Annotated in this window: 92 protein-coding genes, 1 tRNA gene, 2 pseudogenes and 1 CRISPR repeat array (1 of these 96 running past the window's edge); of the genes and pseudogenes, 62 read left to right on the top strand and 33 right to left on the bottom strand. The window is 69.1% G+C overall.

The window, feature by feature from the left end:
* From IPN47_18660 to IPN47_18620, 9 genes are all read left to right on the top strand, one after another.
* Window positions 1-410, top strand: partial view of an SPOR domain-containing protein gene (locus IPN47_18660; GenBank protein ID MBK9410024.1) — the end only. The gene continues 652 nt to the left of window position 1, outside the view; the window shows 410 of its 1,062 coding nt (coding positions 653-1,062); the start codon falls outside the window, past its left edge; its stop codon occupies window positions 408-410.
* A 43-nt stretch (window positions 411-453) separates the two neighbouring features.
* Window positions 454-3,105 (top strand): DNA mismatch repair protein MutS, encoded by a 2,652-nt coding sequence (gene mutS, locus IPN47_18655; GenBank protein MBK9410023.1) that lies wholly within the window; start codon window positions 454-456, stop codon window positions 3,103-3,105.
* Between the two features lie 44 nt (window positions 3,106-3,149).
* A complete protein-coding gene (locus tag IPN47_18650) occupies window positions 3,150-3,638 on the top strand; it encodes an energy transducer TonB (protein ID MBK9410022.1) in 489 nt (162 codons plus the stop codon).
* 13 nt (window positions 3,639-3,651) lie between these two features.
* Window positions 3,652-5,073: a pyridoxal-phosphate dependent enzyme gene (locus tag IPN47_18645; GenBank protein MBK9410021.1), complete on the top strand. Its 1,422-nt coding sequence runs from the start codon at window positions 3,652-3,654 to the stop codon at window positions 5,071-5,073.
* 44 nt (window positions 5,074-5,117) lie between these two features.
* Window positions 5,118-6,137, top strand: coding sequence for a D-alanine--D-alanine ligase (locus tag IPN47_18640; GenBank protein MBK9410020.1), 1,020 nt, complete (start codon window positions 5,118-5,120; stop codon window positions 6,135-6,137).
* The gene (locus IPN47_18635; GenBank protein ID MBK9410019.1) at window positions 6,138-6,797 is read left to right on the top strand and encodes a radical SAM protein; all 660 of its coding nucleotides are present in this window, start codon (window positions 6,138-6,140) and stop codon (window positions 6,795-6,797) included.
* Window positions 6,798-6,977: 180 nt separating this feature from the next.
* The gene (locus IPN47_18630; GenBank protein ID MBK9410018.1) at window positions 6,978-7,886 is read left to right on the top strand and encodes a rhomboid family intramembrane serine protease; all 909 of its coding nucleotides are present in this window, start codon (window positions 6,978-6,980) and stop codon (window positions 7,884-7,886) included.
* A 450-nt stretch (window positions 7,887-8,336) separates the two neighbouring features.
* On the top strand, window positions 8,337-8,735 hold the full coding sequence (gene queF / locus IPN47_18625) for an NADPH-dependent 7-cyano-7-deazaguanine reductase QueF (protein MBK9410017.1): 399 nt from the start codon (window positions 8,337-8,339) through the stop codon (window positions 8,733-8,735).
* Window positions 8,736-9,092: 357 nt separating this feature from the next.
* Window positions 9,093-10,616, top strand: a complete 1,524-nt coding sequence (locus IPN47_18620; protein MBK9410016.1) for a M28 family peptidase — start codon at window positions 9,093-9,095, stop codon at window positions 10,614-10,616.
* A 232-nt stretch (window positions 10,617-10,848) separates the two neighbouring features.
* Here IPN47_18620 and IPN47_18615 read toward each other — a convergent pair whose 3' ends face one another.
* Window positions 10,849-12,375, bottom strand: coding sequence for an insulinase family protein (locus IPN47_18615; GenBank protein ID MBK9410015.1), 1,527 nt, complete (start codon window positions 12,373-12,375; stop codon window positions 10,849-10,851).
* Window positions 12,372-13,751: an insulinase family protein gene (locus tag IPN47_18610; GenBank protein ID MBK9410014.1), complete on the bottom strand. Its 1,380-nt coding sequence runs from the start codon at window positions 13,749-13,751 to the stop codon at window positions 12,372-12,374. Before IPN47_18610 ends, IPN47_18615 begins: the two co-directional genes overlap by 4 nt.
* A gap of 184 nt (window positions 13,752-13,935) precedes the next feature.
* Between IPN47_18610 and IPN47_18605 the strand changes: the two genes are divergently transcribed.
* Together IPN47_18605 and IPN47_18600 are read left to right on the top strand one after the other, a co-directional pair.
* Entirely contained in the window at window positions 13,936-16,587 is a 2,652-nt protein-coding gene (locus IPN47_18605) for a PAS domain S-box protein (GenBank protein ID MBK9410013.1), read from the top strand.
* A gap of 91 nt (window positions 16,588-16,678) precedes the next feature.
* Window positions 16,679-16,751 (top strand) — tRNA-Phe (locus tag IPN47_18600).
* Window positions 16,752-16,896: 145 nt separating this feature from the next.
* On the opposite strand, the gene IPN47_18595 is transcribed toward IPN47_18600, so the two are convergent.
* Window positions 16,897-18,216 carry an ATP-binding protein gene (locus IPN47_18595; GenBank protein ID MBK9410012.1) on the bottom strand — a complete coding sequence of 440 codons (1,320 nt, stop codon included), beginning with the start codon at window positions 18,214-18,216 and terminating at the stop codon, window positions 16,897-16,899.
* 341 nt (window positions 18,217-18,557) lie between these two features.
* On the opposite strand from IPN47_18595, the gene IPN47_18590 reads away from it, so the two are divergent.
* Window positions 18,558-19,772 carry an FAD-dependent oxidoreductase gene (locus tag IPN47_18590; GenBank protein MBK9410011.1) on the top strand — a complete coding sequence of 405 codons (1,215 nt, stop codon included), beginning with the start codon at window positions 18,558-18,560 and terminating at the stop codon, window positions 19,770-19,772.
* A gap of 39 nt (window positions 19,773-19,811) precedes the next feature.
* Here the strand turns inward: IPN47_18590 and IPN47_18585 are convergent, their stop codons facing one another.
* A complete protein-coding gene (locus IPN47_18585) occupies window positions 19,812-20,060 on the bottom strand; it encodes a DUF2188 domain-containing protein (protein ID MBK9410010.1) in 249 nt (82 codons plus the stop codon).
* 52 nt (window positions 20,061-20,112) lie between these two features.
* A complete protein-coding gene (locus IPN47_18580; protein ID MBK9410009.1) occupies window positions 20,113-20,391 on the bottom strand; it encodes a hypothetical protein in 279 nt (92 codons plus the stop codon).
* A 59-nt stretch (window positions 20,392-20,450) separates the two neighbouring features.
* Between IPN47_18580 and IPN47_18575 the strand changes: the two genes are divergently transcribed.
* The 11 genes and pseudogenes from IPN47_18575 (at window position 20,451) to IPN47_18525 (ending at window position 30,622) form a co-directional block, all read left to right on the top strand.
* Window positions 20,451-20,702, top strand: a complete 252-nt coding sequence (locus IPN47_18575; GenBank protein ID MBK9410008.1) for a hypothetical protein — start codon at window positions 20,451-20,453, stop codon at window positions 20,700-20,702.
* 241 nt (window positions 20,703-20,943) lie between these two features.
* Window positions 20,944-23,796 carry a TonB-dependent receptor gene (locus IPN47_18570; protein ID MBK9410007.1) on the top strand — a complete coding sequence of 951 codons (2,853 nt, stop codon included), beginning with the start codon at window positions 20,944-20,946 and terminating at the stop codon, window positions 23,794-23,796.
* Window positions 23,784-25,094 (top strand): ABC transporter substrate-binding protein, encoded by a 1,311-nt coding sequence (locus IPN47_18565; protein MBK9410006.1) that lies wholly within the window; start codon window positions 23,784-23,786, stop codon window positions 25,092-25,094. The genes IPN47_18570 and IPN47_18565 overlap by 13 nt, the downstream gene beginning before the upstream one ends.
* Window positions 25,091-25,930: an ABC transporter permease subunit gene (locus IPN47_18560; GenBank protein MBK9410005.1), complete on the top strand. Its 840-nt coding sequence runs from the start codon at window positions 25,091-25,093 to the stop codon at window positions 25,928-25,930. The genes IPN47_18565 and IPN47_18560 overlap by 4 nt, the downstream gene beginning before the upstream one ends.
* Window positions 25,927-26,721, top strand: coding sequence for an ABC transporter permease subunit (locus tag IPN47_18555; GenBank protein ID MBK9410004.1), 795 nt, complete (start codon window positions 25,927-25,929; stop codon window positions 26,719-26,721). The genes IPN47_18560 and IPN47_18555 overlap by 4 nt, the downstream gene beginning before the upstream one ends.
* Window positions 26,718-27,833: a heme ABC exporter ATP-binding protein CcmA gene (gene ccmA, locus IPN47_18550; protein ID MBK9410003.1), complete on the top strand. Its 1,116-nt coding sequence runs from the start codon at window positions 26,718-26,720 to the stop codon at window positions 27,831-27,833. Before IPN47_18555 ends, ccmA begins: the two co-directional genes overlap by 4 nt.
* Window positions 27,826-28,437, top strand: a complete 612-nt coding sequence (locus tag IPN47_18545; GenBank protein ID MBK9410002.1) for a CDP-alcohol phosphatidyltransferase family protein — start codon at window positions 27,826-27,828, stop codon at window positions 28,435-28,437. Before ccmA ends, IPN47_18545 begins: the two co-directional genes overlap by 8 nt.
* A 91-nt stretch (window positions 28,438-28,528) precedes the next feature.
* On the top strand, window positions 28,529-29,140 hold the full coding sequence (locus tag IPN47_18540; GenBank protein ID MBK9410001.1) for a sigma-70 family RNA polymerase sigma factor: 612 nt from the start codon (window positions 28,529-28,531) through the stop codon (window positions 29,138-29,140).
* Window positions 29,141-29,145: 5 nt separating this feature from the next.
* A complete protein-coding gene (locus IPN47_18535; GenBank protein ID MBK9410000.1) occupies window positions 29,146-29,388 on the top strand; it encodes a zf-HC2 domain-containing protein in 243 nt (80 codons plus the stop codon).
* A 176-nt stretch (window positions 29,389-29,564) separates the two neighbouring features.
* Window positions 29,565-29,939, top strand: a pseudogene (locus tag IPN47_18530) (FAD-dependent oxidoreductase).
* 119 nt (window positions 29,940-30,058) lie between these two features.
* The gene (locus IPN47_18525) at window positions 30,059-30,622 is read left to right on the top strand and encodes an FAD-dependent oxidoreductase (protein MBK9409999.1); all 564 of its coding nucleotides are present in this window, start codon (window positions 30,059-30,061) and stop codon (window positions 30,620-30,622) included.
* A gap of 41 nt (window positions 30,623-30,663) precedes the next feature.
* Here IPN47_18525 and IPN47_18520 read toward each other — a convergent pair whose 3' ends face one another.
* Entirely contained in the window at window positions 30,664-31,482 is an 819-nt protein-coding gene (locus tag IPN47_18520; GenBank protein ID MBK9409998.1) for a DUF547 domain-containing protein, read from the bottom strand.
* 113 nt (window positions 31,483-31,595) lie between these two features.
* Between IPN47_18520 and IPN47_18515 the strand changes: the two genes are divergently transcribed.
* On the top strand, window positions 31,596-33,155 hold the full coding sequence (locus IPN47_18515; protein ID MBK9409997.1) for a mercuric reductase: 1,560 nt from the start codon (window positions 31,596-31,598) through the stop codon (window positions 33,153-33,155).
* A gap of 72 nt (window positions 33,156-33,227) precedes the next feature.
* On the opposite strand, the gene IPN47_18510 is transcribed toward IPN47_18515, so the two are convergent.
* Entirely contained in the window at window positions 33,228-34,016 is a 789-nt protein-coding gene (locus IPN47_18510) for a TVP38/TMEM64 family protein (protein ID MBK9409996.1), read from the bottom strand.
* Window positions 34,017-34,119: 103 nt separating this feature from the next.
* Here IPN47_18510 and IPN47_18505 point away from each other — a divergent pair, with 103 nt between their 5' ends.
* Window positions 34,120-34,371 carry a hypothetical protein gene (locus tag IPN47_18505; protein MBK9409995.1) on the top strand — a complete coding sequence of 84 codons (252 nt, stop codon included), beginning with the start codon at window positions 34,120-34,122 and terminating at the stop codon, window positions 34,369-34,371.
* Window positions 34,372-34,407: 36 nt separating this feature from the next.
* On the opposite strand, the gene bglX is transcribed toward IPN47_18505, so the two are convergent.
* Complete coding sequence (gene bglX, locus IPN47_18500) at window positions 34,408-36,585, bottom strand: beta-glucosidase BglX (protein MBK9409994.1); 2,178 nt, start codon at window positions 36,583-36,585, stop codon at window positions 34,408-34,410.
* A gap of 428 nt (window positions 36,586-37,013) precedes the next feature.
* On the opposite strand from bglX, the gene IPN47_18495 reads away from it, so the two are divergent.
* Genes IPN47_18495 through IPN47_18485 form a run of 3 tightly spaced genes read left to right on the top strand, consistent with a single transcriptional unit; the run spans window position 37,014 to window position 39,058 of the window.
* Entirely contained in the window at window positions 37,014-37,316 is a 303-nt protein-coding gene (locus IPN47_18495) for a PLDc_N domain-containing protein (GenBank protein MBK9409993.1), read from the top strand.
* Complete coding sequence (locus tag IPN47_18490) at window positions 37,309-38,268, top strand: ABC transporter ATP-binding protein (GenBank protein MBK9409992.1); 960 nt, start codon at window positions 37,309-37,311, stop codon at window positions 38,266-38,268. Before IPN47_18495 ends, IPN47_18490 begins: the two co-directional genes overlap by 8 nt.
* 25 nt (window positions 38,269-38,293) lie before the next feature.
* Window positions 38,294-39,058, top strand: a complete 765-nt coding sequence (locus IPN47_18485; GenBank protein ID MBK9409991.1) for an ABC transporter permease — start codon at window positions 38,294-38,296, stop codon at window positions 39,056-39,058.
* A 522-nt stretch (window positions 39,059-39,580) separates the two neighbouring features.
* On the opposite strand, the gene IPN47_18480 is transcribed toward IPN47_18485, so the two are convergent.
* The gene (locus IPN47_18480) at window positions 39,581-40,258 is read right to left on the bottom strand and encodes an NADPH-dependent F420 reductase (GenBank protein MBK9409990.1); all 678 of its coding nucleotides are present in this window, start codon (window positions 40,256-40,258) and stop codon (window positions 39,581-39,583) included.
* Between IPN47_18480 and IPN47_18475 the strand changes: the two genes are divergently transcribed.
* From IPN47_18475 to IPN47_18465, 3 genes are all read left to right on the top strand, one after another.
* The gene (locus tag IPN47_18475) at window positions 40,251-40,466 is read left to right on the top strand and encodes a hypothetical protein (GenBank protein ID MBK9409989.1); all 216 of its coding nucleotides are present in this window, start codon (window positions 40,251-40,253) and stop codon (window positions 40,464-40,466) included. The two genes, IPN47_18480 and IPN47_18475, sit on opposite strands and share 8 nt — an antisense overlap.
* Before the next feature lie 334 nt (window positions 40,467-40,800).
* Window positions 40,801-41,343 carry a molybdopterin-dependent oxidoreductase gene (locus IPN47_18470; protein MBK9409988.1) on the top strand — a complete coding sequence of 181 codons (543 nt, stop codon included), beginning with the start codon at window positions 40,801-40,803 and terminating at the stop codon, window positions 41,341-41,343.
* A gap of 2 nt (window positions 41,344-41,345) precedes the next feature.
* Window positions 41,346-42,479 carry a di-heme enzyme gene (locus IPN47_18465; protein ID MBK9409987.1) on the top strand — a complete coding sequence of 378 codons (1,134 nt, stop codon included), beginning with the start codon at window positions 41,346-41,348 and terminating at the stop codon, window positions 42,477-42,479.
* A gap of 21 nt (window positions 42,480-42,500) precedes the next feature.
* Here the strand turns inward: IPN47_18465 and IPN47_18460 are convergent, their stop codons facing one another.
* Window positions 42,501-42,746, bottom strand: coding sequence for a hypothetical protein (locus IPN47_18460; protein ID MBK9409986.1), 246 nt, complete (start codon window positions 42,744-42,746; stop codon window positions 42,501-42,503).
* A 58-nt stretch (window positions 42,747-42,804) separates the two neighbouring features.
* Window positions 42,805-44,820, bottom strand: coding sequence for an amidohydrolase family protein (locus tag IPN47_18455; GenBank protein MBK9409985.1), 2,016 nt, complete (start codon window positions 44,818-44,820; stop codon window positions 42,805-42,807).
* A 232-nt stretch (window positions 44,821-45,052) separates the two neighbouring features.
* Here IPN47_18455 and IPN47_18450 point away from each other — a divergent pair, with 232 nt between their 5' ends.
* The 3 genes from IPN47_18450 (at window position 45,053) to IPN47_18440 (ending at window position 49,251) form a co-directional block, all read left to right on the top strand.
* Window positions 45,053-47,158 carry an enoyl-CoA hydratase/isomerase family protein gene (locus IPN47_18450; GenBank protein MBK9409984.1) on the top strand — a complete coding sequence of 702 codons (2,106 nt, stop codon included), beginning with the start codon at window positions 45,053-45,055 and terminating at the stop codon, window positions 47,156-47,158.
* A 25-nt stretch (window positions 47,159-47,183) separates the two neighbouring features.
* The gene (locus tag IPN47_18445; GenBank protein MBK9409983.1) at window positions 47,184-48,359 is read left to right on the top strand and encodes an acetyl-CoA C-acyltransferase; all 1,176 of its coding nucleotides are present in this window, start codon (window positions 47,184-47,186) and stop codon (window positions 48,357-48,359) included.
* A 79-nt stretch (window positions 48,360-48,438) separates the two neighbouring features.
* Window positions 48,439-49,251, top strand: a complete 813-nt coding sequence (locus IPN47_18440; GenBank protein ID MBK9409982.1) for a 3-keto-5-aminohexanoate cleavage protein — start codon at window positions 48,439-48,441, stop codon at window positions 49,249-49,251.
* A 40-nt stretch (window positions 49,252-49,291) separates the two neighbouring features.
* Here the strand turns inward: IPN47_18440 and IPN47_18435 are convergent, their stop codons facing one another.
* The 4 genes and pseudogenes from IPN47_18435 to IPN47_18420 form a co-directional block, all read right to left on the bottom strand.
* On the bottom strand, window positions 49,292-51,661 hold the full coding sequence (locus IPN47_18435; GenBank protein MBK9409981.1) for a DPP IV N-terminal domain-containing protein: 2,370 nt from the start codon (window positions 51,659-51,661) through the stop codon (window positions 49,292-49,294).
* A 15-nt stretch (window positions 51,662-51,676) separates the two neighbouring features.
* Window positions 51,677-52,897, bottom strand: a complete 1,221-nt coding sequence (locus tag IPN47_18430; GenBank protein MBK9409980.1) for an MFS transporter — start codon at window positions 52,895-52,897, stop codon at window positions 51,677-51,679.
* Window positions 52,898-52,942: 45 nt separating this feature from the next.
* Window positions 52,943-54,270: pseudogene (locus IPN47_18425) on the bottom strand (aminotransferase class III-fold pyridoxal phosphate-dependent enzyme).
* Between the two features lie 181 nt (window positions 54,271-54,451).
* Window positions 54,452-55,513 carry an LLM class flavin-dependent oxidoreductase gene (locus IPN47_18420; GenBank protein ID MBK9409979.1) on the bottom strand — a complete coding sequence of 354 codons (1,062 nt, stop codon included), beginning with the start codon at window positions 55,511-55,513 and terminating at the stop codon, window positions 54,452-54,454.
* Between the two features lie 319 nt (window positions 55,514-55,832).
* On the opposite strand from IPN47_18420, the gene kynU reads away from it, so the two are divergent.
* The 7 genes from kynU to IPN47_18385 all read left to right on the top strand — a co-directional run bounded on the left by kynU (window position 55,833) and on the right by IPN47_18385 (window position 63,269).
* The gene (gene kynU, locus IPN47_18415) at window positions 55,833-57,107 is read left to right on the top strand and encodes a kynureninase (protein MBK9409978.1); all 1,275 of its coding nucleotides are present in this window, start codon (window positions 55,833-55,835) and stop codon (window positions 57,105-57,107) included.
* 104 nt (window positions 57,108-57,211) lie between these two features.
* A complete protein-coding gene (kynA, locus tag IPN47_18410; protein MBK9409977.1) occupies window positions 57,212-58,057 on the top strand; it encodes a tryptophan 2,3-dioxygenase in 846 nt (281 codons plus the stop codon).
* 869 nt (window positions 58,058-58,926) lie between these two features.
* Window positions 58,927-59,217, top strand: coding sequence for a hypothetical protein (locus tag IPN47_18405; protein MBK9409976.1), 291 nt, complete (start codon window positions 58,927-58,929; stop codon window positions 59,215-59,217).
* Window positions 59,218-59,372: 155 nt separating this feature from the next.
* Window positions 59,373-61,301, top strand: coding sequence for a DUF3604 domain-containing protein (locus tag IPN47_18400; GenBank protein ID MBK9409975.1), 1,929 nt, complete (start codon window positions 59,373-59,375; stop codon window positions 61,299-61,301).
* 449 nt (window positions 61,302-61,750) lie between these two features.
* A complete protein-coding gene (locus IPN47_18395) occupies window positions 61,751-62,257 on the top strand; it encodes a hypothetical protein (GenBank protein MBK9409974.1) in 507 nt (168 codons plus the stop codon).
* A gap of 339 nt (window positions 62,258-62,596) precedes the next feature.
* Window positions 62,597-62,998: a BrnT family toxin gene (locus IPN47_18390; GenBank protein MBK9409973.1), complete on the top strand. Its 402-nt coding sequence runs from the start codon at window positions 62,597-62,599 to the stop codon at window positions 62,996-62,998.
* Window positions 62,940-63,269, top strand: coding sequence for a BrnA antitoxin family protein (locus IPN47_18385; protein MBK9409972.1), 330 nt, complete (start codon window positions 62,940-62,942; stop codon window positions 63,267-63,269). The genes IPN47_18390 and IPN47_18385 overlap by 59 nt, the downstream gene beginning before the upstream one ends.
* 164 nt (window positions 63,270-63,433) lie before the next feature.
* On the opposite strand, the gene IPN47_18380 is transcribed toward IPN47_18385, so the two are convergent.
* Entirely contained in the window at window positions 63,434-65,056 is a 1,623-nt protein-coding gene (locus IPN47_18380) for a sigma 54-interacting transcriptional regulator (protein MBK9409971.1), read from the bottom strand.
* A 213-nt stretch (window positions 65,057-65,269) separates the two neighbouring features.
* Here IPN47_18380 and IPN47_18375 point away from each other — a divergent pair, with 213 nt between their 5' ends.
* From IPN47_18375 to IPN47_18350, 6 genes are all read left to right on the top strand, one after another.
* Window positions 65,270-66,289, top strand: coding sequence for an MBL fold metallo-hydrolase (locus IPN47_18375; GenBank protein MBK9409970.1), 1,020 nt, complete (start codon window positions 65,270-65,272; stop codon window positions 66,287-66,289).
* An 8-nt stretch (window positions 66,290-66,297) separates the two neighbouring features.
* Entirely contained in the window at window positions 66,298-67,185 is an 888-nt protein-coding gene (locus tag IPN47_18370) for a class I SAM-dependent methyltransferase (GenBank protein MBK9409969.1), read from the top strand.
* The gene (locus IPN47_18365; protein ID MBK9409968.1) at window positions 67,182-67,607 is read left to right on the top strand and encodes a nuclear transport factor 2 family protein; all 426 of its coding nucleotides are present in this window, start codon (window positions 67,182-67,184) and stop codon (window positions 67,605-67,607) included. Before IPN47_18370 ends, IPN47_18365 begins: the two co-directional genes overlap by 4 nt.
* Before the next feature lie 43 nt (window positions 67,608-67,650).
* Window positions 67,651-68,277, top strand: coding sequence for an MOSC domain-containing protein (locus IPN47_18360; protein ID MBK9409967.1), 627 nt, complete (start codon window positions 67,651-67,653; stop codon window positions 68,275-68,277).
* A gap of 467 nt (window positions 68,278-68,744) precedes the next feature.
* Complete coding sequence (locus IPN47_18355; protein MBK9409966.1) at window positions 68,745-69,380, top strand: hypothetical protein; 636 nt, start codon at window positions 68,745-68,747, stop codon at window positions 69,378-69,380.
* Window positions 69,381-69,607: 227 nt separating this feature from the next.
* Window positions 69,608-69,847, top strand: coding sequence for a hypothetical protein (locus IPN47_18350; protein ID MBK9409965.1), 240 nt, complete (start codon window positions 69,608-69,610; stop codon window positions 69,845-69,847).
* Window positions 69,848-69,862: 15 nt separating this feature from the next.
* Here the strand turns inward: IPN47_18350 and IPN47_18345 are convergent, their stop codons facing one another.
* From IPN47_18345 to IPN47_18335, 3 genes are all read right to left on the bottom strand, one after another.
* Window positions 69,863-71,332, bottom strand: a complete 1,470-nt coding sequence (locus IPN47_18345) for an MBL fold metallo-hydrolase (protein ID MBK9409964.1) — start codon at window positions 71,330-71,332, stop codon at window positions 69,863-69,865.
* Between the two features lie 146 nt (window positions 71,333-71,478).
* Window positions 71,479-72,318 (bottom strand): response regulator transcription factor, encoded by an 840-nt coding sequence (locus IPN47_18340; GenBank protein ID MBK9409963.1) that lies wholly within the window; start codon window positions 72,316-72,318, stop codon window positions 71,479-71,481.
* Window positions 72,308-73,417 carry a histidine kinase gene (locus IPN47_18335; GenBank protein MBK9409962.1) on the bottom strand — a complete coding sequence of 370 codons (1,110 nt, stop codon included), beginning with the start codon at window positions 73,415-73,417 and terminating at the stop codon, window positions 72,308-72,310. The genes IPN47_18340 and IPN47_18335 overlap by 11 nt, the downstream gene beginning before the upstream one ends.
* A 197-nt stretch (window positions 73,418-73,614) precedes the next feature.
* Here IPN47_18335 and IPN47_18330 point away from each other — a divergent pair, with 197 nt between their 5' ends.
* Window positions 73,615-76,053 carry an ABC transporter permease gene (locus IPN47_18330; GenBank protein ID MBK9409961.1) on the top strand — a complete coding sequence of 813 codons (2,439 nt, stop codon included), beginning with the start codon at window positions 73,615-73,617 and terminating at the stop codon, window positions 76,051-76,053.
* A 34-nt stretch (window positions 76,054-76,087) separates the two neighbouring features.
* On the opposite strand, the gene IPN47_18325 is transcribed toward IPN47_18330, so the two are convergent.
* A complete protein-coding gene (locus IPN47_18325) occupies window positions 76,088-77,074 on the bottom strand; it encodes an ankyrin repeat domain-containing protein (protein MBK9409960.1) in 987 nt (328 codons plus the stop codon).
* A gap of 231 nt (window positions 77,075-77,305) precedes the next feature.
* On the opposite strand from IPN47_18325, the gene IPN47_18320 reads away from it, so the two are divergent.
* Window positions 77,306-80,533, top strand: coding sequence for a glycosyl hydrolase (locus tag IPN47_18320; protein ID MBK9409959.1), 3,228 nt, complete (start codon window positions 77,306-77,308; stop codon window positions 80,531-80,533).
* A 37-nt stretch (window positions 80,534-80,570) separates the two neighbouring features.
* Here IPN47_18320 and IPN47_18315 read toward each other — a convergent pair whose 3' ends face one another.
* Window positions 80,571-80,846, bottom strand: coding sequence for a hypothetical protein (locus IPN47_18315; protein ID MBK9409958.1), 276 nt, complete (start codon window positions 80,844-80,846; stop codon window positions 80,571-80,573).
* Window positions 80,843-81,373 (bottom strand): sigma-70 family RNA polymerase sigma factor, encoded by a 531-nt coding sequence (locus IPN47_18310; GenBank protein ID MBK9409957.1) that lies wholly within the window; start codon window positions 81,371-81,373, stop codon window positions 80,843-80,845. The genes IPN47_18315 and IPN47_18310 overlap by 4 nt, the downstream gene beginning before the upstream one ends.
* 85 nt (window positions 81,374-81,458) lie before the next feature.
* On the opposite strand from IPN47_18310, the gene IPN47_18305 reads away from it, so the two are divergent.
* Window positions 81,459-82,988 carry a hypothetical protein gene (locus IPN47_18305; GenBank protein ID MBK9409956.1) on the top strand — a complete coding sequence of 510 codons (1,530 nt, stop codon included), beginning with the start codon at window positions 81,459-81,461 and terminating at the stop codon, window positions 82,986-82,988.
* Window positions 82,989-83,206: 218 nt separating this feature from the next.
* Here the strand turns inward: IPN47_18305 and IPN47_18300 are convergent, their stop codons facing one another.
* The gene (locus tag IPN47_18300; protein ID MBK9409955.1) at window positions 83,207-84,826 is read right to left on the bottom strand and encodes a carboxylesterase/lipase family protein; all 1,620 of its coding nucleotides are present in this window, start codon (window positions 84,824-84,826) and stop codon (window positions 83,207-83,209) included.
* Window positions 84,827-85,390: 564 nt separating this feature from the next.
* On the opposite strand from IPN47_18300, the gene IPN47_18295 reads away from it, so the two are divergent.
* Window positions 85,391-85,987 (top strand): DUF2306 domain-containing protein, encoded by a 597-nt coding sequence (locus tag IPN47_18295; protein ID MBK9409954.1) that lies wholly within the window; start codon window positions 85,391-85,393, stop codon window positions 85,985-85,987.
* 55 nt (window positions 85,988-86,042) lie between these two features.
* On the opposite strand, the gene IPN47_18290 is transcribed toward IPN47_18295, so the two are convergent.
* Window positions 86,043-86,231: a hypothetical protein gene (locus tag IPN47_18290; GenBank protein ID MBK9409953.1), complete on the bottom strand. Its 189-nt coding sequence runs from the start codon at window positions 86,229-86,231 to the stop codon at window positions 86,043-86,045.
* 155 nt (window positions 86,232-86,386) lie between these two features.
* Here IPN47_18290 and IPN47_18285 point away from each other — a divergent pair, with 155 nt between their 5' ends.
* A complete protein-coding gene (locus IPN47_18285) occupies window positions 86,387-86,671 on the top strand; it encodes a hypothetical protein (GenBank protein MBK9409952.1) in 285 nt (94 codons plus the stop codon).
* A 136-nt stretch (window positions 86,672-86,807) separates the two neighbouring features.
* On the opposite strand, the gene IPN47_18280 is transcribed toward IPN47_18285, so the two are convergent.
* A complete protein-coding gene (locus IPN47_18280) occupies window positions 86,808-87,944 on the bottom strand; it encodes a hypothetical protein (protein ID MBK9409951.1) in 1,137 nt (378 codons plus the stop codon).
* A 104-nt stretch (window positions 87,945-88,048) separates the two neighbouring features.
* Window positions 88,049-89,386 (bottom strand): amidohydrolase family protein, encoded by a 1,338-nt coding sequence (locus IPN47_18275; protein MBK9409950.1) that lies wholly within the window; start codon window positions 89,384-89,386, stop codon window positions 88,049-88,051.
* A 389-nt stretch (window positions 89,387-89,775) separates the two neighbouring features.
* Between IPN47_18275 and IPN47_18270 the strand changes: the two genes are divergently transcribed.
* Window positions 89,776-91,365 (top strand): carboxylesterase family protein, encoded by a 1,590-nt coding sequence (locus IPN47_18270; protein ID MBK9409949.1) that lies wholly within the window; start codon window positions 89,776-89,778, stop codon window positions 91,363-91,365.
* Window positions 91,366-91,398: 33 nt separating this feature from the next.
* Window positions 91,399-93,495 carry a S9 family peptidase gene (locus IPN47_18265; protein MBK9409948.1) on the top strand — a complete coding sequence of 699 codons (2,097 nt, stop codon included), beginning with the start codon at window positions 91,399-91,401 and terminating at the stop codon, window positions 93,493-93,495.
* Window positions 93,496-93,545: 50 nt separating this feature from the next.
* Here the strand turns inward: IPN47_18265 and IPN47_18260 are convergent, their stop codons facing one another.
* Entirely contained in the window at window positions 93,546-94,481 is a 936-nt protein-coding gene (locus tag IPN47_18260) for a sulfurtransferase (GenBank protein ID MBK9409947.1), read from the bottom strand.
* A gap of 96 nt (window positions 94,482-94,577) precedes the next feature.
* On the opposite strand from IPN47_18260, the gene IPN47_18255 reads away from it, so the two are divergent.
* A complete protein-coding gene (locus IPN47_18255) occupies window positions 94,578-95,546 on the top strand; it encodes a helix-turn-helix domain-containing protein (GenBank protein ID MBK9409946.1) in 969 nt (322 codons plus the stop codon).
* 90 nt (window positions 95,547-95,636) lie between these two features.
* Window positions 95,637-97,130 (top strand): calcineurin-like phosphoesterase family protein, encoded by a 1,494-nt coding sequence (locus IPN47_18250; GenBank protein MBK9409945.1) that lies wholly within the window; start codon window positions 95,637-95,639, stop codon window positions 97,128-97,130.
* A 52-nt stretch (window positions 97,131-97,182) separates the two neighbouring features.
* On the opposite strand, the gene IPN47_18245 is transcribed toward IPN47_18250, so the two are convergent.
* Both IPN47_18245 and IPN47_18240 read right to left on the bottom strand, forming a co-directional pair.
* Window positions 97,183-98,619, bottom strand: coding sequence for an amidase (locus IPN47_18245; protein ID MBK9409944.1), 1,437 nt, complete (start codon window positions 98,617-98,619; stop codon window positions 97,183-97,185).
* A gap of 158 nt (window positions 98,620-98,777) precedes the next feature.
* Complete coding sequence (locus IPN47_18240; GenBank protein ID MBK9409943.1) at window positions 98,778-99,962, bottom strand: serine/threonine protein kinase; 1,185 nt, start codon at window positions 99,960-99,962, stop codon at window positions 98,778-98,780.
* An 89-nt stretch (window positions 99,963-100,051) separates the two neighbouring features.
* Here IPN47_18240 and IPN47_18235 point away from each other — a divergent pair, with 89 nt between their 5' ends.
* Entirely contained in the window at window positions 100,052-101,248 is a 1,197-nt protein-coding gene (locus IPN47_18235; protein ID MBK9409942.1) for a 3-deoxy-7-phosphoheptulonate synthase, read from the top strand.
* Here the strand turns inward: IPN47_18235 and IPN47_18230 are convergent.
* Window positions 101,245-102,234, bottom strand: a complete 990-nt coding sequence (locus IPN47_18230) for a hypothetical protein (protein ID MBK9409941.1) — start codon at window positions 102,232-102,234, stop codon at window positions 101,245-101,247. The genes IPN47_18235 and IPN47_18230 overlap by 4 nt on opposite strands.
* 309 nt (window positions 102,235-102,543) lie before the next feature.
* Here IPN47_18230 and IPN47_18225 point away from each other — a divergent pair, with 309 nt between their 5' ends.
* Complete coding sequence (locus IPN47_18225; GenBank protein MBK9409940.1) at window positions 102,544-103,113, top strand: VOC family protein; 570 nt, start codon at window positions 102,544-102,546, stop codon at window positions 103,111-103,113.
* Between the two features lie 286 nt (window positions 103,114-103,399).
* The gene (locus tag IPN47_18220) at window positions 103,400-104,080 is read left to right on the top strand and encodes a hypothetical protein (GenBank protein MBK9409939.1); all 681 of its coding nucleotides are present in this window, start codon (window positions 103,400-103,402) and stop codon (window positions 104,078-104,080) included.
* Between the two features lie 26 nt (window positions 104,081-104,106).
* On the opposite strand, the gene IPN47_18215 is transcribed toward IPN47_18220, so the two are convergent.
* Window positions 104,107-105,069, bottom strand: coding sequence for an alpha/beta hydrolase (locus tag IPN47_18215; GenBank protein ID MBK9409938.1), 963 nt, complete (start codon window positions 105,067-105,069; stop codon window positions 104,107-104,109).
* Window positions 105,070-105,439: 370 nt separating this feature from the next.
* Here IPN47_18215 and IPN47_18210 point away from each other — a divergent pair, with 370 nt between their 5' ends.
* The gene (locus IPN47_18210) at window positions 105,440-106,078 is read left to right on the top strand and encodes a methyltransferase domain-containing protein (GenBank protein MBK9409937.1); all 639 of its coding nucleotides are present in this window, start codon (window positions 105,440-105,442) and stop codon (window positions 106,076-106,078) included.
* 64 nt (window positions 106,079-106,142) lie between these two features.
* On the opposite strand, the gene IPN47_18205 is transcribed toward IPN47_18210, so the two are convergent.
* Window positions 106,143-109,244, bottom strand: a complete 3,102-nt coding sequence (locus tag IPN47_18205) for a PD40 domain-containing protein (protein MBK9409936.1) — start codon at window positions 109,242-109,244, stop codon at window positions 106,143-106,145.
* Window positions 109,245-109,568: 324 nt separating this feature from the next.
* Window positions 109,569-110,108, bottom strand: a complete 540-nt coding sequence (locus IPN47_18200) for a hypothetical protein (GenBank protein ID MBK9409935.1) — start codon at window positions 110,106-110,108, stop codon at window positions 109,569-109,571.
* 153 nt (window positions 110,109-110,261) lie between these two features.
* Between IPN47_18200 and IPN47_18195 the strand changes: the two genes are divergently transcribed.
* Together IPN47_18195 and IPN47_18190 are read left to right on the top strand one after the other, a co-directional pair.
* Window positions 110,262-111,497: a hypothetical protein gene (locus IPN47_18195; protein ID MBK9409934.1), complete on the top strand. Its 1,236-nt coding sequence runs from the start codon at window positions 110,262-110,264 to the stop codon at window positions 111,495-111,497.
* Window positions 111,498-111,863: 366 nt separating this feature from the next.
* A complete protein-coding gene (locus tag IPN47_18190) occupies window positions 111,864-112,307 on the top strand; it encodes a hypothetical protein (GenBank protein ID MBK9409933.1) in 444 nt (147 codons plus the stop codon).
* A 339-nt stretch (window positions 112,308-112,646) separates the two neighbouring features.
* Window positions 112,647-115,284: a CRISPR direct-repeat array (repeat unit 37 nt; unit sequence GTCGCGGTCATCCCTGAGAGCACTGAGGGATTGAGAC).
* Window positions 115,285-115,343 lie beyond the last annotated feature (59 nt).

Below are 115,343 nucleotides of genomic sequence, written 5' to 3'. Positions count from 1 at the left end.
CGAAGGGGAAGACGCCGAGCAAGCCGACGGCGCGCGACGAGCGGCCGGCCCCGCGCGAGCGCGCCCCCGCGCCCCCACCCGAGCGCGTGGTGGAGCCGCCCGTGCAGCCGCCCGTGGAACCCCCGGTTGTTGTGCCCCCGGCAGCGGTGCCGGTCGATTCGGTGGCCACGCCCAGCAAGCCGGCCAAGATGTACAGCGTCCAGGTGGCCGCCTTTCCCAAACAGCGTGATGCCGACGCGTTGGCCGAGGTGCTGCAGCAGCGCGGATTCGAGGTGCGCGTGTGGGGAACCAAGGCGCCCTTCCGGGTGCGCGTGGGGCGCTATGCCACGCGAGAGGAGGCCGAGGGGGCACGCGCGCGCATGAAGGCGTCGCGGGTGAACGGCCTGGTCGTGGAGGCCGAGTCGCCATGAGCTTGGCCGCACGCTGGCACGGAGTGACGCACGGAGTGACGCGATGAGCCGCGACGGCACCCCGCTCATGCAGCAGTACCGGGACATCAAGGCGCGGCATCAGGACGCGATCCTGCTGTTCCGGATGGGGGACTTCTACGAGATGTTCTTCGAGGACGCCGAAGTGGCGTCGCGCGTGTTGGGGCTCACGCTGACGAGCCGCAACAACGGCGGCGCCTCGGAGGTGCCGCTGGCGGGGGTGCCCGTGAAGGCGGTGAACGACTACCTGCGTCGCCTGGTGCAGCAGGGTTTTCGGGTGGCGATTTGCGAGCAGGTGGAGGATCCCAAGCTGGCCAAGGGGATCGTGCGTCGCGAAGTGGTGGAGACGATCACCCCCGGCGCCGCCTTTGCCGACGACCTGCTCGACGTGGCGCGCAACAACTTCCTGTGTGCGGTGCACCGCGAAGGCGACACGTTCGGGATTGCTGCAGCCGACGTGTCGACCGGGGCGTTCCACCTGGTGGTGGCGCCCTCGCGCGACGCCGGCGCCGCGCTGGCGCGCTTTGCGCCGAGCGAGGTGCTGGTGGCGCGCGGGACGTCGCTGGTGGGGGCGGCGGCGGAGCTGCACGCGGACGGTGCCCTGGTCACGGAGCGTGACGGGTGGGAGTTCGACCCTGAGCTGGCGCGCGACGAGCTGGCGCGGCACTTCGGGGTGCACTCGCTGGAGGGGTTCGGGGTTGGCGGCGAGGCGGCAGCGGCGATTGGGGCGGGCGGTGCGCTGCTCAAGTACGTCCGTGAGCTGCAACCCGCGGGCGTGCCGCACCTGGCGCGTCCCACGCTGGAGCGGGCCGGCGGGGTGATGCCGCTGGACGAGATGACGCGGCGGAACCTGGAGTTGGTGGAGTCGCTGCGAGGCGAGAGCGATCACCCCAACGGGCGCGCCGCGGCCGAGCGCGCGGGGACACTGCTCGGCGTCTTTGACCGGACGCAGACGCCGATGGGGGCGCGGTTGCTGCGCCACTGGCTCCTGGCGCCGCTCCTGGACAAGGGGGCGATCGACGCGCGGCTGGACGCGGTGGGGGCGCTGGTGGGGGACAGCCTGGCGCGCGGGGCGCTGCGCGAGGCGCTCGACGGCGTGCGCGACGTGGAGCGACTGGCGAGCAAGGCGGCCGCCGGGCGGGCGACGCCCCGGGAGCTGGGCGCGTTAGGCAGCTCGCTGGCGCAGCTCCCGCGCGTGGCGGGGGCCATTGCGCACCTGGCCGATTTCGGCGCGTTAGGCGGGATCGCGGGGCGGTGGGACTCGTGCCCCGACCTGGCCGAGGCGATTGCGGCGACGCTCGTGGACCGGCCGCCGGCGGCGATTGGCGACGAGGATGCGATTCGCCCCGGGGTGGACGCCTCGCTCGACGAGTTGCGCGCGCTGCGGGATGGCGGGCGCGATGCGATCGCCAACATCCAGTCGGCGGAGCGGGAGCGGACGGGGATCACGTCGCTCAAGGTGGGCTACAACCGCGTCTTCGGGTACTTCATCGAGATCACCAACGCCAACCGGCACCTCATCCCCGACGACTACCAGCGCCGCCAGACGCTGACTGGGGCGGAGCGCTACGTGACGCCGGCGCTCAAGACGTACGAGGAGAAGGTCCTGACGGCGACCGAGCGCATCGAGGTGCGCGAGCGGGAGCTGTTCGAGGCGCTGCGCGTGCGGATCGGCGGGGCGATCCGCCGGCTGCAAGACGCGGCGTCGCTGGTGGCGCAGCTCGACGTGCTGGCGACGCTGGCCGAGGTGGCGTCGGCGGAGCGCTACGTGCGCCCGGAGATCACCACCGGCTACGACCTCGACATCGTCGGGGGGCGCCACCCGGTGGTCGAGCGCATGATGCCGCGCGACAAGTTCATCCCCAACGATGTGCAGCTGACGGACGACGCGCGGATGATCATCCTGACCGGGCCCAACATGGCCGGCAAGTCGACCATCCTGCGGCAGATCGGGCTCATCGCGCTCATCGCGCAGGTGGGGTCGTTCGTCCCGGCGACGCGGGCGACGATCGGGGTGATGGACCGGATCTTCACGCGCGTGGGGGCGAGCGACAACCTGGTGCGCGGGCAGTCGACGTTCATGGTGGAGATGGCCGAGACGAGCGCCATCCTGCACACGGCGACCAAGCGGTCGCTGGTGCTCCTGGACGAGATCGGGCGCGGGACGTCGACGTATGACGGCGTCTCGATCGCGTGGGCGGTGAGCGAGCACCTGCACGACAAGACGGGGGCCAAGACGGTCTTCGCCACGCACTATCACGAGTTGACGCAGCTCACCGACGAACTGGCGGCGGCGCGCAACTTCAACGTGGCGGTGCGCGAGGTGGGGGAGCAGGTGCTCTTCCTGCACCGGTTGCAGGCCGGGGGGGCAGACCGGTCGTATGGCATCGAGGTGGGGAGGCTGGCAGGACTGCCGGAGGCCGTGATCCGGCGGGCGAGGGAAGTGTTGAAGCTGCTCGAGGGGGAGGCGCTGGTTGCTGGGCTCAGCGGGGGGAAGACGAGAAGACGAGAAGACGAGAAGACGAGTGGGAGCTCGGCAGCGCCGCAGCTTTCCTTTTTCGTCGTGGAGCCGCATGCGGTGGTGCTCAAGCTCAAGCAGGTGGATGTGAACCAGATGACACCGCTCGAGGCGATGAAGCTGCTCGATGAACTGGCGCGGCTGTCGCGCGAGGGCTAGCGGGAACCCGTAGATTGCGCGCCATGACTTCACTCACTGCTGGCATGATCTCGTTCAGTTTCGCGCAATGGACGCGTGCGGTCCGCGATGTGGCCGCGGCTCGCGGCGTCGGCGTCGCTCCTGTGGTGCCGCTCGTGTTGGCGGTCGCTTTCGTGACGGCGTGTGACCGGGGAGCGGCGGGGAGCGGCGGGATGGCGGTGACCCCGGATTCGCTCCCCGTCTTCATCGGCGACTCGCTCCCCTTTGACTATCCGCCGGGGCCGTACATCCAGCGCATCCAGGACAACGTGACGTTGCGGCTGTACCTGGACGAGTTCGGGCGCCCCGTCCCCGACTCGACGCGCATTCACGAGCATGCGACGGTCGCGGCGTTCGACACCTCGGCGCTCGACGGGTCCAAGGAGCTCGTCTTCCGCCCGGCGATGAAGGACGGGAAGGCGATCCCCTTCCCGGTGCTCTTCCCGATCAAGTTCCGCGTCCCCGACGGACCGCCGATGCCCGGCGACTCGGGCGCACCTGTTCCCAAGAATTAGTCCAGAGACCGACATGACCGATACCCTCTCGCAGCTGTCCGCCCGCGTTCCCCGCAACCGGCAGGTGTACGAGTCGGTGCTGGAGACCATCGGCTGGACGCCGCTCATCAAGCTCACGCGCGTGACGCGCGGGATCCGCACGCCGGTGTACGGCAAGGCGGAGTTCTTCAATCCCGGCGGGTCGGTGAAGGACCGCATCGGGCTCCCGATCATCGAGCAGGCGGAGCGCGACGGGAAGCTCAAGCCGGGCGGGGTGATCGTCGAGGGGACGAGCGGCAACACCGGCATCGGCTTGGCGCTGGCGGCGGCGCTCAAGGGGTATCGTTGCATCTTCACGATGCCGGACAAGATGTCGCAGGAGAAAGTCCGCCTGCTCAAGGCCTTTGGGGCCGAGGTGATCATCACGCCGACGGCGGTGCCGCCGGACCATCCCGACAACTACGTGATGATGGCGCGGCGCATTGCGGCCGAGACGCCGAATGCGGTGCTGGCCAACCAGTTCTACAACGAGGCCAACCCGGCGGCGCACGAAGCGACCACCGGGCCCGAGCTGTGGGAACAGACCGAAGGGCGCATCACGCACTTCGTGGGCGCGGCGGGAACCGGCGGGACGCTGACCGGCGTGGGGCGCTATCTCAAGTCGAAGAACCCCAAGATCCAGATCATCGCCGGCGACCCGCAGGGGTCGATCCTGGCCGAGATGTGGCGCAGCCAGGGCGAGGGGAAGCCTGAAGGGGCGCCGTACAAGGTCGAAGGGATCGGGCAGGACAAGGTCCCCGGAACGCTCGACATGAGCGTGATCGACGAGTTCCAGACGGTGGGCGACAAGGACGCGTTTTCGATGGCGCGGCGCCTCACGCGTGAAGAGGGGCTCTTCGTCGGCGGCTCGGCGGGGCTCATCGCGCACGCGGCGCTCAACGTGGCGCGCCGCATCAACGATCCCGATGCCTTGGTGGTGACGTTCCTGTGCGACACCGGGGAGCGATACCTCTCGAAGCTGTACAACGACGAGTGGATGCGGGAGAACCAGCTGCTCGAGGCCGACAAGGCGACGATCGCGCAGGTGATCAACGTGAAGCCCGGCGGTGCGCCGGTGATGGTCAGCACCTCGCCGGGGGCCCCGGTGCGCCAGGCGTTGCGGCTGATGTCGTTGCACGACATCTCGCAGCTGCCCGTGATGGAAGGGGCCGTGTGCGTGGGATCGGTCAACGAGCACACGCTCTCGGCCAAGGCGCTGGAGAACGGCAAGCTGCTGGATGCCACGGTGGGCGACGTGATGGACCCGCCGTTCCCGATCATCGACGTGAACACGCCGGCCGACAACGTGGCCAAGCTGCTCTCCAAGACCAACCCGGCGGTGCTGGTGCAGTCGCACGGTCAGGTGCAAGGGATCGTCACGCGGGGCGACCTGCTGCAGTACCTGATGGGGCGATGACAGAAGACGGGAAGACGGGAAGACGAGAAGACGAGAGGGCGCCGATGCGGGTGACGGTGTTGATGGGGGGGACATCCTCTGAGCGTGACGTGTCGTTGGCGTCGGGCCTCCGTGTTGCCGGCGCGCTGCGCGCGGCCGGGCATGAGGTCCGGGTGGTCGATACGGCGCGGGGGACGCTGACCGCGGCCGACGAACAGCTCATGCTCGAGGGGGGGCGCGTGGTGAAGACCGTGCCGCCGGACGTGCAGGCGCTGGTACGGCTCAACCGGGCGCTGCCGGGGACGCTCGATCATCTCGCGGACACCGAGGTGATCTTCCTGGCGTTACATGGAGGGACGGGGGAGGACGGGACGATCCAGGCGCTGCTCGACCTCACGGGCATTCCCTACACGGGGAGCGGGCACCTGGCGAGCGCGCTGGCGATGGACAAGGACTTGGCGAAGCACCTTTTCCGGGCGGCGGGGGTGCCGACGGCCGACTGGCTGATGGCGCCGGCGACGGTCGAGGAGGTACAGGGGCGGCTCGGCTTCCCGGTGATCGTCAAGCCGAGCAAGCAGGGGTCGACGGTGGGGCTGTCGCTGGTGAAGGATCCCGCGGAGCTCCAGGCAGCGATAGACGAGGCGTTTCGCCACGATGACGAGGTGATGCTCGAGGCCTTCGTCCCGGGGCGGGAGCTGACGGTGGGGATCCTGGGCGGGGAGGCGCTCCCGGTGGGGGAGATCATTCCCGTGAAGGAGCTCTACGACTACGAGTGCAAGTACACGCCGGGGATGGCGCAGGAGATCTTCCCGGCCGACCTGACCCCGGAGCAGACCGCCGAGGTGCAGCGGCTAGCGAAGCGCGCGTTTGGCGCGTTAAAGCTCGGCGGGTGTGCGCGGATCGACTTCCGGATGACGCCATCCGGTGACTTCTTCTGCCTGGAGGCCAATACGCTTCCGGGGATGACGGAGACGAGCCTGATACCACAGGCTGCGGCAGCGGCGGGGATCAGCTTCCCGGCGCTCTGCGACCGCATCGCCCGCCTGGCGGCTGCGGGGCCCACACCGGCAAGGACTTCGACCTAGATGGGGACGAGACCAGTACTGGCGGCAGCGCTCGCGGGGATCCCGATCGGCATCCAGCGCCACGGGGTCTGGGCCGGTCGGCGGCAGATGTTGATTCGCTTTGCCGGGCCGGCGGAGACGGCGACGATGTACACCTCGGAGGCGCTGGCGCGGGAGGTGACGCGCGGGCTCAGCCGTTCGCCGGTGCACTCGATCTGCATCTCCGGGCGCGACGCGCTGGGGAATGCGGAGTTCCTGGAGGCGGCGCTGCAGGCGCTGGCGACCAAGACGCCGGTGATCGCTGATACGGACGGGCAACGCCCTGAAGCGATTGCGGTCCTTCATCCGTATGTACAGTTGGTTCAGGTGTCGCTGGAGGCGCCGTCGCCCGAGGCCACGGTGGAGCGGGCGATGGAGACGATTCGCACGGCGGCGCGGGTGGGCTGTGAGCACGCGGTGGTCATCGCCGGGACGGACGAGGCGAGTGACGCCGATTACTTACAGATCGTCGAGAAAGCGCATAGTGCCAGCGATGCGGTGCGCATCGTGATCCACCCGGGACCTGCGACCGAACGCGGAGCGTTGGACCGGCGGTGGAGTGTGCTGGTCGAGCATGCCATGGGGCACCACCCGGACGTGCGAGTGGCGCTTCGGCTGAACGGCCCGGCGACCATGCGGTAGGCGCCCAGCAGCCGCTGGGTGTAGGCACCCGGCGACGCCGGGTGAAAGCGCCCGGCGGCAGCCGGACGTGGGGAGATCCGGCGCCGCCGGAGGGACGCTGGCAGGAACAGTTGCCGGGGGCCCGCGATAGATATAGCTGTAAGAGGCCGCTGGAGTCATCCGTTCGCCGCGCCGGAGCCGATGGGCGTCACCTACACCGACGAAACCGACTATCCTCGCCTAACGAAGGCGGTGCAGTGGTTGATCGCGATCAACGTCGCGATCTACTTCCTGCAGTTGACGGTCGTTGGTGCCCAGAACATGCTGCCGGCGCTCGGCTTCTCGGCCGACGACCTGTCGCGCTCGTGGTGGACGATCGGCACCTACATGTTCGTGCACGGGGGCTTCTGGCACCTCGCACTCAACATGTACACGCTCTACATCTTCGGCCCCCGCGTGGAGCATGCGTGGAGTGCCGGGGAGTTCACGCGCTTCTATCTCCTGTGCGGCCTGGGCGGGTGGTTCTTCCACCTCCTCTTCGCGCGCGACTCGCTGCTGATCGGCGCCTCGGCTGCGGTGCTGGGGGTGACGCTCGCCTATGCGACGCGCTGGCCCGAGGACGAGGTGTACCTGTTCGGCGTGCTGCCACTCAAGGTGAAGTGGATGGTGGCGCTGCTGGTGGTGATGAACCTCGTGGGCGGGATGGCCGAGTCGCACGGTGGCGTGGCGTACCTCGCGCACCTGGGCGGGCTGGCGGCGGGGTGGCTGTACCTGCGCACGTCGTCGGGGAGCGCGGGGATCGACCGCTTCAAGCAGCGCGTCTCGCCGATTCCCGACATCCCCGACGAGACGCCGCGGGCGATTCCGCGCTCGTTGCCGCGCGCCCGGGAGAAGGGGAACGAGATCGACGAGATCATCGCGCGCAGCAATGCCGCGGTCTCGCGCCGGCCGGCGCCGCAGGCCCCGCCGCTCGGCGCCAAGGGCGTGAAGCGGATGAGCGACATCGACCTCGTCCTGGACAAGATCTCGCAGCAGGGGATCGAGAGCCTGACTACCGACGAAAAGAAGATGCTCGAGGAGATGTCGCGGGAGTTGCGCGACGGCGCCTGATCTTCGGGCGCGCGCGGCCTTGGGCGGCGCGAGGTTGGTGCAGTGTGTGAGACCGAACGAGGGGGTCCTCTTCGGGCGCTCCGAGACCACTCGGGGGCCCTGCGAGGACCCCCTCGTTCGGTCTTCGACCACCAGTCGCTCGTGGCGGCGTCGGATCGGGCGAGCGAGGTCTGGTTTGGTCCCGCGACTCGTTGGGTTGGACTGACCACAAAAGAAGAGCCCCCCGGTTGTACCGGGGGGCGAGTGCCGTCGCGCCGTTCTCGCGTCGGCAACGGCCGGCGCAAAGAGCGCCAACCTGAAAACCAAGCTACGGGTGAAAACTTCGCGTGTCCATAGGTACGACGGACGCGCCGGTTCGGGGGTCACATCCGATGGTGGCGGCTCATAGGGAGCGAGGGGGCAAGGGCATGGTACTACCCCGCGGCCCGAGGGATGGCCACCTTTCGAGCCATGCCGCAACCTGAACTGCTGGAGACGTTTCCGAACCCGTACCCCGGGCGGAACTACGAGATCTTCATGACCACGCCGGAGTTCACCTCGCTCTGCCCGATCGGGGGGATCGAGACGGACGCGGCGGAGCTTGCCCTGCTCAAGGGAGGGGCGCCGGACTTCGCGACGATCAACATCACGTACATCCCGGACGAGGTCTGCCTCGAGCTCAAGACGCTCAAGCTCTACCTCTGGAGCTTCCGGAACGATGGGATCTTCTACGAGCGGGTGGTGAACCGGATCCTCGACGACCTGTCGGAGCGGGCGAAGCCGAGGTGGATGCGCGTGGTGGGGGATTTCAACGTGCGCGGCGGGGTGAAGTCGATCATCACGGCCGATTATGGGGTGCGGCCCGGCTAGGGGCTGCCTGGGGGACCCGGTCGTGGGGCGGGGCGGGCGAGGGGGGCGTAGTCGCCCCCCTCGCCCGCCGGCCACGTGGAGGGTGCGCTGGCGCCGGGTTGCTGGCATACGGTTGGGGCACGGGCGCGGCACAGCATGAGTCGGGCACGAGGCGGAGTAGAGCGCGGACGCGGGCGGCGGGCTTCCGATGGGGGGCACGTCGCCTTCCTGTTTCGGGACTGGGCGGGAAGGGGGCGGGCGTCGCGCGGCTCTCCTTGAGGCTCAACCCCAAGCGCAATCCGAGGCGAACCCCGAGGCTCAACGGGAGCGACGGGGCGGCGTATGATTGGGCGGACTCTCACCCTGGCCCCCTTCCGAATGCGTCGAACTCTCCTTGTTGGTGCCGTAGTGCTCATCCAGGCGGCGTGTGCTCGTCAGGCGACGCTTGGGACGAATGCGAACGTTGCAGCTGGGGGCACGGGGGTGGAGGTGCCGTCGCTGGATGCGATACGTGCGGATGACCTGAAGCGGGACCTCTTTGCGCTCGCCGGCGACGCGATGCGCGGACGCGAGGCGGGGACGCTCGATGAGCTGCGGGCGAGCGGGTGGCTCGTGGAACAGGTGCGGGCGATCGGGCTCGAGCCGGCGGGCGAAGACGGGACGTACTACCAGTGGTGGCCGATGCGGCGCATCCGGCAGTCGGATGCGAGCGTGGTGCGCGTGGGCGGGGAATCGCTCAAGCTCTGGCGAGACGTGGTCGTGCCCTCGGCGGTGGACGCCAACGTCGACCTGCCGATCGTCTTCGTGGGGCGCGCGACGGATGCGGAGCTGGCGGGGGTGGATCTCACCGGAAAGGCCGTCGCCGCTTTGATCGTGCCGCCCCCCAATCCGCCGGGTCGCAACGTCTCGCTCTCGGCGTGGCGATATGCCGGTGCCGCGGTGCGCGCGCAGTCGGCGCGCCTGACGAGTCGCGGCGCCGCGGCCGTGGTGCTCGTGGCCGACTCGGTCGTGGAAGGAGCGATCGAGTTCTACGGTGCGGTGTCGGCGCGCGGGACGTACGGGCTCGACACGGCCGGGGCCGTGACGCGGCCACGTGCGGCGGCGCCGGTATTGCTGGTGCGGCAGCGGATGCTTGGGGCGCTGCAAGCCACCGGCGCGCGGCTCTCGGCGATGCTCACGAGCGAGAGCTTCACGTATCCCTCCGTGAACATCGTGGCCAAGCTCCCCGGGAGCGACGCGACGCTGCGCAACGAATACGTGCTGTTCAGCGGACACCAGGACCACGACGGCGTGCGCTTCCCGATCGATGGCGACTCGATCTGGAACGGGGCCGACGACAACGCGACGGTGAGCGTGGCGATGCTGGCGATTGCCCGCGCGTGGAAGCAGCAGCCCAGCAAGCGCTCGGCGCTCTGGGTGTGGCATGGCGCCGAGGAGCGGGGCTTGTTAGGCTCGCGCTGGCATGCGATGAAGCCCATGGTGCCGCGCGACCAGATCGTCGCGGTCCTCAACGCCGACATGATCGGGCGCAACCACCCGGACTCGGCATCCTTGTTAGGCATCCAGCCGCCGCACCGCAACTCGAGCGACCTGGTGGCGCACGCGCTGCGCGCGAACCAGCTCACGGGGCGCTTCACGCTCGATTCGCTCTGGGACCGGCCGACGCACCCCGAAGGGTGGTACTTCCGCAGCGATCACCTGCCGTACGCACGGCTCAATATCCCGGCGGTGATGTACTCGACCAACCTGCACCCGGACTACCACACGCCGCGCGACAATCCGGACCGGATCGACATCGACAAGCTGCGGCGCATGACGCAGTGGATGTATGCAACGGGGTGGCTTGTGGGGACGGCGGCGGCTCGGCCGAGGGTTGACGCGGGGTTTCGGTTGGAGCGTTAGGCGTTTTCGTGCGCGGTGCTCGTTCGTGGGGCGGGGCGGGCGAGGGGGGCGTAGTCGCCCCCCTCGCCCGCCTGCCACTTGGAGCGCGCGCGGACGCCATGCGTCGTCGTACGGTTGGGTGGCGTGGGGAGCAGGGGCAACGGACGACGCGGCGGGCTTCCGTTGGGAGGCCCGCCGCGTTGTTGTTTGGGGACTGGGGCGAAGGGAAGTCGGGAGGGTGCGGTGCTGGTGCCTACCTGGCGATCTCCTTCACTTCGAGTACACGGAGCTCCCCGAGCTTCAGTGATTCAATCGCCGGGCGGATCTTGGACAGGTCGCCCACCACCACCACCGTCGCATGATCGGGGGTCAGGTACTGGCGTGCGACGCGCTGCACGTCGGCGGCGGTGACGGCGCGGACGCGGGTGGCGTAGGCGGACAGTTCGCCTAACGGGAGCGAGAAGGTGGCGAGTTGCGCGATGGAGGCGGCGACCTGTGACGTGCTCTCCAGCGAACCGGGGAGTGCCAGCTCCACGTAGGCCTTGGCGCGCTGCAGTTCGTCGTCGGGGACAGTGGCGTCGCGGACGCCGCGAAGCTCCTTGAAGAACTCGACGAGCGACGAATCGGTGACGTTGGTGCGCACGGCGGCCGAGGCGACGAAGGGGCCGGGGACGGGGCGGAAGGCGAAGCGTGAGCTGGCGCCGTAGGTGTAGCCGTGGGTCTCGCGCAGGTTCATGTTGAGGCGCGAGGTGAACGACGCGCCCAGCAGGGTGTTCATGACCATGAGCGGGGCGTAGTCGGGCGACAGGCGGTCGACGCCGGGCCAGCCGATGGTGATCACGGACTGGGCGGCGTTGGGCTTGTCGACCAAGTAGACGCGCGTGCTCGTCTCGCGGCGCGCGGCGACGGTAACGGGGGCCGCCGTGGCGGCGGTACCGGTGGCGGCCCACTCACCCAGGCGGCGGGCGAGCTGGGCGCGGGCGTCGCTCGCATCCAGGTCGCCGACGATGACGGCGCTGGCGCGTTCGGGGCGGACGGCGCGCGTGTAGAAGGCGCGCACCGCGCTGCTGTCGAACGCCGCGACCGAGGCCGAGTCGCCGCCGGCACTATTGTGGTAGGGGTGCCCTGCGGGGTAGACGATGGCGTTGAAGGCCAGGTCGGCGAGTGCGTTGGGTTGGTCGCGCTGTTGCAGGAGGGTGGCGAGGCGCAGGTCGCGCTGGCGACGCACCTCGGCGGCGCTGAAGGTGGGGCGGCGGACGACGTCGGCGAGGAGGTCGAGCGCCGGCCCTAACGAGCGCACGGGGACCTTGAGGGCGACGAAGAGGCGGTCCCAGTCGGCGCCGGTCTGGAGTTGTGCGCCGAGGAAGGCGAGTTCGGCCTGGAGGGTGGCAGCGTCGCGGGTTCCGGCCCCCTCGTCGAGCATGTTGGCGGTGAAGGCGGCGATCCCCGGGGTGGCGCCGTCGAGGCGCGAGCCGCCGGGGAAGGAGACGATGACCTGTACGAGCGGGAGTTCGCGCTGCTCGACGACCTGGAGCGCCATGCCGTTGGGCAGGCGGGCGCTGCGCACGGCGGGGACGGTGAGGGTGGCCGGGGCGCCTAACGTGGGCGGGCGCTCGCGCACGAACTGCTGCGCGGTGATCGTGGCCGGGGCGAGCGACACCGCCGCGAGCGCGCCGAGCCTGGTCAGCGTGACGACGAGCGGGGTGGCGCATCGCCCGGCGCATGCGCGGCGCGCGGTGCCGCACGTGTTGCGGCTGTCGGGCACGATGTGGCGGGTCATTGCACGGCCTCCCGCGTGGCGGCGAGCGACTGCTTGCCCTTCGGGACGATGCTGAGCATGACGCGGGGGGCGATGAGGTACCGGGCGACGACGCGCTTGATGTCGTCGGCGGTGACGGCGCGATGGCGATCGAGATCGCGCTGGAAGTAGTCCGGCGTCCCCGTGTAGTAGTAGTACTCGTTGAGCTGCTCGGCCTTGGCGTTCACGAATTCGAGGCGGTTGAGGAAGCCGGCCTCGATGGCGTTGCGCGCCTGCTCGAGCTCACGCGCGGTGGGGCCGTCGGTGGCGAGGCGGCGGATTTCCTTGTCGATCGCCCCCTTGAGCACGTTGAGCGTCACGCCCGGGCGTGCGGTGGCGGTGATGCCGAAGTCGCCGTCGAGCTTCTTGGAGTCGTTGTTGGCGAAGACGTCCTTGGCCACTTCCTGCTCGTAGATGAGCGCGTTGGTGAGTCGGGCGTTGCGCGCACCGCTCAGGACCATGCGCGCCACGTTGAGTGCGGCGTCGTCGGCGTGATACTGCGGCACGGAGCGCCAGGCCAGGTACAGCCGGGGAAGTTGCACCTGATCCTCGGCGACCATCACGGTGTCGCGCACGGTGAAGGCGGCGGGGGCCGGACGCGTGATGGCCGGGCCGCGCGGGATGTCGCCAAAGGCCTGGCGCATGGCGGCGCGCACCGAGTCGCCCTTGACGGCGCCGGCCACGACGATGACGGCGTTGTTAGGCGCGTAGTAGCGACGGAAGAAGTCCTTCACGTCGTCGAGCGAGGCGGCCGAGAGGTCGGCCATGGAGCCGATGACCGGCCAGGAGTAGGGATGTCCCGCCGGGTAGAGCGCGGGGGAGAGCAGGTCCTCGGAGATTCCGTAGGGCTGGTTCTCGACGCCCTGGCGTCGCTCGTTCTTTACGATCTCGCGCTGGGCGTCGACCTTGGTGCCATCCATCGTGGGGAGGAGCCACCCCATGCGATCGGCTTCGAGCCAGAGCATGAGGGGGAGCGCGTTGGACGGCCCCCACTCGTAGTACGACGTGCGGTCGTTGTTGGTGGTGCCGTTGTTACTGGCGCCAGCCGACTCGAGGAGGCGGTCGAACTGCGGATACGGCGCGTGCTCGGAGCCCATGAACATCAGGTGCTCGAAGAGGTGCGCGAAGCCGGTGCGCCCGGGCTTCTCGTCGCCCGAGCCCACGTGAAACCAGACATTGGTGGCCACGGTGGGGACGGAGTGATCCTCGTGGACGATGAGGGTCAGGCCGTTGGGGAGGGTGTCGACGGTGGCTGGGACGCGCAGTTTGGGGGCAGCGCCTTGTGCCGCGATGGACGCTGGCGGGATCACGGCGAGCGCCGCGAGTGTTGCGAGAGCAGTACGGATGCTGAGAGGCATGGCCGGGGTTTCGTGAGTTACTCTCAAACTGGCGAGGGTAAGACACCGATGGGAGCCCGCAGGTGCGCAGCGCGCGCAAGAGGTGACGTGGCGTCGTGGACGCGCGGCGGGAATGGTGCTATCTCGATGCGAGAGGCGAGCGGGGCGGGATTCACGGGGCGTGCCAACGGGACGAGGCAACGAGATGACGTCAGCGAACATGCCGGACGTGGTCGAGGCGCTGGTGCGGATGTCGCCCATCGGGATGGCGATCTTCGACCGCGAGATGCGCTTCGTGCGCATCAACGCAATCCTCGCGGAGATCAACGGGTTATCGGTCGAGGCGCACCTGGGGCAACGGGTGCAGGAGCTCCTGCCCGACCTGGCGGCCGTCGTGGAGCCGATCCTGACGCGGGTGCTCGAGCAGGGCGAGCAGATACGCGCGATCCCCGTGTCGGGGCACACGCCCTCGCAGCCGGGTGTGCTGCGTCAGTGGGAAGGGACGTACCTCCCGCTCGAGGTCGGGGGAGAACGCCTGGCTGCCGTGTACGTCGAGGAGCGCACACTGCAGCTCGCCGCGGAACGCGCGCGCCGCGAACAGGCGGAGGAGTTCACCGCGGTGGCGCAGGCGCTCCCGTTAGGCATGCTGGTCATCGACCCCTCGGGGCGGTACCTCTATGCCAACGCCCCGGCCATGCGCCTGCTCGGCATGACGCTGGAGGAGGCCGGCGGGACGGGGTGGCAGCAGCGCATCCATCCAGACGACCGTGAACGCGTCGCCGCCGGGGTCGCGCGCGTGCGGCAGGCTCGCGGGTCGTTCGAGAGCGAGCACCGGCACGTGGAGGCGGATGGCGGGGTGACGTGGGTGCGCACGTCGACGTTCGGCATATGGGACGGCGATGAGTTGCGTCGTCTCGTGACGCTGCTCGAGGACGTCACCGAGCGCCGGCGCGACGCCGAGGCGCTGCGCGAGAGCGAGCTGCGATTCCGCACGATCGCCGAGGCCGCGCCCATCGGAATTCTCCTCAGCGACGCAACCAGCCGCGTGCTGTATGCGAACGCGGAGACCGAGCGCATCACCGGGCGGACGGCGGCAGCGTTGAGCGAGGGTGGGTGGGCCGATGTGGTGCACCCCGAGGACCTGCCGCGACTGGTCGAGACGATGCAGCGGGACCACGAGCCGTCGGCGGGATTCGCGGTGGCGTTGCGCGTCGTGCGTGGCGACGGCTCCGTGCTGCGGACCGAGGCACAGGCGCGCAACCTGTATGTGGATGGCGTGCGCACCGGGCGCCTGACGCTGGTGTCGGATGTGACCGAGCGGTACCGGATGGAAGCCGCGCTGCACGAGAGCGAGGAGCTGTTCCGGGAGCTGGCCGAAAACATCGACGCGGTGTTCTATCTCGCGCGCCCCGATGCTACCGGGGTGGACTACGTGAGTCCGGGGTTCTGGTCCATCTGGGGACGGACGCCGGCCGAGCTGCAGGAGCAGCCGGAGCTGTGGATGGATGCGATTCATCCCGACGATCGCGCGGGCGTGCACGAGGCGTTCTCTCGCGACCGAGCGGGATTCCACGCCGAGTATCGCATCGTGCGTCCAGATGGGAGCGTGCGCTGGATCTCGGACCGAAGCTTCCCGGTGCGCAACGCCGAGGGCGAGCTGGTGCGCATCGCCGGTGTGGCCACCGACGAAACGACGCGGCGCACGCTGGAGACGCAGTTGCTGCAGGCGCAGCGGCTGGAGAGCATCGGGCGCCTGGCCGGCGGGGTGGCGCACGACTTCAACAACCTGCTCACGGTGATCCTGAGCCACGCGGCCTTCGCGCGGCAGGATACGGCACAGGCCGACGAGGATCTCGCAGCCATCGAGCAGGCCGGGGCGCGCGCCTCGGAGCTGACGGCGCAGCTGCTGGCCTTTGCGCGGCGTCAGGTCATCGAGCCGCGCATCATCGACCTCAACGTGCTCACCACGCAGATCGACCGCATGCTGCGGCGCCTGATCGGCGAGCACGTGCAGCTGGAGACAGTACTCGAGCCGCAGCTCTGGCCCGTGCGCGTGGACCCGGCGCAGATGGAGCAGGTGCTGCTCAACCTCGCGGTGAACGCGCGCGACGCGATGCCTAACGGGGGAACACTCACGCTGGAGACGGCGAACGTCGTGCTGGACGCCGGGTACGTCGCGTCGCATGCCGACGTGCAGCCCGGCGAGTACGTGATGCTTGCCGTCAGCGACAACGGCGAGGGGATCGATCCGGCGTTGCTGCCGATGATCTTCGAGCCGTTCTTCACGACCAAGCCGAGCGGGGTGGGGACCGGGCTGGGGCTGGCGACGTGTTATGGCATCATCCGGCAGGCCGGGGGGCACATCTGGGCGTATTCCGAGCCGGGCAATGGGGCGACGTTCAAGCTGTACTTGCCGCGTGCGCTGGGGGCGCTGTCGGATGTGGCGAGCGGCGGGCCGGGGAAGCCGGTGCGCGGCAACGAGACCGTGCTGCTGGTGGAGGACGACGTGAGCGTGCGGGCGATCGCGGTGCGGGCGCTGCGCGCACAGGGGTTCGTGGTGCTGGAAGCGGGGGATGGCATCGAGGCGCTGGAGGTGGCGCGCCAGCACAGTGGCGAGATCCACATCCTGGTGACCGACGTGGTCATGCCGCGGCTGGGGGGGAAGGAGCTGGCCGAGCGGCTGGTGGCGGAGCGGCCGCAGATCAAGGTGTTGTTTGCGTCGGGCTATACGCGGAACGCGATCGTGCACCAGGGGGTGCTGGAGCAGGGGACGCAGTTCCTGCAGAAGCCGTATGTGCCGGCGAGCCTGACGAAGAAGGTGCGGGAGGTACTGGACGGTGGGGGGAGTTCGACGTGATTCCTGCGTCCTGTTCCATTGGGTGCGGGGGGCGTTTACATTCCCCGGTCCGTTCCGGGGGCGGAGGTGGGTCGTCGGGATGGTGGAGTGCGGCTAGGTAGCTCAGTTGGTAGAGCAGCGGACTGAAAATCCGCGTGTCGGCGGTTCGATTCCGTCCCTAGCCATTTTCGGGGAAAGTCAGCAAAGACAATGGGTTAAGAGAACGGGCCGCCGAAGCGAAATCGGCGGCCCGTTGCGTTAGGCGGTGTGTTGAATTGGGATGGTGGAGGCAAGAGGTACACGGAGATCCAAACGCTGGCGCTTCCCCACTCACGCGCCGAGGAGGGCCGCGGGCACCACCGCGATTCCATCCGCGCGACGATACGCCTGCTCTCCTGTTGTCACGATGACGGCGTCGACCAGATCGTCCCCAAGCTGCTCCCGGAGCCAGAGCAGATGCCGCACGTCGCGATCGTCGACCGATGCACTGAGCTTGACCTCGATCCCGAGAACACGACGGTCGGCGCGTTCGACGATGAGATCCACCTCGTGCCGACCGTCCTGCACGCGCAGGTGGCGCACGTGCGCTTCGGCCGACTGCGCATACACGCGCACCGACTGCGTCACGAGCGACTCGAAGAGCTGACCGAAAAGCGTGCCATCTCGAGGTGCGTTCGTCGCGCTCGTCCCCCCACGCACACCGCCGAAAAGCAGGGAGGGCTCGCCGGCGAGCAGCGCCCCCTCGTCCACGCCAAGCAGGCGGGCCGCGAGCGCAGGGTCAGCGAGATGGTGTCGTGGTGCCTGACCGAGCCGCGCGAGGTGATTGCGGGTCGGGATCCAGCCGGGCAGCGGGTCGAGTACGTAGAGCCGCTCCAGGACCTCGCGATACGTCAGGATGGTCGGCTTGGTTGCCGTCTGGCCATCGCCGCTGGTCGCCGCATCCCGGATCTTCGCGAGCGTCGTCGTCGTCGCGCTCGCCGCGGCGTACGCGGTCATCCAGCGCCGGAGGGCGTCTGGCTTTCGAACGGGGTGCCCCGCTTCGCTGAAGTCGCGGTTCACCACACGCTCCAGATAACCGTCAAGCTGCGCGCGTCGCGCACGCCCATGGAGGCTTCGAATGCCGGGGAAGCCCGATGCGACGATCTCGGCGGCGTACTGGGCGAGATCGACCTCACTTGTACCGGAGACGTCGGGACGATCCCCGCTCAGCAACTTCGCCAGACTGACGGTCGCCGCTCCGAGCCCACGCTCGGCGAGGGACATCGGTCGCATGCGAACGGACACGATACGGCCTGCTCCGGTATGGGGGCGGGCGCCCACCTCATCATCGGCCGGAACCGCGGAGCCCGTCAGGAGGTACCGCCCAGGACTTGCCCCCTCATCGACGGATCGCCGCACGGCATCCCACACTTGTGGGAGGCGCTGCCACTCATCGATCAACACGGGGGGCGACGCCTGCAATGCGACCCTAGGGCTGGCGCTCACCAGCTGCCGCTGCGCCTCGTCATCCAGGTGGTAGATCGTCTTCGCGCGACGTTCGGCGGTCGCCGTCTTGCCGACTCCCTTCGGCCCCTCGAGCGCCACCGCGGCGAGACCGCTCATCAGCTCGTCGAGTTCCGCTTCGACGATTCGGGGCGAATAAGTCGTCATGCACTCCACGGGCCGAGGGGGCAGGCCTGCTGACAGCGGACCTGCCTGGTCAATTGCATCGCTTATATTTTCCCATTCACACGGCAGATGCTTTCCCTTTTGCACATATTCTATTTGCCGTTGCACACGTTCGCAAGCCGACAGACGAGGCGCACTGCCCACGTCTCATTCGCAATCGGGGATTGGGTCTGGCGCGCGGCGGGGTGACAGACCATCACGTGGACCGCGATCGCTCAGGGCACGTTCCCACCTGCTCGATGGCTCTGCCCCCCGCGCCGAACCCGACTCGCACAGGAGCCCAGATGAAGAGCTGGCGATTCTGCGCGCCCAACCGCCCACAGATGCACACCCAAGTCGCCATCATCGGCGCCGGCCTCGCCGGCTTGCAGGCCGCCCGCCTCTTGCACGCGGCGAAGGTCGACTTCGTGCTGCTCGAGGCCCGTGATGACCTCGGCGGGCGGATCCTGACCGTCGACGATGCCGGTCGCGCTGCCGCCGACGGCTTCGATCTCGGGCCCTCCTGGTTCTGGCCGCAGATGCAACCGGCCATGGCCGACCTGGTCGCGGAACTCGCGCTCCCCGCCTTTGCGCAGTCGAGCGACGGCGACGTGCTCTTCGAGCGCATGTCGCGCGAGGGGGCACAACGTTACCGCGCCCTCGCGCAGGAGCCGCAGAGCTTCCGCCTGGTGGGCGGCACCGCGGCGCTCGTGCGCGCGCTGGCGCGCGAGCTGCCCCCGACGCAGGTGCAGCGCGGGGCACGCGTCACGGCGATGACGCTCGTGCGCGATGGCGTCGAGCTGACCATTCGGCGCGCTGGTACATCGCGACACTCGTCAGGCGACTCGTCAGGCGAAGGGTCAACGACGGGTCCAGCAACACGCCCCGGGTCGGAGACCGAGACGCTCGTCGCCGCGCAGGTAATCGCCGCCGTCCCCCCGCGGTTGCTCGACGCCACGGTGACGTTCGCGCCCGAGCGGGACGCGGCCAACGTGCGGCGCTGGCGCGAGACGCCGACCTGGATGGCACCGCACGCCAAGTTCTTCGCGATGTACGACCGGCCCTTCTGGCGCGAGGCGGGGTTGTCGGGGACCGCGCAGAGCATGGTGGGGCCGATGCCCGAGATGCACGACGCCACCTCGGCCTCGGGACAGGCGGCGCTCTTCGGCTTCGTTGGCGCGAGCGCCGACGAGCGGGCCGCACTCGGCACGGAGGCCCTAACCAGGGCGTGCCTCACACAGCTCGGGCGGCTCTTTGGCGCCGAGGCGTCGCGCCCGCGCGCTACCCTGCTCAAGGACTGGGCGGCCGACCCCCTGACGGCGACGGCGGCCGATCGTGTGGCGGGCGGGCATCCGATCCCGGATCCGACCCCGTGGGTGACGGGGCCGTGGCAGGAGCGCCTCACGCTGGGCGGGAGCGAGACGAGCTTGAGCGAACCCGGGTATCTGGCTGGCGCGGTGGTCGCGGCGAGGGCGGCGGTTGCCCGGGTCTGGCATGTACGACACGTGCCAATCGAAATCGGAAAACCGGGGTCAGGACCAACGGCAGATTCCCGTTGACCCTGACCCCGATTCATCCCGGTTCACACCTGCTCAATCTCAGTGCTTGAGATCCCGCACGCGCGGTGAGTCGTTCCCATATCTGTCCTTGTCGCGGATCCGTCCGTCGGGGCGGTGAATCACTACCTCGCTCCCACGGGCCTTTGCCTCCACGATCGCCAGGCGAATGGCCTCCTCCTGCGTGGTGGGCTCGGTGAAGAGCTTCGCTCCACCGGCGATGCGAGCGATGAAGGCCCCGGGCGTCCCCGCGGGGACCACGTGCACGTTGCGGCGCTCCTTGCGAGACATAGGAATTCCCTCCAGATGAAGTGATGGTCTGCTGGCGTGTCGGGCACTGGCGTTAGGCGACCTTCGCCACCGGCGCGTCGGGGGTAATGGAGCTCGTCGGCGTTCCGCCGCTCGGTGCGGTGCCGCCGTTCGGCGTCCCTCCGCTCGGGGTCCCTTCGCTCGGCGCGGTGCCCCCCTCGCCCCCCGGCACCACCTCCACCACGCCCTTGCGCATGAAGCGCGTGATCGAGCGCCACTCCGCCAGCTGGTCGCTCTGCCCGCGAAGGCGCGGCACCACCATGATGTCGAGGAGGCGAAGCAGATCACGCCCGCGCGTCAGCTCCTGCAGCATCCCTGCACTCGCCGCCGACCGGCGGGCTGGGTGCGGCGGCCATTGCCCTCTCACTCGTCGTGGTCCTGCTCGGGACCGGACCGCTCGCCGCCCGCCTCGTGAGCCTGGGGTTGGGGGTCGGGCGTCTAGGTTACTCGGTCTTCTGGTTAAGGGCCGGTTTCCGCGTGCCGTCGCTGGGGAGCACCGGGGCCGCCAAGGAATCGCTAGCCTGGCTGGCGATTCCCGCGTCGGGGATGGTCGTGGCGTCGACTGCAGCGGTGGCACTCCTGATCGTTGGCGCGATGATGCGCCGCGACGAGTCCTTGCGATGAACGCCTGAGCTACGCCTGACGCACGACGGGAGTACTGGACAAGACAGCCCGTTGCACCTGGACCTGCGCCGCCGCCTCACCCCCAACGCCGGCTACCGCGCGATGGGCGTCTTGTCGCGTGTCCGGGGGGACGGGGGAACCTTTGACCCCCTCCGTGGCTTGCCCCTCGCGCGCGCCGTCGAGTGCGCCGCGCCGCCCCGACCAACGGCCATCACGACTGATCGACCCACCGTCCCGATACATGCCAGCACTTGGATTCCTGACGCGCCAACGGCTGCGTCGCTGCTTCCGGGCACTGCCGTTGCTGCTCTCGCTCTGGTCGGCTGTCGCCGCGGCGCAGGGCGACGCAGCGCGCGTGCGCGGAACGATCCGCGCGCAGTCCGGTCGCCCGCTCGCCGACGCACGGGTCGCGATCATCGGCGGCGACTCGACCGTCACCGACGGGCAGGGGTCGTTCGTGCTGCGCGTGGCGACCGGGCGGGCACTCGCCCTTCGCGTAACGCGCGCAGGCCATGTTCCAGATTCGCTCGTCCTTCCTCCCTTGCTGGCCGGGGGCGAACACCGCCTGGCGTTGACCCTCACGCCGCTCGCGCAGCTCGCGGTGCAGCAGGTGGTGGCCCCGCCCTCTCGCCCGCTGCTCAACGCGTCGGACGCGGCCACCGGCGGTGTGGTGGAAGGGGTCGAGCTGCGGGCGCTCCCCACGGAGGGGCGTGACCCCATCGCGTTAGGCTTCACGATCCCGGGGGTCGCACAGGCTCGAGGCTTCTTCGGCGACGCGCCGCGCCTGAGCATCAACGGTGGCAACTCGCTCTACACGCAGTACACGATCGATGGGATGGACAACAACGAAGGGTTCCTGGGCGGACCGCGCGTGGAGTTTCCGCTCGCCGCGCTCGCTCGGCTCGAGGTGCTGGCCAACTCCTATTCCGCCGAGTTCGGACGCAGCCCGAGCGGGGTGGTGAATTACGAGACGCGCACGGGCGGCGAGCGATGGACGGGCGAGTTGTTCGCCTACAATCGCCCCGGGATCCCGTTCGATGCGCGCTCCCCCATCGTGCCGGGAGGCGAACGTCCCGCCGACTTCCGCCGCGCGCAGGATGGCTTTCGGCGTACCCAACTTGGTGGAGGATGGGGCGGGCCGTTGCGGCGCGGCACCACCTACGGCTTTGGCGCGCTGGAGTACAGCAACGAGAACCAGGATCGCATCAGCTCCACGGCGCGTGCGACCTTCCTGGGGCGCGAGCTGCGGGAGACGTGGAAGGTGGCGGGACGCATCGACCACGGCTGGTCGCCCGACCAGACGACGACGCTGCGCTTCGCCATGAGCCACGCCTCGCGTGCGGGTGAGGGGAGCGGGATCGTGGCCCCGGAGGCCGACATCACGACGATCCGCGCCGGAAGCATCAGTGGGGTGACGCACCGCAGCGCGTGGCGCGGCGGGCGCTCGAGCAACGTGGCCGCACTGCAGCTGGCGACTTACCGGTGGGACTTCCCGCCCACGCGCAGCAGCTTCAATACGCCACAGGTGACGATCCTCGACCGCGACTCGATCCCGATCGGGATCGTGGGGTCGAGCAACTTCATATTCGATGAGCAGGAGCTGCAGTGGCAGTTCCGCGACGTGATGGAACACCACCTGGGGCGCGCGCACACACTGCGCGCCGGATTCGACGTGGCGCTCTCGTCGTTCCAGCTCACGGGCTCGTCCACCAATCCGTCGGGTTCGTACGAGGTCGTGAACAACGGCAACATCCCGAGCGTCAACGGACGCTATCGCTTCGCCGACATCCCATCCGACGTCTTCGTGCGCAGCTACACGATCGATGCGGCGCAGAAGCAGGTGGACCTCACGCAGGGGCTGTACGGCGTGTTTGTCGAGGATCGCTGGCGCCCGACCTCGGCCCTCACCATTCGCGCGGGGTTGCGCTGGGACTACGACGACCTCACGAGCCGCGGGGAGAGTTCGGCCGACCTCGACAACCTGCAGCCCCGCCTGTCGATCAACTGGCTGGCGTTGCCGGGGACGGTCGTGCGCGGCGGCGTGGGGCGTTTCGCCGGCAAGCTTCCGTATGCGGTCTATTCCGACGCGGTCCAGTTTGGCCCCGACGGCAACCAGACGGTGACCTTTCGCGGGGCGCAGGCGCCGCGCTTTGGGCAAGGGCCGCGCGCGGTCGACCTCGACCGGAGCGCGTTGCCGCCACGGGAGATCCGGGAGCTGTTCGCGTTAGGGATCGAGCAGCCGATAAGCTCGCAGGTGACGCTGGGGGTGCAGCAGCAGCTCGGCGCTCGCGCCAGCGCGAGCGTGGACCTGGTGTGGGTCGACACGCGCGACCTGCCTCGCTCGTGGGACCTCAATGCGCAGCGGCGCCGCATTGCGGCTGGCGACTCGGTGGGCGTGCCGGTGGCGGTGGGTGACGCGTCGCGCCCGGTGGCGCCGGTGTCGGGTGGATATCGCCGGCTCACCACCACCGAGTCTGGCGGGCGCAGCACCTACGCCGGGATGTACACGGCGCTGCGTTACGACCTCACCGAGACGCTGGTGCTCGATGCCAACTGGGTCTGGTCGCACGCGATCAGCAACACCGAGGACATCAACTTCAACGCGACGCAGGGGAACGACTTTGACGCCGAGCGCGCCGACGCCAACAACGATCGTCGGCACAAGGTGACGGCGCGCGCGACGTGGCGCACCTTGCGGGGGCTCACCATGAGCGGCATCGTCGACTACCAGACGGGGATGCCGCTCAACCGGGTGGCGTTCTTTCGTGACCTCACGGGGAGCGGCGGCACGTATGGCGATGGATTCATCGGGAACTACCAGCGGTTCTTCGGCGTCCCTCGCAATGGGGAGCGGCTCCCGTCGGCGCTGCTGGCGAACGCCAGCGTGGCGTATGACCTGCGCGTCGGGGGCTCGACGGTCACCGTGCGCGGCGAGGCGTTCAACGTGTTCAACCGGCTGAATTACTCCGGCTTTCCCACCGGCCTTGGCGGTGGGGGGTCGGCGACGCAGGTGGGGCGACCGGGCGACCCGATCACCTACACGACGGCAGCGCCTCCGCGACAGGTGCAGTTCTCGGTGGCATGGCGGTACTGAGCGCAAGCACGCCGCGCGCGACCACGCGGCGCACGATTCTGCGGTGGCTGACGGCGATCGCACTACCGTGCGGTGCGGTCGCGTGCGGCGCTGCGGCTGGCGATCGCGCGGGCGAGGATCGTCTGTCACGCGAGGCCGGGGCGGCCGACGTTGCCGCGCTCGACTCGCTCCCGTGGGATTCGGTGGTGGCGCGCGCTCGCGGGACGACGGTGACCTGGCGGATGTGGCGCGGTGATCCGTCGATCAATGCCTACGTGGATGGCTGGGTCGCGCCGCGGCTGCGTGAGCGCTTCGGCATCTCGCTGGAAGCGGTGGACGGGCAGGGGGCGGAGCTGGTCAATGCGCTCGTGGTCGAGCGTGAGGCGGGGCGCACGCGCGGGACGGCCAGCCTGCTCTGGATCAACGGCGAGACCTTCGCCAGCCTGCGACACGAACGGCTGCTGGCGGGGCCCTTCGCCCAACGGCTCCCCAACGCACGGTTCGTCGACAGCGCGTCGGCGATCATCGCACGCGACTTCGAGCAGGAGCCGCTGGGGTTCGAGTCGCCGTGGGGAACGGTGCAATTCGCCCTCATCTACGACAGCGTACGCACACCCACGCCGCCGCGCACCGTGGCCGAGCTGCGCGCGTGGATCCTCGCACACCCCGGACGCTTCACGCACGACCAAGGCTTTGCCGGCGCGACCTTCCTCAAGGGAGTGATGTATGCCCTCTCCGGGGGAGTGGCCACCTTTGCCGGTGGATTCGACTCGACCCGTTACGAGGCGGGGCGTGACACGCTCTTTGCCTGGCTCGCGGGAGTCACGCCGTCGTTCTGGCGCCGCGGCGAGACATATCCGCCTGACGTGGCGGCGATGCATCGGCTCTTTGCCAACGGGGAGATCGACTTCTCGATGTCCAACAACCAGAACGAGGCGGTGACGAAGGCGCGGCAGGGGGTGCTGCCGCCCACCGTGCGCGCGCTGGTCCTGCGCGACGGCATGATCGCGAATACGCACTACGTCGGGATCCCCGCCTCGGCGCCTAACGCGGCCGGGGCGATGGTCGTGGCCGACTTCCTCCTCTCCCCCGAGGCGCAGCTGGAGAAGGCGAAGGTGGACGTGTGGGGCGATGGCACCGTGCTGGCGACGCACACGTTGCCGCCGGAGTGGCGCGCCTCGTTCGCTGCGCTCGACGGCGACCCGCGTGCCGTGCCGCGCGATACGCTCACTCGTTATGCGCGCCCCGAGGTGGCCCCGGCGTATCACGAGCGCCTGTTGCGGGACTGGCGACGCCGCTTTCGCACGGGCGGTCCGTGACCTCGGCGCAACGCGCGCCGCTGGTGGCGATCGCCGTCCTCGCCGGGCCAGTCCTGGTGGGTGGGGGGTACTCGCTCGCGGCGAGCCTCGGGCTGGTGGGGGCGGGGAGCAGCGGCTTCACGGTTGCCACCTGGCTCGAGCTCCTGCGTGCGGGCGAGACGTGGCGGAGCGTGGGGTGGACGCTGCTGACGGCGGGGGCGGGGACGGCGCTGGCCTTTGCCGCGGCGGTGACGGTCGCGCGCGGAGCGGGAGGGAGCCTGCTGGCGCGTCAGCTGGCGCTCATCCCGCTCGCGTTGCCGCACGTGGCGGGGGCGCTGGCGGCACTCCTGTTGTTGGGGCAGAGTGGCTTCCTCTCGCGCGCGGCGCATGCGGTCGGGTGGATCGATGGGCCGGCGGAGTTTCCGGCGATGGTCTACGACCCGGCGGGCATCGGCCTGACGCTGGCCTTCGCCTGGAAGGAGTTTCCCTTCCTGCTGCTCAACGCCATCGCGGTGCTCGACTCGCGCGATCGCACCCTCGAGGAGACCGCCCGCTCGTTGGGGGCCGACGCGTCGCAGACATGGCGGCGCGTCACGTGGCCGCTGCTGTGGCGCGGGATGGCGCCAGCCGTCATCGCCGTCTTCGCCTTCCTCGTGGGGCAGTATGAGATGGCGGTGCTGCTGGCGCCGAGCGATCCGTTGCCGCTGTCGATGCTGACGCAGGAGCGCGCGGTCGATCCCGACCTCGCGCGTCGCGGGGCGGCGCACGCGCTGTCACTCCTGGCGTTGCTCCTGACGATGGTGCTGGTGGTGGTGCACGAACGCGTGACCGCATCCGATGCCGGGGGGCACGCATGAGGGAGCGCCGGCCCGCCGTGTCGGCCGCGGTCTGGTTCGTCGTGCTCGCGGCGGTGAGCCTGGCCCCGGTGGCGCTGCTCGTGCTGCGCGCCTTGGCCCGGACGTGGCTCTACCCGACGCTGTCGCCAGTTGTGGCTGACGGGAGTGCCCTCGCCGCCGTGTTGTCGCTGCCGCGCCTGCGTGGCGCCCTCGTGGCGAGCCTGCTGCTGGCGCTGGGGACGGGGGTGCTGGCGACCGCAATGGGATGTGCCGCGGGGCGCGCGCTGGTGCGTGCACGCGGCGGCTGGCGACGCGTGGCGACGGCGGCGGCCTTCCTGCCGGTCGTGGCCCCTCCCATCGCCCTCGGCGTGGGGATCCAGGTGGTGGCGTTGCGCCTGGGGCTGGGGGGGACGCTGGGCGGGGTGATGCTCGCGCACCTGATCCCGGCTGCCGGCTACGTCACGCTGTACTTCGTTGGGGCGCTGCAGGGGGAGGACTTTGCGCTCGAGGACGAAGCGCGCACGTTGGGGGCGACGCGCTGGCAAACGACGTGGCGCGTGACGATCCCGGTGCTGCGCTCACGGCTGCGCGACGCCTTCGTGCTCGGCGCCCTGGTGTCGTGGGGGCAGCTCGCGCTGACGCTGCTGGTGGGGGCCGGGAGCATTCGCACGCTCCCGGTCGAGCTGCTGTCGTATGTGCGGGCCGGGGATGACCGGCTGGGGGCGGCAGCGGCGTTGGTGCTGGCGGTCCCGCCGTTGTTGGCGATGGGGGTGGTCGGCCTCGGCGCGCGTCGCACGGGGGCGGTGGCATGAGTGCCGACCAGGCGCCACCGCGCCGAAAGCGTCCCGAGGCAGGGCTCACGATCGCCGGGCTCGGCGTGCGCTTCGGCGAACGCGACGGGTTGGCCGACATCACCTGCGAGGTTGCACCTGGCGAACGTCTCGCGCTGGTGGGGCCGTCGGGGGTGGGCAAGACGTCGTTGCTGCGCACGGTGGCCGGACTCGTGGCGCCGCTGCGCGGGACCATTCGCGTGCAGGGGCGCGCGGTGGAGGCGCTGCGGCCAGAGCAGCGTGGCATCGTGTACCTGCACCAGGCGCCGGCGCTCTTTCCGCACCTCCATGTGCTGGACAACATCGCCTTCCCGATGCGCTTGCGCGGGGTGGGTGAGGAGCAGGCACGCGTCGAGGCGCGACGGTTGCTGGCGCGCGTCGACCTTGCCGGATTTGCCGAGCGACGGGTGACGGCGCTGAGCGGAGGGCAGAAGCACCGCGTCGCGCTGGCGCGGGCGTTGGCGGCGACGCCGGATGTGCTCCTGCTGGACGAGCCGTTCGCCGCGCTCGACCCGGCGCTGCGTCGTGAGGTGCGCGATGCCGTGGTGGCGCTGCTCGACGCGAATGGCCCCGCGGTGGTGGTGGTCACCCACGATGTGGACGAGGCGGTGCAGTTTGCGCACCGGATGGCGGTGCTGCTCCCGTCGGGGCTGGCGCAGGTGGACGCGGTGGCGACGGTGCTGCGCCGACCGGCGTCGGTGGCGGTGGCGCGCTTTCTCGGGCTGCCCAACATCGTCGTTGGCGAGGTGGACGATGCGGGGCATTTCACGAGTGCCCTTGGTGCCGTGCCGACCACGGCCGCGCGCGGCCCTGCGACACTGGTTGGTGCTGCCGACGCCTTGAGCGCGCGTCCCTGTTCCGAGGGAACCGGGGTCGTCGAGAGCGTGCAGATGCGGGTGCAAGGGAGCGTGCTCGTGGTGCGGTGTGCTGCAGAGCGACTGATGGCGACGCCGGCGCCGGGCACGACGATCGCAGCCGGCGATCGGGTGGCGTTGTCGGTGGCGGCAGATCGCGTCTCAGTGCTCTCCGAAGGAAACGCGCCAATGGGTTCGCACGCACAACCCGCCGGGACGCGAGCTGCTGCTGATGTTTGACGACTTGTTGCGTCGGCTCAAGGACCGGTGGTTCGCACCGCTCGCCCGTGCGCTCGGGCGAGGGGTGACGCCGATGATGGTGACGCTCGCCGCACTCATCGCCGGGGTGGCGACGGCATGGGCGATCGTGCAGGGCGCCAACGCGCTGGCGTTGGGGCTGTGGATAACCAACCGCGCGCTGGATGGACTGGACGGCACCCTGGCGCGCGTGCAGGAGACACAGTCGGACTTCGGGGGCTACACGGACATCGTCCTCGACTTCGTCGTCTACGCGATCGTGCCGATGGCCATGGTCGTTGCAGCTGCCGAGCTCCGCACGGCGATGGCCGGCGCCTTCCTCCTCGCCACCTTCTTCGTGAATGCGGCGTCGTGGATGTACCTGGCGGCGATCCTCGAACGCCGCGACGCGGGGGCGTCGAAGACGGGTGAGCTCACGACGGTGACGATGCCACCGGGGATCGTGGCGGGGACGGAGACGCTCGTGCTGTACGCCGCCTTCATTGCCTGGCCAGCCTGGCGGGCCGAGGGGTTCGTGGTGATGGGGGGGCTGGTGTTGCTCAACGTGGTGCAGCGGCTGTGGTGGGGGAGGCGTCACCTGCGATGAGCACACAAGGCTCGGGGTGCGCCGGATGGGGTGACGGGTTCCGTCTGTGCAGATGGAACTCTTTGGCGGGGGCCGGTCTAACCTCGTCGTCATGAGCACGCCCCCACTCACTGCCGGAAAGGACGCACGCTTCGAGCGTGAGGCCTTGGTATGCCTGCCAGACGTTGCGCGCTACGCCCTCTCGCTCACCCGCAACCAGAGCGAGGCCGACGACCTGGTGCAGGACACCTTCCTGAACGCTTACCGCGCCTGGCACCAGTATCTCGATGGGTCGGAATGTCGCGCGTGGCTGTTCACGATTTGCCGCAACCAGTTCCTGCGCACCAGGCGCCGCGACGAGCGTGCGCTGGCAGTGGATGATCCCGAACTCGAGGCACTTGCCGCGGCGGCGCTGCATACCTCGGTAAGGGAGTCGAACCTGCAACACATGTTCGAGCGCACCGAGGTGATCGAAGCGATCGAGTCGGCGATCGCCGAGCTCCCGCTGCCGTACCGCGAGGTGGCGCTGATGGTGGACGTACACGACCAGACGTACGACACCGTGTCGCAAATCCTTGGCGTGCCGATCGGGACGGTCCGTTCCCGTCTCTTTCGCGCGCGCCGCATTCTGCAGGAGAAGCTCATCACTCACGCGCGCGACGCCGGACTGGGCGCGGCGAGAGTAACCGCGGTGAGCGGTGAACCACGGAGTCGTTCCACGTGATGCCGATGATCAACTGCGACGAAGTGATGCGCCAACTCTGGGACTACCTGGATGGCGAGCTGACCCCTGAGCGCATGCAGGCGATCGAGGCGCACCTGGCCATGTGCGGGCGCTGCCATCCGCACGCCGAGTTCGAGCGTGCGTTCCTGCGCGCGGTCGCACAGGTGCGACGCGAGCCGGTCGACACCGACGGACTGGCGGCGAAGGTCAGGTCAGTCCTGCAGGCCGAAGGGTTCCAGCCCACGTGACCGAACGTTCCGGCGAGCTGGTGCAACCGCTCCCCGATGCCGCTGCGCGCCCTCGCCTCGTCCTCGCGGGACTCGGGCACTCGCACCTGTTCGTGCTCGAAGCGGCGCGCCAGGGACGGCTCCCCGCGTGCGACCTGGTGGTGTGCACGGGCGAGGCGCGCCACGTCTACAGCGGAATGGTCCCCGGATGGCTCGCCGGGCAGTACACGATCGACGAACTGTCGATCGACGTCGCGGCGGCGGTACGTGCAGCTGGCGGTACGCTGCTACCTGCGCACGTGACAGGCATTGACCCGCGCGCTCGTACGCTCACGCTTGCCGATGGCAGCACCGTGCCGTACGACGTCTGCTCCATTGCCGTCGGCTCGCAGGTGAGTGGGAAGGCCATCCCTGGTGTGGCCGAGCATGCGGTCGCGGTGAAGCCGCTGGCGGCGATCCGTACCATCGGTGAGCGGCTCGATGCCCTCGCGCGCAGCGGGGGCGGAGAGGTGGTGGTGGTCGGCGGCGGGATGGCGGGGGTCGAGTTGGCGCTCGCCATCCGGACGCGGGCCAACGGAGTCGCGCCGCGCGGCGCGCCTGCAGGCACGCTTGAAGGCGCGGGGGGCGGCCAGTCCGTGCGCGTCGCCCTCGTCTCGCGCGACACCGTGCTCGCCAGCGACCGTCATCCGCGGTGTCGCAGCGACTCCAGCGCGTGTGCGAAGCGCGTGGGATCGAGTTGCGGCTGGCGACGGCGCCGGTGCAGCTCGATGCCGGACGCATCACGCTGCAGCATGCCGGCGAGCTGCAGCGGCGTCGGGCCGACCTGGTGGTGTGGGCCACGGGGGGAGAAGCGGCGCCGTGGCTGGCCGCGAGCGGGTTGCCGGTTGATGCGCGCGGCTTCCTGCTGGTGGACGACCGGCTGCAGTCGGTCGGCGATCCCCGCGTCTTTGCGGCTGGCGACTCGGCGTCGCTCGCGTCGTGGCCCGACACGCCCAAGGCGGGGGTGTACGCCGTGCGCATGGGGCCGCGGCTGGTGCTCGCGCTGGCCCACGCACTCGGTGATGGGGCGCGCCCGGACGCCTATCGCCCGCAGCAGCGGTTCCTGGCGCTGGCCAACGCAGGGGATGGAACGGCGCTGGCCTCGTGGGGGGGACTGGTGGCCCAGGGACGGTGGGCGATGCGGTGGAAGGACTGGCTCGATCGTCGCTTCATGCGACGGTTCGCGCCGCCTGTCGGCGTGCGCCACTCACCGTGAGCCTGACGCCGCCCTCCCGGCGTCGTTGGACTCGCTCGCGATCAGTGTGCCTTGCCGAGGATGTTGAGGCTCCAGTCGTAGTCGGTCCACCGAATGCGCGCCCGACCGGTGGCGAGGAGTCGTGCCTCCGCGCCGTCGGGGAAGAACGAGCCGATGTAGCGCAGACGCGCGCCTTCGTCCTTCCCGAAGTCGCCGCCGTACCACTTGAAGATCGGGCTCAGGTAGACGGTCGCTGCGGCGACGTCGACACGGTTCTTCGTAGGGGAGCGCAGCAGGAAGCGCTGCGCCTGGTCGGTGAGCTGTTGGTCCAGGACGTCGCCGCGATATGCCTCGGCGCGCAGCGGGGGACAGCCCCGGGCGGCGCAGACGAGGGCGAAGTGGATGCGTGGCTCCTTGAAGACCGGGCGAATCCGTTCGTGTTCAATCTCGTCGAGAGTGAGCGTCACACCGCCAATGGTGGCCATTTTCTCGCCCCACGCACCGCTCCCCACGACACCAAACGACTTGTTGATGTTGCGGATGGAGCGACGCTCGTTATGCGCGTTGACCTGGGCGATGGTGTAGGCATTGTAGGCGTTGATGAGCAAGGCGAGGCGCTCGGCGCGCGGCCAACCGTCGGACCTGGTGCGCGCGAGCGTGCCGAGGTAGGCGGCAAACTGCGGCGCGCGCGCCATGGCGTCGTAGTCCACGAGGCCGTCGCGCACGTGCTGGCGCAGCAGCGAATCGAAAGGCGCGTGCAGTTGCGGTGGTAGCCCCTGCGCCCGGAGCGGGGCGGCGAGCGGTGCCGCGGCGAGCACGGCCACGAGCGCGAGCGCGGTGGTGAGCGCGGTACGAAGACGGGAGACGCGGGCGATGGGCATCTGGACGCTGAAAGACGCCAGTCGCGCAGGAAGTTCCGTATGGCGAACGTGGAACTCCCGGCCGCCGGGTCGACTTGACGCTCGACGACGACCGACTACCTGGAAGCCATTCAATGCCTGCCAATTCTCACGAGACGCGACCGGTCGACTGGCCGTCTCCCGTGGAGCTCTCTCCGTATGACGGCGCCAACGCCGAGCTGCTGCGCAACGTCGCCCCCAGTGGGTGGAATAACCCCACCCCCAAGGACCGATATCACCTGGTAGTGGTCGGGGCGGGGACGGCGGGGCTGGTGTCGGCAGCGATCGCGGCCGGGCTGGGCGCACGCGTTGCGCTCGTCGAGCGTCACATGTTTGGCGGCGACTGCCTCAACTTCGGCTGCGTGCCGTCCAAGGCGGTCATCCGCGCGGCGCGGGCGTGGCATGATGCGCGCACGGCGGCCCGCGACTTCGGGGGGCCGGCCGTTGCAGGTGACGGCGACTACGGAGCGGTGATGGCCCGCATGCGCACGCTGCGGGCCCATCTCTCGGACGTGGACAGCGTCGCGCGCTTTGCCGGACTCGGTGTCGATGTCTTCATTGGCGAAGGGGCATTTACCGGCGCCGACACGCTCATGGTCGGTGGCGCGACGCTCCGCTTTCGGCGGGCGATCATCGCCACCGGGGCGCGCGCGGCGCGCCCCCCCATTCCCGGGTTGTCGGACACACCGTACGACACCAACGAGTCGATCTTCTCCCTCACCGAACGTCCCGAGCGGCTGGTGGTGATTGGCGGTGGCCCCATCGGCACCGAGCTGGCGCAGTCGTTTGCGCGCTTCGGGACCGAGGTCACGCTCGTGCATGCCGACTCCCGCGTGCTGCCGCGCGAGGATGCCGACGCGGCCGCGATCGTCGCCCGCTCGCTTGCGGCTGACGGTGTGCGGGTGGTGAACGGCGCGCGCATCGCCAGTGTGGGGCATGCGGAGGGGACATTCGCGGTGGAGCTGGCGGGGGAGCATGGCAGCTCGGTGCTGCACGCCGATCGCCTGCTCGTCGCCACCGGTCGCACTCCGAACGTGGAGCGGCTGGGGCTCGAGGCGGCAGGAGTGGCGACGACGCGCGCCGGCGTGACGGTCAACGACCGCTACCAGACGAGCAACCGACGCATCTACGCGATCGGCGACGTGGCCTCGGCGCTGCAGTTCACGCACGTGGCCGATGCGCAGGCGCGGCGGGCGGTGGCCAATGCGCTCTTCTTCGGCATGGGTGGCGGGGGCAATCGCGACCTGGTGGTGCCGCGCGTGACCTACACGTCGCCCGAGGTGGCGCACGTGGGGGCGACGCCTGACGAGTCGCAGGCACGGGGCCAGGCGGTCGAGGTGCTGCGCGTGGACCTGACGGCGAACGATCGCTCGGTGCTGGAGGGGGATGATGCGGGCTTCCTCAAGGTGTACCTGGCCAGCGGCACCGATCGCATCGTGGGGGCGACGTTGGTCGCGGCGCATGCGGGGGAAATGATTGGCGAGCTGGGGGTCGCCATCACGCACGGGCTCGGGCTCGGCAAGGTGGGGGCAACCATCCATGCATATCCCACGCAGTCCGACGTCTTTCGGCGTGCGGCCGATACGTGGCGGCGGCGGAAGCTGACGTCGAGTGCGAAGGCACTGTTTGCCACTTGGTTCCGGCTCTTTCGCTGACCGACCCAGCAAAAGGCGCCGCGTCCCAATGGTCGGGACGCGGCGCCTTTTGTTTGTCCATCGCGTGCGTCGTTAGGTCTCCTCGTCCGGCGCCGCTGCTGCGGTGGCGTCGCGAAGGGCGCGGCGCGCCGTGCGCGTCACGATGGTGGTGACGGCGATGGTGGCGAGCAGGCCGAGCCCGAGCACCGCGTAGTAGCCGGTGCCGCGCGCCGGTGCCGCCCCTGAAGCGAGCGAGGCGACGTCGCCGGCGAGCTTGCCGTAGTAGACGTAGAGGACGGTCCCCGGGAGCATGCCGATGCCCGCGAGGACATAGTCGCGCAGCGAGACGGTGGTGAGGCCGAGCGCGTAGTTGAGGAGCGAGAAGGGGAAGGCCGGGGAGAGGCGCAGGAGGAAGACGATGCGGCGTCCCTGGGCGGCAATGGCCCTGTTGACGGCGGCAAACTGCGGATTGCTGTCGACGCGCCGGGCGATGGCCTGGCGGGCGCCATAGCGCGCGATGAGGAAGGCGAGCGTGGAGCCGAGTGTGGCGGCGATGAAGACCAGCACGACCCCCCAGCCGAGGCCGAAGATCGCGCCGGCGGAGAGCGTGAGGAGCGAGCCGGGGATGAAGCCCACGGTCGCGAGTGCGTAGCCGACGACGAAGACCGCTGGGCCGGCAGGGCCGAGCGAGGCGACGTAGGTCGAGAATCGCGGGATGAGGGGAGCTGCGCGCTGGCCGAGACGACCAGGAGCACGCCAACGAGGGCGGCCGCGGCGACGATCAGCCAGCGGTTGAATCGTGGTGCGGTCGTGGCGGCGGAGGGGGTGGAGGGCGACATCGGCGGAGAGGGGAGAGACCAGCGCGTGCCATGTCGGAGGCAAGACCGCGGAGGGGGGTGAAGTTCCAGTGGTGCGCACGTGTCCTCCCGTCTGCTACGTTACCCGCCGCACCGGCTCCCACCCCCTGGGGCTCGTCACGATGATCGTGCAGGCGCTGATCTTCGCTTGGCTCTATCCGCGAGTGTTCAGCACGAATCGCGAGGCGTGGTTGCAGGGGGCGGCGGGCTTTGCCCTGGTGTTAGGCGTGCTGGCATGGACGTTCACGACGCTGCCGGTGGCGGCGAAGTACCGCATGACGTCGGTTTCCTCCCTCCTGTTGCTGGAGTCGGCGTTCACGGTCGTGCAGTTTCTCGTTGTGTCGCCGTTGGTGGCGTTGGCGTGGCGGGATGCGACGTGATGGTATAGGCCCGTGCAGGGCAGCAGCGACCTTCCTCTATGGTATCAGCCCCCGATCGGGCACCACCATCGTCGTCCCCGTCACGCGGAAGCGCGCCTCGCGCACGTCGACGGAGCTGCCCCCGACGTACACGGTGAACGTCCCGGGCTCCACCACGTGGCGCATGTCCAGGTCGTAGAACGCCAGGTCGCGCGGCCGCAGGGTGAACGACACGGTGCGGCGCTCGCCCGGCGTGAGCGAGACGCGTTCGAAGCCGCGCAGCATCTTCACCGGGCGCGTCACGCTCCCGACGTCGTCACGCACATACAGCTGCACCACCTCGTCGCCGGCACGTGTCCCGGTGTTGGTGAGCGCCACACGCACGACGACGGAGTCACCCATCGCGAGCTGCGTGGCGCTGAGCGTCGGGGGCTCATAGGCAAACGTCGTGTAGCTCAACCCATGCCCGAACGCCCACTGCGGGGTCCACGGCACGTCGAGGTACTTGGACGTGTAGCGTTCGCGCTCGTCGGGGGGACGCCCGGTGTTCTTGTGATTGTAGTAGACGGGGACCTGTCCGACGGTGCGCGGGAACGACACCGGGAGCTTGCCTCCGGGATTGGCGTCGCCAAACAGGACGTCGGCCACGGCGGGCCCCATCTGTACGCCGAGGTACCACGTCTCGAGGATGGCGGGGACGTGCTCGGCGAGCCAGGGGATGGACAGCGGGCGGCCGTTCTCGAGGATCACAACCACCGGCTTGCCGGTGGCCACCACAGCCTGCGCCAGTTGCAGCTGCACCCCCGGCAGGTCGAGCGACGCGCGGTTGCGCGCCTCGGCGCTCATGTCCTGGTGCTCGCCGAGCACGAGCACCACGGCATCGGCCTGCCGGGCGATCCGCACGGCCTGGGCGAAGCCAGTCGTGTCGGCGCTGTCGACCGGGGCGCCCGGCGCGTAGAGGATGCGCGTGCGCGAGCCGACCGCCTGCCGAATGCCGGCGAGGATCGTGACGGCGTCCTCCGGGCGTCCCACGGCGGCCCAGTTGCCGAGGGCCGAGCGTGCGTCGTCGGCGAGTGTCCCGATCACGGCCAGCGTGCCTAACGACTTCGACAAGGGGAGGGCGCCGCCGCTGTTCTTGAGCAGCACGATCGAGCGCCGGGCCATGTCGCGCGCCTCGGCCACGTAGGCGGGCGAGAGGGTCAGCGCCCGTTCACGCGCCTCGCTGCTGTGGTGGTACGGGTCGGCGAACAGCCCCATCTCGTACTTCACGCGCAGCACGCGGCGCACCGCGCTGTCGACTGCGGCCAGCGGCAGTCGGCCAGCGCGCACCTCGGCGGGGAGATACGAGAAGTAGATGTTGCTCACCATGTCGACGTCGATCCCGGCGTCGAGCGCCAGTCGTCCGACGGTGGCGGTGTCGCCACCGATGCCGTGGTTGAGCAGTTCCATCACGCCGGTGTAGTCGCTCACCAGGATGCCGTCCCATCCCCAGCGATCGCGCAGCACGCCGTCGATGAGCGCGCGGTTCGCATGCATCGGGACGCCGTCGATCTCATTGAACGAGGCCATCACCGATCGCGCCCCCGCGTTCACCGCCGCCTGGAACGGCGGGAGATAGATCTCCCGCAGCGTACGCGCCGGGATATCGGTCGTGTTGTAGTCGCGCCCCCCCTCGGCGGCGCCATAGCCGACGAAGTGCTTGACGCTGGCGATGAGGGCGAGCGAATCGCGCAGGTCGTTCCCCTGGTAGCCGCGCACGCGGGCGGCGGCCATCACGCTTCCCAGATACGGATCTTCTCCCGAGCCCTCGACCACGCGCCCCCAGCGCGGATCGCGCGCGATGTCGACCATCGGCGCAAAGGTCCAGTGCAGGCCGTTGGCCGCCCCTTCGGCAGCTGCAATGCGGGCGGCGCGCTGCACCGCGGCCGGGTCCCAACTCGACGCCTCGGCCAGGGGGACGGGGAAGATGGTGCGGAAGCCGTGGACGACGTCGTGGGCGAAGAGGACCGGGATCTTCGCCCGCGATTCCTCGACGGCCACCCGTTGCATCTCGCGGGTGACCGCGGCGCCAACGACGCCCAGGAACGAGCCGACGCGTCCGGCGCGAATGTCGACCGCCCCGGCCTCGGGGGTCTGCGGCCCGGTGAGTCCAAATTGCCCACGGTACTGGGTGAGCTGTCCCAACTTTTCCTCGAGCGTGAGGCCGGCGAGGACCGAGTCGACAAAGCGCTCCATGCGCGCATCGGGAGTGCGCACGGCGCTCCGGTCGCCGTCACCCGTGGCCACTCGAGCTGTCGGCGTGCTGCCCGAGGTGGTGAGCGGAGCGGGCGTACGCCCGGTCGTGGTGGTGCACGCGGAAAGAACGAACAGGACCGCTGACGTCGCCGCGAAGGGGGTACGACGCAGCAACGAGGCGAGTGCGGGGCGCATGATGGTCATCTGGTGGGAAGCAACGCGGGAGGTGCGTCGGGCTGGCGCGACGGTCACGAGCGGTTCGTCGTCCGTGCTGTACGCATGTTAGGGGCGCGGTGCGGCGAGTGAAACGTCGCGCGGCGGCAATACGGGGGCGGTTGCAGTGTCCTGCCGCGGTGGCCTACCGTGGAGAGCGTCGGCGAGTGCGGGGGATGTTCCCCCCGGCGAGCACGACTGCTATGCATATGCCCATGGAAAAGCTCCGCGACCTCCCCACCGGATTGCTGATCGCCCTCGGCGCCCTCGTGCTCGTGCAGCTCTCGCTGCAGGTCTGGGGGTTGCTCGACCTCTCCCGTCGCGAGGTAGTGCCGGGCGGACGCAAGTGGGTCTGGGCGGTCGTCATCCTCTTCGGCAACCTGCTCGGGGCAATCGTCTATCTCGTCGTTGGCCGAAGCGCGCCGCTGCCGGCGACGTTCGAGGATCTCCCCGGCGGCGATCGCAGCGGGAAACGCCGCGCCGCGGTGGACCGCCTGTACGGCGACCGCGATGCCTGACGAGTCGGGTCCCGCGGAGGCGTCGACCGCAGCCGCGCTCGACATCCGGTCGCTCCGCAAGGAGTTCGGCACCGCCGTGGCGCTGGATGGGATCTCGCTGCGGGTCCCGAACGGCTCGATCTTCGGCTTCCTCGGGCCTAACGGTGCCGGGAAGACGACGACCATCCGTATCGTCACCGGGCTGGCGCACGCCACGGCTGGGACGGTGCGCGTCGTCGGGCGCGACCTGGCACACGATCGGGCGGCGATCGCGCGCGAGATCGGCTTCCTCCCCGACGTGCCGGGCTTCTACGACTGGATGACGGCGGTCGAGTTTCTGGGCTTCACCGGGCGCCTGTTCGGGCTCGGGGGCTCGGCGTTGCGCCAGCGCGTGGACGACCTGCTCGACCTCGCCGGCCTAACGAACGTGGCCACGCGCATCGGCGGGTACTCGCGCGGGATGAAGCAGCGGCTGGGAATCGCGCAGGCGCTCATCAATGCCCCGCGCCTGCTCATCCTCGACGAACCCACCAGCGCCCTCGACCCGATCGGGCGGCGTGAGGTGCTGGAAACCGTCGCCTCGCTGCGCGGCCGAGCCACCGTGTTCTTCTCCACCCACATCCTGGCCGACGTCGAGCGGGTGTGCGACACGGTGGCCATCCTGGACCACGGGCGCGTAGTGGCCAACTCCAGCGTCGCCGCCCTCAAGGAACGGGCGGGGGTGCACCGCCTGGCGGTGACGGTCGACGGTGACGCACGTGTGCTCGCCGAGCGGCTGGAGGGAGCGCCGTGGCTCGTCGCCTGCGACATCGAGGACGCCACATTGCGCCTGACGGTCTCCGATGCCCAGCGCGCGGCGCATGTCCTGCCGCGCGCCGTGGCCGATGCCGAGCTCGGGCTGTTGCGGCTGGCGAATGAGGAGGTCAGCCTCGAGGACGTCTTCGTGCAGCTGGTGGGAGGGGAGCGCGCATGACCTGCGAGCAGCCGCGGACGGATTCATGAGCGGTTTCATTCCCCTGCTCGCCAAGGAGTTCCTCGAGATCCGGCGCACGTGGCGGCTCTGGGTCGTTCCCGGGATCCTCGCCTTCTTTGCCGTCACCGGGCCGATTATGGCGTTGCTCACGCCGCGCCTGCTGGCGTCGATGGCGGCGCAGCAGCCGGGCGTCGTCATCACCGTTCCCGATCCCACGGCCGTCGACGCCTACGCACAGTTCGTGAAGGGGCTCATGCAGATGGTGCTGCTGGCGCTGATCATCGGCGGCGGCGGGCTGGTCTCCGGCGAGCGCGCCTCGGGGACGGCGATCATGGTCCTCACGAAGCCCGTGTCGCGCGCCGCGTTCATCCTGTCGAAGCTGGTGGCCGAGCTGGCCTTGCTGCTGGCGGCCACGATGCTGACGACGGTGGTGACGCTGCTCGTGACCCGCGCGCTCTTTCCACCGGTGCCTGCGGCGCCGCTCTTCACCGCGGTCGCGATCTGGCTCGTACACGCGGGGCTCGTCGTGAGCGCGATGGTCTTCTTCTCGGCGAGCTTCCGTTCGCGCGGCGGCGCGGCGGGGGCCGGGCTGGCGTTCGTGATGGTGCTGCTGCTGTTGTCGATGTGGCCGGCGGCCGAGCGGTACTCGTTTGTCGGGCTCTCGGCGGCGATTGCGAACGCGCTGCGCGGGGGAGACCTGTGGTGGGGCTGGCCGGTGGGGACGGCGATGGTGGGGATGGTCGGATTCGCGGTGGCGGCGGTGGTGGTGTTTCGGGGGAAGGAGATCTAGGCGGAGCTTGGGACAGGGCTGGGGGCGGTGACCATCCCGGAGCCGACGCTTTCCATGCATCGCTGCTCTGTTGCAGCACGACGGCGCGCTGATCGCGTATGGCCTTGACGGTCGCCGGTGGTGTGTACGTGTCCTCCAGACTGCCAGGTGACGCGCCGCAACGGCCCCCCCTCATCTTCACCCTGGCCAACGGCGTAGCCGAATACGCTCTTCTCGCGAACGACACTGCAGTTCCCGGCCCTCACCCAACGCGCTGAGCGCCACCCGTGTGCGCATCATGGCACCCAAGGGATGTACGGCATCGTGAACCACAGGTCGTCGTCGGCGGCCTCGACGGAATCGAAGACCGCTACGATGTGCGGATGCTGGAGCTGCGCAGCGAGGGTGATCTGACGACGATCGCCGTTCCCGCTCCACGCGCACCCCGCAAGTCAGTGCTGCGGCGAAGCTACGGAACGGAAGCGGGGGAGACTAGAGAGAAGCGGCAGGATCGCAGCGTGTCGTCCCGGCACCCTGCTCCGACTATCGCCGCATCAACCGGAACGCGATGCTCCGCCCATGGCTCGGCGTCCCACCGACACCCATGGCGAGCGAGATCCAGAGCACCGCCAGGTGCTCGAGCTCGCGCGCGCGCGCGAGGGGACCCGCATCGACGGCGTCGAAGCCGAGGTCGGTCGCCAGCTGGTGGGCGACCTGCCTGGCCGCTGCGTCGTCGCCGGCGTAGAACATGACCGAGGCGCGCCCTTCGTACACCGGGTCGCGCATGTTGTCGAAGCCGGTGGTGTTGAAGGCCTTCACCACCCGTGCCGTCGGCGCGAGCGCTTGCACCTGCTCGGCGCCCGAGGCGCCGTCGGGTCCCGACTCCAGGCGGAGGCCGGGACCTAACGGGTTGGTGGCGTCGAGGAGGACGACGCCGTCGAGCGCGCCAGGGCCGAGCTCGGAGAGCGCGGAGGCGACGGCCGGCCAAGGGGTGGCGACGAGGACGACGTCGGCGCGCCACCCGTCGTCGCCGCGCACGGCCTGTGCGGGGGTGGCGACGCGGGCACGATCGGGAAGGGCGCCCTCGCCGGCGCCCCCCTTCACGGCGGCAGCGCCGCGTTTGGGGTCACGCACGCCGAAGACGACGTCGTGCCCGAGCGTTGCCCAGCGGCGGCCGAGGGTGCCGCCGACGTTGCCGCTGCCGATGACTGCGATGCGCATCGTGTCCCGGTGGAAGTCGAGGTATGACGGGCGCTGCGGCGAATGGTGGGTGGCGGCGCCCGGACTGGAAGAAATCTCGGGGGTCTTGCTGCGCTGCCGCTACTCGCCGACACGTGGACGATTCCCGTGCGGCACGCGCTGGTGGCGGCACGCGCTGGTGGCGGCACGGGCGCGGCGGCTGCGGAAGGAGGGAAAGGAGGGGAGCTAGGCGGCAAGTGGACCGGGCCTTCTGGCGAGGCGTAATGTCCCATCGCACATATCGCCGGCCGTCGCGGCGCACCTTGCCGTCGCCGGCTGCCTAACCTCCGGCTCGCAGGTGCTGCTCCGGCGTTGAGCCGGTGGCGCTGATGGCCTCGAGCAATGCGATCGTCCCCGGCCCCAGCCTCCGGCTCCCCTCGAAGTCGATCCGTACCGTGAGTCTCGTCTGAGTGGCGGGGTGGGTTTCGACGCCGCGACCCAGCGCTATCGTTACCCCGTGAACGAGACGGCCAGCGCACTGCCGAAGGCGGGAGACCGGTATCCGGTGCAGGTGGGGGTGCGGCTTGGGCACTGAGTTCAACCGGGACACCTACATGAGCTACGGGACGAGACTCCGGATGCTGGCGGCGTCGATGGTGGTGTCGCTCGCGGTGACGGCTGCACCGGTCGCGGCGCAGCAGGGGGCGCCGTCGATCGCGGTGAGCGGGGCGGTTCCGAAACCGTTGACACTGACGGCAACCGACCTGGCCGCCATGCCACGCGCCTCGGTCACCACGACGAACAACGGGATCGCCACGAAGTACGAAGGGGTGTGGCTGGCGGAGGTGCTGCGCAAGGCCGGGCTTCCGATTGGCAACGGGCTCCGCGGGGGGTCGCTGTCGATGTACGTGCTGGCCGCGGCGAGCGACGGTTACCAGGTGCTCTTCTCGTTAGGTGAACTGGATCCCGAGATCACCGACGGCCAGTACCTCGTGGCCGATGCGGCCGACGGCAAGCCGCTGTTTGGGGAGATGGGGGCATTCCGGCTGGTCGTGCCCGGCGACAAGCGGGGGGCACGGTCGATTCGCATGCTGGCGTCGGTGACGGTGGTGCAGACGAAGCGGTGACGATGCGACGCGCGGCGGTGGCCATGGCCGCGCTCGTGGCCGTGGGGACGGCGGTGGCGCAGGCGCCGCCGTTCGCGTGGGACATCCCGGCGCCATTCCCCAAACCGCCCGTGCCGGCAGACAACGCGATGAGCGCCGCCAAGGTCGAGCTGGGGCGCCGCCTGTTCTACGATCGGCGCATGTCGGTGAACGGAGCGCAGTCGTGCGCGAGCTGCCATCGCCAGGAACTGGCCTTCACCGACGGCCTGGCGCGCGCGGTGGGGACGACGGGCGAGATGCACCCGCGCGGGAGCATGAGCCTGGCGAACATCGGCTACAGCCCGGCGCTGACATGGGCCGATCCCGTGACGACGGCGCTCGAGGCGCAGGCGCTGGTGCCGATGTTCGGGACGGAGCCGGTGGAGCTGGGGTTGCGCGGCATGGAGGGGCGGTTCCTCGCGGTGCTGCAGCGCGACAGCGTGTACCAGCGGCGCTTTTCGCGCGCGTTCCCCGAATCGTCGCCAGCCGGCGATCGATACACGATTGCCAACGTGGTGAAGGCGATCGCGGCGTTCGAGCGCACGATGGTGTCGATGCGGTCGCCGTACGATCGCTATCGCTACGGCGGCGAGCCAAACGCCCTGTCCGAATCGGCCAAGCGGGGGGAGCTGTTCTTCTTCTCGGGACAGCGGGGCGGGTGCTTCCAGTGCCATGGCGGCTGGAACTTCAGCGGGGCGGTGCGCTACGACGGGGGGCCGGCGGTGGAGCCGTCGTTCTTCAACACGGGGTTGTACAACCTGCCGGGGGAGACATCGTATCCGGCGAGCAACACCGGGATCCATCGGGTCACGCGGCGGCCCGACGACGTGGGCAAGTTCCGCCCGCCCACGCTGCGCAACATCGCGGTGACGGCGCCGTACATGCACGACGGGAGCATCGCCACGTTAGGCGAGGTGCTCGATCACTATGCCGCCGGCGGTCGCACGATCGCCGCGGGGCCCTACGCGGGCGTGGGGCGCGCCAACCCGAACAAGGCGCCCAACGTGCACGGCTTTGCGATGACGGCGGGGGAGAAGCGGGACGTGATCGCGTTCCTGGAGAGCCTGACGGACTCGGCGTTCCTGCGGAATCCGGCGTTGGGGGATCCCTGGAAGTAGGGGGGCACCGACGGTGCGCGGCTAGTCGCGGCGCGCGCGCGAGCGCACGGCCACCACGACGACCACCACCGCGATGACGAGCCCGGTGCCGGCCAGGGCCGACGAGAGCCCCCCGTCCAGCAGCACGCCCGGCCCCACGAGCAGCCAGAGTGCGACGGCGACCCCGAGTGCGAGGAGGAGTCCGGTGCGCCGGCGCCGCCAGAGGGTCCACACCAGTGGACCGCCGACGAGCGCGAGGGTCACGAGCAAGGGGAAACGAAAGTCCATTGTGTGCGCGGGGAAACCTTGAAGAGTCAGCGTGCGATGGTCGGGTCGGTGCCGACTCCTATCGCGGCACCACCCCCGCCCCCTCATACAACGCCCGGCTCCGATACACCCGTCCCGCGCGCACAACCATCTCCGTCTTCCGCAGGTCGGTGATCCGTTCCGCCGGCCGCCCGGCCACGATCGCCAGGTCGGCGACCTTGCCCACGGCCACGCTCCCGTAGTCCTTGTCCTGCTTCATCACGCGCGCCGACGTGATGGTCGCAATCTGCAGGACGTTAGGCGCGGGGATGCCGGCACGTTCGTAGATCTCGAGCTCACCGTGAAACGAGAGTCCGGCGACGTTGTCGGTCCCGGCGACGAGCGTGACCCCGGCATCGAACAGGCGCTTGAGCATGCGCCGGTAGGCGGTCGAGGCCGATTGTGCGCGGGCGATTGCCTCGGACGATCCGCCCTCGCCGGCCCGCAGGTCGCGCTGCAGCACCGGCGGGAGCCAGTCGATGGTGGGGCCGAAGACGGGGTCGGTGCCGTCGGGGAGGAGGCGCTGGCGATCCTGCCAGATGTTGAACGTCCCGTCGAACACGGTGCCGCGATCGCGCAGCACATTGACGAGCGCGGTGACCTCCGGCGCATCGACGTTGAACGTGGGGGCCACGAGGCTCGCCACTTCCGAGTAGGCGCGCATGCGCGGGAAGTACAGCGAGTCCTGGAAGAAGTTGGAGAAGAGGAACGCCCCGTGCTGCACCTCGTCGTAGCCGACGCGGATGGCGGCGGTCACGCTCATCCCGCGGGGAATGTGCCCGCTCAAGCGCATGCCGCGCGCATGTGCCTCGGCGGCAATCACGGGGACCAGATCGGGGTGCACGAGGTTGTAGAGCTTGATCTGCTTATAGCCCAGCGAGTCGTAGCGCGCCACGACGGCGCGCGCCTCGTCCTCGGTCCGCACGAGGACGCCGGTGGGGCCGGCCCACTTGCCGGGCCCCTCGACAAAGCCGGCGAGGATCATGCGCGGCCCGAGCAGCGTACCGCGGTCGGCGCGGTCACGGAGTGACGTGGCGACGTCGAGGTCGGCGGCCATGTCGCGCACCGTGGTGATGCCTGCCGCGAGCTGCAAGAGGCCATCGCTCGTCCCCTGGAAGGCGTGGGTGTGCATGTCCCACATGCCGGGGATGATGGTGCGCCCGGTGGCGTCGATGATGGTGGCGCCGGCGGGCCCCCGGGTCGATTCGGCGGGGCCAACGGCGGTGATGCGCTCACCCTGGATGACGACCGTCGTGCGCGGGCGCATGGTCCCGGTCTCGCTGTCGAACAGGTCGCCGTTCTGGATCACGATCGCTGCGGCCGGTTTGGGGGCGAAGCGGGTGGCGAGGGCGGCGTCGCGCGCGTCGTGCCACTGCAGCTCCAGCGCGCGCAGCGTGGGCAGGATCCCCTCGGCGCCGCGGCGCACGGTGATGAACCAACCGGCGCTGGAGGCAAAGAGCGCCCCCGCGTCGTCGAGCCAGACGAGCCTGGGCGAGAGGTCGATGCCATGAATAGCCGCCAGTTGCAACCGGGTCGCGGCGCCGCCGACGGTGACGCGCGTCTCGGCGGCGATCTCGACGCGGGCGGTGGCGGCGGGAACGGTGGGGGCCGAACGTTGCGGCTGCCGGAGGAGCCAGGCGGCGAGCGCGGCGTCGTCGTACGGGGTGGTGGTGGGGGGGAGGAACCACGCACCGGCCGGCGCCGGCGTCGACGTGGTGTCGCCGTCGCTCCAGCTCCGCACCGCGGCGCCGCGCAGCTCGAAGAAGCGGGACTGGAGGGCGATAGGCTTGCCGGAGATGTCGGCCGCCGCCGCCTGCGCCCCGCCGCTCCGCACCTCGCCCCATACGGGGCGTCCGTCGTTCAGCCGGTAGTAGCCCTCGACCTTGGGGCCGCGCTGGCGGTCGATGTGCAGGTAGCGCACGGCGACCGAGTCGCCGGTGACGACGAGCTGCATCTCGCCGGCGCGGCGCCCATGGTTCCAGACGATGAACTCGGTGGAGTCGCGCGCGGGGAGCGGCGGCGCGACGGCCAGCAGGAGCAGGGCGAGGAGCGGCATGCGGCGGGTGCGAGAGGAGGACGGGTCGACGTCGGGACGGCGCGGTCAGCGTGCGTCGAGCGCGTGGCGTGCGCGTGGCGTGCGCGTGGCGTGCGCGTGGCGTGCGCGTGGCGTGCGCGTGGCGCCGGAGGCTGCGGAGCCGACACGGACTGGCGCGCGCGCCCTGTCGTGGCGCTGAGATCGGCTGCAATATGTCGCCTCGCCGCAGAGGCCGACACGGACCCGCACTGACATGAGCGCCACCTACAGCATCCTGGGCAGCACCGCCGTCATCACGCTCGACAACCCGCCGGTCAATGGGCTGAGCCTTGCCACACGATCGGCCGTGGCGAGCGCCATCAGCGGCGCCGAGGCCGATCCATCGGTCCAGGCGATCGTCCTCACCGGCGCGGGCAAGGCCTTCTCCGGCGGGGCCGACATCCGCGAGTTCGGGACGCCCAAGGCATACGCCGAGCCGAACCTCAACAGCCTGGTCCTGCTCGTGGAGCGCTGCGGCAAGCCGGTCATCGCCGCCATTCATTCGGTGGCGATGGGGGGAGGGCTCGAACTGGCGCTCGCCTGTCACTACCGGGTCGTTTCACCAGGCGCCAGCATCGCCCTTCCCGAGGTGAAGCTCGGCCTGCTCCCCGGCGCTGGTGGAACGCAGCGTTTGCCGCGCGTGCTCGGCGTGGAAACCGCGCTCAACATGATCGTGAGTGGTGAGCCGGTGAAGAGCGACGTCCTGGCGCGCGTGCCGGGGCAACGCCTCTTCGACGCGGTCATCGAGGGCGACCTCATGATCGGCGCGGTGGCCTTCGCCACCGAGATGGGAGCGAAGCACACCGCAGGCGCTCCGCTTCCCAGGGTGCGCGACCTCCCGGCCACGCACGGTGACGCCGACGCGTACTTCCAGTTTGCGCGCAACACGGTCAAGGCGATGGCGCCGCACTTCCCCGCGCCGTCCAAGTGCGTGGATGCGGTGCAGGGCGCCGTGGCCTTGCCGTTCGATGCCGGGATGGCCCGCGAACGCGAGCTGTTCGTCGCACTCATGGCGACGCCAGAATCGGCGGCGCTGCGCCACGCCTTCTTCGCCGAGCGTGCGGCGAGCAAGATCCCCGACGTTCCCGAGGGGACTCCCGTTAGGCAGGTGGCCGCGGTGGGGATCATCGGCGCCGGCACGATGGGGGGCGGGATCGCCATGAACTTCCTCAACGCCGGCATTCCGGTCACGATCCTGGAGACCACGCAGGAGGCGCTCGATCGCGGACTCGGCGTCATCCGCAAGAACTACGAAGGGCAGGTGAAGAAGGGGAAGCTCGACCAAGCCACCTGCGAGGCGCGCCTGGCGCTGCTCACGCCCACGCTCAGCTACGAGGCGCTGCGCGATGCGGACCTCATCATCGAGGCGGTCTTCGAGGAGATGGGGGTGAAGGAGGCGGTCTTCACCAAGCTGGACGCGGTCGCCAAGCCCGGCGCCATCCTCGCCAGCAACACCTCGACGCTCGACATCAACCACATCGCATCCATCACGAAGCGGCCGGCCGACGTGTTGGGACTGCACTTCTTCAGTCCGGCCAACGTGATGAAGCTGCTCGAGGTGGTGCGCGGCGCCGCGACGGGGAAGGACGTGCTGGCGACGGTGATGGGGGTGGCCAAGACGATCAAGAAGACGGCGGTCGTCGCCGGTGTGTGCGACGGCTTCATCGGCAATCGCATGATCGAGCAGTACTTCCGCCAGGCGGGCTTCCTGCTCGATGAAGGGGCGTCGCCATCGCAGGTGGACCGGGCGCTGGAGAAGTTCGGCTTCGCGATGGGGGTCTTCCGCATGAGCGACCTGGCGGGGAACGACATCGGCTGGGCCATTCGCAAGCGGCGCTACGTCGAGCATCCCACCATGAAGTACAGCCGGTCGGCCGACGTGGTGTGCGAGGCGGGGCGCTTCGGGCAGAAGACCGGGGCGGGGTGGTACGACTACGTGCCGGGCAAGCGCGATGCGATCCCGTCGCCGGTGGTGGAGCAACTGCTCGCCGAGCACCGGCGGGCGTTAGGCATCGCGCCTCGCCGGATCAGCGACGACGAGATCGTGCACCGCCTGGTGTATGCGCTGGTCAACGAAGCCGCGCGCCTGCTCGAGGAAGGGATCGCCAACAAGGCGAGCGACGTGGACATCGTCTACCTCACCGGCTACGGCTTCCCGATCCATCGGGGGGGCCCGCTCTGCTACGCCGACAGCCAGGGGCTCTTCAACGTGGTCGAGGCGATGAAGCGCTTTGCCCGCAACCCTAACGACGACGCCGACTTCTGGCGCCCCGCGCCGCTTCTGGCTGCGTTGGTGGCCGACGGCAAGCGGTTTACGTGAGCGCCATGACTGGAGGAATGCCCCGATGAACCGCGCCGTGATCGTCTCCACCGCCCGAACCCCGCTCACCAAGAGCTGGAAGGGGGCGTTCAACATGACCCACGGGGCCACCCTCGGCGGGCACGTCGTGCAGCACGCGCTGGAGTGTGCCAGGATCGATCCCGCGCTCGTGGAAGACGTCCTGATGGGGTGCGCCAACCCGGAAGGGGCCACCGGCGTCAACATCGCGCGCCAGTGCGCCATTCGCGCCGGGCTCCCGGTGAGCGTGGCCGGGATGACGATCAATCGATTCTGCTCGAGCGGGCTGCAGACCATCGCCCTCGCGGCGCAGCGCATCATCGCGGGCGAAGGCGAGGTGTACGTGGCCGGGGGCGTGGAGAGCATCTCGTGCGTGCAGCAGGAGATGAACACGCACATGATCGCCGAACGCTGGATCGCGGAGCACAAGCCGGAGCTGTACTGGCCCATGCTGCAGACGGCCGAGACGGTCGCGAAGCGTTATGCCATCTCCAGGCAACGCATGGACGAGTATGGCGCGGCCAGCCAACAGAAGGCGTGCGCCGCCCAGGCGGCCGGCCTGTTCGCCGACGAGATCGCCCCCATCACCGTCACCGCGGGGGTCGCCGACCCGGTGAACGGGATCCGCACGAAGGTGGTGACGTCGAGCGTGGACGAGGGACTGCGCGCCGGGACGACCTACGACGGCATCAAGGACATTCGCACCGCCATTCCCGGCGGCGTCATCTCCGCCGGCAACGCCAGCCAGTTCAGCGACGGCGCCGGCGCCTGCGTGGTGACGAGCGAGCGCTTCGCGCAGGCCAATGGGCTTCAGCCGTTAGGCGCCTTCCTCGGCTTCGCGGTGGCCGGGTGCGAGCCCGACGAGATGGGAATCGGGCCGGTCTACGCGATCCCGAAGGTGCTGTCGCGCCTGGGGCTCACCGTGGCCGATATCGACCTGTGGGAACTGAACGAGGCCTTCGCCGTGCAGGTGCTGTACTGCGCCGACACGCTGGGGATTCCCATGGACCGGCTCAACGTGAATGGCGGCGCGATCGCCCTGGGCCACCCGTACGGGATGAGCGGGCAGCGTCTCACGGGACACGCGCTCATCGAGGGACGTCGCCGCGGCGCGCGACGCGTGTGCGTGACGATGTGCATCGGTGGTGGGATGGGGGCGGCGGGAGTCTTCGAGGTGTGCTGAGCGACACGCCGCGTCCACGGTGCGTGCGGGGGCGCTGCCTAACTACCAACGCCACCACCGGTGGCCACGAGATGGCACGATGGACAAACTGATCATAACGGTTGCCCCCAACGGGCCGGTGGCCACCAAGGAGCACACCCCGCACGTCGCCGTCACCGTCGAGGAAGTGATCGAGACGGGCATTGCCTGCTGGGAGGCTGGTGCGTCGATCCTGCACTACCACGCCCGCGACGCCAACCAGCAGGCGTGCCTCGACTACGACTTCTACGCGCGCGTGCTCGAGGGGCTGCGCAAGCACACGACGCTCATCGTGCAGATGTCCACCGGCTGGGGACTCGACGACCGCGAGGGACGCATCCGCGCCGTCGACCTCCGGCCCGACATGATGAGCCTCAACGTGGGGTCGGTGAACTTCCCGCAGGGGCCGTACATCAACCGGAGCGACTACGCCGAGTATTGGGCGGCGAAGATGCAGGAGTACGGCGTGCGCCCCGAGATCGAGTGCTTCGACGCCAGCCACATCGAGGCGGGGACGCGCCTCTGGAAGATGGGGCTCATCAATGATCCGCCCTTCTTCGACTTCGTGCTCGGCGTGCAGCACGCGCTCTCGTTCACGCCGCAGAACATGCTCACGCTCATGAACCTCCTGCCGGCGGGGGCCAAGTGGAGCTGCATCGGCGTGGGGCGCGCGCAGCTTCCGGTCTCGACCCTCGGCATGATCCTCGGCGGGCATTGCCGAGTGGGGATCGAGGACAATCTCTACTACTCGCACAAGGTGCTGGCGACCAACGTGCAACTGGTGGAGCGCGCCGTGCGCCTGGCCAAGGAGCTGCAACGCGAGATCGCCACCCCGGCCGAGGCGCGGCAGCTGTTAGGCATCACGAACTCCTAGTCGAGCAGCCGCGTGCCGGCCGACTGCCGGGGCGCGGTCGTCAGGGACGCCGGCGCGGCACGTCGGGTGGCGTGCCGCTGTGCTCGTACTCCGCGGGCGTCGTGATGAGGTAGTGGTCGGGGGGCGTCATCCCGATGAGGTGCCGCACGAAGTAGTCCCACCGCCGGCGCCGGAAGTAGGTGTTGGCGGCCATGTAGTGCGACCCGTTGGTGGCGATGAGCAGGTCGTAGTCCCGGTTGGCGCGCGTGAGGGCGTCGATCAGCTGCAACGTGTGGGCGGGGGCGACGTTGTCGTCCAGCTCTCCGTAGGCCAGGAGGAGCTTCCCCTTGAGCTTCCCGGCCAACGTCCAGTTGGCGGGGGCGAGATAGTCCTCACTCACCGGATAGCCCTGGTATGTCTCGCCCCACAGGGCGAGATAGCCGCGGATGTCGTGATTGCCGCTGGCGCTCACCCCCACCTTGTAGAAGTCGGGGTACGTGAGCATCGCGCGCACCGAGCCAAAGCCGCCCCCCGAACTACCGAAGATCCCCACTCGCTCCAGGTCCATCCAGGGACGGGTGGCCGCCAGCTGACGCAGGGCGGCGACATGATCCTCCAGGCCACCGTCGTTCTCGAGGTGGCCGTGGGCGTAGGCGTGGAACGCCCTGGAGCGCAACGGCGTGCCCCGTCCATCGATGCGGATGCTGATCACGCCCAGCTCGGCGTGCGACTGGTCCTCGCTCCCCGCGACGAACGTCTTCTGCACGTTGATGCGTTGCGGCCCGGGATAGATCTCCTCGATGATCGGATAGCGCCTGGTGGAATCGAAGTTCGACGGCTTGAACATGATGCCGTAGATGTCGGTCATGCCGTCGGCCGCCTTGGTGACGAACCGCTCGGGCCATCGAAAGCCCGCGGCCAAGAGCCGGGTGAGGTCGGCTCGCTCCAGCGGCACCACCGTCTTGCCGTCGAGCGAGCGGGCCACCGTCACCGGCGCCAGGTCGGGGCGACTCATGCGATCCACGACCCAGCCGCCGCCCGCGCCGAGCGTGACCTGGTGCTGCGCATCCTCCGGGGTGAGCAGCGTGAGCCCCGTGCCGTCGAAACGGATGGAATAGAGATGCAGCAGGTAGGGATCGCGCCCCGGCTCGCGTCCCGACGCCGTGAACCAGAGCGTCCGTGCGCGCGCATCGAGCTTCACGATGTCTCGCACCACCCACTCGCCCTTGGTGATCTGGTGCTTCACCTGCCCGGTGGCTGCATCCACGAGGTAGAGGTGGGCCCATCCGTCTCGCTCCGAGAACCAGATGACTTCCGACCCGTCGGGGGTCACGCGCACCAGTGGCGGAGCGCCGACCGCCGGCGCGGGTTCCACCAGCATGGTGCCGCGCTCCTCCGCGATGGTGCGGGTGCGCCCGGTCGCTGCATCGAGGGCCTTGAGCCACCAGGCACGGGCCCCGCGCCCGCGTTCGACGTAGTACGCGGTGGTCCCCGCTGAATCGCCCCACCACGCTTCGCCGGACGCCAGCAGCGGCACGATCCCCAGCTCCATCGGTGGCGCGTCGCCCGCTACCGCGCGACCCGTCGTGATGTCGAACACCCACCAGGTGGCGCGCGCCAGCGAGTCACCCGGGAACGGGAAGGCAAACGACCAGAGCCTGGGGCGCACGCCGGTGTCGCGGATCGTCTGCACCAGGTGCGTCTCCGGCACCATGCGCTGGTCGACTTTCTGCACGAGCACGCGCCGCGAATCGGCAGACCAGAGGGCCACTGGCGGCGCAGGATAGCCGTTGCGCGCATTGGTCACCCACTCGGTGCTGTACTCGACGGAGCCCGCGTACTCATGGCGGCGCACGCCGTCAGTCGTGAGCGCGCGCCGCTCACCGGTGGCGGTGTTGCGTAGCCAGAGGTTGTAATGCTCGAGAAAGAGCGCCCACTTGCCATCGGGCGACAGTGTTTCGTTGGGGTTGGCGGCCGCGGGTTGCTCGGCGGCAATGCATTGGTAGGTGCCCAGCTCGCACCGCCAGTTCTTGCGCCGCACGCTCACCGTCACGCGCGTGACCTTCCCCTCTTCCTGCCAGCCCAGCGTTCGGAATGGGAGCGAATCGGCGACGACGACGGTGTCTGCGACCTTGGACAGCGCCGCGGCCAAACGCGCATGATCGAACGCCGGACGCCGGACGCGGCGCGCCGGATCGACGTACACGAAGGCACTCCCGCGCGCCGTGGTCACGCGATACCAGAAGCGATCGCTCCCGGCAATCCATTGCGGAACGATGCGATCCTGCAGCACCAGTTCCGCGCCGCGCGTCGGCATCATCTGCTCGGCGCGCGCGTAGGTCTCCGCCGGCATCTGTTCCACGTGCTGGGCCGGCAGCTGCACCTGCACGACGGCGAGCGCGGCGGTCACGAGTTGCAACGGTACGGACATGTGCGTGCGAGGAGTTCAGTAGTTGATGCGGCGCGCGAGCAGTCCGAGCACCACCACGTTGAGCAGGCCGGCGGCCACCACGACCATCAGCCCGCTGTCGTAGCTCCCGGTGGCCTCGACGATCCCGCCAATGAGCGCCGTCCCGCCGGCTCCACCGACGATGATCGCCAGGCCGTTGTACAGCCCAGTGGCTGCCCCCACCCGCGCCGGCGGGAGGATGCGCTGCACCAGCGCGTACTCCGACGTCTGGTACGCGGTCTGGAAGAACATGGCGAGGGAAAGAATGGCCACCGTGATGCCAACGCTCGACGCGTGCGCGGCGAAGTAGACGCCCGCCCCCGCGATCCCGCTCCCCACGCTGGCAAAGAGGGCGCGACGATTCATCCGGTCGCCCAGCACGGCCCAAATGGGGATTGCCACTGCCCCCATCCAGAATGGCGCCGAGGCGCTCGCGGCGAGATCGGCGAACGGGACGCGCCGCCCCTCGGCGAGGTAGGTCGGGAGCCAGGTGAGCAATCCGTAGATCACGATGTTGGCGAGTATCCCCGCCGCCAGCACCAACAGGTAGCTGGGATCGCGGAAGACCGCCCATGGCGACGGGGCGCCTGCAGCCGAGTCGTTGCCGAGGTAGGGGCCGTCGTCGCGCAGGATGCCCACGACCGCCGGGAGCGCGAGCAGCAGGCCGAGGGCGCCGAGCGCGACGAACATGCTGCGCCACCCGAAGTGATCGATGAGCGGGACCATGAGGAACGGGCCCGCGATGACCGCCCCCTGGATGCCGAAGATGTAGATGCCGTTGGCCCGCGACCGCTCGTTGGCGGGGAACCAGCGGCTGACGATCGCCCCCGCCATCGGGAAGTGGATCCCTTCCGAGACGCCGAGGAGGAATCGAAGCGCCACCAGGGCAGCGATCGAGGTGCCTAACGGTGCGTTGAGCGCCGTGGCGATGGAGAAGGCGATCACCGAGACCATGAGCGCCTTGCGGGGCCCGAAGCGCTCGGCGATGGGACTGAGCAGGATGTTGGCGAGCCCGTAGCCCAGGAAGAACATCGAGATCAGTCGCCCGCCGTTTGCGCCGATCTCCGCCGTCGTCCATCCACGCTCGGCGATGATCTTCGGGAGGGCGAGCGACATGGCCGATCGGTCGAACCAGTTGACCACCGAGACCATGAGGAGCGCGATCGGCATGCGCCATCGGATGGGCGAGGGGGCGATGGCGCCGGGAGCGGTGGTCACGTGGTGGGTGACTCGAGGAGGAAATCGCGCTGAGCGGAGGTCATCTCAGCTGCGCGCGAGGGCGGTGAGTGCGCGCCGCACCCCCTCGATCGTGAGGTCGATGTCGTCGTTGGTCATGGGCGTGGAGCCGACGAAGAGGGCACGCATCGTGAGCAGCCCTTCTGCCAGGAGCAACTTCTGGTAGGCGGCCAGGCGCGCTTGGTATTCGGGCGTCATCATCGCCGACAGTTCGCGATAGTTCGTCGGCTGCAATTCGGAGAGATGCAGCGACGAGACCGACCCGCGCCCCTCTACGCGCCCCACGATCCCGAGGTCGCGCCGCACCCGTTCGAGCCCGTCGCGCAACCGGGCGCCCTTGGCCTCGAGGTCGTCGAAGGCCTCGCGTGTGAGCAGCGACATCCGGTGGCGAGCGAGAGCGGGTTGCCGGTGAAGGTGCCGCTGTGCTTCACCAGCGGCTCCCCGCGCTCGATCTCGAAGACCGACATGAGCGCCGCCGTTCCACCAATCGCCCCGATCGGGAGTCCCCCGCCGATGATCTTCCCCATCGTGGTGAGGTCGGGGGTGATGCCGAGGATACCCTGGGCGCCGTGATAGCCCAGACGCAGCGAGACGACCTCGTCGAAGATGAGCACGATGCCGAGTCGCGCCGTTTCCTCGCGCAGCATGGCGAGATAGTCGGCGTGTGGTTCCACCATCCCGAGTTGGAGGCGGAACGGATCGACGATGACCGCGGCGAGGTCGCCGGCTTCCTGGCGCAGGCGCTGGCGCGTGCGCTCGATGTCGTTGAGCGGGAGGAGGATCAGTTCGTCGAGCAGGCTTTGCGGCGTGCCGACGTTATGCGGCACGACGGTGGGCCGGTCCACCGGCCCCCACAGGTCGGGGCGCGGCTGGAACGAGGCTTCGATGAGGTCGAACTGTCCGTGATAGCCGCCTTCCATCTTGGCGACCTTGGTGCGCTGCGTGTAAGCGCGCGCCGCCTTGATGGCGATCATCACCGCTTCGGTGCCGCTGTTGGCAAACCGCACCCGCTCCACCCCGGGTATACGATCGACCAGCAGCTCCGCCAGCCGCACTTCCCACTCGGTGGGGAGGATGGTCGACATGAGCCGGCTGGCCTGGGTGTTGATTGTGTCCAGGATCTCCCGCTTCCCGTGGCCGTGGATGATCGCGGTGAAGTTGTTGATGTAGTCGATCATGACCTGGCCGTCGATCGTGACCACGCGGCACCCCGAGCCGTAGTCGGCGTAGGTGGGGTGCGGCTTGGTGACGGCCAGGTGTCGCGTGTACCCCGACGGGAGGACGGCGCGCGCCTCCTCGAAGAGCGCACCGGAACGGGACCGCGCGGCGGGCGTTGGAGGGAGTGTACTCGACATCGGGCGGCCTGGTGCGAGAGAGCGGTCGTCGATCCGGGTGCAATCTGCCGCCCGGCGAGCATGCAGCAAGACGCCCGTCGCGCGTCTCGCCGGCGGTGACGTGCCGTAGACGGCTCGGGGCAGAGTGGGAGGGGCGGGGACTACAACGGGCAGGAGCTGGCGAAGCGCGCCCGCTCGCCGACTACTCGGTGGTGCGCGCCTCCGCGAGGATCGTCCGCACGCGCGGCATCACTTCGCGCCCAAACAGCTCGATGCTGCGCATGAGGATGTCGTGCGCGAGGGCGCCGGCGCTGTACTTGATGTCGAAGCGCGACAGCCCCAGCGCCTGCACGGTCGACGCGATGCGGCGTGCGACGGTGTCGGGGGCGCCGACGTAGAGCGAGCCCTCCTCGGCCTCGCGCTCGAAGTCGGCACGGCTGGTCGGGGGCCACCCGCGCTCGCCGCCGATGCGGTCGCGCATCTCGCGCCACGGCTGCCAGAGCTCGGCGCGCGCCTGTGCATCGGTCTCGGCGACGTGGCCGTGCGAGTGCACGCCGATGGGGAGCGACGCCACGCCGAAGTCGGCGAGCGCGCGGTGATACAGGTCGACATACGGCGCGAAGCGGAGCGGCGAGCCACCGATGATCGCGAGGATGAGCGGCAAACGATACTTGGCCGCGCGCACCACCGACTCGGGGCTTCCGCCCACGCCGATCCACGTCTTGATCGTCCCGCCGGCGGTGGTTGGGTAGACGCGAAGCCCCGTGAGCGGTGCGCGCGTCTTGCCGCGCCAGTGCACGGGCATGCTGGTGCGATCCGATTCGAGGAGCGCCGCGAAGAGATCGAGTCGTTCCTCGAAGAGCAGCTGGTACTGGTCGAGCGGGAAGCCGAAGAGCGGGAACGACTCGGTGAACGAGCCGCGCCCGAGGATGATCTCGGCCCGGCCGTTGGAGGCGGCGTCGAGGGTGGAGAAGCGCTGGAAGACGCGCACCGGGTCGTCGGAGCTGAGCACGGTGACGGCGGAGCCCAGGCGGATGCGCGAGGTGCGGCCGGCGATGGTGGCGAGGACCATCTCGGGGGACGAGACGGCGAAGTCGTCGCGGTGGTGCTCGCCGATGCCGAAGAAGTCGACCCCGACCTGGTCGGCGAGGACCGCTTCGTCGATCACGTCGCGGATGACCTGCGGGTGCGCCACCAGCTGGCCGGCGGCGTTGCGGGTGACGTCGCCGAAGGTTTCGAGGCCGAGTTCGAGGGGGTTCGACATGAACGGCGGGGGCGATGAGGGGGGCGGCGGGGCGGTGCAGCGGCGGCGTGCGGGGAGTTGCAGCGCGGAATTCTAGCGAGACGAAGTCGAGCGATGCGATTACGTTCCGGGGGCGCGTTGGCGAATTGGGGTCAGAGCTGGGGTCAGAGCTGGGGTCAGAGCTGGGGTCAGAGCTGGCGTCAGAGCCGACGAACCGGATTCTCGATGACTCTGACGCCACGTCGGCGACCCCAATTCGCCGTGGCGCGCATTTCCGTCCGCTGCGGTCCCCTCGCCCCTCACTGGCGCCCCACGCCATGACCCACTGGCGCCCTACGACATGAACGACCGTTTGCAGGCCCTCGCCCTCGATGCGCGCGACCCGTTGGCCCCGTTGCAGCGGCAGTTCACGCTCCCCGACGGCGTCATCTACCTCGACGGCAACTCGCTCGGCGCCCTCCCGGTGGCGACGGCAGCGCGGGTGCAGGAGGCGGTGACGGGGGAATGGGGGACGGGGCTCATTCGAAGCTGGAACACGGCCGGATGGGTGACGCTCCCGCAGCGCGTCGCCGCGAAAATCGCCCGCCTCATCGGCGCCGCCGCTGACGAGACGCTGGTGGGGGACTCGACCTCGGCCAACCTGTACAAGGTGCTGAGCAGCGCGATGGCGCTGGTGCGTGCGTCGGGCGATGCAGGGCGCCGAGTGGTGGTGTCGGAGCGGTCGAATTTCCCGACCGACCTGTATATCGCCCAGAGCCTGTGCCAGCAGCACAGCTTCACCTTGCAGCTGGTGGACCCGGACGAGATCGCAGCGCACCTGGACGAGCGGTTGGCGGTGCTGATGCTGACGCACGTGAACTACCGCACCGGGCGCATGCACGACATGGCGGGCGTCACGCGAGCGGCCCATGCGTGCGGCGCGCTCACCATCTGGGATCTCGCCCACTCGGCGGGGGCGGTGCCGGTCGACCTCAACGGCGCCGACGCCGACTTTGCCGTGGGGTGCGGCTACAAGTACCTGAACGGTGGGCCGGGGGCGCCGGCCTTCCTGTGGGTGCATCGGCGGCATCTCCACCGGATGGAGCGCGAGAACCTCTGGCAGCCGCTCTCCGGTTGGTTCGGCCACGCGGCGCCGTTCGAGTTTACGCCGGACTATCGCCCGGCGGCCGGCATCGCCCGTTTTGCCTGTGGCACGCCGCCGGTTCTGTCGCTCACTGCGCTCGACTGCGGGCTCGACACCGTGATGGCCGCCGAGCCGTTCGGTGGCATGGTGGCGCTGCGGGCCAAGTCGCTGCAGCTGACGACGTGGTTCCTGTCGCTCGTCGAGGCGCGGTGTGCCGGGCACGGGCTGGCGCTCGTCACGCCGCGCGAGGAGGAGGCGCGCGGGAGCCAGGTGTCGTTCGCGCGCACCGAGGGCGGCTACGCGATCATGCAGGCGCTCATCGCGCGCGGGGTGATCGGCGACTTCCGGGCGCCGGACATCCTGCGGTTCGGCTTCACTCCGTTGTACACGCGCTTCGTCGACGTGTGGGATGCGGTGGAGCACCTGCGGCAGGTGCTCGAGAGCGGCGAGTGGCGCGAGGCACGATTCCACCACAAGGCAGCGGTCACATGACCTGTCCGTTCAATCACGGAAGCGACGACGCGCAGGGCCAGGACGGTTCCGCCACCAACGACGCACCGGCGTCGTCGCAGGGCGACGGTAGCGCGTACGACGGCATGGGGGTCGACGAGGGGGAGATGATCGTCGTCTCCGAGGGGGCCAAGCTCGACTTCAGCAAGGACATGACGTACGGCGACTACCTGCAGATCGACGCCGTGCTCAATGCCCAGCATCCGTTGTCGCCGGACCATAACGAGATGCTCTTCATCATCCAGCACCAGACCAGCGAGCTGTGGATGAAGCTGATGTTGCACGAGCTCTCGGCGGCCGTGCGCTGCATTGCGAGCGACGACCTCGGGAGCGCGTTCAAGATGCTGGCGCGGGTGAGCAAGATTATGGAGCAGCTGGTGCACGCGTGGGACGTGCTGGCGACGATGACGCCGCCGGAGTACTCGGCGATTCGTCCGTATCTGTCGAATTCGAGCGGCTTCCAGAGTTGGCAGTATCGCTGCATCGAGTTCATGATGGGGAACAAGAACGCGGCGATGCTGCGCCCGCACGCGCATCGCGCTGACCTCCTCGCGAAGGTTGAGGCGGCGTGGCGCGCGCCGTCGCTGTACGACGAGTCGTTGCGGCTGCTGGCGCGGCGCGGGATCCCCGTGCCGGCCAGTCACACGGAGCGCGACTGGACCAAGCGTTACCAGTCGAGCGACGAGGTGGAGCAGGCGTGGCTCGTGGTCTATCGCGACCCCAAGCAGCATTGGGATCTGTACCAGTTAGGCGAGGAGCTGACCGACCTCGAGGATGCGTTCCGGCTGTGGCGATTCCGGCATGTGACGACGGTGGAGCGCGTCATCGGCTTCAAGCGCGGAACCGGCGGGACGAGCGGGGTGGGGTACCTGCGGAAGATGCTGGATACGGTGCTCTTTCCGGAGATCTGGAAGTTGCGGACGGACCTGTAGCGGCGGTCGGTGATTGCAGCTGCGTGGTACGCAGCGCGGTGCAGGGGGGATTCCGCCATCCTGTGTGACTACGCAGCCGCCTCGCCGCACCATCGGCTATGGCGGCGCGATCGTGGTCGAGCGCAACCCTATGGCGCGCAGCCCTTTCGCGCTTGTAGCGCCTACTCTTCGCTTGTTGTATCGTGATTGGTGCCGTCAGATAGCGTCGGCGCTGCGGTGGCGGGTCTGACTATCAAGCGCCGCAGAATTCACGTTATTCACGCATAGGGCTCCATGCTGGATCCACGAGTACGCTCGACGATTCTCGCATTCAGTAGGGGGCAACGCGACTTGGAGTCTGCCGCCCAAGTCCTCGCACAAGTGCGCCGCGAACTCGGTTGCTTGGAGCTCCATCCGTCTTCCGCGGCGGGCCCGGCTGAGCGCGCGCTCCTCGTACGCTTTGCGGAACTCGTGGCCGATGACGATCGCGGAGACGCCCCGCGCGACCAACCGGGTGTATAACTGCGATTGGAGCAGACGAGCGCTCTAAGGTTGCGGCTTCGCCGCTTTGGTTGGAGCGCGCTCGCAGCTCCACCTTACGTTAGGCAACTGTCCGAGGCACGAACGGGCGCGCAGACCCCGCAGCCTCTACGAACCCCAGTCGCATCGCGCTTCCTAGCACCGACGCCGTCTCCGCGCCGCAACGTTCACAAGGGCTTCTGCCTGCCTCGCGAAGGAAAGCACCGAGCCGGCACCAGCCAACCAACGGCCGACGCACGGTGTCCCTCATGTACAAGCCGCGCATTGCCATCGGCTTGACGCGCACCAAGAAACCGTGACCGCGACAGCGCGTATGAACACCATACCCCTGTCGCCATTGGAGACGAGCGGTGCTTCGATCAGTTGGCGCCTGCGTATTCGCCGCCGCGCTCCTGCTTCTGAGCAAGAGTGCCTTTCGTCTGGCGCTGGGTGAGTTCCGCGACACGGAACCCGGCTCGCTGCTCTTCGGGGCGCTGCAGCTGGTGATCGGCATATCGGCGGTGGTAGCGGCCATTGGCCTGGTGAAGCGCGCGCGTTGGGCTCCGCCGTCCGTTGCCATCTGGGGCGTTTCTACTGCCGCGCTGCTCGCCATACAACCACTGTTCGAGCCCATGGATCCAGGCGCGCCGATTGGCGAGTAGGATGGCAAGCGCGCGGCACTCGGTGGGACGCGCTCGGCGTGACAGAACGCACTACCTTCCACCCGCGCCGCCCATCGCCTCGCACGCTCCCGAGCCACAGCCCCCGCGCCACCGCCATGCACTCTCGGCTGATTCTCGCTGGCCTCTTCACTGCCGTGGCTGTCTCCCACGCGCACGCGCAGGTGGCGTCCTTCTCCGCGACGCCGAGCGTGGTGGATGCGGGCGGCTACTACACCATCCACTACACCTTCACGGCGGGCGCGCGCGGCTTTGCCCGTGGCGGCGGCGTTCGCATCGAGATCCCGGTCGCGTACGCCGAGACCGAGACGCTGCTCTGGAGCGCACCGCAGACGGCGAGCGCGACGGCGCCGGGCTACGTCTCCGCTACCGCGTCGAATAGGGCACGCATCCGCGTGCAGGTCGCCGGGCTGCTGCGCGGGATCATCGAGGCGCATTTCGAGGAGGCGATCCCCGCCGGCACCACGGTGTCGATCCGCTATCAGGGGCAGGTGCAGGGGATCGCGGGCGAGATCGATGCGCGCTATCAGTCGCGCGCCAGTGCCAGTCAGCCATGGGCGACGCCGGCACGCGTCCCCCGTATCACGGTGCGCCCCGCGCGCGCCGAACTGGTCTCGGTCAGCTATCCGTCGGACATCGTACGCGACGCCCCGTTTGCCCTGACGGTCGTCGCGCTCGACCGATACGGTAACCTCGCCACGGACTTCGCGGGCACGCTGCAGCTGCAATCGACGGACTCGGCGGCCGCGATACCGCCAGCGGTCACCTTTCGCGCCGCCGATCGCGGGCGTGTCGTCATTCCCGATGCGGTCTTTCGCACTCGCGGCTTCCAGAAAGTGATGGCGACGCCGAGCAGCACGATCGCGACCGCGTTCAAGTACGCGATGGTCGGCGACAGCGCGCCGGCCATGCTGCACCTCTTCGGCGACACGCACTTTCACTCGGGCACGGGGGCGCAGAGCCAGGGCTTCTTCACGAACGCCACGGGCACCGACGTCAACACGACGGGCACGGGCACCTTCAAGGCGTTGAACCTCGCCGGCGACCATCGCGCGAACTTCACGCGCGCAGCGGACGCGTACACGTACGCCCGCGACGTCATGCATCTCGACTTCGCCAGCACGGCGGAGCACTCGGCGCCGCTCCTCACGCCTGCCGCCTGGAGCGCATCGCAGGATGTGTCCGATGCGTTCAACGTTCCCGGTCGATTCACGACGTTCTACGGCTTCGAATGGACGCCCGACCTGAATCACTACGTCGTGATGTACAAGAGCCGAGCGGGGCAACCGATCGGGCATGACAGCCTCCCCGACTTTCCGTCGCTGGCGCGCGCACTGGAGCTGCAGGACGTTCCCGTCCTCGCGATTCCGCACGTCTCCTGGCCATTCGGCAATCACAACATCTGGCAGGACTCGGCCGGGCGCGCCTTCCGTCGCATCGGCGAGATGTACTCGCTCTGGAACAGCCGTCATCTCGTGCAGCCCGACGACGAGCCGCAGCTGTTCGAGTTGGACGCCGCGAATCGCTGGTCATACCAGTACGCGTGGACGCGTGGCCTCCGGCTTGGCGTGATCGCCGCGAGCGACAATCACCTCGGGCATCCCGGTGCAAACAACTCGTCCGTCTACGTGCGCCACTCGGGCGGACTCGCCGGCGTCCTGGCCCGCTCCAACGATCGTGAGCATCTCTGGCAGAGCCTGACCGGCCGCGCGACCTACGCGACCACCGGCACGCAGATCTATCTGGACTTCGCGAGCGACGGACACGTGATGGGCAGCGAGTATCAGTCCACAACGCCGCCGCGGCTCACCGGACGCATCGCAGGGACGAATCGACTGGCGTTGGTGGAGGTCGTGCGTCTCAACGCGGGGCGCTACGCGACGGTTTTCAGCGCCACTCCGGATCGGGAGACGTTCGCCTTCGACCTCGTGGACACGACCGTCGTCGGACCGGCGATGTACTACCTGCGCGTGAGGCAGGTCGAGGAATACCCAGGCCGATTGTACTCGCACTCCACCGCCGAGATGGCGTGGTCGAGCCCGATCTGGATCGACGTCCCTCGGTAGCGCCGGGAGCCGAGCGCCGCCCTGCGGGGCCATCGACCCGAGCCGACGGCGTCACCCGCCATGCACAGTCTACCGCCCATCGGTGATCTGACCGCGCAACGAAAGAGCGGCGAGGCCTGAGAGTTGCGCGTCCCCTCTAGCGCGTCAGCGTCAGTTGGACGTCAACTCTCGCTCGTCGCGGGCGAGCGCATCGTAGGCTTCGCCAAGTCGTCGGTGTTCGTCGTTGTGACAGACGCTGACGACACTCAGCGTTTGCCCCGCCAGCGAACGCCAGCCACCGGCACGCGACCTCGGCTGAGCATCTCATCCTACGCCGTCGGGAACCGACTCGGGGGGTCGGCGATAGGTGCGACGTCGGTGACCACCGGCTCGCGACTCGCCATCGGGGTGAGCGCCAACCCATTGTGTGAGGTGTTCTGATGCTGCTCTCCTCTGGTCGGGTGGCGCGCATGACGCGCGCCGCATCGCGTTCGCTGCTCACCATGGCACTGGCCACTACCGTGCCCGCCGTCGCCGCGCAGGCGCAGACCACGGCGCGAGCCGCGGAAGCGCGCGTGAGCCCGTTCGCCAGCAACGTGGACGAGAACGGCATCGCGCTGCACGGCTACGATCCCGTCTCGTACTTCACCGACCAGCGCCCTACACTGGGACTGCCGGCCTTCCAGGCCATGCACGAGGGCGCCACGTACCGCTTTGCCTCCGCCGCGCACCGTGACGCCTTTCTCAAGCCCCCGGCGCGCTACATCCCGCAGTACGGGGGCTACTGTGCGCTGGGCGTGAGCGGCGGCGGCAAGTACGACATCGATCCGAGCGCCTGGCGCGTGGAGAACGGCAAGCTCTATCTCAACAAGAACCCGAGCGTGCAGAAGGCGTGGCTCAAGGATATCCCCGGCTACATCGTGAAGGCCGACGCCAAGTGGCCGACGATCCTCGGCGATACCCCCAAACCGCGCTGAGCAACGCTACTCCTTGCGATAGAGCAGCCGGATAGGCATTTCAATCGAGGGCCGTGGACGATTGGTCGAGCAGACGGCGCGAGCGCGGCGGTGGGCGAGGATCGGGTCGATCACCGACGCCTGGGGGCGTCGCGGCCTGTAAACGCCATACACCGCCGATGCCGCGTCGGGCATGCGCGCTCCGGGACCGAGGAGCGCCGAGCATACCCCCACCGACCGCGCCGCCTGTCTCCGTTCTGTTGCGCGGCGGGCCGTTTCGACGCAACGTCCGCGATGCGCCCGCCTAAGGAGGCTTGCTGCGGACGGGCGTTTTCGGAAGCGCGCTGCGCGCGCCCTGTAATGGAGCGCCCGCTGCAGAAGCCGGCGTTATGCCGCCGTAGTCGACTTGACGCCTTGTATATACACTTGTCACTTCCCCCGGTGACGTTCGACTCGGATCCAGCCAAGAACGCGGAGAACGTCGCGCGACGCGGCTTCGACTTCGCCGTACTCGTCTTCGCTGGCACCTATGTCGAGTGCGATGACACGCGGCGGGATTACGGCGAGCATCGCGTGATCGCCCTCGGAGTCGCCGATGGCCTTCCGCTCACCGTCGTCTTCCCCGATCGCCTCATCGCCGACGGCGGGCTGGTCCGCCGCGTGATCAGTGCCCGCATCAGCAGTCGCAAGGAGCGCCGCCGTTATGCCGAAAGCCTCGAAGCCATCCGCGCGCAAGACGACCCCGACGCAAGGCCGCGCTGATCTGGCGCGCCTGCGGCGCATCGCGGAAGCGGAGATCGCCCGCACGTCACCGGCCGAACTCCGGGATCTCCCGGACAACTTCTGGCAGGGGGCTCGCATCGTGACGCCGGTGGCCAAAGAAGCGATCTCCATCCGGCTCGATAGTGATCTGATCGCGTACTTTCGTGCGACGGGCCCGCGATACCAGACGCGGATCAATGCCGTGCTGCGAAGCTACGTGGACCAAGTCAAGGACGCCGCGCCGCCGACCCGACGCAAGCGAGCGGTATAACGATCGGTTGCACCAGGCAGCGGAACCTGCTCCACTTCGGTTGACACCTCCACCGAACTGAACTCGGACGTGTCCCATGGCACGCGCGGGACCGCGGAAGACTCGGAAGTACAGCGAGGCGTTCAAGCTGACGGCCGTGCGGATGACGTAGCTCCCGGGCTAGCCTACGCCCGCGGCTCCGCCGTCACGCCGAGACTCTTCATCCGCGAGGCAAATGTGGTCGGCTTGAGGCCGACCAGCGCCGCCGCCCCTCCCGCCCCGTAGATCCGACCCCGCGCCTCTCGCAGCGCTCGCCGCAGGTTGTCGGCCTCCAACGCCCGGAGCTGTGTCGCGGTGAGGATCGGAGCGGGCGCCTCAGCCGCCGTACTCGGCGCGTCCGGACGGCCAGACGCGGGCTCCTCCAGCTCGAAGACGAGACGACCGTCCGTCGATGTGATGATCGCCCGCTCCAGCACATGCTGGAGCTCCCGGACGTTGCCCGGCCAGTCGTAGCGCTTGAGCTGCTGCATGTTGCCGACCGTGAGTCGCCGCACCGTCCGCCCCAGCCGCCGGGTCAGTTGGCCGAGGAAGTGCTCGGCGAGGAGCGGGATGTCCTCCTTGCGATGGCGGAGAGGCGGCAGCGTGACCGGAAACACACTAAGCCGATAGAACAGGTCGCTCCGGAACCGGCCAGTAAGGCTTTCATGCTTTAGGTCGCGGTTGGTCGCCGCGATGACCCGGACATTGACCTTGCGGGCGCGCTCCTCTCCCACCCGCTGTACTTCTCCTTCCTGCAACACCCGGAGCAGCTTGCTCTGCAGGTCGAGCGGGACCTCGCCGATCTCGTCGAGGAATAGCGTCCCACCGTCCGCCAATTCGAAGCGCCCGACCCGGTCCCGCACCGCGCCGCTGAAGCTGCCGCGCACGTGGCCGAAGAACTCGCTGTCGAACAGCTCTCGTGGAATGGCGGCGCAGTTGACCTTGATCAACGGCCGGGAGGCGCGGCCGCTGCGCTGGTGCAGCTCGCGGGCGATCAGCTCCTTGCCGGTACCACTCTCCCCCTGGATCAACACGGTGGCGTCCGTGGACGCCACCATCGCGATCTGGCCCTTGATGGCATCGAGCGCCACGCTCTGACCCACCATGTCCCCGAACGACTCGGCGGCGTGGACCTCCTCCCGCAGGTACTCGTTCTCCATTGCCAGCTGACGCCGCAGCGCCGTGACCTCTTCCCACGCACGCGCGTTGGCCAGCGCGGTGGCGGCATGATCCGCGATCATCCTCAGCCACTGGATGTTGCGCTCGCCGATCGGGTCGCGGCTGAAGACGGCGAGGACGCCGAGCACCTCGCCGCGTGACACCAGCGGCTGCCCGGAAAAGCCCTGGATCCCCTCCGCCCGGATCCACTGCGGCTCCACGATCCAGTCAGGCTGCACGGCCAGGTCCGAGACTTCGATCGCCTCTCCCGTCGCGGCGATCCGCCCGACCTTGCGGACCCCAAGCGGAAAGCGGCGAAACGCCCCCTGCAGACCGTCAAAGGTGACGCCGGGATCCGTCGCCGAGTGCCCAGCGCTCGCCACGAGGTGCAGGCACCGACGCTGGTCCGGGCACTCGGGTCGCATTCGACACGACGCGCAGATGTCGCCCGGCTGGATCAACCAGATCCGGGCGAGCGCGACGCGACGCGACTCAGCCAGCCGGGTGACCGCCAGGTCCAGGAGCTCCGCGCTGCTTTGCAGCTTGGCCATCTGGAGGAGCAACAGCTTGGGCTGATGAATGAGCTCCGGCTCGTCGAGGGCAGATTCCATTCGCCAATTTCCACGATATCTCGTGGTCTGTCAACGTGATCTCGTGGTCACAACGAGTTTTCGTGAACGCCGGCGCGGCGGTCCAACTCACCTAACCCAATGTAAGACATCAGCTTGGGCGATTCTTGGTCGTTGGCACGTCAATTGACTCTAGTGGCTTGCGTCCCCGGTGCGTTCCGAAACCAACCGAGTCACTGACCAGGAGAAAGGCCAATGTCCGACCAGCCAGCAAATCCGAACACCGATGCCAAGCCACATCAGCCGGAGGCCGGCCAACCGAGTCGCCGCGGCGCGATCGGTGCGATCGTCGGTGCCCTCGCGGCCGTTGGCGCCGCAGGATCGCTGTCCGCATCCCCCCGTCCCGAAGCGATGGCGGCCGAGACCGGCACGCCGGAGCTCGACGCGCTGGACCGTCTGACGGTCAAGCCGACCAACCTCAGCATGCAGCCGCGGGTCACCTACCTCGGCGGGCCGACCTTCCTGATCGAGATCGGCCGCTTCCGGCTGGTCACCGATCCCGGCTTCGACCCCCAGGGCACCGAACGCAACGAGGGCCCCGGCCACCTCCTCACCAAGGTCATGGCCCCACCGATCCCCGTCGATCGGATTGGCCCTGTGGACGCGGTGTTGCTCAGCCACGCCCAGCACCTCGACAACCTCGACAACGAGGGGCGCCGCCTCCTGGCTCGGGTCGGTACCACGATCACCACCCCCGCCAGCGCCGAGATGAAGCTGCCCGGCAAGAAGGTGAAGGGACTCGCCACCTGGGCATCGACCGAAATCACCAACGCTGCTGGTGAACGCCTCAAAATCACCGCGATGCCGGCGGTGCACACGAGCAACCCGGCGCTCCGCGAGGCGGTCGGCGAGGTGACCGGCTTCATGCTCGAGTGGCAGGGAGCCGCTGCGGAGACCTTCTACATCTCGGGCGACACGGTGTGGATCGACGAGATGAACGAAATCGCCCGGCGGTACAAGGTGAATGCGGCCATCCTGCACCTCGGCGCTGCCAACGTCCCTGCGGTGGGCGACAACTTCCTGACGATGAGTTCGGCCGAGGGGGTCCGGCTGGCCCAGACGCTTGGGCTGAAGGAAGTCTACCCGGCGCACTTCGAGGGCTGGAGGCACTTCAGCCAGGGGAGTTGGTTCATCGCCCGGGAGTTCGAGAAGGCCGGACTGACCTCCGCCCTGCGCGTGCTCAAGCCGGGCGAAGCGGCCAACGTCGCCGTCTGACCGTCCCAATGACCAGCCCCCGGAACTGGGCAGCCCCCATCGGCACAGCGGAAGTCCGCGCATCCTGTCGGCGCCTCGACGCCAGGTGCCATCCACTGCTGCAGCGGCTGTCCAGGGACGACATCTACGACCACGGGAACTGGATGGCGCCGGGCGGGCTCCTGCTGGCCGAGCGGCTCGCCACCGCCCTCCAGCTCACGCCTAACAGCCGGGTGCTGGACCTCGGCTGCGGCCGGGGGCAGTCATCCGTCTATCTGGCCTCGCGCCACCGAGCTCACGTGGTCTCGGTGGACCTGTGGATCGGCGCCGCCGAGCGCCACAGGCGGGCGGTGCGGGCCGGCGTGGGCGAGCGCATTACCGCGCTTCAGGGCGACATCTCGCGCGGAGTACCGATCGAGCCGGGCAGTCTCGACGCGATCTTCTCGCTGCAGGCATTTCACTGCTTCGGCACCTCGCCCTGGCTGCTCCGCTACCTGGTTTCGCTGCTCAAGCCGGGCGGCCGGATCGGGATCGCTCAAGGGTGCTTCCGTGAGGAGGTGGAGGTCCTCCCGCCTCCCTTCACCACGACCGACGGCTGTAACGCCGAGTATCACAAGTACCACTCGCCCGCATGGTGGGGCCGTCACTTCGCAGCGAACGACTTGCTCGAGATCGACCAGGTCGAGGAGGTGCCCGACGGCGACATCATGTGGGAGGATCATGTGCAGTATCACGGGGACTGCGCCGGCTGGACCGCCGAGTACCTGGCGCACTCCGGGTGGCTGATCCGGCAGATCCTCGCCGGTCAGTCGGCTGCGCCCACCCTGACCCATGGTCTGGTCGTCGCCACTCGGCGAACCGAGGCGGCCGGTCAGATCCCTTTCGACATCGACCCCAATTCACGGGAGCAGACATGAGCAACCCGATACGCCCGCCGTTTACGCGGGAGAGCGCACTGGCCAAGGTGCAGGCCGCCGAAGATGCCTGGAACAGCCGCGACCCGGACCGGGTGGCGCTGGCGTACAGCGAAGACTCCGAGTGGCGCAATCGCGCCGAGTTCTTCTCCGGGCGCCCCGCCATCCGTGCGTTCCTGAAACGGAAGTGGGACAAGGAGAATGACTACCGTCTCAAGAAGGAACTCTGGGCCTTCGGAGACGATCGCATCGCGGTGCGGTTCGAATACGAGTGGCACGACAGTGCGGGGCAGTGGTACCGCTCGTACGGCAACGAGATGTGGGAGTTCAACGACGAAGGCCTCATGGCGCGCCGGTATGCCAGCATCAACGACGAGGAGATCGCCGAAGGCCAACGGCGTCTCTTTCTCGCCGCGCGGGTGTGAGGCGACCATGACACTCCGGGTCGCAGGACTCTGGCGCTATCCCGTGAAGAGCCTCGCGGGCGAACCGCTCCGGGAGGCTCAGCTCACCCGGGACGGCATTCCGGGAGACCGGATCGTGCACGTGCGCGGGCCCGAGGGGGTGCGTACCTCTCGGCGACAGCACCGATTGCTTGGTCTCAAGGCGACGTTGGGGGAGGATGGACAGCCGTTGGTGAATGACCTGCCGTGGCAGGATCCGGCGGTCCTGCGGGCGGTGAAGGCCGCTGCCGGCTCCGATGCGTGGCTGGAAGCGTACGACGGGGTTGAGCGGTTCGACATCCTGCCGCTGTTGGTCGCGACCGATGGTGCAGTGGCGAGCTTTGGCCGCGACATCCGCCGGCTCCGGCCGAATATCCTGATCGGCGGGGTGGACGGCATGGACGAGGTGACCTGGGAAGGCGCGGAACTCCACATCGGGACAGCCGTCGTGCGGCTCGACTCGCTCCGCGGCCGATGTCCCATGACCACGGTGGACCCGGACACGTTGGAACGGGACCCGGAGGTGCTTCGTGACATCGGCCGCCGGTTCGGGGGCCGCCTGGCGCTCAACGCCGAAGTGACCCGGCCTGGCCTCATCAGGGTCGGAGATGCGGTTCGCCTGGTGAGGACAAAAAGCCGGCTGCAGGCCTGAACTCAGCCAGGTGAACGAGCAGTCAGTGCGGGATAGGAATTTCGATCGGGGTCGGTTGACGAATCGTGGAGCATACGGCCCGATCGTCGACCTCGCCGGCGTGGGTTGCGTGCGCCGCGCGGGTGCGGAAGTGCGTGGGGATCTGGTCGATCACCGACGCTTGGGTGATAATGGAACGATGCGCATCGCGCCGTGGCCGGTGGGACACGCGAGCGGGTCGATCGCGAAGATCTGTTGGAGGAGCGCCGCCCACCGGCGGGTGGCCTCGGTCGGCGCGAGCCGTGGCGCGGGGAGGATCACGGGCGGCGCCTCGAGCGCGACGGGCTGTTTCGACGCAACGTCCGCGTGGCGCGGGCCTAACGGTGCTTGCTGCAGACGGGCGTTGTCGGAAGCGCGCGCCGCGCGCATCGTATTGGAGCGCCCGCTGCAGAAGCCAGCGTTGGGCGGATCCCCTGAGGAGGTGTACGGTGCGGCGAATCGACGTGGCGGGCGTGTTGGTGTTCATCCTCGCGGGCGTGGGGGCCACGCGCGGCCGGGCGCAGACTCCCGCGCTCGTCTCTCCTAGCAGCACACTGCCGGTGACGGCTGCCCTGCAGTCGAGCGCCGTCACGCTGGCCGTCAGCCTTGCCCAACCCGCGGTACTTGTGCCGCTCGGCTACCACGCCGATCGTGGGTGGTATCCCCTGACGTCGCCGACCGCGTTGCCGCTGCGCTCAGGCGGCCGACAGACCGTCCGTTTTCCGCGCCGCTTGGGGCGTCTGGAGGTGCCGACCGGCACGACCGTCGGCAGTGTGCCCGACGTACCCGAGGCGGGCCTCGGCTGCGCCGCCGCCCGCGGTGTTGTGTCGTCGACCACCGGCCGCTGCGGGTTCGCCGGGAGTGAGTCCGTGGGACCGATCCTCGACGTCGCGCTGGCGCCCTCCGACTATCGCGGCGCGCTGCTGCGCCTCGCACCCGGCCTAGCGCCCGAATACCTCGAGGCGGCGCTCCGCGCGACCCAGGGCCAGCCTCCCGGGGAGGGCCTTGCTCTGTTGGTTGCGTCGCTCGCCGCGCGCGATACCTCGGTCGCGTGGGCACTCGTGCGCGTCCCGCGCGCCCCCTAACCCGGCCCGGCGGGAACACTAAACACCGGGTGCAGCAGACAGCCGCACTGTCGTCTGCTCGCTGCGCTCGCTTGAGTTCATGCGGCTGCAACTGATGCGTAACGTAGGGCGGACCTCCCCGGTCAAGGCCACGCCGCCCGATGAACGTGCCGGCACGACTCAGACTCCGCGACGAGGTTCGAGGCGACACTATGCCCACAATCGAGAAGGGACCGTCAACACCTCTCGTGTTCTACGCGTCGCAGTCCGGGAGACCGACGCTCGACGCGGGTGAGGGTGGCGGCAACCCCTTTGCCTCGGCGCTGATCGAACTGCTGCAGCGACAATCCCTCACGTTGGCGGAGCTTCACTCCGACATCGTTCGCCTGACCCAGACGAAGAGTCAGGGCTTCCAGATACCCGATGCCCCGGCGGTCTCTGAAGCACCGGCGTGGGCAGTGAAACCGGTGCCGCCGTCGCCGCCATGAAAGCGCAGGTCGACGTCACGGGACGAGCCGCTTCGTCGCCTCGTAGCGCGTCGTGACAGCCCACGTCCGTCCACCATCGATGGATTCCTCGACCACCAGATGGAAGAGGTCGCCGGTGGTAGGGGTGAACGTGAGGCGCGAATGAACGCGTGCGCCGCTTGGATTCACGTAGTAGGTGCCGGCGCGCACGTTGTCGACCACCAGGGCACCATCGCCGAGCAGTGCGCCCTCGAAGATGTCGAGCAGGCCGGAGACATCGTCGAGCGCACCCACACGGTACCGCTGCTGGGCGACGTCATACGACAGGGTGAGGACAAAGCGATAGCCAGGTGCCGTCATGCGACCCTCAACGGCCGCGCCGCCAAGCACGGGGACGAATTCAGAGGTGAGTTCGAGGGCGGGACGGGTGGACGGTCGCGAAGTGTCGGCGGGGAGCTGGGTGCCCATCCACCTACCGAGCAGGAAGCGCAATGGCCGCAACCCGGCGCGCACCTGTTCGTGGATGGGTGGCACGCGAACCGGTGCCGCGGACTGCATCTCGGCGACAATACCGCCGGCATTCATCTGGGCGATGGCTACAGGCCCCATGCCGTACGCGTTCCGATCGCGCAGGAAGCCCGCGTAGGTGCGCGTCAGGCGTCGCATCGCGACGGGGGTGAGCGCTCCCGACGGACTACGCGCCGAGGAGTCGGCGAATTCTGCTGCGGCCGCGAGGCGAAAGAAGCGTAGCTGCTCGATGTTGTCGTGCACCACGGGCGCCAACGGCATGGGGGCGAAATGCCCGGAGTAGGCGGTGACCGGGCCAGGGAAGTCGACGAGCAGCTGGGACAGGGCGACCATGGCGAGCCGCGAGTGCTGCTCCCCGATGTAGTACGCTCCACCAGCCACGGTGAGGTCACCCGTGAACAGGGCATTCAGCTCGCGGACGAACACGACGGTGTTGTTCTCTGCCTCCGCCGGCCCGTAGTCTCGCAGGGTGACGGTGAGCCCGGCCAGCTGCACCGTGCTGCCCGACGGGACCAGCGAGTCGGGCCGCTGGAGCCGCCGCTCGTACTCGGCGCCTAACGCGTCGAGCCAGCCGCCGGGCTGGAGCGCCTGGTCATGGACGCCCTGCATGGCGTCGGCGGTGGGTCGGGTCGCGATGATCGGGGCGCGCGGAAACGCCGCCTTCAATTGCCGCAGGCCGCCGAAGTGATCGGCGTGCGGATGAGTGATGACGACGGCTGCAAGCGGCTTGCCGGTGGCACGAAGCGCCGCGATGAGCCGGTCGACGTCGCTGCGAAGGCACAAGGCGTCGATCAGGACCAGTCCCTGCGCGGATTCGATCCACCATGCGTTCGAGAAATAGGAGCGCGCGTCACCGGTGGCCACATGGATCTGCGCCGGTGGCGCCGGCGATGCGGGGCTTTGCGCGCCAGCTACGGTAGCAGCTGCAAGCAGCAGTGACGACGTGCAGAGCGCGCGGGCGAGTCGGTGGATACGCACGAGGGCAAGACCGATGGGAGGAGCATGCAGGGTAGCCGATCATCCTGCGGCGCGGAGTCACCGAGTGACGAAGCTCCGCCGCGGCGGTTCGGGTACCCCAGCGCTCGACGGCGCTCCGGGACCTTCCCGATGCGGATGCGCGCGACCTACTCGCCCATCGCGGCACGAACGGCGTCGACATACCGCTCGCTCACGCTGACCTGCCCACCGGAGCGCAGCTGCAAGAGATAGGTGCCATCGCCGGTGACGCGCAGCACGCCCATGTCGGACCGTCGCACGATGGTGCTGCGATGGACCCTCAGGAAGATGCCGGGATCGAGGCGTCGCTCGAGCGCACCGATGGACACGCGATGCAGCACGACCCGCTTGCCGAGGTGCAGCTCCACATAGTTGCCCGACGCACCGAACCATCGGACGTCGTCCACGGCGATGGATTCGATCTGTCCAACGGAGCGAACGCTGAGCCTGGCCAGGTACTGGGGCGGCTGGCTGGAGGCCGAATCGCCGGCTTCGGTCAGGTAGTCACGAACGGCGGTGGCGTAGGCGGCACGTTGGCGCAGTTGCAGCATCTCTTCGATGCGGGCCACGGCCTGGGCGAGCCGTGCGTCCTCCACCGGCTTGAGCAGGTAGTCGAGTGCGTGAATCTCGAACGCCTCGATGGCAAAATCTCCATGGGCCGTCACGAAGACGATGATCGGAGGCTCGGCACGTGTGACGAGTTCGCGCGCCAGCACCAAGCCACTCTCCGATGGCATGCGAATGTCCAGGAAGACGACGGCCACCGCGGCGTCGCTCGCCTCCAAGGCTCGTCCGGTCCCCGAGTTCGCGCCGCTGCCCGCAGCGCCGAGGTAGGCTCGGGCCTCGGCAACGCCGGCACACTCGGCGACGACGTGACACTGCGGAAACGCCGCGAGGGCGTGCCGCAGGTTCGTGCGCGCCAGCGGCTCGTCGTCCACGATGAGCACCTGGATCTTGTCAGGAGTCATGCTTCGCAACCAATGGCAGGAAGATCGTTACCACGAAGTGTGCGTCAGCGGGCCCGGCCTCGACGCGCGCGGCCTCACCGTACAGCAGGGCCAGACGATCCCGTGTCCCGCGGAGGCCGAGCCCGAGCCCGGGATTGGCCGGCGAACCGGGATGCATGGAGTTGCGTACCGTGATCGTCGTGCCGGCGGGTCCCGGTGTCACCGCGACGTCGATCGTCGAGATGTCCTGATGACATTCGAGGTCGTGGCGGATGGCGTTTTCGACCAGCGGCTGCAGGAGCAGGGGCGGACAGGGGAAGGATTCCGCCGCGGCAGGCGCGTCAACGGTGACGCGGAGCCGTTCGGGATAGCGCAGCGCCTGCAAGGCGACGTATCCACGGACGAACTGCAGCTCCTCGCCGATGGTGCTCCAGTCCTTCTGGCTGGCGGTGATGGCATGCCGGAGTTGCGCGCTGAGCTGGCCGATGGCGTCGATGGCCACGCGTTGGTCGTTGTTGCGGACCAATCCGGCGATGGCACTCAGCGCGTTAAACAGGAAATGCGGCTCGAGCTGGGCGCGGATGCCTCGCAAGCGTTGCTGCTCGAGTTCCAATCGCAGGGTCAGGCGCTCGGCCTCGTCGGCACGCTGGCGCTCACGTAGCGCGCGCGCCTCGCGCATGGCCACGAGCGCGTAGATCGCCACAAAGCTCCCGGTCATCAGCGCCAGGTCCAGGAGCCACAGCTCGGCCGGCCACCGACGAAAGGCGGGGAGAAAGGCCGAGAGGGGGTCGGGCGCATTGCGCAGGGTCGCCGCCGCGACCTGCCACGCGACCTCGGGGACGAGGTAGAAGACGAGACTGGCGACGTACCATTGCGCCACGAACCGGCGCTCGCTGAGCACGGCGCGTCGACGATCCATCGCGCCGTACAGCACGGTGGTGTACGCGACCCATGGCAGGTACGCGACGAGGTATGCGCCCAGGAGTTCGCGGAGCGTCACCGGCGCACCGCGGCGCAGCATGTCGCTGTAGGCGGCCGCGACATGGAGGACGAGCACCGTTGCCCAGACGCCCATGCCGGTGCCCAAGACACGAATCAGGGGAGTCCGTGACGAGGTCATGGGGAGACGTACGATGTGAGCACTCACAGGTGTCGGCCCTGAAGGATACGCCCTCTTCGCAGACGGGGGTGGTGAGCCTGCCCGCTGCGAGGTACGAACGGCCGGTCTCGGGGGACGACTCCCGAATCGGCGGCTGCGTTGGCACGTAGGATCGGGTCATTCCGTCTCGTGCGGCCCTCATCGTGGTCCCAGGTGCAATGACCCTCGCTCACGACCTTCGCCTCGCCGTTCGACTTCTGGTCCGCCGGCCGCTCTTCACCACCCTGGTGGTGGCGACCATCGCCATTGCCATCGGGCTGAACAGCGCCGTGTTCGCCGCGGTGGACGCCCTGCTGTTGCGCCCTATCCCTGGCGTCCGGGCACCGGAGCAGGTTGTGGGGCTCTATCGCACGGCACCCGGGATATCCTGGGGCTCGAACTCGGTGCCCCACTTCATGGACGTGCGGGAGCGTACGACCGACGTCTTTGAGCAGGTCGCTGCCTGGACCTTCTCCGGCTTCAGTCACGGAGATGGCGACCAACCGCAGATTCTCTCCGGACAGTTGGTCTCGGCGACGTACTTCTCCACGCTTGGGGTGCAGCCGGCGCACGGACGATTCTTCGTGCCTGCTGAGGACAGCGGGCGCGGGGCACATCCGGTCGTCGTTCTCGGAGACGGCACCTGGCGGCGTCGCTTCGGTGGCGACCCGTCCATCGTCGGACGCACGATCCAGCTCAATGGCCAGGCGATGGAGGTGATCGGTGTCGCGCCACCGGTGTTCCGAGGCACCGTACCCATGCTGGAGCCAGCGCTGTTCGTCCCACTCATGCAGATGGAAGTGCTCGACGCCGATCGCGCGGGGTCTCTCGACAACCGTGGTCGGAACTTCCTGAATGTGATCGCTCGCCTGCGGCCGGGGGTCACGCGCGATCAGGCGGCGACACGCCTCGAGGCCGTGAACAGCGAGCTCGCGACCGCCTGGCCGGAGCCGTACAGCAACAGCGGAACGCGCATCATTCCGCTCGCAGAGATCGGGACGCATCCGTCGATGCGGACGGCCCAGCTCGGAATCTCGGGTGCCTTGTTAGGCGTGGTATTCGTGCTCCTCCTGCTGGCGTGCGTGAACGTCGCCAGCCTGTTCCTCGCGCGAGCCCGGGACCGCGCGCGCGAGATGGCCGTGCGGCTCGCGATCGGCGCAAGTCGATGGCACCTCGTACGCCAGCTGATGATCGAAAGCCTGCTGTTCGTAGGGGTGGCGGGAGCGGCGGGACTCCTCGTCGCGGCAGGCGGGGTCGCGGTGGTCAACGCAATCCAGGTTCCGATCGGTGACCTGGGGGTCCGACCGGACATCTCGCTCAGCGGTCGCGTCCTCGCCTTCACGATGGGGGTGTCGCTCATGGCCGGCCTGGTCGTCGGCATGCTGCCCGCATTGCAGGCGACGCGTCCGTCGCTCGTTCCCGGATTGAAGGGCGAGTTGCAGTCAGGTCGGACGCGCTCGCGAATGCGCGATGCCCTGATTCTCGCACAGGTCGCGCTGTCCATCATCCTCCTGACCTGCGCTGGGTTGTTCGTCTCCAACGTGCAGCGGGCGACGACCGTGGCGGTGGGTTTCTCGCCGGAGGGCGCGGTGACCGCGACGCTCTCACCCGCGCTCCAGGGGTACGACCGCCAACGCGCGGAGCAATTCTACCGGAGCCTGCTGGATCGCCTGCGCGCGCTGAACGGAGTGGAACACGTGGGGCTGGTCGACGTGCTGCCGTTGGGGATCGGGAGTTCCGACACGCGAGTGCAGATTCCCGGCTACACGCCGGCAGAAGGCGAGGGGATGAACATCCTGCACGCCAGTGTGACCCCCGGATACTTCCGGGCCATGGGCATCCGCCTGGTCTCCGGTCGCGAGGTCACGGCGCAGGATGACAGCGCCTCCATTCCGGTGGTTGTCGTGAACGAGCGCTTCGTGGAGCGCTTCTGGCCCGGGCAGGATCCCGTGGGGCGCACCGTGCGACGGGGGACCCGCGACTTCACCGTCATCGGGGTGGTCGGCACCGGGAAGTATCGTTCGCTGGGAGAGGAACCCACCGCGTACATGTACTTCGCCCACGCGCAGGCGTGGCTCTCGATGATGCGCGTGGTGGTGCGGCACCGTGGCAGCGATGCGGCGGCATTGGCCAGCATCGGCGCCGAGGTGCGGGCCCTGGATCCGTTGATGCCCGTGACCGGCTTGCGGACGATGACGTCGCACATGGGGACTTCCCTGCTCCCGGCACGTATCGCCGGCGGTGCGCTGGGCTTCTTTGGAGCGATCGGCCTGCTCCTGGCAGCGATCGGGATCTACGGCGTGATGACGCAGGCGGTGGGGCAGCGGACGCGCGAAATCGGGATCCGCATGGCGCTCGGCGCCACGGAGGGTAAGGTCACGCGTCTCGTCTTCGGACAGGGAATGCGGTTCGTTGGTGCGGGGTGTGTGCTGGGGATCGTCGGTGCGGGCGGTGCCTTCGTCCTGATGCGCGGAATCCTGTACGGGGTCGGTTCGCTCACGGTGGCGTCGTTCGTGTTGGCTCCGCTCGTGCTCGTAGCGGTTGCCGCCGTGGCGACGTTGCTCCCGGTGCGGCGCACAGTCCGGGGGAGCGCGCTGAGCGCCATCCGCCAGGACTGACAGAGCCCGAGCCTCTATCCGCCGCCACGGCGCCTCACTTCACCCGCTCCGCTGCGGCCACCAACGCCTGCATGTCGGCGTCGGCACGGTCGTCGTCGGATGCACCCTCCAGGGCGGTTGCCATCACCTGGGCAAACCGCGAGCCCGGCGGCGACGCGTAGTCGAGCGCGAGTCCCGCCTCGAGCAGGACGCGCGCGGTGGCCCAGTTGCCACGCTCCGTCTGCCACGTCACGGGTGACCACTCCTGCTGCGCCGCGTTGGTGTGTCGCGGCGCGCGCGACACGCCGTGGGCCACGAGAACCCGCGCGGCCTCCGGCGTGAGGTAGTTGTCGAAGAGCGCCGATTGCCCCTCGCTGTCGCGCTCGTCCGGCGACAGCCCGGCCTCGAGCAACATCGCGAATGCCGCGGCGGCGGGTTCACCTCTCGCGCGGGCCAGCTTGGTGATCATCAGCTCGTCGCGGCCCGCGTCATCGGGTCGGGGGACGGCGCCAGCGGCCAACAGCGCCCGGAGCGGCCGGAGGTTCTCCATCGTGGCGCTGTAGATCATGGCGTGGTGGGTCGCGATGCCGAGCAGCGACTGTCCGCGTTCGTCGCGGGCGGCAAGGTCCGGCTGTGCCGTCTTGATCAGGCTATCGACGCGGTCGTAGTCCTCCATGATCAGCGCCAGCGCCACCTCACGCGTCGCTGCGTCGGGAAACTCGTATCGGACCACCGCCCCCGGCTTGGGAATCCCGCGCCTCGAGGGATAGAGCAGCGCGAGACCCGAATCGGTCGTGAAGAGGATGAGCAGGAGCGGCGGCAGCAGGACGAGGGCGCCCGCGATGAGGAGGGCGATCCCCCGCCCACTCGCGCGGCTCCCCCACCAGAGGAGCACAGCCGCGACGAGGGCAAGGACGGCCAGCAGGGCGCCGACTCCGCGGCCCAGCCCACGCGTGGCGGCGTCACCGCCGTCACGGCCGAGAAGGAGTGCCACCGCTCCGATGAGATTCGCGGCGACGAGGAGCCATCCGAACGTACGCATGGGTCTCTGTCTGTTTGTGCGATCAGGGAAGCTGTGCTTCGCCGGTTGCCGTGGACACGAACCTAATCGAGTTGCAGAATCGATCGTCGTCGACCACCCTCAGCCTGATCTTCCCCGCGGCGGAACACTCGAGGCGACGCTGCCCCGAGCGACCGCAGCCCCTCCCCACGTTTCGCTCCCATCATGATCGCGCGAGCCTCGTTGGTCTCCGTCCTCGTCCTCTCGGCCGCCATGCTCCCGGCGACGACGGCTGCGGCGCAGGCGCCTATCCCGCCGGCCGCCGTCAGCGGTCTACCGCTCCGCAGCATCGGTCCGGCGCTCATGGGCGGTCGCATCGCCGATGTGGCGGTGCATCCGCGCGACCGGCACACCTGGTACGTGGCCGCGGGGTCAGGGGGTGTGTGGAAGACGACGAACGCGGGGGTGACCTTCACCCCCATCTTCGACGCGCAGCCGTCGTACTCGATCGGGGCGGTGGCGATCGATCCTGCCCACCCCGAGATCGTCTGGGTGGGGACCGGCGAGAACGTCAGCGGGCGCCACGTGGGGTGGGGCGATGGCGTGTACAAAAGCCGCGATGCCGGCCACACGTGGCAGCGCATGGGGCTCCCGCAGTCGCAGCACATCGGCAAGATCCTCATCGATCCGCGTGACGGCAACACGGTGCTCGTCGCCGCCGAGGGGCCGCTCTGGTCGGCCGGTGGTGAGCGCGGCGCGTATCGCACCACCGACGGCGGTGCCACGTGGACGGCGGTGCTGTCCATCGATGAACACACTGGCGTCACCGACCTGGAGTTCGATCCGTCCAATCCCGATGTCGTGTACGCCGCCTCGTACCAGCGGCGGCGCCACGTATGGGGATTGCTCGCCGGCGGCGCGAGCTCCGGCATCCACAAGTCCACCGACAACGGGCGCACCTGGCGGCGCGTGAGCGCCGGGCTCCCCGCCGGTGACAAGGGGAAGATCGGGCTCGCCGTCACCGCGGCCGATCCGCGCCTGGTGTACGCCACGATCGAGGCGAACGCCGAGGAGCGAGGCTTCTACCGCTCGCGCGACCGGGGTGAGAGCTGGGAGAAGCGCAACAGCTACATCTCGGGGGGAACGGGACCGCATTATTACCAGGAGATCGAGGCGTCGCCGGTGAACGCCGACCTCGTGTACCAGATGGATGTCTTCCTTCAGGTGACGCGCGACGGCGGTGCGACCTTCACCAACCTGGAGAGCGGGCACGACAAGCACAGCGACAACCACGCCATGTGGATCGACCCCGCCGATGGCCGCCACATGCTCGTCGGTACCGACGCCGGCCTCTACGAGACGTTCGACGAAGGGAAGCGCTTCCGTCACTTCCCGAACATTCCGGCGTCGCAGTTCTACAAGGTGGCGCTGAGTGACCGCGCCCCGTTCTACGACGTCCTCGGCGGCGCGCAGGACATGGGGACCTACATCGGCCCGTCGCGCACGATGAACCAGGACGGCATCCGCAACCAGGACTGGTACGTGCCGTTAGGTGCCGACGGCTACGGGGTGGCCTTCGAGCCCGGCGACCCCGACATCGCCTACATGATGGAGCAGGAAGGCTTCCTCTTCCGCCGCGACAGGCGCAACGAGGAGTTGGTGACGATCCAACCGCGCGGCAGGGCGGGCGACCCGCCCGAGCGCTGGAACTGGGACTCGCCCATCATGGTGAGCCCGCATCAGCCCTCGCGCGTCTACTTCGGGTCGCAGCGCATCTGGCGCAGCGATGACCGTGGCGACCGCTGGACGGCCATCAGCCCCGACCTCACGCTCGGCCAGGAGCGCTACGCGCAACGCTTCTACGGCCGCACCTGGAGCGTGGACGCGCTGCACGACAATGCGGCGATGTCGAAGTATGCGACGACGACGTCGATCAGCGAGTCGTCCGTTGCAGCTGGCACCCTTGTCGTCGGCACCGATGATGGGCTGGTGCAGGTGACGAGCGACGGCGGCGCGACCTGGACGCGCGCGGCGGCGCTCCCCGGCTTGCCAGCGCTCTCGTATGTGAACGATGTGGAGACGTCGGTGCACGATGCCCGCACGATTTTCGTGGCGGCCGACAACCACAAGATGGGCGACTTTGCGCCCTATCTGTTCACGAGCAGTGACTTGGGCCGTAGCTGGCGCTCGATTGCCGGCGACCTGCCCCGCGGCACGATCGTCTGGGCCGTGCAGCAGGATCACGTGCGCCCCGAGCTGCTCTTTGCGGGGACCGAGTTCGGCGTGTACTGGACGCCCAACGGCGGCACGAACTGGCACAAGCTGACCGGGGGGATGCCGACCACCGCGGTGCGCGACATCAAGCTGCATCGGCGCGACAACGATCTGGTCGCCGCGACGTTCGGGCGCGGCTTCTATGTGCTCGACGACTACACGCCGCTACGCGCGGTCGCCGCCGGCGCGCGCGCCGATGGCGGCGCGCTGCTTCCCGTGCGCGATGCGTGGTGGTTCGTCCCCTATCAGGTGGCGCAGGCCGCGGGACGCCCTGAGTTGGGGAGCGATGACTTCACCGCCGAGAACACGCCGTTTGGCGCGCTGCTCACCGTGTACCTGACGGAGCTGCCGGCTACGGCGCGCGAATCGCGGCGTGCGGCAGAGCAGGCGCAACGCGCGCGAGGGATCGACTCGCCCTTCCCCGGCTACGACCGGCTGCGCGCGGAGGCGCTGGAGTCGGGCCCCACGGTGCTCGTTGTGGTGAGCGATGCCACCGGGCGTCGGGTGCGCACGCTCGAGGTGCCGGCGCGCGCGGGGCTGCATCGCATCGCGTGGGATTTGCGGGGCCCAAGCCCCGAGCCGGTGCGGCTCGAGCGGCCGGCGTTCCAGCCCCCCTGGGTCGGGGAGCCCACGGGCCCGCTGGTGGCACCGGGGCGCTACTCGGCGCAGCTCGTGCTGGTGTCGGCGAGTGGGGTGCGCGAGCTGGGCGCGGCGCAGGGGTTCGAGGTGAAGTCGGTGCCTAACGTGCGCGGCAACGTGGACCTGGTGGCCGCCGCGGCGTTCCAGGAGCGCGTGGCCGAGCTGGCGCGACGACTCGCGATCACCGAGTCGGAGATTGGGCAACTGCACGGCGAACTGCGGCGCGTGCGGGCGACGCTGATCGCCACACCGCGCGCCGCACCGGCGTTGCACGCGCAGCTCGATTCGATCATGGCGTCGCTGGCCGGCTTCGAGCGCCGCCTGAGCGGCGACCCGGCGCGCGCGCGCCTCAACCAGTCGAACGAGCGGTCCATCTCGGAACGGGTGTGGACCGCGACGAGCACGTTCGGCACGCGGCTGCCGGCGACGGCGACACAGCGGGAGCAGGCGGAGCTGGCCGAGGGCGAGCTGGCCGCGGTTGCGCGCGAGTGGCGCGCCTTCGTGGATGGGGACGTCGCGCGGTTGCGTGCGGCGCTCGAGGCGGCGGGGGCGCCGTGGACGCCGGGGCGGGTGGGGCGCGTGCCGTGAATGATGGTGATGAATCGGCAGCGGTTGCGCGTCCTCGTTAGGGAACCTCACGACGCGGCACGGCCGCCGCTGCCGCCGCCGCACGAGCGCTGAGCGTCCGTACCGTCTCGGTGGCCGCGACGCCCAGCCCGAACGCGACGAGCAGCCAGAGCAGGAGCGGCCGTCGAAGTGACCGCAGTACCTCCCGCCGCACCGCATCCCGGTGGATGGTGCGCGCCGCGATCTGCGGCCAGAGATCGGGGGCCCCATAGGTCCGCTGCCGTTCGAGCGCCGCCGCCTCACGGATCGCGAGGTCGTCCGGATGATCCTTCATGTCGAGAGCGCCTCGCGAAGCCGCGCGCGCGCGCGGGAGAGCTGCACCCGCACCGTGCTCGGCGCCATGTGCAGGAGGTGAGCGATTTCGTCCGTGGGAAGGCCTTCCACGTCGTGCAGGACGAAGACCTCGCGCGCCCGGCCCGTGAGGGTCTCCATCGCACGGTCGAGCGCGATGCGGCGTATCGGTGTCGGGGTCGCGAACGCCGACGCACCTCCCACGGATGGCTCGGGGAGCGCGGAGGCGAAGTCGTCGGCGAGCGCGACCCGCGACAGCCTGCGCCGGTCGGCCCGCTTCACGTTGAAAACCGTGTTGAGCGTGACGCGGTGCACCCATCCGCCCGCGTTCCCCGGATCGTCGAGCGCATCCCACTGCTCCCAGATGCGCACGAACACGTCCTGCATCCATTCGCCCGCCTTCACGCGGTCGCCGCACAGCCGGAAGCAGGTCGCGAAGACCTGCTCCCGGTGCGCCCGATAGAGGCGTTCGAACGACTCGGCGTCGTGTGAGGAGACTGCGGAGGGCATCTTGTATGCTATCACACCGGCCGGGCCGAGTGCGCTTAGGCGGCGCGCCGGTAAGCGGATCTCGGTCGGCGGGTGTGAGGTGAGCATGCCTACATCATCCACTCCGCAGTCCGTCCGCGCCCGCACCGTCGCCGGACCCGCGCGCATCGCGCGGCGCGCCGCGATGGTCACCGCCCTGTTCCTCGTCGCACTCGACGCCGCCCCGCTCCCGGCGCAGCCACCACGTCCGGATCTGCCGTGCGAATGCGCGGCGATATTCGCGCGGACCGTCACGGCGATCGAGACCGACTACGTCGCCTTTCCGCTCGAGGTGCGCGACGCGCGCTCTCTCGCGTGGCGCGCGCACGTGGACTCGCTGCGACCGCACGCCGACGGTGCCGACGCGCGCGCCTGCTCGGCACTCCTGCGGCGCCTCGTCCGCTTCTTCCGCGACGGACACCTGCTGATCGTCGACCGCCCCGCGGGCGACTCCGCTGGCCTGCCCGCGCGCCGCGGCGCTCGCCCGCGGCACGCGATCTCGGCGCGCGACCCATGGAACGAGCGCGCGGTGCGCGACTCGCTGCGCGCCAAGCGCACGCGCGGCATCGCACTCGCGCCCGTCGAGGGGATCTGGCGCGGACCGGGATACCGCATCGCCGTCATCGCTGACGACGACGCGCGTGATCGCGCGACCGGCGTGGTGATGGCCGTCGATAGCGGACCCTGGATGCCAGGGCAGGTGCGCGCCGAGTTTGTCCGCGTGAACGGCGAGTGGATCTCCACGGTCTGGGACGATGCCTTCCACCCGCGGACGTCGCCGGTGGAGTTCTCCCGAGGCGCGCTCCTCCGCATGGCGCCGCTGCTCTGGGGCCGCGTCGATCCCGCCGAGGCGCTGGCGTTCGTTGATACGCTCGACCCGCGACGTCCGCTCGTCGCCTTCCCCGACGACTCGACGGCAGTCGTCTCCGTCGTGACCTTCGATCCGTCACATGGCCCCGCGCTCGCCGCGAGCATCGACCGCGAATGGGATCGCCTGCGCGAGCGGCGACGGGTGGTGATCGACCTGCGTGGCAACGAGGGCGGGAGTTCGGGACAGGTGCTGCCGCTGCTTCCCCTTCTGTGGGGCGACCGCTTGCTGTCCCGAGAGGAGGATGCTCCGACACCTGCGGACGCGCTCGTGCGCAGCTCGCCCGCGATGATCGCCGTGTGGGAGCGCATGGGGTGGGCACCCAAGGGACTGGTCGATCGGTTGCGCGCGCGTCCCGGGGAACTCATCCCGTTCGATCCAAACGCGCGCGTGCAGCCGCCGCCGGCGCCACGACGGCGTCCGCGCGAGGACCAGCAGGTCTTCGTCCTCACGGACGGCTCAACCGTCTCGGCGGCCGAGCAGGTCGTGCTCTGGGCCCGGCGCATGGGACGCGCGACGATCGTCGGCGCGCCGACCGGTGGCAGCATCGACTACCAGTCGACGTTCCTCTCGCGGGTGGGGTGTGCGTCGATGGGACAGACGCTGGTGATGCCGCTCATCGCGACCTCTGGGCGCCTGCCGGAGGGCGGGCACAATGCGACCGGGGTGCTTCCCGACCGGCGAGTGTCGACCACGGGGGCGTGGCTGTCGGAGCTCGTTCGGCGTTGAGCGGCCGAGCCCGACGTCCGGTGGAGCGATTAGCGTTAGGCCGATGCCCGCAGGACGTGTACTATCAGGCGTGCTGATCCCTCACGAGCTAACGGCGGGTTCGTGCGGACGGTCGCGGTAGCGAAGCAGGCCGACACCGACCTTCGCGTGCGTCGGTGCTTCGGGCTCTCGAACGGCGACTGACTCCGCTCTCAGGCCGCGTGCGATGGGAAGTCGGTCTAGCGCACCAACCCCTCCCAGCTCTTGCGGGTTGCGCCCTGCGGATCGGACTCCACGGTGATTGCGAGATCGAAGCGCTTGGTCGTGCGTCGAATGGCGTCGTACGGCGCCCAGTCCGCGCGGCCGTCACGTGCAAAGTCGACGAGGGTGCGCTGCATCGCCCCCGAGAGCGCGGTCTCCTCTGGCGTGGCTTCGTGTCCGAGGAAGATGGCCGCGACCTGCGGGTAGCGCAGCGCGCCGAACCAGAAGGGGAGGTCAATCGCGTGATGTGCCCCCTTGAAGACGGGACCCGTCCCCCGGTAGGCCATCGCATAGCTCCACGACCGATGGCGGGGCGCCAGCGACTCGGCGATGCGCAGCGCGGGAATGCGGTAGAGGCGGTCGGTCTCCATGAGCCCAGCCACGTCGAGCTCGGATGCGTCGGGATACGCGGCGCGATAGGTCGACCAGATCGACGCGGCGCGCTCCGCCCCGATGTGCGTGCCTAACGCCGCGAGATAGCCGTCCTGCGCCAGCCGCGCGCGCGCCGTGGGGTTGGCGCGCTCCTGCGCCGGCGAGAGCAGGAGCTCCTCGGTGGTCGCCCCGATGAGCGTGGGGACATTGCGGTACCGCCCCTTTGCGATCGACGTCGCCGGATCGTCGCGAAAGGTGACGTCGTCGTGGTTGAACGAGAAGGGCCAGCGCATCTGGTCCTCGGGATCGATCGCGGCGATCCCCAGGGCGCGCACGACGTCTTGGGCGCGCAGCAGGTCGGCGAAGGGGAGGCTCGCAAGGGTCGGCAGTGCCTTTGGCCCGAGGCCTAACGCGGCGAGGACTTCATGGGTGAACCGGGCCTGCCGTTCGCGGTCGAGCGTCACCAGTGCCTGCATGCTGAATGGCGCCGCCCGCTGATACAGTGGAGCCGCATCCGGGATCACGCCGAGCGCGGCCGAGATCATCGCCCCGGCCGACTGCCCGCACTGCAGCACGCGCGCGGGGTCACCGCCGAAGGCGGCGATGTTGCGCTGCACCCACTCGAGCGCAGCCATCGCGTCGAGCACGCCGAGGTTGCTCGAGACGTCGCTCCCGTGGAGCTGGAACGGGGGAAAGCCGAGGATGCCGAGCCGGTAGTTGATCGTGACCACGACGACGTCGTGGGCCTTGGCGAGAATCGTCCCGTCGTAGAGGCCGAGGCTCCCTGCCCCCGTCGCGAACCCGCCGCCGTGCATGAAGACGACGACGGGACGCTTCGCGCCATCGAGCGCGGGAGTCCAGACGTTGAGGTTGAGGCAGTCCTCGCCTTGCCGGTAGCGTGCGAAGAGCCCCATGCGGTCGTCGTCGTTCTGCGGCGCGATGGCCCCCGGCTCGAGCGCGTCACGCACCCCGGTCCACGGCGTCACCGGTGCCGGGGGACGGAAGCGATTGCGCCCTTCGGTGCTCGCCGCGTAGGGAACTCCCCGAAAGACGGCGACACCCGCCGGCGAGAGCGTGCCGCGCACGACCCCCGCGTCGGTCGTCGCCGTTGGGGCGGGATCGCGCTGCCACGGCGCGACGGTTCCCGACGACACCGCGAGCGCGCCCGCGCTCATCGTCGCCAGGAAGTTGCGACGCGACAGCGGTCCCACTTCGGTTTCGTTCATGGTGCGCTCATCTGTCGAGAGTATCCGCCGCGTCGTCGTCGTCACGAGGCGGCACCCGGTGAGGCATATCCATCGGGCGGGACTGAGTATAGTCCCCAATGCCCTGCCTCGCGAGCACCGGCGCACGGTGCGGTCTCGCAGACCTAACGATGCGTACGGTGGCCGCATCGTGGTGCACCTCGTGAGCCGCTTGGCGTGTTTGCTGACGGAGACCGGACATTCCCGGATGAATTGGGGCCACCTTCGCCACCGACCCCGTCCTTCGCGACAGCGCTGCGACACTCCGTCCGCTACGACCATCGCACGCGCCTGCATGCGGCGCCTGGCGTCCGGGCGCTGGTTGACTACGAGCCCCGCGCGGCGTAACTCCCCTGCCGCGGTCGACACACCGGGAACAAGAGCCCGCCGAGCCATGGCTGGCCGCAGCTGCGCCGCCGCGTCACGACCCTCGGCCAGAGCTCGGCCTGCACGTTAGGCGACCTCCCACCTGTCATGGGGTACACCGTGTCGGACACTGCGCTTGTACGCGGCACCAGGCGTGTGGGGTGGCTGCTCGTGGTCGCCTTGAGCGGCTACTACCTCTATCGTGCCATCCACTATCGGTTCGTGGTACCGGACCGGCTCGGCCCGACGTTGCTCAACAAGCAACTGTGGTACGCGACCCATCTGGCTGCCGCGCTGCCCGTGATTGTCGGCGCGCCGTTGCAGTTCATTGCGTCGCTTCGATCGGAGCGCCCAGACTTACACCGATGGCTCGGTCGGGCGTACGTCGTCGGCGCGTCGATTGCCGCGCTGACGGCGATCTATCTTGGCGCGATCGTGGGCGAGTACGAAGGGTCGCGTCTTCCCCTCGCGCTGCTCGGCGGCCTGTGGCTGTTCTTCACGCTCGCGGCATGGCGTTGTGCCGTACGGAGGCAGTTCCGCGCGCACCGACTGTTCATGATTCGCAGCTATGGCCTCGCGCTGGTGCTCGTGTGGCTCCGTCTGATGTTCGACGCGCAGGATTGGCTGTTCTTCTATGTGACCAACGCCGACCTCCGCGACGCGACCCGGGAATGGGCAAGCTGGGTGGTACCACTCCTGTTGCTCGAACTGTGGCTGTCGTGGTGGCCCTTGCTCCGCGCCACTGCGAAACGCGAGACGGTGCCCGCCGAGGCCTGACAGTGGTTGGTACAGGCGGTCACGGCATGGAAGCGACGAGCGTACCGTGCTGGTCTCACCACCCCATCGAACGGAAGCGATCCGCGTTCGCCTTTCGCTCCCGCGCGTTGATCTCCTCGCGGATCGCGTCCATGTCGGGCTCCGCGTTAGGCGGCACGGCGGGCGTCGCGGGATCGGCCGGCGCGTCGGCCGGCTGGTCGATCGCTGCGGGCCGGGCGTCATCGGGTGGATCGTTCGACCTCATCACACCTCCCTCGGGGGCAGACATGGCGTGGAGCGCGGCCCGCGCAGTTCTGGCGGCGCTGGCCGTCGCGGTGTAGCGTCGTCCCGATTCGCGTCGAGCCGACTGACCATCGTGCACGTCGATCATTCGGAGCGCCACCCCCTCCCCGCTACCACATGGACCCTGCCGTCTTGTCGCCGCGCCTGCCGGCACTAGCCGCTGCCCTGCAACTGCCCTGGTTCATCCTCTGGTCCATCGCGCGCGTGCGGATGGGCGGCACCAGTGCGCGCCCGTTGGTCCGTCTCATCGACCTCATCATTCCCCTGCCAGCGGTGCTTGGCGTGGTGGTTGCCGCCATGCTCCTGTTCAAGGCGGGCGGCGCGGGCGGTCCCTGGCTGTGGGGGGGCGCGCTGGCCTGCGCGGGACTGAGCGCGCTGTTCGCCTGGGTGCTGCTGCACTGAGCGTCGCCGACGTCGCTGCGCATCGATGGCCGCGCCTGCCGGGCGCGGCGCCGCACGCGCCTTGGCACGTTTGAGGTGGACGTTGAGCGAGCTGCAGGAAAAGGACAAGTGGGGGAGACGCATCTCGCAGACCCGCCTAACGTTGCGCGACCTCGCCCTTCGCCTCACGTGTCGGCGCCAGCCAGAGTGCGCCCTGCCGATTGTCGAGGATGACGTTGAAGCGACGAAGCCAGGCGTTGCCGAGTATGCCACCGTACTTGGCGCCCTGATCGACGTCGTGTTTGCGCTCAAGCACCGCCATGGCCGGCGGCAGCTCCACGTCGCCGATGCGAAAGCCGCGCGCCTTGAACAGTCGTCGTGAGCCGAAGCCGAACCACGCACCGAGTCGCGCGCTGAGCTTGTGGTCGCGGTTCTGACGCGCCGACACGAGCAGCGTGCCCGAGTGCCCGGTATCGAACAGATACCACTCCCTGATGCGTTCCCCATCGACCAGGAGGTCGCCTTGAATCAGCGGGCGCACGCCGTTGTCGAGCGCGAGCGGATGTCGGACGAAGGCCGCGCCAATCGGCGGCATGGTCGGGTGGATGCGGAGCACCTGCCGGTCATAGTCGATCTCGACGACGCGATCGCGGAACAGCGAGTTGCCGAAGATTGCGTCTTCGTACCCCTTCATGTTCCCCGTCTGTACGATCGCCTGTCCGGTCCACTCCATCGCGCCGAGCCGAATGGTCACCTGACGACTCGACGGCACCGTGTTGCGCCCTTCGGAGTTGACCAGCACATCGGTCGCCTCCCACGGGATGTTGGGCGCCTTGGCGAGTTTGTCCTTGTTGAAGTTGAGCCCATCGGCGCCAAGGTCGAACTGCATCACCAGCGGCCCGGAGCCATTGATGGTGCCGTCGACATAGATGCGGTTGTCGCGCACGGTGAACGGCACAATCTGCACGGCCAGCGTATCGCCGCTCACGATGCGCGGACGCGGGTAGGCGGCGGTGGCGCTCACGCGCGTCACGACGTCGATGCTGTCGCGCACCCGTACGATGAAGTCACGATGCTCCCCCGGCCGCACCAACACGGTGAGCGAATCGCGCTCGGCGTAGAACGTCACTGCTCCGCCGACGAGCGGGAAGTTCGTGTGGTAGGTGTCGGGTTGTGGACCGGGCTCGACCCACCAGTCGAAACGGCTGAGGCCATCGCGAATGAGCAGGGCACGCGAATTCGTGCGTAGCGTGTCGAGCCGCGTCTGCGCCAGGGCTGGCGTAGACTGACACACGAGGCAAAGGCCGATCATCGTGACATGAACTCGTCGCACGCCGACTCCGTGTCCATGAGTGAAGCCCGCTATGGCGGCATGACGCGCTTAGCGGACGCGGAGTTTCACGTGCCGCCGGTCGCGCGCCGCTGCGCCGCGTGCGTGAGTTGTGCTCGCCGCAGCAGACGCCCTGCCTGCATCACCGCCACTACGCGACGGGTATCGGAGATCGTCTGATCCGGTCTCCCCTCCACGAGCACGAGATCGGCGCGGCGACCGGTCGCAATGACGCCCCATGTGCTGTCGCGCATGAACTCCGCGGCATTGCTGGTCGCGCTGCGGATTGCGTCAAGCGGCGAGAGCCCCGCCTCCACGAGCAACTCGAGCTCGCGATGGAGCCCTTCCCCGTAGTACACGCCAGGATACGGCGCGTCCGTACCGGCGACGATCGGCACGCCGGCCTGATGCAACCGCAGGATATTGCGCTTCGCGTTCTCGAAATCGGTGGTGAGGCGCCGCCGCCGCGCCGAGTCGCTCGGTGTGAGCGGGCGACGCGCATACGTGATGAGCGCGCTCACGAACGCCGGCGGCATGACGTTGGCCAGCAGCGGCGAGCGCAAGAACGCGAGATCGGCAAGGCGCCGTTCGCTGAATGACTCGTGCACCGCAAGCGTCGAGATGGTCGACACGCCCCGCGCGCGCATGTGCGCGATGGTCGAGTCGGCCATGAGCTCGGTGCCAGCATGCGCGTACGCGGCAATCCCCGCACGCAGGCCCATGTCAGATCCGTTCGCCGGCCCAAGATCGGCGACGACCCGCAACGACTCCGCCGTCGCGGCGCGCACCAGCGCGGTCACCATGGCTTCATCGAGGCCTGTGTACGCCTTGATATGGTCCGCGCGGCTGCGCTTCATCTCGCGCACCACACCGGGCGCGTCCTCCGCGGATCGAAGGGCGTAGGACACCGGAGGCCACGCCGGCGCGACACCGTCGACGAGTGCCCCCACCATGAACAATCGCGGTCCGCGCAACTGTCCGGCGCTCACCTCCTGCTTCAGCTGCTGCACGTACGGGAGGACATTGCCCATGTCATGCGCCGTCGTGACGCCGGCGTAGAGCAGCGCATCCAGAAAGCCGGCGAAGCCGAGCATGTCGCTGTGCTCCCCGTCCCACCCGCCGAGCAGATGCACATGCATGTCGGCGAGCCCCGGCATGAGGGTGCGTCCGCGCCCCGGCACGACCGTGGCGCCGCTCGGTACGCGCGTCGTGGACGATGGGCCGACGGCCACGATCGTGTGCCCGCGGACCACGACGGTCATGGACTCGGCGACGTTGCCGCCGCGCCCATCAATCAGGCGGACATGCTGGAAGGCCGTCAGCTGCTGCCCGCGCGCGTTCGTCGCGCCGCCGCTGAGCGCGGCCGCCAGGGCACAGAGTTGAACCCAACGCCGCGTCCATCGCATGGCGCATCTCGCGAAAGGTGAAGAGCTGGAGTCGAGTGCGCCGACCAGCGCACGCAGTGCCGGTGCCGCACGAAGTCGGTCGGCGACAACATACAGGCTCCCCTCGTGCATCGTACCACCTGAGCCACCAGAAACATCGGCGACAGTCCCCACCGGGGACTCGGTTGATGCGGCGGTCGCTGGCGGCAGCGCGGACTTGCCTTCATCATGGTGAGCAGCAATGCGGCGCTCGCCGATTGGGAGCCGCACCCAATCAACGGCACGCGCACCGACACCAGGCCTCCCCTCGTCCGGCGTTACGATGTGAGGCCACTCCTGATGGACGTCTCGTGATGCGTCGCGTGCGGCGCGGCGCCTAACCAGCACAACACAAGGCCATGGCCATGGCGATGCGACGGCTTGTCGGATTCCTCATGCTCTGCGGGGTTGGCAACTCGCTGAGCCCTCTCCGTGTCGCGGCGCAGGGCGTGAGCGTACGGTACGCTCCGCCGGTAGTTCGCACGAAGGATGGTGCCGTGCGCGGCATCGTGGCCGCGAGCGGAGTCCACGTCTTCCGCGGGATTCCGTTCGCCGCGCCGCCCGTGGGCGATCTGCGCTGGAAGGCGCCGCAGCCGACGACCAAATGGAGTGGCACGCGCGCGGCCAATCGCTTCGCCGCACAGTGCATGCAGCGTCGCGTCTTCGACGACATGGTCTTCCGCAACGCGGGGACGAGCGAGGACTGCCTGTACCTCAACGTGTGGGTGCCACCGACAGGTGCAAGCACGCGCCGGCCGGTGCTGGTCTACTTCTATGGTGGCGGCTTCTCTGCCGGCGATGGCTCGGAACCGCGCTACGATGGCGAGCGCATGGCGGCGCGCGGCATCGTCGTCGTCACCATGAGCTACCGGCTTGGAATCTTCGGCTTCCTGGCACATCCCGAACTCTCGGCCGAGTCGCCGGGGAAGGCGTCGGGGAACTACGGGCTGATGGACCAGTGGGCCGCGCTCCGCTGGGTGCGCGACAACATCGCCGCCTTCGGGGGCGACCCGGCGCAGGTGACGATCGCGGGGGAATCGGCGGGCTCGTTCTCGGTGACCGCGCAGATGGTCTCGCCACGCGCACGCGGGCTCTTCGCGCGGGCGATCGGGGAGAGCGGGGCCTTCCTGACGGGGGCGCCGCTGGCCGACGCCGAGCGGCAGGGCGCGACGTTCGGCGCGTCGTTAGGTGCCACGTCGCTCGGCGACCTGCGCGCACTCTCGGCGATGGAGCTGCTGGCCGCAACGGCGCGACCGGGGACACCGGGGTTCTGGCCGATCGTCGATGGGTGGTTCATCACCGAGGCGCCCACGGCCACCTTCGCCGCGGGGCGGCAGGCGCGCGTCCCGCTCCTGGCCGGATGGAACTCGGAGGAATCGTCGTGGCGCGCGCTGCTGCGTACCCCGCCAACGAGCGACAGCGCGCGCGCCGTCTTCGCGCGCGTCTTCGGGGACAAGGCCAGCGAGGCGGCGCGGCACTACCCGATCGCCACGGATGCCGAGGCGATGCAGTCGCTGACTGATCTCGCGGGCGACCAGTTCATCGGTCACGGCACGTGGAAGTGGCTCGACGAGCACGCGCGCACCGGCGGCCAGCCGGTCTGGCGCTACTTCTATGCGCGCCCGCGCCCCACGCCGACGTCGGGGAGCAACGCCCCGCTCCCCACGGGGGCGGTGCATTCGGCCGAAATCGAGTACGCGATGGGGAACCTCGCGCTCAACCGCGCCTTTGCCTGGACGCCGGACGACCATCGGGTCTCGGCGACGATGCAGGGTTACTTCGCGAACTTCATCACGTCAGGCGACCCGAACGGCGCCGGGCTCCCGACGTGGCCGCCGGGGGCGGTGGACGCCAGCGGGGTGGCGCGGCGGATGCGAATCGACGTCGACAGTCGAAGCGAAGACGAGCCGCGGGGGCGCTACCTGCTGCTCGACAGCGTTGGATTCATGCGGCGCCGATAGGGCGCCTCCACTTTTCCACTCCTCCGGGCTCCCATGACTACTCCCCGCATGCGCCGCAGCGTCGCGCGGCTGCTGGCCGCGTCGCTCCTCGCGGCACTCACCACCGTTGCAGCTGAGGCACACGCGCAGCGCCCTCACCCGATGCGCGCCGCCGACTATCTCGACCTCGAGCAAGCCTCCGACCCGCAGATCTCGCCCGATGGTAAGCAGGTGGTCTACACGCGCGGCTTCATCGACAAGGTGAAGGACGAGTGGACCGGGGCGCTCTGGATCATGAACGCCGACGGGACGAAGCATCGCTTCCTCGTGGAGGGGTCGCACCCCGTCTGGTCGCCGGACGGAACGCGCCTGGCCTATGTGGCGATGGGAGAGAACCCCAAGGGGCCGCAGCTCTTCGTGCGGTGGATGGACGCCGAGGGGGCGACGAGCCAGGTGACGCGCGTGAGCGAGGCGCCGGCGGCGATCCGTTGGGCCCCCGACGGGAAGTCGATCGGCTTCATCATGTTCGTCGGGAGCGAGACGCCGTGGAACGTCGAGCTTCCGCCCCCACCGCCTAACGCCACGTGGGTGGCGCCACCGCGCGTGGTGGACCAGCTGCACTATCGCCTCGATCGCGCCGGCTTTGCGCGCGGCGGGAGCCGGCAGCTCTTCACCGTGCCGGCCGACGGTGGGACGCTGCACCAGGTGACGATGCCGCCGTTAGGCGTGGGGGCGAGCTACGACGGGATCGCCTTCGGCGCCGGCAACTGGGACTGGACCCCCGACGGGAAGACGGTGGTGTTCGAGGCGACGACGCCGAGCCAGGCCGACACGATGCTGCACGCGGGGACGATCTATGCGCAGCGCCTGGCAGGGGGGACGCCGACGCGCCTGTCGCCGTCGGAGGGGCAGTGGCTCAAGCCGGTCGTCTCGCCCGATGGCAAGATGATCGCGTACGTCGGGCACGGGCCCACGAAGATGACGATGCGCACCACGTCGCTCTGGGTGATGAACCTCGACGGCTCCAACCAGCGTGAGATCACCCCGACGCTCGACCGGGACCCGGCGATGTTCGGGATGGGGGCGCTGCTCTGGGCGCCGGACGGGAGCGGGCTGTACTTCTCCCCCGACGACCGCGGGAGCAAGAACGTGGTCTTTGCGCCGGTGAGCGGCGGTGCCACGCGCGCCATCACGAGCGGGGCCCACCAGGTCACGTTAGGCAACCGGAGCACGACCGGGACGATGATCGGGACCGTGACCGACGTGTCGCGCCCGCTGGAAGTCGCCCGCATCACGCTGACGCCAAAGGGGGCCGACGTCGCGCGCATCACCGACATCAACGCCGACTTCGTCGCCGACAAGCAACTCGGCACGGTCGAAGAGGTGTGGTACAGCTCGACCGGCGGGACGAAGGTGCAGGGGTGGATCGTGAAGCCTCCCAACTACGATGCGTCGAAGAAGTACCCGATGCTTCTCGAGATCCACGGCGGGCCGCAGGGGATGTATGGCACCAACTTCGACCCCATGTGGCACGCCTTCGCCGGCGCCGGCTTCGTGGTGCTGTACACCAACCCGCGCGGCTCCACCGGCTACGGCAACGCCTTCATGACGGCGATCGACAAGAACTACCCCGGGCCCGACTTCGACGACCTCATGGCGGGGGTCGATACGGTGGTGGCGCGCGGCCTCGTCGACCCGGCGCAGCTCTACGTGTCAGGGTGCAGCGGCGGCGGAATCCTCACGAGTTGGATCATCACCCACACCACGCGCTTTGCCGGCGCCGCGGTGCGCTGCCCGATCACCAACTGGACGAGCATGGCGGGGGGATCGGACGTGCCGCTCTTCTCGCACTCGTTCTTCAACCGCCCGTTCTGGGAGTCGCCGAACGAGTGGCTGGAGAAGTCGCCGGTCTTTCACGCCGGGAAGGTGAAGACGCCGACGCTGTTCATGACCGGGGTGCTCGACCTGCGCACGCCGATCCCGCAGTCCGAAGAGCTCTACTCGGCGCTCAAGCTGCGCGGGATCCCGACGACGATGCTGCGCTTCGAGGGGGAGTGGCACGGCACCGAGTCGCGCCCGTCCAACTGGATGCGCACGATGCTCTACATGCAGAGCTGGTTCGGGCGGTTCGGGGCGAAGCCGGTGTCGTGAGGCCACGGGGAAAGGGTCGGTGCATGGCGCCGACCCCTTCGTCTCTCTCGTTAGGGCGTCGTGCCGGCCTTGGTGGGGAGCTTGCGCCGCTGCCAGTCCTGGTAGGAGCCATCGTACAGCCGCGCATCGTAGCCGAGCAGCCGCGCCACGAAGTACGTCGCGCTCGCGCGGTACCCGACCCAGCAGTAGGTCACGACGGTATCGCCGCCCTTCGTCCGCTCGTCGAAGAGGCGGCGCAGTTCGGGCAGTGGCTTCAGCTGCAACCCGTCGTGCCCGCTGAAGAGCGTTTCCCACTCGAGCTGTCGCGCCCCCGCCAGGTGCCCCGCGCTCGGCATGCCGCTCCGGTTCCCGGTCCCGTTGTACTCGCCGTCGGTCCGCGTATCGATGAGCGCCAACCCGGGCTTGCCGAGTCGCGGGGTGATCCAGTCGGCGGCCACCACCGTTTCAGGGCGTGGGCGAGGGGTGATGGACCCGCGGGTGATCGTGGGTTCGACCGACACGACCGGGCGACGCTCCGCCTGCCACTTCACCAACCCGCCGTCGAGATACGAGAAGCGTGTGTGCCCGATGTAGTCGAGTGACATGAGGAGTCGCGTGGCCATCGGGGCCTCGTCGGCATACACCACGACGCGCGTGTCGTCGGAGATGCCGAGCGCTTCGGCCAGCGCCCGCAGCGAGTCAACCGTCGGCAATTCGTTGTTGATGCTGTCGCGAATCACCGCCATGCGGCGATACGATACCAAGCGCGACCCCGGAATGGCGACGGCCCGCGCGCTGTCGTTCACCGTCACCTCGACGACCACGACGCGAGGATCGCTGAGGCGCGCGGCGAGCCACTCGGTCGAGACGACCATCGAGTCGAGCGACAGTGGCGACGTCGCGGCGCGGGATGAACCCTGCCCCTGCCCCTGCCCCTGCGCGGAGGCGGCAGCGGTCGCGAGGGCGATGAGAAGGGCGAAGGCGTGGTGGCGGCGGCGAGGCATCATCGGAGTCGCAGGGTCGGAGAAGGGGTTCCGGAAATTGTCCCCGGAGCGCTGACCGGAGCGAGTGGCAGAAATGCCATTCACCGATACGTTTCGGCCATGACCTTCTCCCCGCATCGCGTGGCGGTGCTCGTGCTGCCGTCGGTGGTTCCGTTCGACCTCGCGGTGCCGTCGCAGATCTTCGGCTATCCGCGCGACGATCTCGGCCTGGATCGTTACGTCATGACGCTCTGCACGGCGGAGCCGGGCGAGGTGCAGACCTCCATCGGCTTTTCGATCGTGGTGCCTCGCGGCCTGGCGGCGCTGCGTGGCGCCCAGACGATCGTCGTCCCCGGGATCGATGACCTGGAGCGCCCGATCGCGCCGCAGGTGCTGCGCGCCCTGCAGCGCGCGCACGCACGGGGGGTGCGCCTCGTCTCGATCTGCACAGGGGCGTTTGTGTTGGCCGAGGCGGGATTGCTGGATGGACGACGGGCCACCACTCACTGGATCGACGTACCGGAGTTTGCCCACCGCTATCCCGCCGTGACGTGCGACCCCGATGTGCTGTACGTGGACGAGGGAAACATCCTGACCTCGGCGGGGATCGCCTCGGGGATCGACCTGTGCCTGCACATCGTGCGCTCGGACTACGGGGCGGCGGTCGCCAATGCGGTGGCGAGACGCATGGTGGTGGCCCCGCACCGCAGTGGCGGGCAGGCGCAGTTCGTCCGGCGTGCGCTCCCCGACCAGGCGACCCGCCCGCTGGACGCGACACGCGCGTGGATGCAGGCGCGCCTGACGGAGCCGCTGACGTTGCCGCAGATGGCCTCGCACGCCACGATGAGCGTGCGTAGCTTCGCACGGCACTTCCTGGCCGAGACCGGGACGACGCCGCTGCAATGGCTCCTGCGCCAGCGCATCGCGGCGGCGCAGCTGCTGCTCGAGGAGACTGACCTCGGCATGGACCGAATTGCCAGCGACTGTGGCTTCGGATCTGCGGTGAGCCTGCGCGTGCACTTTCGGCGGGAGGTGCGCGTCAGTCCGCTCGCGTATCGGCGCGCGTTTCGCGCGGCGCGGACGTTGTGAGGGAGGGAAGTCGAAACCGTTTCGTTGCGCGCGGTCGCGCGCGCTGCGCCTGCTGCGTGGACAGATTGGGGCATTCCATAGGAAGACGTCATGACATCTCGCCGCGAATTTCTCGTCCGCGTAGCCGGCGTCGGCGCCGCGCTGTCGCTCCCGGAGATCCTGCTCGCTGACCCGTACCGGCCGTTCACGCCGGAGCGTGCGGCGGGGAAACCGGTGCGGGTGCGCGGCCGTGTGGTCGCCGGCTCACGACCGGTGCGCGGCGCCCGCGTGAGCGACGGCCGCACGGTGGTGAAGGTCGACGCCGACGGACGCTTCGACTTCGCGTCGTGGAGCACGCAGGGGTATGTCACGGTGTGCCCGCCCGCCGGATACGCGCTGCCCACGAGCGCGACCGGCACGTTGCAGCTGTACGCGCCGCTCCCGCCGGCCGGGGGCGAACTGTCGCACCAGTTTCAGCTCACCCCGCGCGCGGGCGGCGACGAGCGCCACAGCTTCCTCGTGCTCGCCGATCCGCAGACGGAGAACGACTTCGAGATGAAGCGTTTCCACGCAGAGACGGTCCCCGACGTGCTGGCGACGCGCGCGTCGCTGGGTGAGCGGGCGGCGTTTGGCGTGGGGTGCGGCGACCTGATGTTCGACCACCTCGAGCTCTTTCCCGAGTACGAACGCGCCGTGTCGCGCATGGGACTCCCCTTCGCGCAGGTGGTGGGCAACCACGACCTCAACTACGACTCGCGTACGACCGAAGGGGCGACCGCCACTTTCCAGCGTCACTTCGGGGCGCCGAACCTCTCGTTCGACGTGGGGCAGGTGCACTACCTGGTGCTGAACGACGTCTTCTGGCACGGCGCGGGCTACCTGGGCTACCTCACGGCGGAGCAGCTCGAGTGGGTGCGGCAGGACCTCGCGCACGTCGAGCGGGGGCGGACCGTGATCGTCTTCCTGCACATTCCGGTGGTGAGCTCGCAGTACGAGCGCGTGGGGGAGCGCGCCCCGGGGGTTGGCACGTCGCTCACGAACCGGCAGGCGCTGTACCGGCTGTTGGAGGGGTACCGCGCGCACATCATTGCCGGGCACACGCACGAGAGTGAACACCGCACCGAGGGGACGATCCACGAGCACGTGTCGGGCGCGGTGTGCGGCGCCTGGTGGAGTGGCGACATCTGCTTCGACGGGACGCCTAACGGCTACGGCGTGTACGACGTGGACGGCGAGCGCGTCACCTGGCGCTACAAGGCGACCGGGCAGGACGCCACTCACCAGATGCGGCTCTACGCGCCGGGCGCGGATGGCAGTGCACCTGGCGACCTTGTGGCCAATGTGTGGGACTGGGACCCGTCGTGGACGGTGCAGTGGTTCGAGGACGGCGCGCCGCGAGGGCTGATGTCACGCCGACGCGGGATGGATCCGCTCTCGACGAAGCTGCATGGGGGCGACGCGCTCCCCGCTCGGCGCACGTGGGTGGAGCCGATCGTGACCAATCACCTGTTCTATGCGGCCGCCACCCCGGGGGCGAAGGAGTGGCGCGTGGAAGCGCGCGACGGCGCCGGCCGGCGCTACTCCGAGACGCTGCGCGCGACCTGATACTCGGCTCTGCTGATGACCCCAGCTCTGACCCCAGCGTTGATCTCGCGCGCTACACGACGGGGCGCTTCGTGCCGTGCCGCGTCGCCTGCTCGAATGCGTATGCCAGCTGCAACACCCCCCAGTCATCGCGCGGCCGCCCGACGATCTGCAACCCCACCGGGAGCCCGCGCGCGCTGAACCCCGCCGGCACCGAGATGGCCGGCGTCGCCATGAAGGTCACGTACCAGCAGGAGCGCATCCAGTCGATGTAGGTCGGCATCGCCACCTCGTTGATGCGCATCGGGTACTCGGTCTCGATGGGGAAGGGCTCCACCTGCGTCACGGGGCAGACGAAGTAGTCGTACTTCGTGAAGAAGGCGCTCACCTCACGGTACATGCGTTGCTGCCGCGTGAGCGCGCGCCCCACGTCGGCGCTGCGCTGCCGCTCCGCCTCGGCAATCTCCCACTTCACCGTCTCCTTGAACATCGTGGGATTCTCGCGGGCCAGCTTCGCATAGTTGGCGTGAAACGAGAGGTGGCGCAGGATGGGAAAGGCCTCGTCAACGCCGTCGAAGGCGGGCTCCGCCTCCTCGACGACGCAGCCGAGGTCGAGGAAGGCCTGTCGCTGCGCGTTGACGACCCGCGTGATCTCCGGCTCGAACGGGATCCCTCCCATCGAGGTGAACCAGGCGACGCGCACCCCCTTCATGGAGCGCTCGAGCGGGGCGCGGAAGAGCGCCGGGTCGTCGGTGAGGGCGATGGGGTCGGGGGGATGGTAACCCGAGATCGTACTGAGGAAGAGCGCCACGTCGGCCACGGTGCGCGCCATGGGCCCCGCGGTGGAAAGGGGCGACCACGAGTTGTCGTCGTCGGTCACGCGCCCGGGTGAGGGGCGAAAGCCAACGACGTTGTTCCACGCGGCAGGATTGCGCAGCGAACCACCGGTGTCGCTCCCACCGGCGATGGGGACGAGCCCGCAGTTGAGGGCGCAGGCGGCGCCGCCACTCGAGCCGCCGACGGTGCGCGTGAGGTCGAAGCCGTTGCGCGTGGGGCCGAAGACGGCGTTGAAGGTATTGGAGCCGGCGCCGAACTCCGGCGTGTTGGTCTTGCCTAACGTGATAGCCCCGGCGGCGCGCACGCGCTTCACGATGAGGGCATCGGTCGTGGGAACGTTGTCCTTGAAGAGCAGCGAGCCGCGCGTGGTGCGGATCCCGGCGGTGTCGACAAGGTCCTTGTGGGCCACGGGGAGCCCGTGCAGCACGCCTAACGTATCGCCACGCGCCTGCCGCTCGTCGGCCTCCTTCGCCCACGCCAGGGCCTGTTCGGGGACGAGGGTGACGATGGCGTTGACCTTCGGGTTCACGCGACCGATGCGGGCCAGGTGCGCCTCCATCACCTCGCGCGCCGAGACGTCCTTGCGGCGGATGCGTCCGGCGAGCTCGATCGCGGTCATGGCGCAGAGTTCGTCGCCAGCGGTGCGGGCGGCGTTGAGAGGCTCGTCCGGCATGTGGGGGCTCGACGCGGCTGTTGGGGGAACAAGGGGCGCCACGTCGGGCAACGACGTCAGGCGCGCGGCGATCGCCGCCGCGCCGAGTCGCTTGCCGAAGTCGCGGCGCGAAAGGGATTCGTCAGGCATGTCGGGCTCCACTGGGGGGCGATCGACGTTCAGGGCTTCTCCATGCGCGTCCCGGGACCTCGATCGGGACGCGTGTCCCGCGGCGACTCAAGCGGCGCGTCAGGACGAGTCTCGGGCGCCGCGACAGGTGGCGACGCGGGCGCGCTCGCATTCGGCACGTCGTTGCGCTGCGCTGCCTGACGAGAGAACCACCCCCACACCAACAGGGCGAAGACGAGCAACGCCGCAGCGACTCCCATGCGTCGCGAGATGTCCTGGCTCGCGTCGCGCTCCGCGGCGGGGACGACCTTCACATCACGCGAGGTGCGCCGCGTGCTGACGCGCGGTGCAGCTGGCGGCGCGGTCGGTGCCGTGCCGTCGATCGCAGCCAGCACCTCGGTCGCCGATGCCGGGCGATCGTCGGCGTCCTTCTCCAGCGCGCGCATGATGATGCCGGCGAAGGCCGCGGGGACGGCGGGATTCACCTCGCCAATCGGCGCCGGGCGCTCGGTGAGCTGCGCGGCGACCATCGTCTGCGGCGTCGTGCGGTCGGCAAACGGGTGCGCGCCGGCCAGCAGCTCGTACGCCATCATCCCCCAGGCGTACAGGTCGGTGCGTGCATCCACGACGCTCCCCACGGCTTGTTCCGGCGCCGTGTAGGCGGGCGTGCCGGGCGTGCTCCCCACCGAGGTCAGCGTCGCACTGACGGTGATGGGCGACTCGGTGCTGATCTCCATGGTGCGCGACGCGCTGATGGCCTTGGCGATCCCGAAGTCGGTGACGACGGCCTTGCCTGACGAGAGCAGCACGTGCTCGGGCTTGATGTCGCGGTGCACCACGCTCTGGTCGTGGGCGTAGGCGAGCGCCTTGAGGACGTCGCGCAGGATCTGCGTCGCCTCGGCGAGGGGGATCGCGTCACCCGAGGCCAGGCGCTGGCGCAGCGAGCGCCCCTCCACGAAGGGCATGGTGTAGTAGGCGATCCCGTTCGCATCGCCAGCGCTCAACAGCGGGACGATGTTGGCGTGCTTCAATCGCGCCGCGAACTTCACCTCTCGCGAGAAGCGGTCGGCGAAGAGCTCTCCAGCATGTTCCGGGGCTACGACCTTGATGACGACCGTGCGGTTGTTCGCCAGCTCGGTGGCCACGAAGATGTGCGACATCTCGCCAGCGCCGAGCTCACGCTCGATGCGGAATTTGTCGGCAAGGGCGCTGGTGAGGCGGGCGAGGTCGGCCATGCGCCGTCAAGTTGGCACCGAACGGCACGGGGCGCGAGACGGGAAACTCCGGTTGCCGAGCCCGGTGGAAATGGCGCCGGCACTGGGCAATGTTCCGGGGCCGCGCCATCGCATCCGGCCGCGACAGACCAGCCACCGCCCCCTCCGTTTTGTCTCCGACCGAACCGTCGCACGACCGGGACGCCGGCCTCCCAGCCGGCATTGCCCCGGCCAGCGCTCCCCCAGCCGCCCGCACCGACGACCTGCGCATCAGCGCGGTGCGTCCGCTGGTGGTCCCGGCGCTGCTGCAGGAGCGCGTGGCGATGCGTGACGACGCGCTGGCGCTCGTTGGACGCACGCGCGCGGCCATCGCCGACATCCTGCACGGGCGCGACGACCGCCTGCTGGTGGTCGTTGGTCCCTGCTCCATTCACGACCACGAGCAGGCGCTGGAGTACGGGGCGCGACTCAAGGCGGTGGCCGACGAACTCGGCGACGAGCTGCTGCTCGTGATGCGCGCCTACTTCGAGAAGCCACGCACCACCGTGGGGTGGAAGGGTTTCATCAACGACCCGCATCTCGACGGGACGTTCGCCATCAACGAAGGGCTGGAGCGGGCGCGCCGGCTGCTCGTGGCGCTGGCGGCGATGGGGCTCCCCACGGGGACGGAGTTCCTCGACCTCCTGAGCCCGCAGTACATCTCCGACCTGGTGTCGTGGGGAGCCATCGGGGCGCGCACGACCGAGAGCCAGAGCCATCGCCAGCTGGCCTCGGGGCTCAGCTGCCCGGTGGGCTTCAAGAACGGGACGGACGGGAGCGTGAAGGTGGCGGCCGACGCGATCCTGGCGGCGCGCGCGCCGCATGCCTTCATGGGGATCACCAAGCTGGGCGTCGCGGCCATCTACGAGACCACGGGGAACGATGACTGCCATGTGATCCTCCGCGGCGGGACGGCGCCCAACCACGACGCGGCGAGCGTTGCCGCCTGCTGCGCCACGCTGCGCGCCGCGGGGCTGCGCGAGCAGGTGATGATCGACGTGTCGCACGGCAACAGCCAGAAGCAGTACCGGCGGCAGGTCGACGTGGCGACGTCGCTCGCCGCGCGCATTTCGGCTGGCGACCGCGTCATCACCGGGCTGATGATCGAGAGCCACCTGGAAGAGGGACGACAGGATCTCGTCCCCGGCATCCCACCCCGGCGTGGGGTGTCGATCACCGACGCATGCCTCGGCTTCGCCGACACCGTGCCGGTGCTGCAGACGCTGGCGCAGGCGGTACGGGCGCGGCGCAGCGCGCGGCGGGCCTAACGATCAGCGCCGCGTCGGGCGGAGTCCGCCCCACCCTTTCGCCGCACGTACATCAGGTCGTACGACGTCGTCCACGTCTTGCCGCTGTCGGTCGACACCTGCGAGAACTGCCGGACCGAGTCGGCGCTGATGTGGAAGAAGGTGAGGCGGGTGGGGATGCGCCCCAGCGCACCGTTGGGCGCCGGGGTGTCGCCCTCGAGAACCATGTCGCGCCCCACGAGCTCGCCCCGGTAGTCGTGCTGCCCCCCGATGTTGTCGACCCACGTCTGCCGCCACTTCCCGATCGACCGGTCGAAGAGGTTGAAGCTCTGCCCGGCGCTGCCGTTAGGCGCCGTCCAGTGTTCCATCACCGTGCAGCCGTTGTTCTCTAGCGTGACGGTGTTGCGTGCCGCGGGGCCGACGGCGGGGGCGCCGACCGGGCGCACGTCCCAGTCGCCGAGCCAGAAGTCGAACTGGCGGGCACGCGGGTCGTGCAGGCACGGACGCGTGAGCGCGTCGAAGGCGTCGAGGACCGCCTGCCACCTGGGATGTGCGCGGAGGGAGGCGAAGTGCGCGTTGGCCATCACGGCCGACATCGTCAGGGGAGTTCCGGGGACGGCGCCGCGCTGCAGTTCGGCGATCGCCTCGTCGGCGCGATGCTGTTCGGCGAGCGATTCGGCGATGCGCCATCGCACGGTCGGCGCCGGCATCCCCAGCCGCTCACCCTCGCGCAGCGCGGCCTCTCCCTCGGCGTAGCGGCGGAGCTCGACGAGGGCGACCCCCATGCGGAAGCGCGCGAGCGCGTGGGTGGGGTACTGCTTCGCAAGCGCCGTGTAGGCCTCCAGCGTGCGTTTCCAGTCGCCCTGCGCGAAGGTGGTCGCGGCCGACTGCAGCTCCGCGGCCGATGGAGCGGGCGCGGTGCTTTGGGCCGACAGGGGAGCGGCGCCGAGTATGAGGAGCGCGAGCAGGAGCAGCCGCGGCGCGCGTGCGGCGTGAAAGCTGGCCATCGAAGCGGCTCGGGGTTGGCGGGACGTGGTGACTCGGCGAACGCGCGGAGCGCGAGGTGAGACGAGACGAGACGAGACGAGACGAGACGAAGAATGGTGTGGGGTGAACCTCGTCCGCGCGTGGCTGGGATGCCACGACTCTGGGGCGAGCCGTTCGCGACGCGGGATCGGCTTCCGTCGCTACCGCCCGGGGCGTCGGTTACCTGACGGACGGGGGCGACCGCGGCAGTGCGCGCGCGGGTGCTTGCCCGCCGATCGACCACCGGGCAAGTTCGCCACAGCATCGACTGCATCATCCACGAGGGCGCGATGAAGAAGATCCAGGTGCAAGGGGTCCATCACACGACGATTGTCGGCTCGACCCGGCAGAGCGCGATCGACTTCTGGGAAGGGGTGCTCGGCATGCCCTTCATCTTCGAGCAGCCCAACCTTGGCAATCCCGAAGAGAGCCACCTCTACTTCGATCCCGGCGACGGGCGGCTGTTGACCGTCTTCACGAACGAGTCCCGGGCCGATGCCGGGCGCAAGGCCCCGCGAGAAGTGGGGAGCGTGGATCACCTCGCATTCAACGTCTCGCGCGCCACCTTCGCCGTGGCACCGCAGCGCCTGCGCGACCATGGCGTCGAGTTCTACGAGCGCGACCGTGGCTTCATGAACTCCATCTACCTGCGCGACCCTAACGGTCTGCTGGTGGAGCTGGCGTGCTACAAGTTCGAGGTGCGGGAGGGGTATCGCGCGGCCGACGTGATGATTGCGGCGCACCGGCTGCGTGTGGCGCGCGGCGACCATCATATTGTCGAGGAACACCTGGCCGACGCGATCGAGCAGTTGCTGTCGAGGCGCGACCGGTTGTCGCGCGAGGCGGCGGCCGAGGGGTAGGAGTGGTCGGCGGGGGGCGAACCCGCGATGCGGATGACGCCGCGATGCGGATGAGGCGGCGACGCAGATGAAGCCGCGCTAACGTTGGCCGCCTAACGTACCATGCCCGCGTCCGCTGCACGCCATGTGGACAACTGCACTGCACGGATGTGATCGCGGAGGGGGCGCGCAATCGCGACGGCGCATTACTTTGTGGGCGGGAGCACTCCGATGGAGTCGCTCGTTCGCTTCGCCAGGTGAGGTCGTGCCTGGCATCGCCAAGGCCTTCACTCTCGCCCCCCTCGCGATGACTGATCCGCTTGCGCTCCTGGCCAACTCGGCCCTCTCGCATTCTGCCATGGTCCCGGTTGCCGACCGTCACGCCGGGTGCGGCGGGGTGTTCGCGGCGACCACCATAACCAAGCACGAGTCGATGGTGGGGTTGACGGCTACGGTGGAGCGGCGGGTCATGCGCTGCAGCAAGTGCGAGTTGGAGCGGCGCTCGCCGGACCAGGTGGAAGGCGACTACCTGGCGACGATGGCGGCCATTCGCGAGACGCACGGGCTGTTGACGCACCAGGAGATCCGGCGCACGCGCGAGGCGCTCGGCGTCACGCCGGACGAGTTCGACCAGCTCCTCGGCCTCCCGTCGGGGATCTCGAAGGGGTGGGAGACGCAGCGGCACCTGCAGAACCGCGCGGCCGATGCGCGCATTCGTGCGCTGCAGGACGTGGAGCACGCCAAGGGGGTCGCCGTCGGGGCGCGCGTCACGTTGCGCCTGACGGAAGAAGAGCGGGCGGCCTACAAGCCCCCTGCCTTCCTGCGCAAGAAGGGGGCGGCGGCGATCAGCGCCGAGGCGCTGGAGGAGACGCCGGCGGTCGTGTCGAGCGCTGCGTCGTCCGTGCGCGACGAGGCGGTCGTGGCGATGCCGGTGCAGTCGCTGGCCGACGTGGCGCCGGAGCCGGTGCAGGACGTGGCGGCCGACTGACGTCGCCGCCGCGCCCTCGCGCGGACTTACTCCGCCGACTGCGCCGCGCGCCTCGCCGCCATCAACGCCTCGGTGGCCTGCCGGATCTCCTCGTCGTGCACGCCGGGGCGCACGCGATGCACCGACCGGAGCCCAGCGCTGATGGCTCGCGGCGCGATGGTGGCGTGGTCTTCGTTGTTCATGACCTCCCAGTGCACGCGTGCGCTGGGCCACTGGCGAATCGCGAACTGCTCGGCGAGCCAGGTGACCCCGCTGCCGAAGCGGCACATCGCCATCATCGGCGACTGGTCGACCTCCACCTTGCCGCAGCAGACGAAGACGTCGGCATCGAGGTCGGTGTGCTGCGCCGCATAGGCCGCTTCGGCCTCCTGGATGGCGCCATCGGCGGTGCCGAAGCTGGGACTCACGCACACGTATCGGCGGAACGGTGAGGTGGGATCGTAGAGGGCGCGTAGCGCGAAGTGCCCGCCTGACGAGTCGCCGATGAGGGTGTGGCGACCATCGGCCGCGATCCGGAAGCGTTGCGCCAGCGCCGGCAGCAGCTCGTCGCGCAGGAATGCCATGAAGCGCGTGTAGCCTCCCGCGCGAATCTCCAACTCCGGCTTGCCGTCGGCGCCCTTCAGCATCCCGAAGATCTGGTGGATCGTCTGCCCCAGTGGGTTGCTCATGTCCCACGGGCCGTGGAAATCGAAGTTGCGTCGCCCGTACCAGCTGGCGCTCCCTTCGTCGGCCGGGTAGCCGACGCCGACGAGGATCGATGGCGGGAGCGCCGTCTGCTGCTGCGCGAAGCCGCCGTGCAGTTGCACCTGCACGATGTCGAACAGGATGTTGCCGTCGGTGGTGAGAACGACGGGGTAGGCCGTGTCGCTCTGCTCGTAGCCCCGAGGGAGGGAGACGTCGATGGTGTAGCGACCGAGTCCGTCGGCGCACACCTCGAAGCGGTGAAGAGACGGCGTCTCGATCGGCTGGGACTTGAGGGTGAGCGCCATGGGTCGCGTGCGGACGGGGTGGGTGGCGTTGGGGCGGTGGAAACGGTGGAGCGGCGCGGTCGCGCAGTGGCGTCGTCGTCATCGCGCGAGCATCGCGACGACTCCGACTCGCATGCTGGGGCCAGATTCTACGCGGCGGGATCGTCCGCCGCGAACGGTCGGGGCGGCAATCTCGTCCGGGGGGCGCGCCGGTAGACGGAAGTGGGCGCAAACGCGTTAGCGGTTGCAGCGCAAGCGTTTATGGCGATCTGGCTAGTCGCATGGCTCACGGTCTGGCCCTTGCCTTTGTGCCCCATGTCGTCTCCCGCCCCCACGCGCGTTCGCTGACGCCCGGACCGGCACCGCCACCCATCCGCCCACAAGAGTCGCCATGACCGCCACCCCGTATGTCTCCGCCGACCCGCGCGCCGGGCGCTTCGAAGCCTTCGTCGATCGGCTCCGGGACGACGTCTATCCCGAGCCGCCGTCGGAGCAGCACACCGAACTCGCGCGGCACATGTGGGGGGTGCTCAAGCAGGTCGTGCCGATGCCGCCGGGGACTCGCGTCCTGGATGTGGGGTGCGGACAGGGGCTCGCGCTCGAGTTCTTTCGTGACGGGGGGCTTCCCGCGATCGGCATCACGATCGGGGACGAGGACCTCGCCGCCTGCCGAGCCCGCGGCTTCGAGGTGCGCGACATGGATCAATCGTATCTGGACTTCCCCGACGAGAGCTTCGACCTCGTCTGGTGCCGTCATGCGCTCGAGCACAGCGTGGCCCCGTACTTCACGCTCGCCGGCTTCCATCGGGTACTCGCTCGCGGCGGGACGCTCTACGTCGAGGTTCCGGCCCCCGACACCGCGTGCAAGCACGAGACGAACCCCAACCACTACAGCGTGCTCGGTCGCTCGGCGTGGATCAGCCTCATGCAGCGCGCCGGCTTCGACGTCGTTGATACTGCGGTGATCGACTTCGCCGTGCCGGCGGGGCCCGATACCTACTGGGGCTTCATCCTGCGCAAGCGCGGGTAACGGCCTGGGGTCAGAGCTGGGGTCAGAGCTGAGCTCTGACCCCGCAGGCGTGCACCCCCGCGCACTACCGCCCCACGAAGTACGGCTTGGGCGCCGCCTTCGCCACCGGCCACACCCGCGCGGCATCGGCCCCCGCGAAGACGACGCCGTTCTTCATCACGTAGCGGATCTTCTGCGCGTTGGCGATGTCGTCGAGCGGGTTGGCGTCGAGCACCACGAGATCGGCGAGCTTTCCCACTTCGAGTGAGCCGAGCTGTGCGTCGAGCCCGTGCTGTGCCGCCCCCTTGATGGTCGCGACCTCGAGCACCTCGGCCGGGGTGAAGCCGCTGCGCTTGAACAGGTCCAGCTCCCAGTGCGCGTCGAGGCCGAACATCTGCCCGTGCGCCCCCAGCTGCAACGAGGTGCCGTTGCGGTACAGCTTGCGCAGTTCGTTCCCCATCGTGAGCACCGCCATGTCCTCGGGCCACAGGTGCACGGGGCTGCGCACGCGCATGAGCTGCTCGGGGGTGATGAAGCGCGTGAGCTTGGGATCTTCCCACAGCTTGCTGGCCTGGTGGTACCACCCCTCGCCCATCGGCACGTTGTAGCCGACGAGGAGCGTCGGTGTCATCCCGGCCTTCGTCCCGCCCCAGTACTGCACCACGTCGTCGTGGAAGGGATGGAGCCCCATGGAGTGCTCGATCCCCGTGACGCCGTCCAGGAGCTGCGTGAAGTTCATCTGCGGATCGCCCGACGACTCGGAGAGGACGTTGAGTCCCAGCTCGCGTGCCGCGGTGATGGTGAGGGAGCGGCGCAGGCGGATGCTCTGCGCGTAGTCCTTCACCGCGATCGCCCCATGGTCCTTGTTCCAGCGCAGCTGTTCGCGTGCGTCGTCGAGCGTTGCGATGGGGCGGAACATCAGGCGGCGGAAGCCGCTGCGCGTGCCGAAGATCGTCGATCCGGTGGTGAAGAAGCGCGGGCCGGTGATGGTCCCGGCGCGCAGCATGTCGGTGAGCCAGCCGTCGCGATACTCGTTGCCGTAGACCTCGACCACGGTCGTGACGCCGTAGGCGAGCGGGGCGCTGAGGTAGGTGGGTTGCTGCTCGATGACGTGCAGCGTGGAGTGTTCGATGTGCGGGTGTGCGTGGGCGTCGATGAGGCCGGGGATGATCGTCTGGCCGCGGGCATCGAAGACCTTGGCGCCGGCGGGGACCGCGAGGCCGGTGCCTAACGCGGTGATCCGCCCACCGTCGATGATGATCGTGGCGTTGTCGAGGACCTCGCGCCGCGCGTTCATGGTGACGATGCGGGCGCCGGTGAGCGCCACCACTCCCTGCGGCCGCTCGATTTCGAAGGTGATGCCGAGTTCGGTGCGCTGGGCAGTCGATCCCGGGACGCGTGCCCCGGTCCACGACTCACTCGCATTGCGCGCGCGCGGCGTGCGCGATTCGGCCACCATCTGCGCGACCGGCTTCTCGTAGAAGCCGCTCGCCCGCGTCCAGCCGAGCGTGGTGCCGTCGGCCGACCAGGTGAGGTAGCCGCCGTCCTCGGCGTCGATGCGCACCGCGCTTGCCGTGCGCTCGGCCGGCGACGCAACCACCGGCTGCCCCGCGTAGCTCCACGGGACGAGGAAGGAGCGCTGGTACTCGCGCACGGCGATCCAGGCGAGGTCGGGGGACGGGACGGCGGCCACCGCGTTGGGAAAGCGATAGAGCACCGTCTCGCCGCGGCCGTCGCGACCGATGCGCTTGAGCAGGAGGTCCTCGCCCACGAACTCGGTGAAGTAGAGCGTGGCGCCGTCAGCCGCAAACATCACGCTCGGCGGAATCTTGCCGGCGATGTTGGCGTACTCCAGCGCGTGCCCCGAGATGCCGGTGATACGGCGCTCGCTGCCGTCGCCTTCACGCACGACGAGGTCGAACTCCGTCTCATTGGAGAGCCACATCCCGCCGGCGAGCCCGGGGGCGCCGCGCACGTAGGCCACGCGGGCGCCGTCGGGGGCGACGGCGATGCTGCCGTACTGGGCAGGGACGCTCGTCAGGCGCAACGGCGGCGCGTCGAGCGACGCCTTCTTGTAGATGGCGCCCAGGCTGTCGTCGGTCCACGCGGCGTAGTAGAGGGCGCCCGACCGGGGGTCGACGATGGGGCTCGTCTCGAGCGCCGCCGAGCGGGTGAGGTTGCGCGGGGCGCCGGTGGGGCCCGCCAGCCACAGGTCGCCTAACGCCTCGTAGAGGATGCCCTGGGGCATGCGGCTCCCCCAGCGGTGTCCGCGCGTGGTGGCGCGCTCGTGCGGCTCGACCTGCGCGAAGCGGATCGTCTCCGACGCCTCGCGCTCCACGCGGGCGGTGAAGGCAATGCGGTCGGCCTGTCCCGTGGTGGTGTTGACCGCGGTCACGTGACCACCGACGGCGACGAAGAGGCGCGTGCCGTCGGGGTGCCAGGCGATGGCGGGGGAGGCGCCGAGTGTGGAGGGACTCATCTGGCGATCGCGATCGAGCCCGCGCACGAGGATGCGCTCGCGCCCGGTCGTGAGGTCGCGCACGATGAGGACCGTCTCGTCGATGGCGCGGTGCACGTAGGCCAGCGCGCGCCCGTTAGGCGAGAGCGCGGGGGCGAAGGCGCCGCCGGGGCGTGCGACCTGCGTGGTGACCTCGCCCGTCGCCTGGTCGTAGCGATCGATGCGCGTCCCGCTGGGCGGGGTGACGTAGGGATTGAAGGCGAAGGCATAGAGCCCGCCGGCGATGCGCTCGAACAGCACCGCGTTCCCGTTAGGCTCGGCCACCGCACCGCCGAGGATGTCGTTCCCTTCGAGGAGGAGCTGGCGCCCGCCCAGCCGGTCGAGGGCCACGAGTTGGTTGGGAAAGCCGTCGCCCTCGGCCACCGCGAAGAGCCGAGTGCCGTCGGCCGACCAGGCGGGGCGGTAGTAGTTCTCGCTGAGGGGGATGCGCGCCGTGGTAATGCGTTCGAGCGCAGCGCCCTGCCGGTCCATCACCCAGATGTCGAAGCTCCCGGCGCGATCGGAGGCAAAGGCGATCGAGCGTCCGTCGGGGCTGTAGCGCGGGAAGAGGTTCCAGGAGCGCCCGTTCGTGAGGCGCCTGGCGGCGCCGCCGCGGATGGGCATTTCATAGATGTGGCCGAGCAGGTCGAAGGCGATGGACTGGCCGTCAGGGGCAACGGCGAGGCTCATCAGGGTGCCTTGGCTGGCTTGGAAGGCGATGGTGCGGGATGGGCCGGTGGGGGTCTCGACGTTCCAGCGGGGGGGCTGGGCGGAGAGTGGCGAGGCGCCCGCGAGGGTGAGGCAGAGCGCGGCGGCGAGGGGGGCGGCCGGGCGGGGGAGGCGGGGAGGCTGACGCGGCGGGTGAGGCGGCGGGGCAAGGCGGGCGACATCGAGCGCTCCGGAGTGGGGGGCGTGGGGCGGAGCCAATGCTCCGCGTTCGGGCGCTCCGGCGAAAGGGGGGAAGGGGGAGGAGGTCCGGGCGGCAGCGGGGTGCCGCCGCCCGGAGAGAACCACTCACCAGAATTGCACATCCTCGCCCGCGTCGTGCGCGTCCTTGAGCCCTGCGGCAAAGCGGGCGACCGAGAAGGTGATCATCGCGCGCTCCCACGCGCCCGACCCCGAGGCGGGGAAGGCGGGGAGGCGTCGTGCGAGGCCGGGCACATCGTCGTCGTCTTCGTTGGTGACATCGTCCGGTTCCTCCTCGACCGGGAGTTCGGCGACGCGCGGTGCCAGTTCCATGAGGCGTTCGCTGAGCGGGAGGCACGCGGCGTGTGGAATGCTGCCGTCGCAGTCCGATGCGCGCAGGAGCACGTGCAGGACATCGTGCGGGAGGTCGTCCCAGCGGAAGGGGAGCTGGAACGGGGGGAATCCCCGGTTCCGGGCCTCACTAATGAGGCGCAGGCGCTTCTCCCGGTTGTCGAGAAGCTCCTCGGTGAGGAACCCCTGCATGAGGTCCAGCGGTGGGAGCCCGGCGGCGTCGGCCAGCGCCGCGCGGAGGGCGTGAAAGGTGTGGTAGGAGCCGGAGAAACAGTTGTGGGAGGTGTTCAGTCCCATTGCGTCCTCGGTTCGAAGGATGAGAAACAGCTCGTCAGCAGCTACGACGGGGAGACGAATCGGGGCGCGGAGTCTGACAGGTGGAGGGGGGCCTGCTGCGCGCTGGACCGTGGCGATCGTGTCAGAGGGGGCGGGCGAATCCGTCACTACCACGTGACCCACACCCACACCCCGCCCGGGACCGTGCCGCTGCAGCGCCGGCACGATGAGTTGCGCCTGAGTCACTGGCCGTGCGCCGACATCTGGCAGCGCAGTCACCGCGGGGGGCCGTGGCGGCTGGTGGCCGATGCGCGGCTGCGGGTGCGCGCGCTCCTGGCGCAGCTGCGCGAGACAGAGGCCGACCGCCGCCAGCTCGACCTGTTCGCCGCGGCGCCGGGCCACGCGTCCGGCACAAACGACGCGCTGCTTGAGCTGCTGGAGGAGATCCCCCTCGTCGTGCGCGACGTGGTCTCCCGCTATCGCCTGCGGCAGCACCCGCTGCTGCAGGTCGCCGCCGCGCACCCGTTAGGGTGGCAGCTGCTGGCGGAGCAGCGGCGCGGGGGGAACCCGGGGCTCGCCTTTGCGCTGGCGGACCGTGTGGGGCAGGAGCCCGACCCGGCGGTGCGCCGCGAGCTGGCGGCGCTCGTGTGCCGACGGCGCGCCGAGATCGCACGACGGGTCGGCTACCTTCGGGCGGGGGCGGCGGTGCGCGTGCTGGCGTGCGTGGCACCGGCGCACGCGTCGCGCGCGTTGTTGCGCGACGTGCAGTTCGCGCTGACGAACCGTGCGGCGAGGGCGCTCCTGTGCCAGGTGACACGCGTGTCGCCGGTCGGCATGGCGCTGGTGCGGAGCGTGACCCTGCGCGAGCTGGTGACGCCGACCTTCGTGGACGACATGGCCGACTATCCCGCCAGCAGCACGGCGGCGATGCTGGATTGCATCCGGCACTACCGGGATGAGATGCATCGTCAGCGGTACCGCGTTCGGGCGCTGGAGAGCGCCGATCAGTTGTGGGACATCCTGGACCGACTGGAGGGGGACCCACACGACATGCGTTTCCCACCGCCGCCGTTGCAGCTCCCGGATGGTGCGCTGCTGCGCTACGTGCCGCTCACGTCGTACCGGGCGCTGGAGGAGGAGGGGCGGGTGATGCGGCACTGCGCGGCGACGTATGTGCGGCAGGTGGTGCAGATGCGGCGGTGCTACCTGTACCGCATCGAGGGGGCGGTGCGGGCGACGTTGCGGCTGGAGAAGGTTGGGGGGCGGTGGCGCGTGGCGGAGGTGCGGGGGGAGGGGAACGGGGCGGTGTCGGCGGAGCTGTGCGCGGTGGTGCGGGAGGTGGTGCGGGGGGTGCAGGGGAGTGGGCGGGTGAGGCGTCAGAGTGCGGCGCGCGGGACGTTAGTGGAGTAGCGGCGCGCGTGCGCCTGACCGGGTGAGCGGGATGGCGCGACCGCGTCGAGCCGCCACTGCAGCCCTTCTCGAACCAGACGCCATGCTACACAGACTCGAACCGGTGTTTCGCGTGGACCTCGCGCCGTTCATGGACGTGGTGGAGGCGGTCGCGCCCACAGGGACGCCGCATCCTCCCGTGGCGTGGCTGGCGCGCAGCCCGTCCGACTCGGCGCCGCTGGGTGCCTACCTGCAGCCCCACTGCCTGCGGCAGTTGCGCGCCATGGTGCCGCCGTCCGGCCGGCGCATCGTCGTCCTGAGCGACACGTTGCCCTCGACGTTCGACGCGCTCCAGGAGTTGCAGCTGCGCTGTGCGTCGAGCCGTCGGTGCCGCTCAGCCAGGTGTTCCCGGCGCACGCGGCGGAGCTGCACGGCGTGTTTGTCGATCGGGTCATCCCGTGCCAGCTCTTCCACGATTGTGAAGTGGCGCCGCTGCGGGTGATGTACGGCGCCGACCTTTCACGCGGGGCGACGGCGGCGCTGCCCAGCGCGCACTGGCATGCGACGCTGGTGCGCGGGCGCATGCGCGGCACGGCGTGGATCGCGGTGGTGGCGCACATGCATCCGCGTTGCTTCTGGAGCGAGGTCGTGGAGCGTGACCTGCTGCTGGTGGGCGCGTATGCGGAGCTGAGCTTCACCTTCGCGCAGTCGTGGCAGCTGGCGGAGCTGATGGAGGGCGGGGTGGTGCACGCGATGCACGGGCGGCCGGGGCGGACGAGCGTGCGGGGGGAGGGGGTGGTGGGGGCGGGGCGCGAGGTGCGTGACGAGTGACACCGGGGCCGGGCAAAGGAGTGGCACCGGAGCGGGAGGCGCGGCTCGGGATTGACGGCACGCGGCCGGAGCCGCAGCGTAGGGCGAGCGTCGGTGTGGCGGGGAGGAATGCTGCTGCGAGGTTGCGGGCTTTCGAGGACGCCGAGCATGCAGCAGGGCCTAACGATGCCGCCTCGACGTCAGGCACCGTGGGTAACGGACTTCACGTAAGTTGTTGGAGGGGAATGAGATACTCGATGGGAATGAGGAGGGACTCGCCGTTGAGGCCGCCGCCTCGATTGGGGGTAACGGCGAAGCCGGGTGTAAGTGATTGTGGTGGCGCAGGTTGCGTGTGAGGGAGTCGCGGTCATCCCTGAGAGCACTGAGGGATTGAGACCATTTCAGGCCCTCTGATGCGATAGCAAGGTTCGCCAAGGTCGCGGTCATCCCTGAGAGCACTGAGGGATTGAGACCCACATCGCTTGGATGTACAGCTCTTCCCAGCCGTCCTGTCGCGGTCATCCCTGAGAGCACTGAGGATTGAGACTCGACATTCTTCTCCACGACCAGTTCGATGGCGGTCGTGGTCGCGGTCATCCCTGAGAGCACTGAGGGATTGAGACTTGTGGCTCAATGAGCGAGAACCTTCAACGCCCGGTCGCGGTCATCCCTGAGAGCACTGAGGGATTGAGACGATACTCTTCACCTTGAGCACCTCTATAGCCGCACGTATGTCGCGGTCATCCCTGAGAGCACTGAGGGATTGAGACAGTGCGCAACCGCCCTTCTTATGATATCCCGCGGTCGAGTCGCGGTCATCCCTGAGAGCACTGAGGGATTGAGACAGGACCATCCCGTTCTCCTCGCAGAGCACGACAAGGATGTCGCGGTCATCCCTGAGAGCACTGAGGGATTGAGACTCCACGCGAATCATCTCCTTCACGGTTTGCGGATCCTTGTCGCGGTCATCCTTGAGAGCAATGAGGGATTGAGACCTGAATTGAGGGGTTTGCCGAAACCAGCCGTGGCGAGTCGCGGTCATCCCTGAGAGCACTGAGGATTGAGACTTGTCGGTAGCTCCGAGGCGCTACTTACCGCCGCATTGTCGCGGTCATCCCTGAGAGCACTGAGGGCTTGAGACACACGCGTGTGTCCAGTCGCTGCTCGTGGCAGGAACAGGTCGCGGTCATCCCTGAGAGCACTGAGGGATTGAGACGAGGCGGGATCGACATCGTCCTCTTGGTCGAACGGCTGTCGCGGTCATCCCTGAGAGCACTGAGGGATTGAGACGAAGTAGTGGCCCGTAAGGGCCGGAATCCGTTGAGCCGTCGCGGTCATCCCTGAGAGCACTGAGGGATTGAGACATCTGGGGCTGGTACTGCCCATTCCCCAGATCCGCAAAGTCGCGGTCATCCCTGAGAGCACTGAGGGATTGAGACAAGTTCGACTCAGAACGGTACACGTAAAACTCTTCGAGGTCGCGGTCATCCCTGAGAGCACTGAGGGATTGAGACAAGTTCGTGCGCTTCGGCGGGCCTACCACGCCCTCGATGTCGCGGTCATCCCTGAGAGCACTGAGGGATTGAGACGGTGTAGGCTGAGTAGCGGCCAACAAACGGATGGGAGAGTCGCGGTCATCCCTGAGAGCACTGAGGGATTGAGACGAGAACACGTCTTCCCTGGTGATGTTGACGTTGAGTCCGTCGCGGTCATCCCTGAGAGCACTGAGGGATTGAGACGTTTCGCCACCCCTGCCCCTGGAAGAGATCTTCCTGGTCGCGGTCATCCCTGAGAGCACTGAGGGATTGAGACCTCACGATGGCTCCAAGCACCGCCATCATGTTTCGGAAGTCGCGGTCATCCCTGAGAGCACTGAGGGATTGAGACAAGCTCGGAGAATATCACGATCGATGGACCTGCACCGAGTCGCGGTCATCCCTGAGAGCACTGAGGGATTGAGACCAGGATGATCGTTGCACTGCCGAGTCGCCTTCCCAAGTCGCGGTCATCCCTGAGAGCACTGAGGGATTGAGACAAGATCTGCGGGGTGAACGGCTTGATCATGCAGTTGTGTCGCGGTCATCCCTGAGAGCACTGAGGGATTGAGACTTTTTCTTACGAAGCTCGCCGAAGAGCATCGCATTCTGTCGCGGTCATCCCTGAGAGCACTGAGGGATTGAGACCTCCGCCACGCGGAGAGTCGCTCGGCGTCGAGTCGAAAGTCGCGGTCATCCCTGAGAGCACTGAGGGATTGAGACACGGTCCCGTCATCGCCGGAAGCCCGAAGTAGAACGTCGCGGTCATCCCTGAGAGCACTGAGGGATTGAGACACTGCCGGGTCGTGCTGGAGAAATTGTTCATCCCCTTGGTCGCGGTCATCCCTGAGAGCACTGAGGGATTGAGACACGGTCCCGTCATCGCCGGAAGCCCGAAGTAGAACGTCGCGGTCATCCCTGAGAGCACTGAGGGATTGAGACACTGCCGGGTCGTGCTGGAGAAATGTTCATCCCCTTGGTCGCGGTCATCCCTGAGAGCACTGAGGGTTGAGACAACATCGCATCGGAAAGATGTTCGGCAGGATGACCTGTAGGTCGCGGTCATCCCTGAGAGCACTGAGGGATTGAGACCTATTCGAGGATTCTTGAGAACCGCCTCGGTCCGTTCGTGTCGCGGTCATCCCTGAGAGCACTGAGGGATTGAGACACGCCTTAGCTGCCAAGGAGCGAGAGTTCTGAAAGTGGTCGCGGTCATCCCTGAGAGCACTGAGGGATTGAGACCAGGCCATCGAGCGACTTGAGCTCCGCGTTCGTCACGTGTCGCGGTCATCCCTGAGAGCACTGAGGGATTGAGACTTGTGCTCAGTCTGACTGTGCAGCCCCACGGAAATGTCGCGGTCATCCCTGAGAGCACTGAGGGATTGAGACATCATCTGAAACCCCACGAGCGGTCCACCCCGTTGCTGTCGCGGTCATCCCTGAGAGCACTGAGGGATTGAGACTTGATGCACCGCTTTGGTGCTTGTACTACCTGTGCTTGTCGCGGTCATCCCTGAGAGCA

The organism is Gemmatimonadota bacterium (assembly GCA_016719105.1).
Lineage (GTDB): Bacteria > Gemmatimonadota > Gemmatimonadetes > Gemmatimonadales > Gemmatimonadaceae > SCN-70-22.
Note: the sequence above shows the minus strand (reverse complement) of the source record. Positions and strands in the feature narration are given on the sequence as shown.

Coding starts and splice junctions, on each gene's coding strand:
- mutS (MBK9410023.1), top strand. CDS start 454: ATGAGCCGCGACGGCACCCCGCTCATGCAGCAGTACCGGGACATCAAG.
- IPN47_18650 (MBK9410022.1), top strand. CDS start 3,150: ATGATCTCGTTCAGTTTCGCGCAATGGACGCGTGCGGTCCGCGATGTG.
- IPN47_18645 (MBK9410021.1), top strand. CDS start 3,652: ATGACCGATACCCTCTCGCAGCTGTCCGCCCGCGTTCCCCGCAACCGG.
- IPN47_18640 (MBK9410020.1), top strand. CDS start 5,118: ATGCGGGTGACGGTGTTGATGGGGGGGACATCCTCTGAGCGTGACGTG.
- IPN47_18635 (MBK9410019.1), top strand. CDS start 6,138: ATGGGGACGAGACCAGTACTGGCGGCAGCGCTCGCGGGGATCCCGATC.
- IPN47_18630 (MBK9410018.1), top strand. CDS start 6,978: ATGGGCGTCACCTACACCGACGAAACCGACTATCCTCGCCTAACGAAG.
- queF (MBK9410017.1), top strand. CDS start 8,337: ATGCCGCAACCTGAACTGCTGGAGACGTTTCCGAACCCGTACCCCGGG.
- IPN47_18620 (MBK9410016.1), top strand. CDS start 9,093: ATGCGTCGAACTCTCCTTGTTGGTGCCGTAGTGCTCATCCAGGCGGCG.
- IPN47_18615 (MBK9410015.1), bottom strand. CDS start 12,375: ATGACCCGCCACATCGTGCCCGACAGCCGCAACACGTGCGGCACCGCG.
- IPN47_18610 (MBK9410014.1), bottom strand. CDS start 13,751: ATGCCTCTCAGCATCCGTACTGCTCTCGCAACACTCGCGGCGCTCGCC.
- IPN47_18605 (MBK9410013.1), top strand. CDS start 13,936: ATGACGTCAGCGAACATGCCGGACGTGGTCGAGGCGCTGGTGCGGATG.
- IPN47_18595 (MBK9410012.1), bottom strand. CDS start 18,216: ATGACGACTTATTCGCCCCGAATCGTCGAAGCGGAACTCGACGAGCTG.
- IPN47_18590 (MBK9410011.1), top strand. CDS start 18,558: ATGCACACCCAAGTCGCCATCATCGGCGCCGGCCTCGCCGGCTTGCAG.
- IPN47_18585 (MBK9410010.1), bottom strand. CDS start 20,060: ATGTCTCGCAAGGAGCGCCGCAACGTGCACGTGGTCCCCGCGGGGACG.
- IPN47_18580 (MBK9410009.1), bottom strand. CDS start 20,391: ATGCTGCAGGAGCTGACGCGCGGGCGTGATCTGCTTCGCCTCCTCGAC.
- IPN47_18570 (MBK9410007.1), top strand. CDS start 20,944: ATGCCAGCACTTGGATTCCTGACGCGCCAACGGCTGCGTCGCTGCTTC.
- IPN47_18565 (MBK9410006.1), top strand. CDS start 23,784: ATGGCGGTACTGAGCGCAAGCACGCCGCGCGCGACCACGCGGCGCACG.
- IPN47_18555 (MBK9410004.1), top strand. CDS start 25,927: ATGAGGGAGCGCCGGCCCGCCGTGTCGGCCGCGGTCTGGTTCGTCGTG.
- ccmA (MBK9410003.1), top strand. CDS start 26,718: ATGAGTGCCGACCAGGCGCCACCGCGCCGAAAGCGTCCCGAGGCAGGG.
- IPN47_18545 (MBK9410002.1), top strand. CDS start 27,826: ATGTTTGACGACTTGTTGCGTCGGCTCAAGGACCGGTGGTTCGCACCG.
- IPN47_18540 (MBK9410001.1), top strand. CDS start 28,529: ATGAGCACGCCCCCACTCACTGCCGGAAAGGACGCACGCTTCGAGCGT.
- IPN47_18535 (MBK9410000.1), top strand. CDS start 29,146: ATGATCAACTGCGACGAAGTGATGCGCCAACTCTGGGACTACCTGGAT.
- IPN47_18520 (MBK9409998.1), bottom strand. CDS start 31,482: ATGCCCATCGCCCGCGTCTCCCGTCTTCGTACCGCGCTCACCACCGCG.
- IPN47_18515 (MBK9409997.1), top strand. CDS start 31,596: ATGCCTGCCAATTCTCACGAGACGCGACCGGTCGACTGGCCGTCTCCC.
- bglX (MBK9409994.1), bottom strand. CDS start 36,585: ATGGAGCGCTTTGTCGACTCGGTCCTCGCCGGCCTCACGCTCGAGGAA.
- IPN47_18495 (MBK9409993.1), top strand. CDS start 37,014: ATGGAAAAGCTCCGCGACCTCCCCACCGGATTGCTGATCGCCCTCGGC.
- IPN47_18490 (MBK9409992.1), top strand. CDS start 37,309: ATGCCTGACGAGTCGGGTCCCGCGGAGGCGTCGACCGCAGCCGCGCTC.
- IPN47_18485 (MBK9409991.1), top strand. CDS start 38,294: ATGAGCGGTTTCATTCCCCTGCTCGCCAAGGAGTTCCTCGAGATCCGG.
- IPN47_18475 (MBK9409989.1), top strand. CDS start 40,251: ATGCGCATCGTGTCCCGGTGGAAGTCGAGGTATGACGGGCGCTGCGGC.
- IPN47_18480 (MBK9409990.1), bottom strand. CDS start 40,258: ATGCGCATCGCAGTCATCGGCAGCGGCAACGTCGGCGGCACCCTCGGC.
- IPN47_18465 (MBK9409987.1), top strand. CDS start 41,346: ATGCGACGCGCGGCGGTGGCCATGGCCGCGCTCGTGGCCGTGGGGACG.
- IPN47_18460 (MBK9409986.1), bottom strand. CDS start 42,746: ATGGACTTTCGTTTCCCCTTGCTCGTGACCCTCGCGCTCGTCGGCGGT.
- IPN47_18455 (MBK9409985.1), bottom strand. CDS start 44,820: ATGCCGCTCCTCGCCCTGCTCCTGCTGGCCGTCGCGCCGCCGCTCCCC.
- IPN47_18450 (MBK9409984.1), top strand. CDS start 45,053: ATGAGCGCCACCTACAGCATCCTGGGCAGCACCGCCGTCATCACGCTC.
- IPN47_18445 (MBK9409983.1), top strand. CDS start 47,184: ATGAACCGCGCCGTGATCGTCTCCACCGCCCGAACCCCGCTCACCAAG.
- IPN47_18440 (MBK9409982.1), top strand. CDS start 48,439: ATGGACAAACTGATCATAACGGTTGCCCCCAACGGGCCGGTGGCCACC.
- IPN47_18435 (MBK9409981.1), bottom strand. CDS start 51,661: ATGTCCGTACCGTTGCAACTCGTGACCGCCGCGCTCGCCGTCGTGCAG.
- IPN47_18420 (MBK9409979.1), bottom strand. CDS start 55,513: ATGTCGAACCCCCTCGAACTCGGCCTCGAAACCTTCGGCGACGTCACC.
- kynU (MBK9409978.1), top strand. CDS start 55,833: ATGAACGACCGTTTGCAGGCCCTCGCCCTCGATGCGCGCGACCCGTTG.
- kynA (MBK9409977.1), top strand. CDS start 57,212: ATGGGGGTCGACGAGGGGGAGATGATCGTCGTCTCCGAGGGGGCCAAG.
- IPN47_18395 (MBK9409974.1), top strand. CDS start 61,751: ATGACGCGCGCCGCATCGCGTTCGCTGCTCACCATGGCACTGGCCACT.
- IPN47_18390 (MBK9409973.1), top strand. CDS start 62,597: ATGGAGCGCCCGCTGCAGAAGCCGGCGTTATGCCGCCGTAGTCGACTT.
- IPN47_18385 (MBK9409972.1), top strand. CDS start 62,940: ATGCCGAAAGCCTCGAAGCCATCCGCGCGCAAGACGACCCCGACGCAA.
- IPN47_18380 (MBK9409971.1), bottom strand. CDS start 65,056: ATGGAATCTGCCCTCGACGAGCCGGAGCTCATTCATCAGCCCAAGCTG.
- IPN47_18375 (MBK9409970.1), top strand. CDS start 65,270: ATGTCCGACCAGCCAGCAAATCCGAACACCGATGCCAAGCCACATCAG.
- IPN47_18370 (MBK9409969.1), top strand. CDS start 66,298: ATGACCAGCCCCCGGAACTGGGCAGCCCCCATCGGCACAGCGGAAGTC.
- IPN47_18365 (MBK9409968.1), top strand. CDS start 67,182: ATGAGCAACCCGATACGCCCGCCGTTTACGCGGGAGAGCGCACTGGCC.
- IPN47_18340 (MBK9409963.1), bottom strand. CDS start 72,318: ATGACTCCTGACAAGATCCAGGTGCTCATCGTGGACGACGAGCCGCTG.
- IPN47_18335 (MBK9409962.1), bottom strand. CDS start 73,417: ATGACCTCGTCACGGACTCCCCTGATTCGTGTCTTGGGCACCGGCATG.
- IPN47_18330 (MBK9409961.1), top strand. CDS start 73,615: ATGACCCTCGCTCACGACCTTCGCCTCGCCGTTCGACTTCTGGTCCGC.
- IPN47_18325 (MBK9409960.1), bottom strand. CDS start 77,074: ATGCGTACGTTCGGATGGCTCCTCGTCGCCGCGAATCTCATCGGAGCG.
- IPN47_18320 (MBK9409959.1), top strand. CDS start 77,306: ATGCTCCCGGCGACGACGGCTGCGGCGCAGGCGCCTATCCCGCCGGCC.
- IPN47_18315 (MBK9409958.1), bottom strand. CDS start 80,846: ATGAAGGATCATCCGGACGACCTCGCGATCCGTGAGGCGGCGGCGCTC.
- IPN47_18310 (MBK9409957.1), bottom strand. CDS start 81,373: ATGCCCTCCGCAGTCTCCTCACACGACGCCGAGTCGTTCGAACGCCTC.
- IPN47_18305 (MBK9409956.1), top strand. CDS start 81,459: ATGCCTACATCATCCACTCCGCAGTCCGTCCGCGCCCGCACCGTCGCC.
- IPN47_18300 (MBK9409955.1), bottom strand. CDS start 84,826: ATGAACGAAACCGAAGTGGGACCGCTGTCGCGTCGCAACTTCCTGGCG.
- IPN47_18290 (MBK9409953.1), bottom strand. CDS start 86,231: ATGAGGTCGAACGATCCACCCGATGACGCCCGGCCCGCAGCGATCGAC.
- IPN47_18285 (MBK9409952.1), top strand. CDS start 86,387: ATGGACCCTGCCGTCTTGTCGCCGCGCCTGCCGGCACTAGCCGCTGCC.
- IPN47_18275 (MBK9409950.1), bottom strand. CDS start 89,386: ATGCGATGGACGCGGCGTTGGGTTCAACTCTGTGCCCTGGCGGCCGCG.
- IPN47_18270 (MBK9409949.1), top strand. CDS start 89,776: ATGCGACGGCTTGTCGGATTCCTCATGCTCTGCGGGGTTGGCAACTCG.
- IPN47_18265 (MBK9409948.1), top strand. CDS start 91,399: ATGACTACTCCCCGCATGCGCCGCAGCGTCGCGCGGCTGCTGGCCGCG.
- IPN47_18260 (MBK9409947.1), bottom strand. CDS start 94,481: ATGATGCCTCGCCGCCGCCACCACGCCTTCGCCCTTCTCATCGCCCTC.
- IPN47_18255 (MBK9409946.1), top strand. CDS start 94,578: ATGACCTTCTCCCCGCATCGCGTGGCGGTGCTCGTGCTGCCGTCGGTG.
- IPN47_18250 (MBK9409945.1), top strand. CDS start 95,637: ATGACATCTCGCCGCGAATTTCTCGTCCGCGTAGCCGGCGTCGGCGCC.
- IPN47_18245 (MBK9409944.1), bottom strand. CDS start 98,619: ATGCCGGACGAGCCTCTCAACGCCGCCCGCACCGCTGGCGACGAACTC.
- IPN47_18240 (MBK9409943.1), bottom strand. CDS start 99,962: ATGGCCGACCTCGCCCGCCTCACCAGCGCCCTTGCCGACAAATTCCGC.
- IPN47_18235 (MBK9409942.1), top strand. CDS start 100,052: ATGTTCCGGGGCCGCGCCATCGCATCCGGCCGCGACAGACCAGCCACC.
- IPN47_18230 (MBK9409941.1), bottom strand. CDS start 102,234: ATGGCCAGCTTTCACGCCGCACGCGCGCCGCGGCTGCTCCTGCTCGCG.
- IPN47_18225 (MBK9409940.1), top strand. CDS start 102,544: ATGAAGAAGATCCAGGTGCAAGGGGTCCATCACACGACGATTGTCGGC.
- IPN47_18220 (MBK9409939.1), top strand. CDS start 103,400: ATGACTGATCCGCTTGCGCTCCTGGCCAACTCGGCCCTCTCGCATTCT.
- IPN47_18215 (MBK9409938.1), bottom strand. CDS start 105,069: ATGGCGCTCACCCTCAAGTCCCAGCCGATCGAGACGCCGTCTCTTCAC.
- IPN47_18210 (MBK9409937.1), top strand. CDS start 105,440: ATGACCGCCACCCCGTATGTCTCCGCCGACCCGCGCGCCGGGCGCTTC.
- IPN47_18205 (MBK9409936.1), bottom strand. CDS start 109,244: ATGAGCCTCGCCGTTGCCCCTGACGGCCAGTCCATCGCCTTCGACCTG.
- IPN47_18200 (MBK9409935.1), bottom strand. CDS start 110,108: ATGGGACTGAACACCTCCCACAACTGTTTCTCCGGCTCCTACCACACC.